This is a genomic window from Bartonella quintana, from assembly GCF_009936175.1.
In the GTDB taxonomy this organism is placed as follows: Bacteria; Pseudomonadota; Alphaproteobacteria; order Rhizobiales; family Rhizobiaceae; genus Bartonella; species Bartonella quintana.
This window is the reverse complement of the sequence record NZ_AP019773.1, coordinates 1,187,501-1,300,000: the sequence shown is the minus strand read 5'-3', so window position 1 is coordinate 1,300,000 and position 112,500 is coordinate 1,187,501. Positions and strand designations below refer to the sequence as shown.

68 protein-coding genes, 2 tRNA genes, 2 rRNA genes, 10 pseudogenes, 1 riboswitch and 1 other annotated feature are annotated in these 112,500 nt (G+C 39.5%); of the genes and pseudogenes, 29 read left to right on the top strand and 53 right to left on the bottom strand.

The features are described from left to right. Positions 1-108 precede the first annotated feature (108 nt). The 8 genes and pseudogenes from MF1_RS05290 (at position 109) to hisS (ending at position 9,389) form a co-directional block, all read left to right on the top strand. Positions 109-2,921 (top strand): 23S ribosomal RNA (locus MF1_RS05290). Positions 2,922-2,995: 74 nt separating this feature from the next. Beyond that, positions 2,996-3,110, top strand: a 5S ribosomal RNA gene (gene rrf / locus MF1_RS05285). 112 nt (positions 3,111-3,222) lie between these two features. Next, positions 3,223-3,299, top strand: a tRNA-Met gene (locus MF1_RS05280). Between the two features lie 848 nt (positions 3,300-4,147). Beyond that, positions 4,148-5,233, top strand: coding sequence for a YrzE family protein (locus MF1_RS05275; RefSeq protein WP_161510594.1), 1,086 nt, complete (start codon positions 4,148-4,150; stop codon positions 5,231-5,233). 426 nt (positions 5,234-5,659) lie between these two features. After that, entirely contained in the window at positions 5,660-5,830 is a 171-nt protein-coding gene (locus tag MF1_RS06615; RefSeq protein WP_162532069.1) for a hypothetical protein, read from the top strand. Positions 5,831-6,108: 278 nt separating this feature from the next. Continuing rightward, on the top strand, positions 6,109-6,954 hold the full coding sequence (gene pyrF, locus MF1_RS05270) for an orotidine-5'-phosphate decarboxylase (RefSeq protein WP_014924353.1): 846 nt from the start codon (positions 6,109-6,111) through the stop codon (positions 6,952-6,954). Between the two features lie 269 nt (positions 6,955-7,223). Further along, a pseudogene (locus tag MF1_RS06960) lies at positions 7,224-7,428 on the top strand (isocitrate/isopropylmalate dehydrogenase family protein); the annotation flags it as partial. Between the two features lie 464 nt (positions 7,429-7,892). Further along, on the top strand, positions 7,893-9,389 hold the full coding sequence (gene hisS, locus MF1_RS05265; protein ID WP_161510627.1) for a histidine--tRNA ligase: 1,497 nt from the start codon (positions 7,893-7,895) through the stop codon (positions 9,387-9,389). Positions 9,390-10,331: 942 nt separating this feature from the next. On the opposite strand, the pseudogene MF1_RS05260 reads toward hisS, so the two are convergent. The 3 genes and pseudogenes from MF1_RS05260 to MF1_RS05250 form a co-directional block, all read right to left on the bottom strand. Then, a pseudogene (locus MF1_RS05260) lies at positions 10,332-10,517 on the bottom strand (integrase); the annotation flags it as partial. Positions 10,518-10,855: 338 nt separating this feature from the next. Continuing rightward, positions 10,856-11,045, bottom strand: a pseudogene (locus MF1_RS05255) (peroxiredoxin); the annotation flags it as partial. 64 nt (positions 11,046-11,109) lie between these two features. Next, positions 11,110-11,634, bottom strand: a complete 525-nt coding sequence (locus MF1_RS05250; RefSeq protein WP_161510626.1) for a peroxiredoxin — start codon at positions 11,632-11,634, stop codon at positions 11,110-11,112. A gap of 197 nt (positions 11,635-11,831) precedes the next feature. Here MF1_RS05250 and MF1_RS05245 point away from each other — a divergent pair, with 197 nt between their 5' ends. Then, complete coding sequence (locus tag MF1_RS05245; RefSeq protein ID WP_161510625.1) at positions 11,832-13,460, top strand: alpha-D-glucose phosphate-specific phosphoglucomutase; 1,629 nt, start codon at positions 11,832-11,834, stop codon at positions 13,458-13,460. Between the two features lie 713 nt (positions 13,461-14,173). Here MF1_RS05245 and fumC read toward each other — a convergent pair. After that, positions 14,174-15,562 carry a class II fumarate hydratase gene (fumC, locus tag MF1_RS05240; protein WP_161510624.1) on the bottom strand — a complete coding sequence of 463 codons (1,389 nt, stop codon included), beginning with the start codon at positions 15,560-15,562 and terminating at the stop codon, positions 14,174-14,176. Between the two features lie 223 nt (positions 15,563-15,785). Here fumC and groES point away from each other — a divergent pair, with 223 nt between their 5' ends. Both groES and groL read left to right on the top strand, forming a co-directional pair. Further along, a complete protein-coding gene (gene groES / locus MF1_RS05235) occupies positions 15,786-16,082 on the top strand; it encodes a co-chaperone GroES (protein ID WP_006590484.1) in 297 nt (98 codons plus the stop codon). A 60-nt stretch (positions 16,083-16,142) separates the two neighbouring features. Then, the gene (gene groL / locus MF1_RS05230; RefSeq protein ID WP_161510623.1) at positions 16,143-17,786 is read left to right on the top strand and encodes a chaperonin GroEL; all 1,644 of its coding nucleotides are present in this window, start codon (positions 16,143-16,145) and stop codon (positions 17,784-17,786) included. A 238-nt stretch (positions 17,787-18,024) separates the two neighbouring features. Here groL and MF1_RS05225 read toward each other — a convergent pair. The 22 genes and pseudogenes from MF1_RS05225 to MF1_RS05120 all read right to left on the bottom strand — a co-directional run. Beyond that, positions 18,025-18,240: pseudogene (locus MF1_RS05225) on the bottom strand (NifU family protein); the annotation flags it as partial. After that, positions 18,240-18,818 carry a NifU family protein gene (locus tag MF1_RS05220; RefSeq protein ID WP_161510622.1) on the bottom strand — a complete coding sequence of 193 codons (579 nt, stop codon included), beginning with the start codon at positions 18,816-18,818 and terminating at the stop codon, positions 18,240-18,242. The pseudogene MF1_RS05225 and the gene MF1_RS05220, both read right to left, overlap by 1 nt. A gap of 56 nt (positions 18,819-18,874) precedes the next feature. After that, positions 18,875-19,366, bottom strand: coding sequence for a universal stress protein (locus tag MF1_RS05215; protein ID WP_161510621.1), 492 nt, complete (start codon positions 19,364-19,366; stop codon positions 18,875-18,877). 61 nt (positions 19,367-19,427) lie between these two features. Further along, complete coding sequence (gene trpS, locus MF1_RS05210; RefSeq protein WP_161510620.1) at positions 19,428-20,498, bottom strand: tryptophan--tRNA ligase; 1,071 nt, start codon at positions 20,496-20,498, stop codon at positions 19,428-19,430. 93 nt (positions 20,499-20,591) lie between these two features. Then, positions 20,592-22,163: a murein biosynthesis integral membrane protein MurJ gene (murJ, locus tag MF1_RS05205; protein ID WP_014924406.1), complete on the bottom strand. Its 1,572-nt coding sequence runs from the start codon at positions 22,161-22,163 to the stop codon at positions 20,592-20,594. A 1,420-nt stretch (positions 22,164-23,583) separates the two neighbouring features. Next, on the bottom strand, positions 23,584-25,281 hold the full coding sequence (locus MF1_RS07050) for a BID domain-containing T4SS effector (RefSeq protein ID WP_161510619.1): 1,698 nt from the start codon (positions 25,279-25,281) through the stop codon (positions 23,584-23,586). A 318-nt stretch (positions 25,282-25,599) separates the two neighbouring features. Further along, the gene (locus MF1_RS05195) at positions 25,600-27,180 is read right to left on the bottom strand and encodes a BID domain-containing T4SS effector (RefSeq protein ID WP_161510618.1); all 1,581 of its coding nucleotides are present in this window, start codon (positions 27,178-27,180) and stop codon (positions 25,600-25,602) included. Between the two features lie 320 nt (positions 27,181-27,500). Further along, positions 27,501-28,994 carry a BID domain-containing T4SS effector gene (locus tag MF1_RS05190; protein WP_161510617.1) on the bottom strand — a complete coding sequence of 498 codons (1,494 nt, stop codon included), beginning with the start codon at positions 28,992-28,994 and terminating at the stop codon, positions 27,501-27,503. A 321-nt stretch (positions 28,995-29,315) separates the two neighbouring features. Beyond that, positions 29,316-30,917, bottom strand: a complete 1,602-nt coding sequence (locus tag MF1_RS05185; protein WP_161510616.1) for a BID domain-containing T4SS effector — start codon at positions 30,915-30,917, stop codon at positions 29,316-29,318. An 11-nt stretch (positions 30,918-30,928) separates the two neighbouring features. Next, positions 30,929-31,135 carry an antitoxin VbhA family protein gene (locus tag MF1_RS05180; protein ID WP_014924400.1) on the bottom strand — a complete coding sequence of 69 codons (207 nt, stop codon included), beginning with the start codon at positions 31,133-31,135 and terminating at the stop codon, positions 30,929-30,931. A 395-nt stretch (positions 31,136-31,530) separates the two neighbouring features. Beyond that, on the bottom strand, positions 31,531-33,450 hold the full coding sequence (gene traG, locus MF1_RS05175) for a Ti-type conjugative transfer system protein TraG (RefSeq protein WP_161510615.1): 1,920 nt from the start codon (positions 33,448-33,450) through the stop codon (positions 31,531-31,533). Positions 33,451-33,739: 289 nt separating this feature from the next. Continuing rightward, a pseudogene (locus MF1_RS05170) lies at positions 33,740-33,946 on the bottom strand (antitoxin VbhA family protein). A 68-nt stretch (positions 33,947-34,014) separates the two neighbouring features. Then, a complete protein-coding gene (virB11, locus tag MF1_RS05165) occupies positions 34,015-35,085 on the bottom strand; it encodes a P-type DNA transfer ATPase VirB11 (RefSeq protein ID WP_014924396.1) in 1,071 nt (356 codons plus the stop codon). Further along, positions 35,082-36,239: a type IV secretion system protein VirB10 gene (gene virB10 / locus MF1_RS05160; protein ID WP_014924395.1), complete on the bottom strand. Its 1,158-nt coding sequence runs from the start codon at positions 36,237-36,239 to the stop codon at positions 35,082-35,084. Before virB10 ends, virB11 begins: the two co-directional genes overlap by 4 nt. Beyond that, positions 36,232-37,098, bottom strand: coding sequence for a P-type conjugative transfer protein VirB9 (gene virB9, locus MF1_RS05155; protein ID WP_014924394.1), 867 nt, complete (start codon positions 37,096-37,098; stop codon positions 36,232-36,234). Before virB9 ends, virB10 begins: the two co-directional genes overlap by 8 nt. Next, positions 37,095-37,799: a VirB8 family type IV secretion system protein gene (locus tag MF1_RS05150; protein WP_197738331.1), complete on the bottom strand. Its 705-nt coding sequence runs from the start codon at positions 37,797-37,799 to the stop codon at positions 37,095-37,097. Before MF1_RS05150 ends, virB9 begins: the two co-directional genes overlap by 4 nt. Beyond that, positions 37,753-38,067 carry a hypothetical protein gene (locus MF1_RS05145; RefSeq protein ID WP_014924392.1) on the bottom strand — a complete coding sequence of 105 codons (315 nt, stop codon included), beginning with the start codon at positions 38,065-38,067 and terminating at the stop codon, positions 37,753-37,755. Before MF1_RS05145 ends, MF1_RS05150 begins: the two co-directional genes overlap by 47 nt. A 234-nt stretch (positions 38,068-38,301) precedes the next feature. Beyond that, positions 38,302-39,267 (bottom strand): type IV secretion system protein VirB6, encoded by a 966-nt coding sequence (gene virB6, locus MF1_RS05140; protein ID WP_011179728.1) that lies wholly within the window; start codon positions 39,265-39,267, stop codon positions 38,302-38,304. Further along, positions 39,254-39,700 (bottom strand): type IV secretion system protein VirB5, encoded by a 447-nt coding sequence (locus MF1_RS05135; RefSeq protein WP_161510614.1) that lies wholly within the window; start codon positions 39,698-39,700, stop codon positions 39,254-39,256. Before MF1_RS05135 ends, virB6 begins: the two co-directional genes overlap by 14 nt. Further along, entirely contained in the window at positions 39,697-42,051 is a 2,355-nt protein-coding gene (locus MF1_RS05130) for a VirB4 family type IV secretion/conjugal transfer ATPase (protein ID WP_161510771.1), read from the bottom strand. The genes MF1_RS05135 and MF1_RS05130 overlap by 4 nt, the downstream gene beginning before the upstream one ends. A 5-nt stretch (positions 42,052-42,056) precedes the next feature. Beyond that, a complete protein-coding gene (locus MF1_RS05125) occupies positions 42,057-42,368 on the bottom strand; it encodes a VirB3 family type IV secretion system protein (protein WP_161510613.1) in 312 nt (103 codons plus the stop codon). Beyond that, positions 42,369-42,683: a TrbC/VirB2 family protein gene (locus MF1_RS05120; RefSeq protein ID WP_161510612.1), complete on the bottom strand. Its 315-nt coding sequence runs from the start codon at positions 42,681-42,683 to the stop codon at positions 42,369-42,371. 348 nt (positions 42,684-43,031) lie between these two features. On the opposite strand from MF1_RS05120, the gene MF1_RS05115 reads away from it, so the two are divergent. The 4 genes from MF1_RS05115 (at position 43,032) to MF1_RS05095 (ending at position 48,133) form a co-directional block, all read left to right on the top strand. Beyond that, positions 43,032-43,775 carry a hypothetical protein gene (locus MF1_RS05115; protein WP_161510611.1) on the top strand — a complete coding sequence of 248 codons (744 nt, stop codon included), beginning with the start codon at positions 43,032-43,034 and terminating at the stop codon, positions 43,773-43,775. Positions 43,776-44,211: 436 nt separating this feature from the next. Continuing rightward, positions 44,212-44,454 (top strand): hypothetical protein, encoded by a 243-nt coding sequence (locus MF1_RS05110; RefSeq protein WP_042995452.1) that lies wholly within the window; start codon positions 44,212-44,214, stop codon positions 44,452-44,454. A gap of 1,832 nt (positions 44,455-46,286) precedes the next feature. Next, positions 46,287-47,132 (top strand): TIGR01459 family HAD-type hydrolase, encoded by an 846-nt coding sequence (locus MF1_RS05100; protein ID WP_014924385.1) that lies wholly within the window; start codon positions 46,287-46,289, stop codon positions 47,130-47,132. Further along, a complete protein-coding gene (locus MF1_RS05095) occupies positions 47,132-48,133 on the top strand; it encodes a bifunctional riboflavin kinase/FAD synthetase (protein WP_161510610.1) in 1,002 nt (333 codons plus the stop codon). The genes MF1_RS05100 and MF1_RS05095 overlap by 1 nt, the downstream gene beginning before the upstream one ends. Positions 48,134-48,380: 247 nt before the next feature. Here MF1_RS05095 and MF1_RS05090 read toward each other — a convergent pair whose 3' ends face one another. Continuing rightward, a complete protein-coding gene (locus MF1_RS05090) occupies positions 48,381-48,710 on the bottom strand; it encodes a protein tyrosine phosphatase family protein (RefSeq protein ID WP_011179718.1) in 330 nt (109 codons plus the stop codon). 1,704 nt (positions 48,711-50,414) lie between these two features. Beyond that, positions 50,415-50,745 (top strand) — a sequence feature (23S ribosomal RNA rRNA prediction is too short). Positions 50,746-51,660: 915 nt separating this feature from the next. Here MF1_RS05090 and MF1_RS05085 point away from each other — a divergent pair. Continuing rightward, on the top strand, positions 51,661-52,062 hold the full coding sequence (locus MF1_RS05085; protein WP_014924383.1) for a hypothetical protein: 402 nt from the start codon (positions 51,661-51,663) through the stop codon (positions 52,060-52,062). A 2,391-nt stretch (positions 52,063-54,453) separates the two neighbouring features. Here the strand turns inward: MF1_RS05085 and MF1_RS05080 are convergent. The 6 genes from MF1_RS05080 to MF1_RS05055 all read right to left on the bottom strand — a co-directional run bounded on the left by MF1_RS05080 (position 54,454) and on the right by MF1_RS05055 (position 64,798). Next, positions 54,454-56,757: an autotransporter family protein gene (locus tag MF1_RS05080; protein ID WP_161510609.1), complete on the bottom strand. Its 2,304-nt coding sequence runs from the start codon at positions 56,755-56,757 to the stop codon at positions 54,454-54,456. A 325-nt stretch (positions 56,758-57,082) separates the two neighbouring features. Then, complete coding sequence (locus MF1_RS05075) at positions 57,083-57,385, bottom strand: autotransporter domain-containing protein (protein WP_161510608.1); 303 nt, start codon at positions 57,383-57,385, stop codon at positions 57,083-57,085. Positions 57,386-57,761: 376 nt separating this feature from the next. Next, a complete protein-coding gene (locus MF1_RS05070; protein WP_161510607.1) occupies positions 57,762-57,905 on the bottom strand; it encodes a hypothetical protein in 144 nt (47 codons plus the stop codon). A 415-nt stretch (positions 57,906-58,320) separates the two neighbouring features. Continuing rightward, positions 58,321-58,509, bottom strand: a complete 189-nt coding sequence (locus MF1_RS05065; protein WP_161510606.1) for a hypothetical protein — start codon at positions 58,507-58,509, stop codon at positions 58,321-58,323. A gap of 1,307 nt (positions 58,510-59,816) precedes the next feature. Beyond that, positions 59,817-63,077: an autotransporter family protein gene (locus tag MF1_RS05060; protein WP_161510605.1), complete on the bottom strand. Its 3,261-nt coding sequence runs from the start codon at positions 63,075-63,077 to the stop codon at positions 59,817-59,819. A 1,577-nt stretch (positions 63,078-64,654) separates the two neighbouring features. Beyond that, complete coding sequence (locus tag MF1_RS05055) at positions 64,655-64,798, bottom strand: hypothetical protein (RefSeq protein WP_161510604.1); 144 nt, start codon at positions 64,796-64,798, stop codon at positions 64,655-64,657. A 978-nt stretch (positions 64,799-65,776) separates the two neighbouring features. Here MF1_RS05055 and MF1_RS05050 point away from each other — a divergent pair. After that, on the top strand, positions 65,777-66,907 hold the full coding sequence (locus MF1_RS05050) for a metallophosphoesterase (RefSeq protein WP_042995598.1): 1,131 nt from the start codon (positions 65,777-65,779) through the stop codon (positions 66,905-66,907). An 895-nt stretch (positions 66,908-67,802) separates the two neighbouring features. Here MF1_RS05050 and MF1_RS05045 read toward each other — a convergent pair. From MF1_RS05045 to MF1_RS05025, 5 genes are all read right to left on the bottom strand, one after another. After that, positions 67,803-67,876, bottom strand: a tRNA-Gln gene (locus MF1_RS05045). Between the two features lie 88 nt (positions 67,877-67,964). Continuing rightward, positions 67,965-68,723, bottom strand: coding sequence for an iron ABC transporter ATP-binding protein (locus tag MF1_RS05040; RefSeq protein ID WP_161510603.1), 759 nt, complete (start codon positions 68,721-68,723; stop codon positions 67,965-67,967). Beyond that, positions 68,720-69,622 carry an iron chelate uptake ABC transporter family permease subunit gene (locus MF1_RS05035; RefSeq protein WP_161510602.1) on the bottom strand — a complete coding sequence of 301 codons (903 nt, stop codon included), beginning with the start codon at positions 69,620-69,622 and terminating at the stop codon, positions 68,720-68,722. The genes MF1_RS05040 and MF1_RS05035 overlap by 4 nt, the downstream gene beginning before the upstream one ends. A gap of 39 nt (positions 69,623-69,661) precedes the next feature. After that, positions 69,662-70,618, bottom strand: coding sequence for an ABC transporter permease (locus MF1_RS05030; RefSeq protein ID WP_161510601.1), 957 nt, complete (start codon positions 70,616-70,618; stop codon positions 69,662-69,664). Between the two features lie 99 nt (positions 70,619-70,717). After that, on the bottom strand, positions 70,718-71,650 hold the full coding sequence (locus MF1_RS05025) for a siderophore ABC transporter substrate-binding protein (protein ID WP_161510770.1): 933 nt from the start codon (positions 71,648-71,650) through the stop codon (positions 70,718-70,720). A gap of 223 nt (positions 71,651-71,873) precedes the next feature. Here MF1_RS05025 and MF1_RS05020 point away from each other — a divergent pair, with 223 nt between their 5' ends. Then, positions 71,874-77,609 carry an autotransporter outer membrane beta-barrel domain-containing protein gene (locus MF1_RS05020; protein WP_161510600.1) on the top strand — a complete coding sequence of 1,912 codons (5,736 nt, stop codon included), beginning with the start codon at positions 71,874-71,876 and terminating at the stop codon, positions 77,607-77,609. A gap of 628 nt (positions 77,610-78,237) precedes the next feature. Beyond that, the gene (locus MF1_RS05015; RefSeq protein ID WP_161510599.1) at positions 78,238-81,318 is read left to right on the top strand and encodes an autotransporter family protein; all 3,081 of its coding nucleotides are present in this window, start codon (positions 78,238-78,240) and stop codon (positions 81,316-81,318) included. Between the two features lie 1,339 nt (positions 81,319-82,657). On the opposite strand, the gene MF1_RS05010 is transcribed toward MF1_RS05015, so the two are convergent. The 3 genes and pseudogenes from MF1_RS05010 to MF1_RS06945 form a co-directional block, all read right to left on the bottom strand. Further along, positions 82,658-82,816 carry a GTP-binding protein gene (locus tag MF1_RS05010; protein ID WP_491523156.1) on the bottom strand — a complete coding sequence of 53 codons (159 nt, stop codon included), beginning with the start codon at positions 82,814-82,816 and terminating at the stop codon, positions 82,658-82,660. A gap of 15 nt (positions 82,817-82,831) precedes the next feature. Beyond that, entirely contained in the window at positions 82,832-83,572 is a 741-nt protein-coding gene (locus MF1_RS05005) for a creatininase family protein (protein WP_014924372.1), read from the bottom strand. A 331-nt stretch (positions 83,573-83,903) separates the two neighbouring features. After that, positions 83,904-84,094 (bottom strand): annotated as a pseudogene (locus MF1_RS06945) (creatininase family protein); the annotation flags it as partial. Between the two features lie 1,019 nt (positions 84,095-85,113). On the opposite strand from MF1_RS06945, the gene MF1_RS04995 reads away from it, so the two are divergent. Further along, on the top strand, positions 85,114-85,458 hold the full coding sequence (locus MF1_RS04995) for a hypothetical protein (protein ID WP_042995445.1): 345 nt from the start codon (positions 85,114-85,116) through the stop codon (positions 85,456-85,458). A gap of 807 nt (positions 85,459-86,265) precedes the next feature. Here the strand turns inward: MF1_RS04995 and MF1_RS04990 are convergent. Continuing rightward, positions 86,266-87,603, bottom strand: coding sequence for an NAD(P)H-dependent oxidoreductase (locus MF1_RS04990; RefSeq protein WP_011179704.1), 1,338 nt, complete (start codon positions 87,601-87,603; stop codon positions 86,266-86,268). 169 nt (positions 87,604-87,772) lie between these two features. Here MF1_RS04990 and MF1_RS04985 point away from each other — a divergent pair, with 169 nt between their 5' ends. Continuing rightward, complete coding sequence (locus MF1_RS04985; RefSeq protein ID WP_042995596.1) at positions 87,773-88,240, top strand: MaoC family dehydratase; 468 nt, start codon at positions 87,773-87,775, stop codon at positions 88,238-88,240. Here the strand turns inward: MF1_RS04985 and MF1_RS06940 are convergent. From MF1_RS06940 to MF1_RS04970, 3 pseudogenes are all read right to left on the bottom strand, one after another. Then, a pseudogene (locus tag MF1_RS06940) lies at positions 88,241-88,869 on the bottom strand (ABC transporter permease subunit). It lies immediately after the preceding gene. A 46-nt stretch (positions 88,870-88,915) separates the two neighbouring features. Next, positions 88,916-89,942: pseudogene (locus MF1_RS04975) on the bottom strand (methionine ABC transporter ATP-binding protein). A gap of 6 nt (positions 89,943-89,948) precedes the next feature. Beyond that, a pseudogene (locus tag MF1_RS04970) lies at positions 89,949-90,721 on the bottom strand (MetQ/NlpA family ABC transporter substrate-binding protein). A gap of 524 nt (positions 90,722-91,245) precedes the next feature. Here MF1_RS04970 and MF1_RS04965 point away from each other — a divergent pair. Further along, positions 91,246-91,872 (top strand): SH3 domain-containing protein, encoded by a 627-nt coding sequence (locus tag MF1_RS04965; protein WP_014924369.1) that lies wholly within the window; start codon positions 91,246-91,248, stop codon positions 91,870-91,872. Between the two features lie 87 nt (positions 91,873-91,959). On the opposite strand, the gene MF1_RS04960 is transcribed toward MF1_RS04965, so the two are convergent. The 3 genes from MF1_RS04960 to MF1_RS04950 form a co-directional block, all read right to left on the bottom strand. Further along, positions 91,960-92,991, bottom strand: coding sequence for an aspartate-semialdehyde dehydrogenase (locus MF1_RS04960; protein WP_014924368.1), 1,032 nt, complete (start codon positions 92,989-92,991; stop codon positions 91,960-91,962). Positions 92,992-94,427: 1,436 nt separating this feature from the next. After that, positions 94,428-94,634 carry a Trm112 family protein gene (locus MF1_RS04955; RefSeq protein WP_014924367.1) on the bottom strand — a complete coding sequence of 69 codons (207 nt, stop codon included), beginning with the start codon at positions 94,632-94,634 and terminating at the stop codon, positions 94,428-94,430. Positions 94,635-94,647: 13 nt separating this feature from the next. Further along, on the bottom strand, positions 94,648-95,310 hold the full coding sequence (locus MF1_RS04950; RefSeq protein ID WP_011179699.1) for an LON peptidase substrate-binding domain-containing protein: 663 nt from the start codon (positions 95,308-95,310) through the stop codon (positions 94,648-94,650). Between the two features lie 563 nt (positions 95,311-95,873). Continuing rightward, positions 95,874-95,965: riboswitch (glycine riboswitch) on the top strand. A 44-nt stretch (positions 95,966-96,009) separates the two neighbouring features. Between MF1_RS04950 and gcvT the strand changes: the two genes are divergently transcribed. The 3 genes from gcvT to gcvP are packed head-to-tail and all read left to right on the top strand — an operon-like array spanning position 96,010 to position 100,306. Next, entirely contained in the window at positions 96,010-97,128 is a 1,119-nt protein-coding gene (gene gcvT / locus MF1_RS04945; RefSeq protein ID WP_014924365.1) for a glycine cleavage system aminomethyltransferase GcvT, read from the top strand. Positions 97,129-97,136: 8 nt separating this feature from the next. Then, on the top strand, positions 97,137-97,505 hold the full coding sequence (gcvH, locus tag MF1_RS04940; RefSeq protein WP_011179697.1) for a glycine cleavage system protein GcvH: 369 nt from the start codon (positions 97,137-97,139) through the stop codon (positions 97,503-97,505). A 5-nt stretch (positions 97,506-97,510) separates the two neighbouring features. Further along, positions 97,511-100,306, top strand: a complete 2,796-nt coding sequence (gene gcvP, locus MF1_RS04935) for an aminomethyl-transferring glycine dehydrogenase (protein WP_161510769.1) — start codon at positions 97,511-97,513, stop codon at positions 100,304-100,306. A 1,253-nt stretch (positions 100,307-101,559) separates the two neighbouring features. On the opposite strand, the gene alr is transcribed toward gcvP, so the two are convergent. Continuing rightward, positions 101,560-102,678, bottom strand: a complete 1,119-nt coding sequence (gene alr / locus MF1_RS04930; protein WP_161510598.1) for an alanine racemase — start codon at positions 102,676-102,678, stop codon at positions 101,560-101,562. A 646-nt stretch (positions 102,679-103,324) separates the two neighbouring features. Between alr and MF1_RS04925 the strand changes: the two genes are divergently transcribed. After that, positions 103,325-104,155 carry a ferredoxin--NADP reductase gene (locus tag MF1_RS04925; RefSeq protein ID WP_014924362.1) on the top strand — a complete coding sequence of 277 codons (831 nt, stop codon included), beginning with the start codon at positions 103,325-103,327 and terminating at the stop codon, positions 104,153-104,155. Here the strand turns inward: MF1_RS04925 and eda are convergent. After that, positions 104,125-104,792: pseudogene (eda, locus tag MF1_RS04920) on the bottom strand (bifunctional 4-hydroxy-2-oxoglutarate aldolase/2-dehydro-3-deoxy-phosphogluconate aldolase). The gene MF1_RS04925 and the pseudogene eda overlap by 31 nt on opposite strands. 115 nt (positions 104,793-104,907) lie before the next feature. On the opposite strand from eda, the gene trhO reads away from it, so the two are divergent. The 3 genes from trhO to MF1_RS04905 all read left to right on the top strand — a co-directional run bounded on the left by trhO (position 104,908) and on the right by MF1_RS04905 (position 108,708). Next, positions 104,908-105,822: an oxygen-dependent tRNA uridine(34) hydroxylase TrhO gene (gene trhO / locus MF1_RS04915; RefSeq protein ID WP_161510597.1), complete on the top strand. Its 915-nt coding sequence runs from the start codon at positions 104,908-104,910 to the stop codon at positions 105,820-105,822. A gap of 1,120 nt (positions 105,823-106,942) precedes the next feature. Next, complete coding sequence (locus MF1_RS04910) at positions 106,943-108,076, top strand: type III PLP-dependent enzyme (protein WP_014924360.1); 1,134 nt, start codon at positions 106,943-106,945, stop codon at positions 108,074-108,076. A gap of 47 nt (positions 108,077-108,123) precedes the next feature. Further along, positions 108,124-108,708 (top strand): GNAT family N-acetyltransferase, encoded by a 585-nt coding sequence (locus tag MF1_RS04905; RefSeq protein ID WP_042995594.1) that lies wholly within the window; start codon positions 108,124-108,126, stop codon positions 108,706-108,708. 395 nt (positions 108,709-109,103) lie between these two features. Here MF1_RS04905 and MF1_RS04900 read toward each other — a convergent pair whose 3' ends face one another. From MF1_RS04900 to MF1_RS04890, 3 genes are all read right to left on the bottom strand, one after another. Continuing rightward, the gene (locus MF1_RS04900) at positions 109,104-110,675 is read right to left on the bottom strand and encodes a DHA2 family efflux MFS transporter permease subunit (protein ID WP_161510596.1); all 1,572 of its coding nucleotides are present in this window, start codon (positions 110,673-110,675) and stop codon (positions 109,104-109,106) included. 23 nt (positions 110,676-110,698) lie between these two features. After that, a complete protein-coding gene (locus MF1_RS04895) occupies positions 110,699-111,793 on the bottom strand; it encodes an HlyD family secretion protein (RefSeq protein WP_161510595.1) in 1,095 nt (364 codons plus the stop codon). Positions 111,794-111,947: 154 nt separating this feature from the next. After that, on the bottom strand, positions 111,948-112,340 hold the full coding sequence (locus MF1_RS04890) for a Fur family transcriptional regulator (RefSeq protein WP_042995439.1): 393 nt from the start codon (positions 112,338-112,340) through the stop codon (positions 111,948-111,950). Positions 112,341-112,500 lie beyond the last annotated feature (160 nt).

Sequence of the window (112,500 nt, the reverse complement as noted above, 5' to 3'; positions counted from 1 at the left end):
ATCTCGAGAAGCTGGTCTTTTCTGCTGATATTTTTGTTTGTTTTGCGCTTTGTTTTGCACAAGACAAAGAATGCCGACAAACATTGAATGAATATTGGCAATGAGAACGATCAAGTGTCTAAAGGGCATTTGGTGGATGCCTTGGCATGCACAGGCGATGAAGGACGTGATACGCTGCGATAAGCTACGGGGAGGTGCGAATAACCTTTGATCCGTAGATTTCCGAATGGGGCAACCCACCTTTGGTGGCTGGAAAAATTAAGCTGTTTTCTAAAAAAGACAGTTTAGTTTTCTAGTCATCAGATAAAGGTATCTACATTTGAATAAAATAGGATGTAAGAAGCGAACGCAGGGAACTGAAACATCTAAGTACCTGTAGGAAAGGACATCAACCGAGACTCCGTTAGTAGTGGCGAGCGAACGCGGACCAGGCCAGTGACTTAAAGAAAGAAAAGTAGAATCGACTGGAAAGTCGAACCAAAGTGGGTGATAGTCCCGTATACGTAACTCTTCTTTAAGTCCTAGAGTAGGGCGGGACACGTGAAATCCTGTCTGAACATGGGTCGACCACGATCCAAGCCTAAGTACTCGTGCATGACCGATAGCGAACCAGTACCGTGAGGGAAAGGTGAAAAGTACCCCGACAAGGGGAGTGAAAAAGTACCTGAAACCGGATGCCTACAAACAGTCGGAGCCCAAGATTTGTTCTGGGTGACGGCGTACCTTTTGTATAATGGGTCAGCGACTTAGTCTAACGAGCAAGCTTAAGCCGATAGGTGTAGGCGTAGCGAAAGCGAGTCTGAACAGGGCGTTTAGTTCGTTGGATTAGACCCGAAACCGAGTGATCTAGCCATGAGCAGGCTGAAGGTAAGGTAACACTTACTGAAGGGCCGAACCCGTATCTGTTGCAATAGATTGGGATGACTTGTGGCTAGGGGTGAAAGGCCAATCAAACTCGGAGATAGCTGGTTCTCCGCGAAATCTATTTAGGTAGAGCGTTAGTCGAATTCTCCAGGGGGTAGAGCACTGGATGGGCTAGGGGTCCTCACCGGATTACCAAACCTAACCAAACTCCGAATACCTGGAAGAACTAACTAGCAGACACACGGCGGGTGCTAACGTCCGTCGTGGAGAGGGAAACAACCCTGACCACCATCTAAGGTCCCCAAGTTATGGCTAAGTGGGAAAGGATGTGAGGATCCCAAAACAACCAGGATGTTGGCTTAGAAGCAGCCATCATTTAAAGAAAGCGTAACAGCTCACTGGTCTAAATAAGGGTCTTTGCGCCGAAAATGTAACGGGGCTAAAGCCATACACCGAAGCTGTGGATTTACTCTTAGGAGTAAGTGGTAGCGGAGCGTTCCGTAAGCCTGTGAAGGGAGACTCGTGAGAGCTCCTGGAGGTATCGGAAGTGAGAATGCTGACATGAGTAACGATAAAGGGAGTGAGAGACTCCCTCGCCGGAAGTCCAAGGGTTCCTGCTTAAAGTTAATCTGAGCAGGGTGAGTCGGCCCCTAAGGCGAGGCCGAAAGGCGTAGTCGATGGGAACCACGTTAATATTCGTGGACCTGTGGGTAGTGACGGATTGCGTGTATTGTAAGGTCTTATTGGATTGATCTTGCAGTGAAGCAGTTCCAGGAAATAGCTCCCACATAGAGACCGTACCCGAAACCGACACAGGTGGACTGGTAGAGAATACTAAGGCGCTTGAGAGAACTACGTTGAAGGAACTCGGCAAATTGCACGCGTAACTTCGGAAGAAGCGTGACCCTTTAGCGGGCAACCGTTAGAGGGTGGCACAGACCAGGGGGTAGCGACTGTTTACCAAAAACACAGGGCTCTGCGAAGTCGCAAGACGACGTATAGGGTCTGACGCCTGCCCGGTGCTGGAAGGTTAAGAGGAGATGTGCAAGCATTGAATTGAAGCCCCAGTAAACGGCGGCCGTAACTATAACGGTCCTAAGGTAGCGAAATTCCTTGTCGGGTAAGTTCCGACCTGCACGAATGGCGTAACGACTTCCCCGCTGTCTCCAACGTAGACTCAGTGAAATTGAATTCCCCGTGAAGATGCGGGGTTCCCGCGGTTAGACGGAAAGACCCCGTGCACCTTTACTATAGCTTTACACTGGCATTTGTGTTTGTATGTGTAGGATAGGTGGTAGACTTTGAAGCAGGGGCGCTAGCCTTTGTGGAGTCATCCTTGAAATACCACCCTTACCGATATGGATGTCTAACCGCAGTCCGTTATCCGGATTCGGGACCGTGTATGGTGGGTAGTTTGACTGGGGCGGTCGCCTCCTAAAGAGTAACGGAGGCGCGCGATGGTAGGCTCAGAACGGTCGGAAATCGTTTGTTGAGTGCAATGGCATAAGCCTGCCTGACTGTGAGACTGACAAGTCGAGCAGAGTCGAAAGACGGTCATAGTGATCCGGTGGTCCCGTGTGGAAGGGCCATCGCTCAACGGATAAAAGGTACGCCGGGGATAACAGGCTGATGACCCCCAAGAGTCCATATCGACGGGGTTGTTTGGCACCTCGATGTCGACTCATCGCATCCTGGGGCTGGAGCAGGTCCCAAGGGTATGGCTGTTCGCCATTTAAAGCGGTACGTGAGTTGGGTTCAGAACGTCGTGAGACAGTTCGGTCCCTATCTGCCGTGGGTGTTGGAATATTGACAGGACCTGTCCCTAGTACGAGAGGACCGGGATGGACGTATCTCTGGTGGACCTGTTGTAGCGCCAGCTGCATAGCAGGGTAGCTATATACGGACGAGATAACCGCTGAAAGCATCTAAGCGGGAAACTCACCTGAAAACAAGTATTCCCTGAGAACCGTGGTAGACCACCACGTTGATAGGTCAGGTGTGGAAGTGTGGTAACACATGAAGCTTACTGATACTAATCGTTCGATCGACTTGATCGTTCCCATTTCCTATAAGCATTCATTAAAAATAACATCAAAAACTAGCTTCTCATCCTTTCTATGCTCTTTGCTGACTTGGTGGTTATGGCGGAGCGAACGCACCCGATCCCATCCCGAACTCGGCCGTGAAACGTTCCAGCGCTGATGGTACTTTGCCTTAAGGCACGGGAGAGTAAGTCGCTGCCAGGTCTGCTAAGCGCATAGAGCATCACTCACAAAATCTGAAAATAGAAAAAACACAAAACCAAGAAAACAATTAAGCGTGGACAAAAAATTACGCTTAATTTATTATCCTTCATAACGCGGGGTGGAGCAGCCCGGTAGCTCGTCAGGCTCATAACCTGAAGGCCGCAGGTTCAAATCCTGCCCCCGCAACCAATATAAATAAAAAGATCAGAATTTAGAAAAATTTCTCTTCAATAACCGCTTCCAGAGAAGTTCAGGTAAAAAATCCCCCCTGATCTGTATCAAAGACAAAAGCAAAAAAGCCACAGGCACACAGCTGCCTAAAGCTCCCCAGAATTATCGGTTCGTGCAGGACGAAAAGTAGGGTGTCATTTCTTCCCTTTGATTCTTCAAACAATGGGTGCGATTTAACAGACCGCGAGACTCCTTCAAACTCTCTCTTCTAAAATCATTATCATAGAAATCTTCCTGGCAGAAATTGCTAGAACCTTGCTAAAACAAGGACAAAACCTCACAGGAGCATTTTGGCTCATGTCTTGGTTAATGCTCGACAGAGGAAAAACCACAAATAAGAAAAAACAACGCAATCTATGGCTCGCAAACGCGCTTGCTCACACGCCAGCTCTGCTCAAAAACAAGACAAGCAAGAGAAAATCCATAAGGCTTTGCTGTTCCATAAAAAAAGACCAAAAACATTCCCTCTGTTTCTAAAGCGCCAAAAATCGGCTCTGAAAATCAAATATCTGCTCATAAGCAAAAGCCAATAACTTCAAGGCTTAACGTCGTAATCTGATCTCCACAGCACTGTCAATCCATCATGCACCTATTCAAAGGCTAAGAGCTTCCATGCTCGTTTAAATCAGATCAAGAGATAGCACGCTTGATGGTTTAAGCGGTCAGAACGCTAAACGAGCGTGCCAACGATTGCTCCCTGTTTGTTTTTGGTCTTTCCTTTCCATTTTTGGCGGATATTTGTCCATTTTGGAACATAATTGTTCAAGAGGCATTTTATCTCCATCATCATTCAAGGAGATAAAAACATGGAAACCCGCATTCCTGAAGACACACCCTTCGATACGCATTTTCTAGGAGAAACATCACTAGAGGAGCAGTATCCTCTCTTTTATACACCCATTTCATGGTCAGCAATCTTTGCTGGCCTGGTGACAGCTCTCGCTACCTCAATCTGCTTATCTTTTCTCGTTGCAGCTTTAGGTTTAAGCCAAATGGACTTCTCCTCTTCCTCTCCTTTTGAAGGCTCTTTCCTCTCTGTGGGGATTGGTTCTCTTATCGTTATGCTGATCAGCCTTGCAAGTGGGAGCTTTGTTGCTGGACGTTTTGCAGAAACATCAGGGGCCCTTCATGGCTTTTTAACCTGGGCTCTGTTAACACTTCTGATGGCTCTCCAAGCTTCCCTCTTGGTCTCAAGTGCAGCAAGCTTAAGCGCTAAGATTGTCTCAGAAAGTGGTGCAACACAACAAATCGTGGATAGTCTTAAAACAGATGTCTTTCCCCTTCTTTCAAAATTAAACGGCAAAAATGTTGAAAGTTTTTTGCGTGAGAACACCGAAAATGGGGTCGATTTTGATAAACTCCGCAGCGAGTTGCGCACCCTTCTCAAAAAAAGCGAAATCTCTGCTCTTGATCCTGACCGCTTGAAACAAGCCTATCAGAAAGCGCTCAAAGATGTTGGTTCAGTACTAACGGCTTTCAAAAACGATCCTTCTCACTCTCGCATATATTTGAGAGAGCTAAGACATCGTCTTTCTGACCATATCCAAACCATGACGGCAAAGTTTAATCAGAGCGAGATCATCGACGACCTTATGAAAGGGGGCATGACACGTGCTGAGGCACAAAAAGCAGCCAACCATGCACTGGATGTTTATCAAACAGCAGAGGCAAAAATTGGACAAACAATCAAAGCTTTTGAGCAACAGGCTAATACCTTGTCTGAAAAGCTAAACACAGCAAAAAACAATGCCCATCACGGTGCGGATAAAACTGCTAAAACAGCATCGCACATGGGATGGTGGGGCTTCTTGGGAAGCTTGATTGGTGCCATCCTTTCCAGTGTTTTTGGCTATTATGGTTACAGAAGCCGTAAGAACTCTTTCACGCTTTAATAACTTTCCTTTCATAAACCATGAAACCAATAAAAAGCTGTACAATCGGGTGCAGCTTTTTGTTTGCAAACCTTCTTATGCCTTTGTTGTAGGAAATGATCCTTCATACGCATAAAAGAACTAAGGGCTCTCTCTTCTGCGATCACTTAGCATCCTTGCTCAAAAACCTTGTATGGAGGAGAAATGAAGTCTCCCTGTTCAAGCACCATCTCCACCTTTACCTGCTGTAAACCAAAGACAATCTGTTGGCACGCTAGTTTAGCGTTCTGATTTGCTTAAGCCATCAAGCCTGTTCTCTTTTGAGCGGATTAATCCCATGGCGATATTTTAGCAAGCTTCGAACCAGGAAGCTGATCCTGTTCCTCAAGTAGATTGCCAAAAAATTGCCCAAAGTAATATTGTTTTATATGCGCAAAAGTGGACAATTTGCGCAAGAAATTTTTGAGAAAGTCGCTCAAACTTTATCCAGAAATGGAAGAAGATATTCACAATGTGGATGTGGTCGCTTTCTGGAGGGCAATTAAGCCAGAGAAGTTTGCTGGGATTGTTGCTGAAAGTATTTTGGGGATATGCTCTCTGAGCTTGCTTAAGGAATAAGAAGGTTTGCAAACAATTGGGGTAATGCCAGCTTGCCCTAGTCCAAATGGGGGACGCAATATCCTTATTGTCAGTCTGTTTAAAGAGAAAGAAGATAATCTTTACACAAGGAGGCTGTTTTGTGAAATATAATATGTGATGTTTGTTCTGTTTGCGCTGTGTCATGAAGTTTGAAAGTATTTTTAAATTTTATAAAACATGTTACCTATCACTTTTATAAATGAATTGCTTTTTGATAGTATCGGAAAATTTAAACAGAGATTGTGTTAGGTTGTAGAATGTTTTGTTCAGCTTTTTTAAAAAAGCGTGAAATATATGGACCGCTTTGTATAGGTTTTGATCCTAGTCACCACATTTTACAATCATGGAACTTAAGCTTTGATTATAAAGGATTAAAAGACTTTTGCGATATCCTCTTAGCGGCAGTTGTTGGTCATGTGGGTATCATAAAACCACAAGTCGCATTTTTTGAATTATATGGTGTGGAAGGCCTTCAAGTTCTCAAAGAACTTATTGAAAATGCACACGAACAAGGTTTATTGGTTATCGCTGATGCAAAAAGGGGTGATATTGGCTCTACTGTGGAAGCTTATGGGAAAGCTTGGCTTGGTTCAAGCAGCGCATTTAAAGCTGACGCTATAACAGTCAATGCTTTCCTGGGTTTTGATGCTCTTATACCTCTGATAAAGGTTGCAGAAGAAACAGCAACAGGAGTTTTTGTGGTTGTGCAATCTTCAAATCCAGAAGGCAAGCCCATTAGAAATGCACGTATCGGCAACCAAACACTCTCTGTTCATTTGGCACAGCGTATTTGTGACTATAATAGCCAGTCTTCAGGCAAGCATCAGTCTGTTGGTCCTATCGGTGCGGTCATTGGAGCAACATTAGGAAATGAATCAAAAGATACAATCGAGCAATTAAAAAACAGTCTGTTTTTGGTTCCTGGTGTTGGCGCTCAAGGTGGAACAATAAAACAATTGGCAGATCAATTTCCTCAAAGGCTATGGCAGAATATCATTCCCTCAGTTTCACGATCGATAACAGATGCTGGTCGCAATGTTGTTGATTTAAAAAACATTATTAATAGCTTTGTGGAGCAATCTCAAAGCACTCTCTTGTCTTGAGGTTCTTTTGCTTACGGTATAAAGATGAAAATCTCTTATAAACGAAGGGTGCTTATTCCAAATAAATGCTTTTGGGCTTATCCAAAATTAGCAGTTGCTAGAAGTGAGAATGACTAAAATCAAAAATTACTTGTGGTACTGCTAAAAATTACTGACGCATATTCCACTTAGTGTTTAGATAGGCATAAAAAATGGAGCAGATGATACTTGGGAGGCATTGATTTGATGGAGGGAAAGGAAAACGCAGTCAATTTTGGGAAACGTGTTTAAGTGCAAAAAGTCTTCCGCAGCCTGAGGTTGAGGTTAGTTTATCCCCTTCTTTGGAGATATTAGAAAACCAGAAAGTAAGTCTCGGACATGCTACAATGACTGTACAGATGACAAGCTATGGTGATGATCGTGTTTTTTTCCTATACACAACCGTTTTTAGGTGTGGTCTTACAGGAATATGCAGCTTGGTCAGTTTTAATATGAGGATGAGGCGTGGAAATTCATTGTCAAAAACAATATTGGTGCAAGACTAAACTGTTTGGTCTTGTGATATTTTCTTGTTTCGGGCACTCTTACCTGTTACCTGCGAAAATCGTGCGATCATAGTCCAAAAAGATGAGTGAGTAGATTGAATATGGGAGCTCTGAACCGTTTAAGGACAAAAGCCGTAGGAACACTGCGGGGATAAAAATAGATGGGCATTCGTCTCTGGCTCCTCCTCATTTTTGGTCAATGAATGTAAGGACGCTAACATAGAATTTACTTCCTGATATGGAAAGTGCAAAAATCTCTTAACGGATTATCCTAAAGGCGGCCCGCTTTGCCTGGTAAAAAGCAAAAACTTCTGAATATTACAGAAGGTCCAGATCGATAAAGTTATTGCAGCGTTTGTTTCTATACGATAGACACAAGTTGTCCGTGAACACATATTGTTGCTAGAGAATAACATGTCATCGAAACAAGAAAAAACCAAAGCTCGTTTACCACGTGGTTTTATTGATCGCACAAGCACGCAGCTGTATGCAACCGAAACCATGATTGCTCAAATTCGTGAGGTTTATGAGCTTTACGGTTTTGAAGCCCTTGAAACACCGATTTTTGAATATACGGATGTGTTAGGCAAGTTTTTACCTGATGAAGATCGCCCAAATGCGGGGGTTTTTTCGCTACAAGATGAAGATGAGCAATGGATGTCTTTGCGCTATGATCTCACCGCACCTCTTGCTCGTTATTTTGCGGAGAATTTTGAAATTTTGCCAAAACCATATCGGAGTTATCGTCTTGGTTTTGTTTTCCGCAATGAAAAACCCGGACCAGGGCGGTTTCGACAATTTATGCAGTTTGATGCTGATATTGTTGGAACACCAACAGTGGCGGCGGATGCTGAAATTTGCATGATGGCAGCAGATAGTTTAGAAAAACTAGGATTTCAGCATCATGATTATGCCATTCGTCTTAATAACCGAAAGATTCTAGAGGCTGTTTTGGAGCAAATTGGCTTGGTGGGACGTGAAAAAGCTGAAAAGCGCTTAACTGTTCTTAGGGCCATTGATAAACTTGATAAATTTGGTCTTGAAGGTGTGCGTTTGCTCTTGGGCAAAGGGCGTTTGGATGAAAGTGGTGATTTTACTAAAGGGGCACAGCTTAAGGACCAAGAGATTGATAGTGTTCTTGCTTTGCTCACAGGAGAAGCTGAAACAGCAGAGGAAACGCTTGATGCTCTTAGACACGTTGTTGGTCATCATATTCAAGGATTAGAAGGGGTGCGGGAGCTTGAGGAAATGCAGGCAATTTTTGCCGCAAATGGTTATCAAAACCGTATCAAAATTGATCCATCTGTGGTGCGGGGACTGGAATATTATACCGGACCTGTTTTTGAGGCGACATTGCTTTTTGATGTTCTCAATGATGATGGACAAAAAGTTGTCTTTGGGTCCATTGGTGGAGGTGGGCGCTATGATGGATTGGTTGCACGATTTCGTGATGAAAATGTTCCAGCGACGGGTTTTTCAATTGGTATCTCACGCTTGATAACAGCTTTGCAAAATCTTTCAAAGCTGCCTGTAAAGAAAACACCTGGGCCGGTTGTGGTGCTGATGATGGATAGAGAGCCAGAGGCTGTTGCACAATATCAAAAAATGGTCATGCAGTTGCGTAAAGCGGGAATTCGTGCTGAACTCTATCTGGGAGCATCAGGGATTAAAGCGCAGATGAAATACGCAGATCGCCGTCAGGCTCCTTGTGTGGTGATTCAAGGATCACAAGAGCGCCAAGACAGAAAAATACAGATCAAAGATTTGATCGAAGGTGCGCGGTTGTCTCATGAAATTAAGGATAATCAAACATGGCGCGAAAGCAGACCAGCGCAGATAACGGTGGATGAAGAGCGATTGGTCCAAGCTGTACAAGATATTTTAATATCCCAAAATGCACAAAAGTTTTAGCTTTTCAAATATCAGGATCATTACCTTAGGTTTTCCGCCTTAATAAGTAAGACGTGAGAGTAGAGGGAGAGGGAGAGGGGTGGTCATGGTCCACTTGTAAAGAACAGACGTGTTACCAGGGAGAATTATGAAATTTACCAAGGATTAGCAAAAGGATTTACCAGTTTATTAAGGATGAGTCTCTCAGAGGCCTGTTGGGTACTGAAAACCTTATTCGTCGTTTTATTGAAGAAGTTCATTTTATTTAAAAACGGAGGCTTCAATGCGAGAGTTTTCCCTTAGCCGCAGGCAAGGCGTTTGGCGTTCATAAAGTTATGATCTTGGTATCGAAAGGGGCATCCGGTTTTGGAAGCGCTTACCAAAAACTATAGGTTATGATGGTGCTCTGTGAGGATCGATGCCATCTTGTATTCTGGCTCTTCCCTGTGTTGGAAGCTCTAGATTGTGTGACGGGCATAGGGGGATCAGCATGAGATGGAAGACTTGAGAAGCAAGCCAAGATTTTACCTTGAAGAGTCATGTATGGTGCGGATACTTTCGGGCTAAGCTTTATGTTTTCTTTTTAACAATAGGGGCCGGAGTGCATTTACCCAAGCAGCTTAGCTTTTTGAAGAGGTGAGAATACAAAAGTTATTGCTGAGAATGGTTCTGTTCAGAGGTACAAAGAGAACGGATGAAGAAGGAAAATTGCATCCCTGTTCTCCTTTTCCACTCAAACAGGAAAATAGCACATAACGATGATGAACATTTTTACAAAGAACGCCCCCTTCTTGAAGGCTTCTTCAATAAACGTAACCACTTCAGATGTATCTCCTCGTGATGGGATAAAAAAGCTTCTTCTTTTATGGGATTCTTGGTCTCTACTTCAATCTTTTGAGGTGTGAGCTACACATACCCTTCACGCAAAACAGAGCACCATTGTGTTGCCCATTCATGTGCTTATTTTAAAGAAATATCTCTCAATGTTCCTAAGCCTATTTCACGACGGTACCCGTGAATGGTAGAACGGTAAGGCCATTGTGCATCATCATCTTTACGCTTATGAAGGTGCAAGCCGGCACCATCATTCTATTTTCCGGCCTTCAATGTTTCACCGGTTCTTGCATTGAGACGATTCATAAAAGGCATTTTTATTCCTTTCTTTAAGTGTTTTTCTCTACACGCCAATCCGGCTTGTGATGCGCAAGCGAAAGGTTTTGATTGATTCACGGGAAGAGGGCTTGAAATGAGAAAATCTTACGATAAATATGAAAATAATGAATTATCATTATAAATCAATATCTTATACATAAAACCCCAAAGTAACTAATCTCAAGTGAGTAAATTTTAAGTCACATAAAAAAATTCATAAAAATACAAACGGTATAAACTAAATTACAAACAGAAATTTGTGCCATTTAAACAAGCGATTTTGCTATGAAACGCGTTTTCAGTATTTTAAAAAGATTTTATTTTGGGAAGATCTCCTAATAAGGATCTGTTGTACAATTGTCCAAATAGCCTTCTTCTTTGAACCATTTTTCAATGACACCATCATGAATAACAGCAGCAAAGCGCCATGACCGCATTCCAAAACCAACATTGTCTTTAGCAACCAACATTCCCATTTTGCGGGTGAATTCACCTGAGCCATCAGGAAATCAATTTCACGTTTTCGGTACAAATTCCTCTTTGCGAAGGAATTTGTACAGTTATCTAAACGAGTGAGTTTGGTTTGCAATTAACCTTTTAGAGCTTTTAGAACATTTTGTGGTGAAGAGGCTTCATAAGGATCTGTTGTGCAATTGTCCGAATAGCCTTCTTCTTCGAACCATTTTTCAATGACACCATCATGGATAACAGCAGCATAACGCCATGACCGCATTCCAAAACCAACATTGTCTTTAGCAACCAACATTCCCATTTTGCGGGTGAATTCACCTGAGCCATCAGGAATCAATTTCACGTTTTCAATCCCTTGAGCTTTCTTCCAAGCGTTCATGACAAAAGCATCATTGACGGAAAGGCAATAAATTTCATCAATACCGACTTTTTTAAATTCATCATAGAGCTTTTCAAAATCAGGGAGCTGAAAGGTCGAACAAGTAGGAGTGAACGCTCCAGGAAGAGAAAAAAGAATAACTCGCTTCCCTTTAAAGTACGTATCACTGTTAACCTCTTGCCACCGATAAGGATTATTTCCACCTATGGATTCATCCCGTACACGTGTATGAAAAGTGGCATTGGGAACTGTTTTTTTTATCATAATCATGCTCCTGTATTTTCTATGAGAATTGTGTTTTAAAAAAGTCCTCGTCTTAAAATATATTGAAAAGAACGACTTAAACAGTCTTCTTTTCTAACGAGTTTGCAAGTATTTCATTGTTGCGTCAAGTAGAATTAATGGTCGACTTTGATAGATGTTTACTCTAGAATCAAACAAAACAAGATGAAGGCGCTTCCATGACTATCATGACAGTTTTGACTACGGCTTTTAATGATCAAAAACCTGGAACGTCTGGTTTACGCAAAAAAGTTTCTGTTTTCCAACAGCCCCATTATGTTGAAAATTTTATTCAATCTCTTTTTAATAACATTGGGCCTCTTGAAGGGAAACTGCTGATTCTTGGAGGAGATGGACGCTATTTCAACCACACCCTTCTTCAAATTGTGTTGAAAATGGCTGCTGCTCATGGTGTTGCGTGTGTTAAAGTTGGAAAAGGGGGATTGTTCTCTACGCCTGCTGTTTCGCATCTTATTCGCAAATACCATGCCCATGGTGGTATTATTCTCTCAGCAAGTCACAATCCTGGTGGTCTGGAGGGGGATTGTGGCATCAAATACAATATTTCCAATGGCGGACCTGCTCCTGCTTCTTTGTGTGATGCTGTTTTTGCAACCTCGCAACATCTTTCTTTTTATAAGATTGTTGAGGCTCCAGATATTGATTTAAGTACGCAAGGCACGACCTTTGTGGGGGCCATGCAAGTAGATGTTATTGATCCTGTAGCAGATTATGTTGCACTGATGCAGGAGATTTTTGATTTTGACTGTATTGCCAAGGCTGTGGCAGAAGGGTTAACTTTGCGCTTTGATGCAATGCATGCAGTAACGGGACCTTATGCGTATGAAATTTTTGAAAAATGCTTAGGATTCTCTGAAGGAACAGTAGTTAATGGCGTTCCTTTGCCAGATTTTGGAGGGAAGCCTCCAGATCCAAATTTGGTTCATGCGAAGGATCTTTATGATTTGTTGATGTCGGATCAAGGACCTGATCTTGGTGCGGCGTCTGATGGTGATGGAGATCGTAATCTCATTATTGGTCGTAAACAATTTGTCACGTCTTCTGATTCTCTGGCTATCATGGCGGATCATGCACATCTGATAAAAGGGTATAGGCAGGGTATTGTGGGTATTGCACGCTCTATGCCAACCGGGCGTGCGGCTGATCTGGTTGCTGAAAAAAAAGCATTAAACTTTTTTGAAACACCAACGGGATGGAAATTTTTTGGGTCGCTTTTAGATGCTGGAAAAGTGACCTTTTGTGGTGAAGAAAGCTTTGGAACCGGCTCTCATCATATCCGCGAAAAAGATGGTTTATGGGCTGTCTTATTTTGGTTAAATCTTTTAGCGGTAACAGGGAAAACTGTCGCACAAATTACGCAACAGCATTGGCACACTTATGGGCGTTTTTACACTTTGCGTTATGATTATGAAGCAGTGGAGGCGTGTAAAGCTCGCATGGTCATGGATGCGTTGTGCGCGCGTTTACCAAAGGCAGGCATGAAAATTGCGGGACTCCAGGTTGAAAAAGCAGATGATTTTACCTATCATGATCCCATTGATCAGAGTATCAGCACGGGGCAGGGAGTGCGTATTTTTTTTAAGAATGGAGCACGGTTAGTGGTGCGCTTATCAGGGACAGGGACGGTGGGCTCTACCCTACGGCTTTATTTCGAGCAGTACGAAGCTGACCCATGTAAACACAATCAAGATCCGCAAAAAGTCCTCCAACCTTTGCAAAAGGCAGCGCTGGAATTGTTAAAAATACAACAAAAATTGGGTTGCAAACAGCCTGATGTTATCACATAGAGAGCTGTTTCAAGTTGTTTCTTGCAAAGGGGGGCATCATTGTTTTACAAGTGCTTTTGGGCTGATTTTTTTGTCATGATGGAAAGTCTCAACTTTATTTTTTGGAAGGCTTCGTTCACTCAAACATAAGCGCGAGAAGCTGATTCCAAAAACCGAATGCCATTGGCAACAAAATTGGGTGGTAAACGAACGCTCTGATGTTCGAGGTTTTTCTTAAGGAGGTTTCTCTCCTTTTGTCTCTTGTGGATGGAGCATCTTTTGGGAATCGAGCAGCTGGTCATCATTATTGCCAGCTTCCCATTTTTAATGCTTCAGTGCGCAAAGTCATGTTATTTTTATGCATAAAAAGTTTTAAAGTTTTCTGACCTTTGCAACAGGTGGCCTTGCAAGGCATGTGTTTTTTTGAGACCAGAGCGCGGTTGTAGAACACTTGTTGGGAACAAGGGCGGTAGGAGTATCCTTACGGCTTTCTTTTGAGCCGTATAAAGCTGACCCCACACAAACACAATCAAGATCCACAAAAAGTTCTTCTTCTCAAGAGGGTGGAGCAGAGTGGAGCGCGCTTAACTGATTATTGCAAGAGGTGGGGATTAGATTGTTTAAGATCCAATAAGAATCGGACCGCTTGCGGTCCGATATTCTAATTCCGATATTCTAATAGAGAGGTCTATCAGGAATAGAGAGGTCTATCAGGGAGGTTTCAATCTATTTGTTTATTGCGGGTGGATCATCTTTTTGGGATCAACCAGCCGATCATAATCATCTCCAGAAACTCCCGCTTTGATAGCTTCAGTACGCAAAGTCGTGTCATTTTTATATGCTGCTTTAGCAATTTCGGCAGCTTTTTCATAGCCAATTTTCGGTGCAAGAGCTGTTATTAACATGAGAGAGCGTTCCATGAGAGAGTGAATATGGACTCGATTGGCACGTAATCCTTGAATGCAATGCATGTCAAAAGAACGCATGCAATCACCAAGAAGCGTAATCGACTGTAAAACATTATAGCCAATAACAGGTTTATAAACATTGAGTTCAAAATGTCCCTGGCTTGCGGCAAATGTTACACTGGTATGATTGCCGAAAACTTGGCAAGCAACCATAGTCATTGCTTCACACTGCGTGGGATTGATCTTGCCTGGCATAATGGAAGATCCTGGTTCATTTTCTGGAAGGCTTAGTTCACCCAGCCCTGAGCGTGGACCGGATCCCAAAAACCGAATGTCATTGGCAATTTTAAATAGATCAGCTGCTAATGCATTCAAGCTTCCATGAAAATGTGCAAGGGCTCCATGATGGGCGAGTGCTTCAAATTTATTGCTGGCAGTCTTAAAGGTTATTCCTGTGAGGGTGCTGATTGTTTGCGCAAAAGCAACGTCAAAACCTTGCGGTGCATTGAGTCCTGTTCCAACAGCTGTCCCTCCTTGGGCAAGCATTTGGACATCGGCAAGCGCACTTTCAATGCGTTGGCGGTTGGCTTCTAGTGCTGCGCGATAACCTGAAAATTCCTGTCCTAATGTCAGAGGTGTTGCATCCTGGGTATGGGTGCGTCCGATTTTGATGATATCGGCAAATTCTTCTTCTTTTTTTCTTAAAGTAGTAATAAGAGCGTCAAGGATGGGAAATAAGTGTTGGCGTGTTTGGAGTGTGGTGGCAATGTGAAGTGCTGTGGGAAAGGAATCGTTTGACGATTGGCTCATATTTACGTGATCATTGGGGTGAACGGGTGCTTTACTGCCAAGTTTTCCTCCCAAAAGCATGCTGGCATGGTTGGCGATGACTTCATTGACGTTCATATTACTTTGGGTGCCAGAACCAGTTTGCCAGACAGAAAGTGGAAAATGCGTATCAAATGCTCCTGCGAGCACTTCATCGGCGGCAGTAATGATTGCTTTTCCGATGTTTTGTGCAAGCTTGCCTTTTTCCATATTGACAACAGCTGCAGCTTTTTTGATAAGGCTTAAGGCATAGATGATGGTGAGAGGTTGTTTTTCTGTGCCAATATTAAAATTATGCAGAGAACGTTCAGTTTGTGCTCCCCAATAACGATCTTGACGTACTGAAATCGTTCCAAAGCTATCTGTTTCCTGACGTGTTTCAACCATGGTAAGATCCTTTTATGTTCAGTGGTTAATAAAAAGGGTAAATAACGCAAAATAGAAAAAAGAGGCAAGACTTTGAAGCCTCTTGAGAGAAATTATTTGTAAAGAACCTTGACATTGGAAAGTGGCGATTTTATATTACCGCTACTGTTAGCACTCTCCAACTATGAGTGCTAACAAGGACTTAAGATTAATGCAATTATATTAAGTTTTAAGGATTTGAAATATGGCTAACATACAATTCCGCCCACTTCACGATCGTGTCGTTGTCCGTCGGGTTGAATCTGAAAACAAAACTGCTGGGGGGATTATCATCCCTGATACAGCTAAGGAAAAACCTCAAGAAGGTGAAATTATTGCTGTTGGCAATGGAGCTCTCGATGACAATGGAAAGCGTGTGCCTTTAGAAGTGAAAACAGGAGACCGTATCTTGTTTGGAAAGTGGTCTGGAACCGAAGTGAAGATTAATGGTGAAGACCTCTTAATTATGAAAGAATCTGACATTATGGGAATTTTGGGGTAATCCAGCCTCTCAATTTTTTCATTTTCTACTATTTAGGACATAACTCCAAGGAGAAATTAAATGGCTGCTAAAGAAGTCAAATTTGGCCGTGAAGCGCGTGAGCGTTTATTGCGCGGCGTTGATATCCTTGCTAACGCTGTTAAAGTAACGCTCGGCCCTAAAGGTCGCAATGTTGTAATTGATAAATCATTTGGTGCACCTCGCATCACAAAAGATGGTGTATCTGTTGCAAAAGAAATCGAGCTTGAAGATAAGTTTGAAAATATGGGTGCGCAAATGTTGCGCGAAGTTGCTTCTAAAACCAATGACATTGCTGGGGATGGAACAACAACTGCAACTGTTTTAGGACAGGCTATTGTACAAGAAGGGGTGAAAGCCGTTGCTGCTGGCATGAACCCAATGGATCTCAAACGTGGGATTGATGCTGCTGTTGAAGAAGTGGTGAGTAATCTTTTCAAAAAAGCGAAAAAAATCCAGACTTCAGCAGAAATTGCACAAGTGGGAACAATTTCCGCCAATGGTGCTGCAGAAATCGGTAAAATGATCGCTGATGCTATGGAAAAAGTTGGCAATGAAGGCGTTATCACCGTGGAAGAAGCGAAAACTGCTGAAACGGAATTGGAAGTCGTTGAAGGGATGCAATTCGACCGTGGATATCTTTCCCCTTATTTCGTCACCAATGCTGATAAAATGGTGGCTGATCTCGACGATCCTTACATCCTCATTCACGAAAAGAAATTGTCTAATTTGCAATCCTTGCTTCCAGTGCTCGAAGCTGTTGTTCAGTCTGGCAAACCTCTTCTTATTATCGCTGAAGATGTGGAAGGTGAGGCTTTGGCAACGCTCGTTGTTAACAAGCTGCGCGGTGGTTTGAAAATTGCTGCTGTGAAAGCTCCAGGATTTGGTGATCGCCGTAAAGCCATGTTGGAAGATATTGCAATCTTGACATCGGGTCAGGTTATTTCTGAAGATGTTGGCATTAAATTAGAAAATGTTACTTTGGATATGCTTGGTCGTGCGAAGAAAGTGAATATTTCTAAAGAAAATACGACGATTATTGATGGTGCTGGGAAAAAAGCTGAAATTAATGCACGCGTAAACCAAATCAAGGTACAGATCGAAGAAACAACTTCTGACTATGACCGTGAAAAATTGCAAGAAAGACTTGCTAAACTCGCTGGTGGTGTTGCTGTTATCCGTGTTGGTGGTGCGACAGAAGTTGAAGTGAAAGAAAAGAAAGATCGGGTTGATGATGCCTTGAACGCAACACGTGCAGCTGTGGAAGAAGGTATTGTTGCCGGTGGTGGAACTGCATTGTTGCGTGCTGCAAATGCCTTGACAATTAAAGGAAGCAATCCTGATCAAGAAGCTGGTATCAATATTGTTCGTCGTGCACTACAGGCACCAGCACGCCAAATTGCAACTAATGCAGGTGAAGAAGCAGCGATTATCGTTGGCAAAGTGCTTGAAAATAACGCAGATACATTTGGTTACAATACCGCAACTGGTCAATTTGGTGATTTGATTGCTCTAGGAATCGTTGATCCTGTGAAGGTTGTGCGTTCTGCTCTCCAGAATGCTGCATCGATTGCCAGCCTTCTCATCACAACAGAAGCAATGGTTGCTGAAGTTCCAAAGAAAGACACTCCAATGCCTCCAATGCCTGGTGGCGGAATGGGTGGAATGGGCGGAATGGATTTCTAAGCCCTTGCATAAAGGTAAAAGGAAACGGGCCACTGAGCCCGTTTTTTTTGTACAATTTTTTTGTTTCATTAAAGTTTCTGATGTATCGTTATGATGTCATCAGATTTTGCTCTTCTCTTATGCTTTTTTCTCTTGTTCAATATAAGTGTTTTTATGAAAGCGTTTTTCTTTAAGAATGCTCTGTATCGGTATTTTGTAAAATCTCATCCTCGTTTTATTTTGGAAGGACTTTAATCCTTTAGAATTCCAGGATAAAATGCCGTAAAAGATTTTCAATACCAGTTTTTAGCGTTGCAGTTGAAGAGGGGCATCCGGCACAGGCTCCCCACATATTGAGGTAAACAATACCGTTTTCAAATCCACAGAAAGTAATATCTCCACCGTCATTGGCAACGGCTGGGCGAACACGTGTTTCAAGAAGTTCCTTAATTGTTGAGACGATATTGGCGTTTTTTATTGCGGCATGGCTTCAACACCTAAAACTTCTGGGATAAAATGTCGTAAAAGATTTTCAATACCAGTTTTTAGTGTTGCAGTTGAAGAGGGGCATCCGGCACAGGCTCCCCGCATATTGAGGTAAACAATACCGTTTTCAAATCCACAGAAAGTAATATCTCCACCGTCATTGGCAACAGCTGGGCGAACACGTGTTTCAAGAAGTTCCTTGATTGTTGAGACGATATCGACGTCTTTTTCGTCATAAAATTCTTCGTTAAGGGCGTGCGTTTGCGCTTGTATTGTGGCATTTGTGTTGATAACCGGGGCATCGGATAGAAAATGTTCCATAATGGTGCCTAAAATGGCTGGTTTGAGATGTTGCCACTCGCCATCTTTTTTGCTCACGGTAATGAAATCATAACCCAAAAGAACACCATTAACATTTGGAATATTAAACAGTTTTGCAGCTAAAGGTGAGTTTTTAGCGGCTTCTTCACTGGTACGAAACTCTAAGACACCCTTGGAAAGTACCACACGACCTGGCAAAAATTTAAGTGTTGCAGGATTTGGTGTGGTTTCAGTTTGAATAAACATACACTCTCCTTTTGGTGTGAAAGGTTAGGAAGGTCGTTGAGTTCAGAATACTGTATTTAAGCAATGGATTCAATATCTTCATCGGCAAGATTGCTTGGAATAACGGTAACAGGGATTGAAAAAGCTGTTCCCCGACTCCCGATAAGTTGGACAAGTGGGCCTGGTCCTTCTGTGTGTCCACTGGCAGCTAAAACAATGAGCGCGATCTCCTTATTTTCGTCGATCAGGTTGGCAATTTCATCAATTTTTTTTCCCTCACGCACAATTATTTCTGTTTTAAGGGCGTGTGTGGTGCGTACATCATCGGCAATTTCTCCCAATATTTTATAGGCAGCTTGCGTTGATTCCGATCGCATAACGTTATTTACGCCCAGAAAATGTTGAAATTCTACACTATCAACGACACACAGCAACACCAATGTTCTATTGGTATTTTGGGCATGCTGTGCGGCAAAAGCAACGGCACGTCGACACTCTGGCGTTTCATCAATAATGACTAAAATTTTCCGTTTGTGACCTGTTTTCGGATTTTTTTGCTTGGAAACCATGGGGTTTTCTCTATTTTCTACAGACAATTTTTTTACTTTTTACAGTTTAAGTTTTATTGTTTCATGCATCGTGCAAAAATCCAACAATTTCACGGATTTTTTTCATATTTTTTTCGGCCAGTGCACTAGCACGTTCTGCGCCATTGTGTAAAACAGAGTCAATATAACTGTTTTCTTGGTGAAGTCGACGTAATTCTTGTGTGATTGGGGCAAGCTTATGGACGGCAAGGTCAGCTAAGGCTGTTTTAAAAAGCGAAAATTGTTTTCCAGAAAACTCTAAAAGAGCCTTTTCTTTGCTTATTTGTGCAAAAGCAGCATAAATACCAAGCAGGTTATCGATCTCTGGGCGTCCTTTTAAGGCTGTAAGTGTGTCAGGAAAAGCTCCGGAGTCAGTTTTTGCTTTACGTATTTTTTTTGCGATAAGATCCGCATCATCAGTCAAATTAATGCGTGAAAAATCTGAAGGATCTGATTTTGACATTTTTTTTGTACCATCGCGTAAAGACATAACGCGCATCGCTGTCTTGCCAATAAGCGCTTCTGGTATGGGGAAAAAGCTTTGTCTTTTTTCCTCACCCATTTGCATACAGACACCAAAATTTAAATCTGCAATACGGTGTGAATAGTCGTTGTTAAATTTTTGGGCAATATCGCGGGTCAATTCAACATGCTGTTTTTGGTCGTCCCCCACCGGAACATGCGTGGCGCGATAGAGTAAAATATCGGCAGCCATAAGACTTGGATAGGCAAAAAGCCCAAGGGATGCTTGTTCGCGATCTTTCCCTGCTTTATCTTTAAACTGCGTCATGCGTTGGAGCCAGCCAATACGGGCAATACAATTCAAAATCCATGCTAATTCAGCATGCTGAAAAACTTGAGACTGGTTAAAAATGATTTGTTTTTGGGGATCAATACCAGCAGCTAAAAAGGCTGCTGTGACTGCTCTGGTGGATTCACGTAAGATAAGTGGATCCGGGTTCAGTGTGAGCGCGTGCATATCAACCACGCAATACAAGCAACTATAGGACATTTGCAGTTCAACCCAATGCTTAATGGCTCCAAGGTAATTGCCAAGATGCAGATTACCAGTCGGTTGTACGCCGGAAAAGACAAGGGGTGTAAAGGTGTCCATAAGAGAGTTCTTTCTTAAGTAAAGTTATTCGTTTTGTGTTTTGTGACAAAGGATCTTTCTGAAAGCAAGACAAAGTATTATAGACGTTTTGTATTATAGACGTTTTTTAAAATTTTTAAGGGTGAGGAAAAAGGAACGGGTGCCAAGTAAAAAATAGGCCATACAATATACCAAGAATATGACAATCATGATCCCTGCCAAGGTGAGAGCACGCAAGAAAAACGATGCTTGTGAGGATAAAGGGAAAGAAAAAAAGCAAAGAATATCAAGCACATAATATAGGGCTATAGCATTTAAAAGAGTCGTGATAATCAAACATACCATTCGTTTTATCAGTTGTGTATCGTATTTCCAATAACCACGTTTGATGAGAATGCCCCAAAGCAATAGTGTGTTAACCCACCCAGAGGTAATTTCAGCAATGACAATGCCCCGTGCTGACAAAATTGGAAAGAGGATTAAGGCTAGGCTGATATTGATAAAAACGCAAATACCTGTGAAAATCATTGGTGTTTTTGTATCTTCATGGGCAAAGAAATTAGGAATAAAGACTTTGATCAGTACAAAAGCTGGAAGTCCTAGCCCATAAAGCCCAAGTAATTGTGCAACATGGTGTGTTGATTCACTGGTAAATTGTCCACGCTCAAAAAGTAAACTGACAATTGGGTGAGAGAGCAGCAGAAAAGCCACGGATGCAGGTAAAGTTAACAACAGGGTCAATTCAATAGAGCGGTTTTGCAAATCGTGGGTTTCTTTGTGGTTTTTACTGCGGAGGGCTCTTGTTAATTCTGGTAAAAGAACGGTTGCAACGGCAATTGCTATCACACCGAGTGGTAATTGGTAAAGACGATCGGCATACATCAAAGAGGATACAGCACCCGATTGGCTGGAAGCAATGTTGGTATTGATTAATAAATTGATTTGCGTAATCCCTCCTGTGATAGCAGCAGGGAATGCCAATGTTAAAAGCTTGCGAACATTGGGGCTAAGATGGGGACGGCGGAGGAAAATTTTCATTCCACTTTGACGCAGAGCAACCGCGATTAAGGCGAGTTGGAGAAGTCCTGCAGCCAAGACGCCCCAGGAAAGATTTAAGCCGATATGCCAAGCATCAAATTGGTATATCCAAGCATAGGCAAGCACGCTAATCAAAATAATATTTAAAAAGAGGGGGGCGATGGCTGCGATAAAATAGCGCCGCAAGGCATTTAACATGCCCCCCATCATGGCTGCTAAAGACATGCATGTTAAATAGGGAAACATGATTGCGGTAAAATGAATTGTAGCGTTAAATTTTGTCGCATCCTCTGCAAAACCTGGGGCAATTATGGTTCGTACTAAAAAAGGCATACTTAATTCCATGACAATGGTTAAAAGTAACAGCAGCGAAAAAAGAACACCAAACACCTCTTCTGCAAATTTGCATGCAGTTTCTTGACCATCTTTAGTAATTTTTTTTGCAAAAAGAGGAACAAAAGCTGCATTAAAGGCGCCTTCAGCAAAAAATCGGCGGAATGTGTTGGGAAAACGAAAAGCAGCGTTAAAGGCATCGGAAACAGGACCAGTTCCCAGGGCTGCGGCCATCAGCATTTCGCGTATAAAGCCAAAAATACGGCTCATGAGGGTTCCAGAAGCAACAGTTGCAAATTTTTTAATCAGGGTCATAAAAATACATCGGGTTTATCATGAAGGAGCGATGAGGAAAAAATAAATAAAATTATTGATCATAAAAATTTGAACAGCATGCCAAGACAAGAATCCATTTTTGAAGTGTTTTACGATGGTGTTTATCCTTCTGTCAACAAGAGGACATTCATACTCTTTAACCTCTATTTTTATTGCTCCATTACAGTTTGTATTGTTTTCATAAAACAATCAATATTGTTTTTTCTTGAGCTGGAAATGGAGGGCAATAGAATGAATACAAGGAGAAAGAAAGAATGGGAAGCCGGTGGTTATTTATGCTTCGTGCTCTGTTTCATTTCTGCCAGATATGATAACCGGGGATGTTTTCTTTTTTGCGCTCTGTTGCCATAAATATCGCTTTGATGTGTTCATAATGCTCCAAAACGCTTCAATGTGCTTTAAACTATAGGGAGAGCATAGATATAGGGAGTATAGAGTTTATTCTGTGATGTATTTTGTATCGCTTCTGTAAAGAAGCTTTTCAGTTTAGTGTTTGGAGATGTAATTTTACACCAGATCAAAAATCAGAGAGCAATTTTGTCCTATTTGCTTTATTTTGCTGTGTAAAGAAACATAATAAAATAGAAATTAAGCTTATGCGTATTAACTGAAGAAAGATGGGGGAAGTTATTGGATCAGAGATTTGCTCACAAACTTAACAACAAAGAAGCAATTTTAAATGAAGAACAGTCTTTTCTAAAGAAAATATGTGTTTGGTATCCAAAGAGCGTTTAGGGATGGTATACAATGCTTTGATTTGTAAAGATAATTCAGCGTTTTAAATTGAACTAGAACCTCGAAGAGCGTAAGATTTTTGCATTTCAAACCTGTTTATGTTGAATCAAACAAGATTCTTTACTTGCACATCACAAGTGGGATTGGCGTGTAGAGAGAAACACTTTGAAGACGGGAGTAAAAATGTCTCTTATGAAGTGTTTGAATACAGAGATTTTCGCAACATTGGGGGCTGGCAAATACAATGAGGATGTCCGCTTACTTCTTCATAAAAACACTCCTTATGTTTTTTTATTCATTTTTTCTCTTCATAAATTGCATCGTAGGAGATTGGGGAAGTGTTCATAAGATATGGCCTGGGATATCGGCATAGCTTCGCGCGAAGGAGAAACAGAGGAGGCAGATGGATCGTTGTTAAGAGTCATGAGAAGTGGTTCGGGTATCTTTTTGTTTAGTAGTCTCTATGGCTGTTTGGTTTTATGTCGCACTTTTCTTTGCTTCTAGTATCACCTGCTTACGAATTTACACTCTATGACAAGGGGTGTTTTTTAAATATTTGCTATAACAAACCACAACAGTAACACTCTTGGCGCAATTTCCATAAAATAATTGGCGCCAAGAAATTAGACGAAGAGATCATATTAAAGACCAAAGCTTGTGCATGTTAGCTGGCGAAAGCCATTGCTTTTGCTGCCCCAACTTTGCGTGGTCGAACGTCTGGCGATTGCTGCTGTGCTTGCCTGGAGGCTTCTACACCCTCATGCGCAGTAACTGTTGAATACTCAGGCAGCTTATGCCGCTTTGATAAAGCTTGCTGTTTTTGCAAGTCTTGAGCCAATTCCACAGACTGTTCTTGGCAGTTTTGTTGTGCTTGATGGGTTTGCACAATATTGTCTCTTACTTGTTTTACAATATCTGCATAATTTTCAATGGCGCTACATAAGGTAGAAAGACCTTCTTCGGCTTTTTTGCGTGTTTGATTTTTTATGCCAAGCATTTGCCTACCCGCAAGCTTATGAAAAAACGTAGGATGGTTTGCAACTTGCCATGAAAGCTCTTCTCCCATGCTGGGACTTTTTTGAATCTCTTCAATTCTTTCCTGCAAAATACTCGGGTCGCCATAAGCGATTTTGCACCAATAGCAGACTTCTGCTTGAGCATATTGAACCGATGGATCTCTTTGAATCCTGTTGGCAATTTCCTTATTCGAAAGAGGTGCCATCTCCTTTTCAGGATGAAGCGGCTTTCGTAGATTTTCAGCTCTTTGTCCTCTCAGTGTTGGTTCTTCATGGTGGCTTTGTTCTGCATGAGTAACACGCATAGTGGTTTCTTGTGAGTATTTTACAGTATATACATAACCCTCAAGAGTAGCACAAAGAGATGAAAAATTTTCTTCAGCTTCTTTGCGTGCCTTCGTTTTCAAGCCAAGCATTTTTTTACCAGCGAATTGAGCAATAGACTGGGGATTTTCTGCAACTTCTCGTGAGAGCTGTTCTCCCAGAGCAGGGTTTTTTTGAACCTCTTCCATTCTTTCGTCTAAAATAAGCCGATCGCCATAAACCATTCCGCACCAATATCGAATTTCTTCCTGATATGCGTCGATCAAGAGCTTTTGTTCCATTGTGTTAACAAGTGTCTTTCTCACGTGAAGTGGTTTTTGCGGAGCAGCTGTAGCGTAGAGGGTTTCACTTTCTGCGGCGATACTGCTTTGCCCTCTGGCTTTCATGCGAGGTGGCTTTGGTGGAGCAGCCATTGCGTCTCCAATTTCTCTGGCTTGTTCCATCTGAGCCAATTTCTCTTTCATGCGAGGTGGCTTTGGTGGAGCAGCCATTGCGTCTCCAATTTCTCTGGCTTGTTCCATCTGAGCCAATTTCTCTTTCATGCGAGGTGGCTTTGGTGGAGCAGCCATTGCGTCTCCAATTTCTCTGGCTTGTTCCATCTGAGCCAATTTCTTTTTCATGCGAGGTGGTTTTGGTGGAGCAGCCATTGCATCTGCAGTTTCTCTGTCTTGTTCCATTTTAGCCAATTTCTCTTTCATGCGAGGTGGTCTTTGTGGTGGGACAATCTTTACATCTGCAGTTTCTTTTGCTTGCTCCATCTGAGCCAATTTCTCTTTCATGCGAAGTGGTCTTTGTGGGGCAATCGTTGCAGATAGAGATTCTGAAGAAGATGTTTCTGTGGGAGGGTGTTCATAGCGTTTTTTTAATGCTTCCAGTTTCGGGGAAGCCTGTCTTTTGTCTTTTGGAGAAATCCTTGCAGAGAGGGTTTCTGGAGAGGATATTCTTGTGGCAGGCTGTTCGTAGCGTTTTTTTAATTCTTTCACCGAAAGAGGTGCAGAAGGGGCTGGTTGGTTTTTTTTCATGCATGTTTCCTTTCAAGTTTTTACAATATTTGTTTTTAGAAAATTTCTTTGATGCACTTTCCACCATTCTGTTTTGAAAGCTTTTTTGAAAGCTTTTTCTTCAAAGAAGGATGCCCATTTGAAAGAGTCTCAAAAGATTTTGTGTTCTTTAGTACGGATCATCATTAGTATTTGTAATCATTGAGGTAAATGAGGGGAGATATTTGATGAAATTTTGCTGTAACATCGCACACTCTTCCTTTACGCAATTGCCATAAAATGATTGGCTTCAAGAGATTAGACTAAGAAATCACATTAAAGACCAAAGTTGATGCACGCTTAGTGAGTGAAAGCCATTGCTTTTGTTGTCCCAACTTTGCGTGGTCGAACGTCAGGCGGTTTGCTGTCTACTTGTTTGGAGGTTTCTCCACTCTCATGACGCGCGGTGACTGTTGAATGCTCAGGCAGTTTAGGCCACTTTGATAAAACGTGCTTTTTTTGCAATTCTTGCGCTAACCTAGCAGACTGTCCTTGGCGATTTTGTTTTTCTTGATGTTCCTTGATAATGCTCTCTTTTGCTTGTTTTACAGCATTTGTATAACTGTCAAGAGCGTTACAAAGGGAAGAAAGACCTGCTTCAGCTTTTTTGCGCACCTCGTTTTTTATGCCAAGCGTTTGGTGACCCGCGAACTTAGCAAAAAATGTAGGATGATTTGCAACTTGCCATGAAAGCTCTTCTCCCATAGCAGGATTTTTTTGGATCTCCTCTGTCCTTTCCCGCAAGAGACACGGATTGTCATAAACAATGTGGCACCAATATTGTATTTCTGCTTGACCATATTGAACCGATGTATCTCTTTGAATCCTGTAAGCAATTTCTTTGTTCGAAAGAGGGGCCATTTCCTTTTCAAGATGAAGTGGCTTTCGCGGCTTTTCGACCATTTGCACCCTCTCCATCGGTTGTTCATAGCGTTTTTGCTCGGCATGATAATTTTGCAAGATGCTCTCTTTTTCCCTTTTTACAGTCTTTGCATAATCGCCAATGGCGTTACAGAGAGAAGGAAGACCTGCTTCAGCTTCTTTGCGTGCGCTGTTTTTTATGCCAAGCATTTTGTTACCCGCAAGCTTATGAAAAAACGTAGGATGGTTTGCAACTTCCCATGAGAGCTGTTCTCCAAACATGGGGTTTTCTTTAATCGTTGCAATTTCTTCCTTTAGAGCGTGTGGGTTACCATAAACAACTCTACACCAATGTTGAATTTCTGCTTCACAATATTGGATCGATACACTTCCCTGAAGCCTTTTCGAAATCTCGCCTTTCGAGAAAATCGTTCTTTTCTTTTGTGGAGCAGCCCTTGCGTAGAGAACTTCACCCCCTTGGATGGGTGCGGCGCTTTTCTCTTTATCTTTTGCACGAGGTGGCCTTTTTGGAGCAGCCTTTGTGTAGAGAGCTTCACCCCCTTGGATGGGTGCGGCGCTTTTCTCTTTATCTTTTGCACGAGGTGGTCTTTTTGGAGCAGCCTTTGTGTAGAGAGCTTCACCCCCTTGGATGGGTGCGGCGTTTTTCTCTTTATCTTTTGCACGAGATGGTCTTTGTGGAACAGTCATTGGATAGAGAGTTTCACCCTCTTGAACAGCTGCGGTGCTCTTCTCCCTGTCTTTGGTGCGCATTGGTTGTTGTGGAGGAGGTGTTGGGTAGAGAAGCGCTTGTAGCAAGCTTTGTTCTGATGTAGCAGTAGATTGTTCATCAGGTTTTTGCAATTTTCCAGGCCTTTGTGACGTGTGCGGCTGTCTTTTATCTTTGGGAGAAGCCCTTGCTGATAGGCTTTTGGGTATAGATGTTCCTGCAGCAGATTGTTCATAGCGTTTCCTTAATTCTTTCACTGCAGGAAATGCTGAAGGGAGTGGGTGTTTTTTCATGCATGTTTCCTTTCAAGTTTTTACAATATTTGTTTTTAGAAAATTTCTTTGATGCATTCTCCACCATTCTGTTTTGAAAGCTTTTTCTTCAAAGAAGGATATTCATTTGAATTGACCTCAAAAAATTTTGGCTCTTGGTGTAAATTCATGTACTTGATATAATTTAATCATGAGATTAAAGAACGGAGGATCTTTGATGAAACTTTACCCGAACACTCCATAACGATCCTTGGCACAACTCCTATCAAATAGTTTGCGCCAAGAGACGAGATCAAAAATCAGACAAAGGATCCAATTAAAAGGCCAAAGCAGATGCACACTTAGCTGGCGAAAGCCATTGCTTTCACTCCCCCACCAATTCTGCGAGGTCGAACGTCTGGTGATTGCTGCTTGGAGGTTTCCTCATTACGCGCGGTTACAGCTGGACGTTCAGGCAGTTTAGGAGGTTTAGACAAGGCTTGTTGTTTTTGCAAGCTCTGAGACAATCCAGAAGCCTGTTCTTGGCGATTTTGCCTTGTCTGGTGCTTCTGCACAATACTTTCCTTTACTTGTTTTACAGCATCCCCATAGTTTTCAATGGCAGTACAAAGATGTGAAAGGCCTGCTTCAGCATGTCTGCGGGCACTATTTGTTATGCCACACACATTAACCCCTGCAAGCTTATGAATAGCCTGAGGATTTGCTGCAACTTGCCATGAGACTTCTTCTGCCAAATTGGGTTTTTGGAGAATCTCCTGCACTCTTTCTTGCAAAATACGCGAATTGCCAAAAACAATTTGGCACCAATAGCCAATTTGTGCATGATATCTTTGAATGGATGTATGGCTTTGAACCATGCCCAGCATTTCCTCATTTGAGAGAGATGCACTTCCCTTTTCAAGATGATGCGGCTGCAGACTTTGGGCACTGCGTGTCCTGTCCTCTCCATGACGTCTTGCTTCCGCGTGAGGAATGTGCATAATGTTTTCGTGTGCTTGTTTTACAGCATCCCCATAGTTCTCAATGGCAGTACAAAGATGTGAAAGACCTGCTTCAGCATGTCTGCGGGTACTATTTGTTATGCCACACATACTAACTCCTGCAAGCTTATGAATAGCCTGGGGATTTGCTGCAACTTGCCATGAGACCTCTTCTGCCAAATTGGGTTTTTGGAGAATCTCCTGCACTCTTTCTTGCAAAACATGCGAATTGCCATAAACAATTTGGCACCAATGTAAGACTTCTTGTTGATATGCTTGAACCGATGGACTCTTTTGAATCCTGATCGCCATTTCCTCTCTCGTGAGAGATATTGCTTGACTTTGGGGAGCTAGATTTTGGGGAGCAACCGTTGCGTAGAGGGTTTCATTGTCTGGATTCTTTCTCGGGTGTTTGTGGCCCGTGTGAGGCGGATGAACAAGCGATGCATATACGATTTCCTCCTCTTTCTCTCTCATGGGAGACATTGCTTGACTTTGGGGAGCAACCGTTGCGTAGAGGGTTTCATTGTCTGGATTCTTTCTCGGGTGTTTGTGGTCCGTGTGAGGCGGATGAACAAGCGATGCATATACGATTTCCTCCTCTTTGATTGTTGGTTTATGGAGCTCCCTGTCTCTCAGGCGAGGCGGCCTTTGTGGAGGAGAACTCGCTGCGAAGAGAGGCGCTTGTGGTACTCCTTGTTCTGGCTTTTTCGCTGTATGAGATGTGTTTTTGTTCACTGTTGCGTACAGGGGTTCTGGTGGAGATTCCTCTCTGGGAAGAGCTTGTTCATAACGTCTTCTTGCTTCTTCCACAGAACGGGGGATAGAAGGAGAGGATGGTTGGTTTTTTTTCATGCAGGCTTCCTTTCAAGCTTTTTCAATATTTTTATAGAAAAACTCTTTGGTGCACTCTCCACCTTTATGCTTTAATAGCTTTTATACAAAGGAGAATGTCTATTTGAATGACCTCCAAAGATCCTCCGCTATTCGCCCCAAGCATAATCGACATTTGTGTCTTTTATACAGTTTTTTTGTGAAATTTTATCAATAAGTTACATAAAATTACAGGAGTTGTTTTGATAGATACTTTCTGTAACATTTTGCAACATTTTTTCACACAATCCTCCCAATAGTTTGCGTCAAAAGATCAGATGAAAAACAAAAATTCTTTTGTGTTTAGCCGGTCAGAGCCATCAATGCGGAGCGGCAGACTTTAAGAGTATGCATCTGACATTGTGCCTCTTTGGTGTGCTTCACAATTTGAGCAATCTCTTTTGCTTTGCTTGCCGATACACCAAGCAGACAAGAAAGTCTTGTGCAATCGTTTTCTTGTATGGCTCGACGCTCCTCTGATGATAAACGATTTTGCAATTGACGCGAAAAACGATGGAGTTGTTGTTGCAGCGTAGGGGAATGAGACAAGACATCTCTTTGTTGTTCTGGGAACAAGGCAAAAAGGTTTTGCAAGTCTTTCCCAGGATTTTCGACAGAGCGCGCTGTGCGTCTTTGTTCTCTTGAGTATTGCTCTATGATGTCAGTCATGGTCTTATGTGTCATATCGGCATAACTTTTAAGTGTGTCACCCAGCTGTGAAACAGTCTCTTCCGCACGTTTGCGCGCTGGGCTTCTTAGACCCAGGATTTTCTTCCCGGCAAGCTTACCAACTGATTTAGGATTTTGGATAATGTGATCAGCAAACTGTTCGCCTAAACTTGGATCTATATTGATTGTCTCAATCATTTGGCTTAATGCTTGTGTGTTGCCGTAAACAATTTTTGATAACCACTCGACTTCATGGCGGTATGATTCAACCCCACAATGGTTTACGAGCCTTTCGGCAAGGATCTCATTGGTGAGAGGCGCTAATATCTCGCTTGGGATAAGTGTTTCTCTCATGTTTTGAACATTGTTTTTCTGAAAGGAGATGAAATCACCATTCTGTAATATTTTCACTTGCTCTGGCTTAAGATCATCTTTGTGCCCGACGATGAAAGTGCCACCTTCTAATTCTATGACAAAACCTTCAGCTGAAGAACCTTTATAAATGCCATCATAGGTCACACCTTCTTTTGCTGCCAAAACAATATGATTGTTAATTTCGTCAAGTCCAGCGCTTCTCATCTGAAAGATAAATTCCTTTAAAAGAAGGGATTTTTGAGGGTGAGTGATATCCTCAAAAAGATCTTTCATGGGTTCTGGATTGTTATGTTGCATCGCTTCAATGCTGGCATATGTCATACGTTCTTTTGTGATCAAAGAAAAATCAATCTTATAGCCTGCCGCTTGTCCGAGTTTTTCCATAAACATTCGTTGTGTGCGCCCATTGCCTTTTCTGAAAGGATGCGCGTGGTCGAGAGCTGTAAAAACTTCAGCAGCATTTGCAGCAAATTCTTGGCGCGATAAGCCTTGCAAATTATTCTTCGCGATTAGTCTTTGTTCTAATTTTTTAAGCTCTCTTTGAATTTGTGAACCGACAGCAAAAGGAACCTTATAACCTTTTGGTCGCATAGCTGGCATACATGCAGTGCTGCCATCTTCAAATGTAAAGGGCTGATCTCGGGTAACACCAGCCCATTCAAAAGTGTTATGGAAAAGGCACCAGTGAATTGTCCTTAAATAAGCGGCATCAAATTCCCGTGGTGGCGGTTCAAGGCGAAAATTTACAGCTTCTTTGGCTGTCTCATGAGCACAGCGTTCATACAGTTTTCGCGGGTTTTTTATGCCATGTTTATTTTTCAGTGTTGCGCTGTTTTTATAAAAATAATTATGCTCTAACATAGGGTCTCTCCTCAGTAAGGCGGGTGGTTTATGAGGTGGTTAAACTCTTCAGGTGAAAAGTCCCCCTTCGCGTATTCTTTTGAGATTTTGAGCATTTTGAAACGGAGCGTTCTTCCCTCAAGAGCATGAATGCTAATGGCTTTATCAATCGTCTCACGCTGCTTTTGTAATTCTTCTAGCATAAAAGTTGCGAAATGGCCTGTTCGGGTTATTTTCATTGCCGATTTCCTTTTTAAATTTGCTTTTGGAAAGCTTCTTTGGTGTATTCTCAACTTTTGTTTATCATTTTCACAAATGATAATTTTTCCTAGACTTTCGGGCATCTTGCCTTCAATAAAGCTACCTTCACGAGTTTCTTGCAGATGTTGAAAGCGTGGCATGGTGGTCATGATCGTCGTTGATCTCTTGGGTATTTGGGGGTTCTTCACAAGGAGTGTTTGCGCTGGTAAACACAGACATAAAAGCAATCCTTAAAGATTTTTCTTCATCATGTCTTTCTTGTTGCGTCATGTAAAATTCTTTTTTAAGGAGCTTTTGTGAAACAAGAACATATCATTTCTCCTTTTCTGCTGTTGTACTTGTTTTGATGTTCAAATTCATCATAGGGTGTTTTTTAATTTTTCTTTGCTTGTGGAGCAAAACGGTTTTTGTTAGCAGCGGCTAACATTTCTTTTCTTCTAAAGTAAATTGCTCGACCACATCGTAAAGGGGGTTGTCCTTGCATAAGAATGATTTGTTCATCTTGGCGCATTTCCTGAATAATTTCATGGGGTAAAATCAAGGCTCTTTGTTGATAATTGACGTTGTAAGAGCTCTTTCCCAAAGACAAACCTCTCGATTTGTTTGTTCCGGTTACTTCAACTGTCATTTGACCACAGCGCTCTGAAATGTCTTTGGCTGTTTGGAGATCTTTAATGGCGGCGTAACTGACAAATGAGCAACTTTCAAACCATGAACGCGCCCCCGCTTCTCCAAAGTGATTGACCAACTGACCAGAGGATTGATAAAAGAGCATCAAGGATGTGCCGTATTTACGCCCACGGTCGCGTGCTTCCTCTAAAATATTCATATAACCAAGAAGATCAACTTCATCCAAGACAAACAAAACACGCTTTTTATATTTTCCGTCAGCCGTAACCATCGCATTTAAAAAAGCGCCAATAATCACGCGTCCAATCGCTGGATAACTGTTCAAAATGCTTGCAGGAAGATTCAGAAAAACATCTGTCTTTCCATTTGCAATATCCGAAGACGAAAAATCATTGCCACAAACAAGATCAGCGTAATTGGACAAAGAAAGCCACTGGGTATCTTTTGATGCCGTTGTATAGACCCCTGAAAAGGTTTGGTCTGCCATTTCGGTGAAAATACCAACCATTTCACGAATAAAAGGAGAAGATGTTGTTTCTTGAATCATGCGCAATTGATTCACAACAGCCGTTTCTGACTGAGAAAGGATCGCGCGCAATGTTTTTAAATTGCGCTCACTGTCTTCATATTCATCAGAGAAAATGACATGTGCAAGAAGCGCGGTTAAAAGATTATGTGCTTGTGTCGAAAAATATTCTGCCGAAGAATTCTCTGATTTTTTATCCGTAAGAAGCAGTTTGGAAAAACCGACAATATTAGCTTCACGTTGTGTGCGCGGTACGCTATCGTCTAAAAGCCAATCAAGTACATTAAAATTTTTTGTTAAGAGGGAATTGGGATCGAGAACAATGACATTTCTATTGTCCATTTTTTTCCGCGCAAACCTAACCATTGGCGCAATTTCTGTTGAAGGATCAAGGCAAACAATAGGTCCTGGATAGGTTAAACAGGTCGGAACAACTGTACTTGTTGTTTTATACCCACCAGAACCGGCAAAAAAGATCATGTGGGTTGAACCAAAATCAAGATTAAAGGTAAGCAAAGGGGCTGTTCCCCCTTTTCCCCATGTTGTTTTATTGCCAGGCGCAAAGGGAATATTGCACACACCGTCTTGGTCAACACGGTATCTTTCGCCAACAACAATTTGACCATTGGCGGGAAAAATTTTTGCTGCTTCTTTTAAATTCATCCATGAAGCATCCCCAAAAATTCCTTTTTTCGCACGCTTGACTTTGCTTGTGGGCGGAGAGCTTATCATGACTTGAATTACTAAAAGAACAACACCACAAATGACGCCAAAAACAACCATAGGATCCATGAACTTGAGAGCATAGCTCCATGTTATCCCTTGTTGCCCAACATAGGGAGTTAAGCGTTTTATTTCACCGCCAATAAAGTAAAGAGCAGTGATCCCAAAAAAGACAGCGGAGACCAGCGTGATTGCTTTGCGCAGGTGCAGCTTTTGCGATAGGGTATAACATAATGACACAGTAGCAACCAGCATCAGCACCAATAAGGGCTCTGAACGAACATACCAGTAAACGTGATTGGCTTTCAAATCATTGATCACAAATGACAATAAATGCGGGACAAGGAATATCGTTAAAGCACCTAAAGCGATTGGCGTTAAAATAAGCGCCAGCTGTATCTTTGTGTATTTCATTGTGTCTTACTTTCGGTTTTATCAGGGTATAAAACAATACCTTTTAAAATCGGTCTCACACCACTTACCCCCCCTCTCTTTTTGGGGACGCGAGAGTGGCAAAACATCCTCTTTCATGCATAGTCAAAGGAAGGTGCAAGACCTTGTATTTTTTTTAGCAAACTATTTTAGCTTGCCCCATGGCGAGCACTTTTGAGCGACTGACTGTCCGTGTTTGCAATTGTTTTTGTGCCTCTCTGGCTTGTGAACGGTCTCTGTAATTTCCTTTGTGTTTGGCATAACCACCTCCTTATAAGTTAGCATTGTCCATAAGCGTGTTAAATCCCTCTAGTGAGGTATTCCCCCCTCGCATATCTTTCTAAAATTCGAGCGTTTTGGGATGAAGCTTTATACCTTCAAGGGTATGGGTGCTGATGGCTACATCAACTGCTTCGCGGCGCTTTTCCAATTCTTTCGGCGTGATCGACAAAAAATTTTCTTCTGTCTCTGTTTTCACTTATTTTTCCTTTCCAGCTTTTCAAGAGTTGCCTTAAAAAAGCCTTTTGGAGTAGGCGTGATTTCTATTTAGTTCCCTCCAAATATGTTTCGTTGTTTAAACGGGTCATAATAAATTTCTGTGACCTTAAATTTTCCTTCAACCCGTTTGCATTGAACAATGATATCAATCATTGAAATCAACAGCCCTCGAATATCATCACGCTCTAAATCACCTCCGCCTTCACTTTCTTTGACCAAGAGGGTCATTTGCTCAAATGCAGCGAGTGCTGTTGATGCATGAACCGTGGTAATTGAACCTGGATGTCCTGAATTGATATTGCGGATATAATAAAAGGCTGTACCATCTCGAAGTTCTTGTAGAAGAATGCGATCAGGACGCATGCGCAAAGCAGATTCAAGCAATTCTTTTGGACCGACAGAGGCTAAGCCTTGACCATCTTTTGAATAGATCATAGAGACATAATTGGGCTGTGGTACGACCAATTCTGGTGTATCTTCAATGGTGATAATACGCTCATCATAGGGAATTTTAGCGATTAATGCCTTTGATAGCGTTGTTTTACCAGAACCCGTTTTCCCTGCAATTAAAATATTTTTTTGACATTTTACGGCTTGATTTAAAAAAGAGACAAAATCCTTATTAGAGTAGGCGGTTGCCAAGCTATGCTCAATGTGTTTGAGTTCACTAAAACGCGATTGATAATCATTTAATGGCGTAAATGACACTTGTTCACACACAGAAAAGAGACCTTTATTTGCCAGCTCTTCGAGTGAAAAACTCCGCGATGATGGTTTGCGAATTGTCATGCTGATTGTGTCTTTTTCCACCGCCGGAGGAATGACAATTTGAATACGTTCATTCCCCGGTAGGGTAGCTGATAATATTGGATTTTTGTCGGATATATTTTGCTTAGAATAGGAAGCGACAACTTTAGCAATCCCCATAAGCTCATCAAACGAAAGAGCTGGTGCTTCTATTGTTTTCCATCCCTCAATACCTTCTGTCATTACTTGATAGGGACGATTGATGACAATTTCAAAAAGGCTCTTATCTTTCAGAAAGGCACTGATAGGTTCAAGTTTTGTTAAAACAATCGCGACAGTTTCATTGCTCAATTTATGCAGGTTTTGGTTCATTTCAAAATCACCGCAGAATTTTTATAAAAGTTTCTTAAAATGGATCGATTGACAATCTGTTTTTTGTTTTCGATCACTTTCAATTTATAAACACTGGAAAAATCTAAATCGCGGGCGACAAAAACATTGACCATTTCCCCTTGGTTTTTTGTTAGTGTGGGAGGAATGTTGGCGTAATTTTCCACGACAATATTTGCAATATTTGGTCCCGAAGAGATTGTGTCAGAATTGTTCTTATCTTGATCTTTTGGCAACCGGCTTCTCGCATAATTGGTTGCATCTCGGACAATCGATACAAGAAGCGCAGATCCAATCCGCTCAAACCAATGATTATCAACATCTCCATCAACACCAGAACGCCCTAAGGCATCCGTTGCCGGTGAGGCTAATGTTATAATAACACCACTTGGTGTTTTGGCTCTATTCCATAACACAAAAAGACGATTTTGCCCCTTTTTTAATCCGGCACGGTATTCGCCAACGATTTGTGTGCCCTTATCAAGAAGGACAACGCGACCATTGTCTGACAAGATATCTCTAGAAACGATACAACTGGTAAATCCCTGTTGGTCACTGCTGATCGCCGTTTCTAAAATACATGGAATGGAAGCACCCATTGCGATGATGTAATTTCGATTAGTAAGTGTTGAAGCATGAATACCTTCAAGGTTTGTCGGTTTGAGAAGATGATTAAAGCGTTGTGCTGTTTCATCAGGTTTTCTTTCGAGTTGGTTCGGTGAAGTGTCGTTATTTTTTTCTGCATTTGCTTGGCTTTTTTGTGGGCTGGCATAGGCTAAGACAGGAGCACGTTGTGCTGCTTCTAAGAGTGAATCATCGGCATTTGTTTGGTTTCTTTTGGGCGTTGGCAATTCAACCTTGGGCAACAGGACGTTATTTTTTTCAGTCGGCTCGAGGAGTACAGGCTTGGGCTGTGCAGGGCGGAAACGCTCTGTTTGCTTAATAATCGCCTCTTTTGGAAGTTCAACCGGCTGTTTTTTGTTTGTGACAAGCGTTGAATACGCTAAATAACCACAAACACCCAAAAGAACGAGAAGAACAACTGCTTTGCTTGTATTGGAATGTAGTTTTTTTTCTTGACCGTCTTTTATTGTACTGCGATCATTTATGTTGTTTTCATCTATTTCGTCATTCATGACCATTTCCTATGTTCACTCTACGTTGTACAGATGGTGATGTCGTACCGGTCTCAGGGTTAATCCCTTCAGGTACAAATCTTTTATTAAAGATGCACAGCACGTCATTCCCGCGGCGCAAAGTAAATTGCGCAGCTGTGGCATGAACAATAACCTTGTTCCCTTTAATTGATTTTGGAATGAGAGATTCTTGCCCATCAAGCGATACGAGATAAATAGCAGGGATTTCGGTATTGCCCAAAAATGTAAAGGTTGTTGTTTTACCGTTGTCATAGACAGAAGCAGGTTCAATGAGGGATGAACCTTGCGCTTCATAAGCCCAATTGCGTGGTCCAAAATTTTCATGGATGTTAAAAACATCATTGACAAAATTTTCTTCACGCTGTGCAGCTTCTGCTGCTTTGGCTAATTTCTTGCGCAAAGCTTCATCTTCTGGATAACGAAACTTTACGAGGAAATAGGTATCATTGCCGGCTGAAACGTCGCCTTCACGCACTTGGAGTTCAAACTGATAGGACCGTTTTGTCCCGTCTTGACGGCTTGTGACAATTTGTAAATTGGTCACAGGTTGAACTTCGCGCGGTTTGAGAAATACAAAATGTCCAGCTGGTGCAACTTGCCAAGCAACAGAATTGCCAATGCCCACATAGGTCACTTCTTCATCATCGGCAAATTCAAGCTGAACAGAAGAACGAATAGATCCGATGATTTGTGTGACATTGTATGGGTCATAATTGACAAATCTGATGCGATTGTCTTTGCGCGCACTCACAGGAGCTGTTTCAGCAAATAACGGGACTGTTGGGCAGCTTATTGCAAAAAGGAAAGCTAAAAAGATTATTTTTGAAAATCTCATCATTTTATCACCTCTGGATCAGATCGATATTCTGACACTTGAAAACCAAGCGGGTTGATTAGTCGGTCTTCTGTTGAAATGCGTGCATTAATGTAGGAAAAATTGAGGATCGAGACCCAATGGGAAATATTTTCTTTTCCATTAAATTCTCTGATCGTTTTATAGTAACGCACTTGAATAAGATCTTTGCTTAAAAAGGAGATTGACTTGATTGTGACCTTAGCAGTCATGTTGTGGTAGATATTTTGCGGACTTTCTGGATTGTTGCCCGAATACCATTTTGCAAAACGGTTTTGTTCTTCTGGTGAAGATAAAAGAGAAATCAAGCGAAAATTGTATTCCGCCTCTGATAATTGAAAACCTTCGCGTGCACGAACATATTTGCCAGCAAAATAACGTGTTATTGCTTCATCATAATCGTTTGGCGTTTCTTTTAAGGCACTTACTGTCTCAATAATACCTGTTGAATTATCAACGCGGATAACAAAGGGCTCTACTGTTTTTAAGGGTGTTAATGCTGCTACAGCCAAAGCCAAGGCGATTGTCATTAAGCCAAAAAGCACTGTCAAAGCCATGGCAATTCTCATTCGCTGTTGTAGGCCATGCATGCGGTCAATATCAAATGAGCGTGCTTCTTTTACATACTCATCAAATGCATCACTTTTCACGCGCGACCTCCGTATTTTGATCAGAGAATGTTTCATGATTTATAGAATCCAATGAAGCTGGATGAAGCGTCACGTCAGCTGTTGCTTTTTCACTTTCCAGCGTGTTGAGGATGATGGGGGTTGTAACAGGTTTTACGATTTTTTTTTGTATGATGATGTTTTTATTGTCCCAATCCCACTTATCTCTATTTAAAGCGCGCGTATACTGGCCATTACATCTTGGTGGTTTTTTGGGCCCACTAAGAGAAGCACAGCCCGTAAGGGCAATCATCAGGATCATAAAAAAAGTTATTTTTTGTTTCATTTTTTGAACTCACACAAATACTTTAAAATACAACACATAACCGCGTGACCCCATAGAGATGAGGTGTGGGGCTCTTGCTTTGAACAATTTCACAAAAGCGTGCGATGAAACATTTTGATTGGTCTTTATGAAATCAAGGATCTCAACTGTTTCACGCAATATGTACATTGTGCGCTCTCTAGCGCGCGCAATGCAAAAACAAGAACTCTCGTTCTTTTTAAGAGGTATCTGACATCAAAATCGACCACGGCCTCTATCCCCAATTTTTGCAACTTTGGCTGCGGCACCTGCTGTACCAGAGAGAGTTGATGCTGCGCTTTTGGCTGCGTTTCTGCCCGTTTTCGCGCCACTGGAAAGCATTGTAAAAATTTGTCCTCCTGAAGAGATACCAGCGTTAAAGTATGGTCCTCCACTAGAGAGTGCAGAGGCAATGCCAGGAAGTGCGCGGAAGAGAATAGCCCCCACTATCGAGATAACGACGACAGGTGGGAAAAGGAAATAGATTGAATCATAGGTGCCATTGAGAACATGCAGGATAATTTTGCACATGATCGTTCCAAGCATGATCACTAAAACTTGCAAAATGGTAAAATTAATCAGCGTTGTAATCCATGCATCGGTGAATTTTCTGGTTGCATTGAACAAATAGAGGCTGATGAAGAGGGGACCAAGACCTATAATCATTACAAGTGCAACCTGTGCAAACATTTGTACGATAAAACCACCTATACAAAAGACAATAACGGCCATAATCATTAAAGATCCAAGAAGACCAACCATGATTTTTTCAAGAAACCAAGCAGCTGCTAAAACTTCTTGATAACGGGCACTTGTCTTTAACAGAATATAATCAAAAACATTTGCGCTAGCGGGGTTGCTGTTGAGCGCATTCCCAATAGCGTTTGCTAAATCACCAAAGAAAATATCTTTGACATAGGTATTAAATGTATCCGCATTCGTTGCCATTGCCGTCACAACGACGATTTTCACAACATTGTTGAGAAGGCTATGCATCGAAAGGGAGACACGACCAGTCATAACATTATAGCCATACAGAAAGATAAAAATGATCGAGGCAAGATTTAAGGGTGCTGAAATAGCAGAAGATAACCCACTCACTGTCGTATTCATTGCATTTTCGAGTGGATTTAAAATATATCCAGAAATGCTCTCAAACGGGGAAAAACTAAAGTCGGACATCAGAATTCCCAAGTTTTTCTTTTAATTTTTCTTGAAGGTCTTTATGCTTTTTTTGTGTTTGCTCTTCACGGATATCTTCTTTTGTTTTCGTATTTTTCGCTTGAATCATAGACAGGAATTGAATTTTTAAAGTATCTGCTTGCAGCTGTGCTTGAAGAAGAGACAGCTCTACTTGAAGAGCCTGAAATTCTTCAGGTTTGGTTTTTTCAGCTGCCTGAGCCTTTGTAAGCTTCTCGTTTATTTCCTTAATTTTATTAGCAGTTTCATTTGCAGATGCATAAATAGATTCCGCTGTTTCTGATTTTGCAGCATCTAATTTTTGCGTGTGTTCTAATGCTCTTTTATAATATTCATCAGCAAGTAATGGGGTTTCTGCTATTGTATGAGAGACGCAAGATAAAGATAAAAGTGTGACTAAGCCGTATTTTTTCATTGATTTTCTCTCCTTTGGTGAAATATGGGCAGCCATGTGTCGGGATCTGCTCCATAATCGTTGATAATTTGGTTCACCAGTTCGATGTTTTTGGTCGTACCGCTTAAGATGGCGATCTCATCGTTCATTCCACGTAAATTGAGTTCTGCAACGACGGAATTTTGTCCCTGTTTTATGAGAAAACGACGGGATTCTCTGCTTAATTCTGACTGTATCAGTTCAAATTCACGCTCAGTCAGTTTAAAATCTTCAACATAATCTTTGTAATTTGCTTTTTGATTTGGAAAAAATATTTGGGTGGGGCATTGCTCAATAATCGTGTGTGCGATTGTAGAGTTCAAAGCATCTTTGGGGCTTTGCGTAGCAAAGAGCATCATACCATTTTGTTTACGGATCGTTTTAAGGCGATCTTGCGCAAAAGCTTTGAAGGAATCATCTTCAAGAGCTTTCCAGAATTCATCAATGACAATAATAATGCGCCGTCCATCAATAAGATCGAGAATACGGTTAAACAGGTACATCATCAAGGGGCGCCGAATTTCTTCATTGTCTAAGAAATCGGTCATGTCATAACCAATGAATTGTGAATCTAAATTGAGATCATCTTGGTCGTTGTCAAAAACCCAGCCTAAGTCATTGCCTTTGATCCAGCGTTGTAACCGTATAGCAATTCCTTCTTTTGATGTGTTATCAAAAAACAATTGAAGGGCACCAAGAGAGCGTTGCGCATGTGGAAGACTTTCCAAGGAATCTATGGCTTTGGCGATATCTTGTCGCTCTTGTTCTGTCACCATTTGCCCTTCAGTTGTCACCAGCTTCAAGACCCAACTGCGAAGAAAGATTTTGTTTTTTTCAGTGTATTCCATGCCCTTTAATGGAGCAATGCCCGTGGGCTGTCCGTTTTTCAAAGGTTTATATTTTCCACCTCCGGCACGCACAAAAATCTCTGCGCCTTGATCTTTGTCAAAAAAGACCATTGTCGGGTTATGTTTTTGTAATTGTGCGAGAAGGAAATTAACAATCACAGTTTTACCAGATCCTGATGGACCGCAAACAAAAGTGTTGCCAAGGTCACCATAATGAAAATTAAAATAATAAGGTGAACCAGCTTGTGTTTTCAGCAATGCTACAGCCGCTCCCCAAACATTGCCTTCAAGTTTGCCAATGGGGAAGGAATGGAAGGGCGATAACGCTGCAAAATTTCTGCTGGTAATGGCTCCAGATCGCGCACGATAGCTGAAATTTCCAGGCAGTTGCGCCCACCATGCAGCTTCTAATCCTAGATCTTCTCTGGCGATAACCGCTCCACCATTGGTTAAGTGAGCGCGCGCTTTTGAGAGGTATTCAACCAATGTTTTTGGTTGATCAGCAAAAACGGCTAGAGAGAGATGATGTTCACCCAAAACAAAACGGTTTGATTCTAAATCATCAAGCGCTTCATCAAGTGCATCAATTTGTGAGCTAGCACGATCCGCTGCATTAATCATCTGATTTTGTTTGCGGCCCATAATGACCCTGGCAGCTGCTTTACTCTTAAAGACAAAGGATTGTGTTAAGATAAATTCAAACGGTGCTGTGAGTAAACCATCTGTCATCCCTGGGCGTGTTTTAGAGGGATATTCTTTCCAGCCAAACATGCCAACAAAACGTTCATTGCTTTCATGACGAATTTCGATCGTTTCTTTGCCAAAAATGACACGGTCTGAGTAAATCGTTGAGGCAATGGTGCCAAATGTGAGAGGAATCCGCTCACGCCTTCCTCCTACTAACTGGTGTAGAAATTCACTTTGTTCGGAAAACAAAATGCCCTCATGTGCATAGACTGACAAGAGGCGCGCTTCATAGCTCTCCAACCCTTGTATAAGATCTTGGCTTAATGCTTCAATTTTACGAATGGCTTCCATGTCTGGTTCAGATTGTGTTTTCTTCGCTTTTGTTAAGCGCTGAAAAAATGAAGCGAGTTGCTCAGTCTTATCCGATGTTGGATTCCACAGCAGTGAAACGAAGAGATCATTTCTATACAGCTCTTGCGAAACCATTTTCTTTTTGTATTTTTCATCTAGTGTTGCTGCAAAAGATGAAAAAAAACGACTCTCCGGATAGATCGTTTCGCGCCGACGAATGATGTGAGAATATAAAGCAACACGTTCATCCGCGATATTTCTCAAGAGAGTGTTTAACTGGTTGTGTAAGAAATTTAAGTGATTGATATCTGCAGTATCAAAATTCACGCCCTCAACAGCCATTACAGTCATTAAGCAGCGTGAATTTAATGCAATGACGTGTTGGTTGACGTGGCGTATGTAAGGAATATATTCTTCAGGTAAAGACTCCCGTTTCATAATTGACATCTGTTTCACCTGTTCAGTTCCTTATAAGTACGGATAAGGCGTAGGGGAGATGTAGATCCTCCTCCCCATCTGGTGAGGTTTTTTTGTTTTCCTCTTGTGTTGAGCCAAGCAAATAATACGCGAAACTGGTTGTGGTCGTATTTTGTCACTTCATGCAAAACAAAGTGCAATCCAATGCCAAGACCAATCATTGTAAAGTTGCTGGTCAAAATAAAGAGAATGGATGTCGCCATGACATTAAGGGCCATTCCTTCCATTGTGACACCGGCAAACATAGCTGGTCGCGTACAGGCAAGAAAAAGAGTATCTTCATTCATTTATGATGAGCCCATTAATGTACTAACAAGAGTGGGGGCACCAAAAACAATCCCAATGCCGAGAATACAATAAGCGGCTTTGCGTAAATCAATAAAGCCGGACATCCAGCCAATGCCCACAGCTGCAACACATATAATCGCAATCAGCTTTGCTGTTGTCCCTGTCATCATCGTAACAATATTCTGTAAAACACTATCAACGTTTCCCAGACCACTCGCACTACTCGCAGCATAAGAGGGATTTGATACAATAAGTGCTGTTAACAGCAGCATGATAACGATAAAAATAATATTTCTGGATATAGTCTCTGTCATTTTACCTCTCTTCAAAAGAATAGTTATGTTTTGACATCCTTTTGCCCCTAAAGGACGAAAACTGTACCCGTCTTAGACTTCACTTGCCTAAGTTCCCCTCAGTTTTTTGTTTTGATAGTGGACTTTGCTCACCGCCAAAATTCCTTCCCCAAGAGAGAGAAGATTTTTAGTTGCGTCAATTTCATTAAGCAACTATTAGTTGTACTATTTTTATCAAAATGACAATATCTAAAATGTAAAAATAAAATTTTCCCCCCAAAATGTGGTTAATTTGCAACACATCATGCTTAGAATTTTCTCTTCAAAAAGAGGGAATTGTTCATAAAAATGCGAAAGGATAGAGAAAAAATGAAGTTTTTAAGCGAATATGCTAAGAGAGCACGATTTAAATTGATCATTATTGTCTACATTATGGGTTCTATATTGTGGGGGCTGAGCCAATATAAAGATGAAATAGATTTAAGTTTTCTCAAGACATTCACTCTGCAAGATATCCAAGATATTGTTGAGATGCATTTGGAAGAAAAAAAGCCAACTGAACCCATCATTAAACAGCAATTCGCAAAAAACGAATCGACTCTCAATCTGCAGAAGAACATTTTACTGAACAATCGAGATATTTTTCATGGTAAAGCATCGGTTACAAGTGGTGTCACATTTAAGTTGGTAACTCCTGTTGCGCAATCTTGGCGTACACATATCACGCGTAATATTCATTTATACGGTGTCGATACTTGTGCACCGCGTCAAAAAGCGAAATTAAGCGATCAAGAATGGCCATGTGGTGCAGTTACAACAGCTTGGTTGGTCACCAAAACACTTGGTCAAAATTTATTGTGTAAACAGGCTCTTATGCGTAATGGTATTCATTATGCACAATGTTTTGTTGAAGGGGTTGATTTAGCTGAAGTAGGCCTTTCAGAGGGTATGCTGGTGCTTCTAAAAGAGAATAAAAATCCTGTTCCAGGACATTATCATAGTGCTGAAGAAGCAGCACGCAACAACAAGGTTGGTCTTTGGTCAAGTGATTTCGCCGAACCTGTCCAGTGGCGGCGGGATCATGGATCTTACAATCCGTTTGCGAACTTGTAATTGATTTTACTGATATACCTTACTGGATGTTTATATCGAAGACCTTACAAATAAAATTGAAAAAGGTTACAAGAGTTTTCACCTATGCTTTTGGTTTATTGCTGCTTTGATAGCTATAACAATCATTGAGCCATATATTATGATTCATGCATCTGGTTTTAGAGCTTCCTAATGGACACAAAGATATCACTCTAATAATGACATATGTGATGCTGTATCTCTCAGTGTAAAGCTTTTGATACTCACACTCATAATAATTTTGGTTACTGCTATTCACAAATAGGATAGTGAAAAGCCTATGATAGTTCATCTGTATTAATGTGGATCTTAATAGGCACGTCATGGATATGTGCATATTTTTTCAAGACTCTTTCAAAAATTGTTCGTGGTTTAATTTCTGGTAGCCAAGCAGTGGTGGGGGGTAGCTATTGGAGCAATGTCGAGAGTATTGCTGTCGTTATGGAATAGCCTCTGGAGGAATGGTAAGGATGGTATTGGTGGTGGAATAGGTGGTGGTCTTCAAGCTATAGGAAACGTAGGCGGCGGTTTGGGTAGTCGTATGAGAGACGAGGAAAACAGCATAAATGCTTTTCTTTTCAAATCACAGATAATCCTTTTTTATTTATTGGTATTTCAATCGTTGATTTCTCCCCTTCATGTTATGGCCCTTTTCTCGTGATCTTTTATGCTCTCCTGTTTTCAGAGTATATAAAAAAACAAGAAACGACACTTTCTTTCACAAGAGATTCCGTTGTTATTTAAAGGTTGTTGAAGTAGATGAAGCATAAACAGTTGTGTTTGAAGCCTAAGTGGACAGAATTAATCTTGCGGATAGAATAAAAAGCCATACCGTCACGCAATTCTGCAAAAGAATTCTATCGAATTCCATGCTTACATGCTTAATCCAGATTCAAGGAGCTCTCCTTAGCTCTCGCTTGCTCTTGCATTATCTTTTAAATAAAAAAGTTGCACTTTTTTGTATGACGCCTCAGTCTGTTCAGATGTTATACAGGTAATAAGTTGTGTTACTTGTAAAATGATCACGCCTATAGATGAAGGGTGGAGAAAAAGAATTGTTCACAAGATCCGATTATATGATGTTGAAACCTGTGAAAAACAGCAATTTTCCTCACGCAATGGTATGAAATGGCTCTGCGGTGCTTTTGTCACTGCGTGGCTTGTGTAAAAAACAATTGATCAAAATATCACGTGTCGGCAAACGCCCGTCATTCAACAGATTTATTATGCGCAGTGTTTTTTTAACGGGGTTGATCTTGTGCGCTCAGGCTTTGCGGAAGGGATGATGGTTTTGACGAAAGATCAGCGTTATTTTCCAGCACCAGCAGACTATAAAGACTTACAATCTGCCGCTCAAAAAACGCAAAGTGAATTGTAGTCTAGCGAATTTGAACAGCCAAAAGAGTGAAGAAGAGACAATGGTACCTAATAATCCCATTGGCCCTTAAAGAATATGCGTAAATCAAGAAAACAAGTGAAATGTCAATATGGCTAATTTCCGGCCTTTTGACTGTATTTTGCATAAGTTCTGTAGAAATGGGTACACTCTCTTGCTTAATTATTAGTCATAGAATGTAATCTTGGCATGAGGTGGTGTTAGACGCAATACGAGTACGTCATAGAACCAAGGTAAATATATGCCGCTCAACTACGTGGTGGCTCCCATAATTACAAATGGTCTTCTAAGCGTTACTGTTTTGTCTTCTGCTAATTCTTACATGTAAAAAAAGAGAGTTTTTTTTATGATGAAAAAGCTTGCGTCATGCTCTGCCCTGTTTCAAGAATATCCCAAAGGAAGACGAACAGTGCGTGATTGATCGAATACTGATTTTAACAACTTTGCTTGCAAAAAACTTCTCAATATAAGCTCTTTAAAGTCATTGTGAAACGTCTTATCGCTCATATCAAGTTTCACACTCTTTAAACCATTATTACACCAAATTAAGGGAATGCTCTTTAGTTAATTGAACAAGGTATTATGTCTCTAAAACTTCTATAAAACACGATATTTTATACGGGGCAGATTAAAAATTTCTTGAATACTATCTAGAAATACTCTTTTAAGCTTAAAAATCAATATATTTAAGAAATGCCTTATATTTCCTGGGTTGCACAGTCGGTTTGTATCCAGGGAAGTGGAACTTTTTCCTTTCTGGCAGTTTTTTCATGAAAATGTTTATTCGTGGGTTTTCAAAATAAGAACTTGAGTGCTTCAGATGATAAACTGTATCAATAGAATTGTTTTTAAGATTGAAATTCTCATGATTGTAGAATGATAAGTTTTTAATCGAGGCATTGCAGAATTACGCACCACTTATAATACAATAAATTATTTATTTTGTCGTTTTTCATGATCTATAGATGCGATGCAAAGCAACGAAGATGGATAAATACAGTGTTGAGAAAGCAGATGACAGAAGAATTATCTTCCGATAAGTAGTTTTTAAGTAAAAAACAGTTTGATAAATGGCAAACATATAAACTAGGTGCAACATGAATGAACTTACCCATATTGATACTGTTATAGCGCATTATGATGCTGTTTTTTGCGATGTTTGGGGTGTTGTGCATAACGGTGTGCACGCATTTGAACCGGCTTTGAAAGTGTTACACAAAATCCGACAGATGGGAAAAAATGTCATTTTCTTGACCAATTCGCCTCGACCGCGGAAAGATGTTGTTGACCAATTACAAAGCATGAATATTCATAATGATTATTATGATGCCATTATTACTTCAGGCGATGTGACGCGCGATCTCATTCGTGCTGCACCGCGTAAAGTTTTTTTCATTGGGCAGCAACGTGATTTGGTTTTGTTTGAAGACTTAGACTGTGAATTGGTTGAAGAGTGGGAGGCGTCTGTAGTGGTTTGTAGTGGCTTTCTTGAAGGTCTTGACGAAACACCACACGCTTATGAGAATATGTTTCATCGTATGCGGGCGCGGAATTTACCGTTTATTTGTGCCAATCCCGATGTCATTGTACATTATGGAAACCAGGAATTTTGGTGCGCTGGTGCACTGGCACGTCTTTACCAACAATTAGGCGGTGAGGTGCGCATTGCCGGTAAACCTCATGCACCTATCTATGAGTGTGCTTTTGAAAAACTTCAAGAAATTCGTGGGACAGTGGAAAAAAGTCAGGTTTTAGCTATTGGCGATGGTCTTTTGACCGATGTAAAAGGTGCAATCCAGTTTGGTCTCGATGTCCTTTATATCATGGGAGGCATTCATCGTTATGATTATATGCAAAACGGTGTGGTGGATAAGCAAGCTTTGCACTCTTTTCTTCAACGTTATGGCTATAAGCCACAAGCAATCATGTGGGCACTTCAGTAATGTCTGATTTTGTGCGTTTTCAGGGGGCTCATATGCTGCCTTTGGATTGGCAAGGGGCAGTGTTGGCACTTGGAAATTTTGATGGTGTTCATTGTGGGCATCAGAAAGTACTCCAAAAAGCGCTTGATTTAGCACGCATGAAAAATAAGCTAGCTCTTGTTTTAACCTTTGAACCACATCCAAGAAGTTTTTTTCAAAGCTCAGCTCCTGTCGATCGCTTAACAGAGGCTGCTGAAAAGGCTGAAATTTTAAAAATCCTCGGGTTTAATGGAGTGATTGAACAGCCTTTTTATGCACATTTTTCTGCTCTTTCAGCGGATGAATTTATCAATGTGATTTTAAAAAAAGCCCTTGATGTTTCAGCTGTGGTAATCGGTGACAATTTTCAATTTGGTCATCAGAAGAGTGGAACTGCGCAACTTCTTTGTCAAAGGGGAGAAGAATGTGGATTTGAGGTCGTTAAAATTTCTTGCGTATGTAGCACACAAGATCAACAAAAGCGGATGATTTCCTCTAGTTTTATTCGTCAGCTTCTTTCACAAGCTCAGGTGGGAAAAGCAGCCCATTTGTTAGGTTATCATTATCGGGTTCGTTCAAATATTATCCAGGGCGAAAAACTTGGACGCCTTTTAGGTTTTCCTACCGCTAATCAGATATTACCTCCTCAAACTAGTTTGGCTCATGGTGTTTATGCTGTACGGTTGCGTCGTGCTAACGGTGTTTTGCATGATGGGGTTGCAAGTTTTGGTTGTCGTCCAACGGTTATTAAAGATGGAGCACCGCTTTTGGAAACCTATTTATTTGATTTTAACGACGACCTTTATGGAGAAAACTGCACTGTTTCTTTCTTACAGTTTTTACGAGGACAAGAAAAATTTGATGGACTTGAACCTCTAATTGCACAAATGCAACGTGATGAAAAAGCAGCAAAAGCAATTTTGATGACAGTACAACCATTGTCGCAGTTAGATCGGCTGCTCACTTTTAAAAATATGCCTTAAGTTGATTTGAAAAAGATATGAGAGCAGCAAAAAAAGCACTTAAACTGACTATGATTCCAAAAATATATTCTAAGACATCGTGAAATATATGAATTTTTCGTTGTTGGGAGGGGAAATAAATGTCTGAAGATCTGATTTCATCATTGTCTTACCTTTTGCTTTTTTTATAACCCTATGAAATTTTGCGGCTTTTATGATGGTTTAGAAGTTTACCGCTTGTTTTTTTCTGGTTTGTTAAGACAAGGGATTAAAGACGCGCTAAACGATAAAGATGCATCGAGCGTGTTCCGTAGTGACAATAGGCAAGAAGAGGTGTGGGGGCTGTTTTTAAAATTGTTTGCATAGTTTCAATATCTGATCTTTCTATGGTAGGAGGTACAATAGGAATGTGATAGGCTTTGATTCCATATTTGTGTGCTTCTGTTTTAATGATGGAAAAATCAGGTTGATGGGGGTCTTCTTGATCGGGGCGGTTGCAGATAATCGTTTTAAAGCCCATTTGTGCTAATTTTTTAATGTTTTCAACGCTGATTTGGGCACTGATGAAAATATCAGGTTCAATTTGTTGTAAGTTCATCCTTGTTCGTTCCCGATAGGGTATATCTTCAGACTGTTCTTTTGTTTGCTCTCCAAAAAGACCATTATAAAGATGAGGTTTTATAAGAGAATATCTTAACAGAAAGGCGCTATCTGTCTAGAAGAAAAGACCTGGTTGAAAAAAATATGACATGCGCTTAAGACATATTGTTCATTGTTCTATCTTATGATGTCTTGTCTTTCTGGTTTTAGTGGTTATGTCTGATATGTTGCATGAGTGGTTTGCGGCGGGCTGGCTTTTACGAAAGAACGGATTTTGTTGCTGCTGTTGAAACAAGAGAAAGGTTATTCGTTTCTAAAGATTCTTTTAATTTTCTTTGGGGGATGCTAAAAAAATAATGCGTTTACTAATTTTGGTATTGTTTTTTATATTCGCAACAACATTAGAAAGTGGGGTAAAAATTCTTATCCAAAAGGTTGTCAAGTGAGGGGACTATTAAGGAGCCAGGATCAGAAACTGCAGTTGATGTTTTTACAAGCAGCAAATCAACAAAACCAATACTGTCTGTCATCAAGGTTAAACAGCTTTAGGTGAATTTCTTTATGGAGCAGTTTATGAAAGAAAAGAAGCGATTAAAAGCGAAAAGGTACGAAAGCTGCTGCCAGAGGTAAAAGACTTTAAACATCATTGATAGCTGTGCAGGCAATGTTACCAACGCAAAGCTTACAAATCAAGCCATCGTCATATCATGCATAAAGCTATTATAATAACTTTGCTTCTTTGCACTGGGATTATTGCTGCTGGTTGCGAAAAAACTATGTTTAGAAAGATCAAAAGTTACTCAATAAATGGGAAAAGAAGTGTTCCTTAGAAAGAGGATCCGCGGCTCAAGATATTCTTTTGGGACACTAAAAATCACTCTTAAAACCTTGTAAATCAGAAAAATAGCAAGACAACCGTGCAATTATGAAAAATAAATTGTGACAGTATTGGTTTTTGTTCTGGATCAAGAAAGAGTGAATTTTGTTTTGAATATCCACGAAATAGACTTCAATAAATGGGAAATCTCTTATCTGTTGTGGAGGTTTTCTCTATTTTAGACGTAAAGAACAGCCTCTACGAGACAAAACAAGATTTGCGTCTAAAATATTAAGCACAAGGTGGTCTACACTCATCCACCGCATAAAAAGCCAACAAAGTTTAAGGTTTTTGTTGTGTTCTGCTTTTCAATAGAGAGTAGAAGATAAAAAGAATCACTCTGAGGAAGAGTGGTAATTCAAGGTAGAACGAAATAAACCTGATTGTTAAAAATGCATACAAAAAGCAAAAATTAACGTCGGAAGAGTTGGAAGCGACATTTGGAATTGGTAACGCGATTTATCAGCTTACTTAAAGTCTTTCTATGATCTTATGAGAATTTGAGACCCTCATTTGTGTGGTTCACGAAAAAACTAAGAGATTATGTTTAATGCATCTCTATTACAAGAGCTAGAACAACGAAAACATTGATGGTGACAATCAACGTTGAGTAAAGCATAGCGGTTTTTATTATATCGGCCATAAGAACCTCTTTCTGTTCTTTGTGGTATCAATTTTTTTAATAACGATATGTTACAGTCTGTAATATATGCTGATACAATATACTTGGCAAGCTTAAAATCTTTCTTTTTTATAAGGATTTGAAGCGCTTTAGCGCTGTAGGCTATAAAATAGAGTGAAACTTTGTTGTGCCTTTGTTTTTTCTGTATAGTCGTGTAACAAAAAGCTCTTTTTATACAAGTGTTCTGATTGATTTTACGCCATGACAAGATCGGCTAAAGCTGCTTTTTATGAAATGGTGGGTGCCAACGTCCGTCGTGGTGGAGAGGGACACAATCCTGACTACCATTTAAGGTTCCCAGGTATGGTTAAGTGGGAAAGGATGTGAAGCTTCCAAAATAACAAGGATATTGGCTTAAAAGCCGCCACCATTTAAAGAAAATGTAACAGCTCACTGGTTTCAAGAAGGGTCCCTGCGTTGAAGGTGTATCAAATAAGATTATAAATGATCATTGCAAGAGAAGAGCAGCGATGGAGCGCGATCCTGAATGTTGGGAGTCAAGGTAGATTTTTCGGCAGAAGCTTTCTTTTCGCAGAAGAAATTATTGTTCTTATGATTTCTTTTTTTGTTTAAGGAGCAAAAAAGCTATATCAAGAGCAAAGCTGTGGGTTATTTGGTGAGATGCGAGAGGGTTATCTTGCAAACAAAAGGATGAAAACGTCTCTATGGGAAGATTTGAAAATTTATGGATTGAAGGATTATAGAGGCTTTACGTTTTGTCAGGAACTCTTGAAAGGGTCAGAAAAATCCTATACTATAATATGTGCAAAGAAAAGCGAATGATAATTAAAAAGGGAAATCTGTGGCTGTTTAGCTATTTTTAGATAGCTTTTTTGATGTTGTCGTGTGGTTTGTTCAGAGAGTGTTTTTCTTGTGTTTTGTGTGAAATATTGTGCGTATGGAGAACAAAACATGTGAGAAGAATGAATCTTTCTGGATGAGTGTAATTTGATCGTATGTAATGCCAAATGACAGGCAGCGTTAGATGCATAGAAAGCCAGAAGCTATGGAGGGTAAAATACTGAAATCTTTTAAAAATCTCAATCTTTATATGTTACAAATTTTTGTTGAGCCTATCCGTTAACGCATGATCGTTTTTTGTCGAAGATCGGCAATTCGTGATATCTGCAGCACATTGGTGTAGAGATTTTTAGCGTTTTATAGAATTGGTATCGCACCAAGGGGGGGATTTGGAGCAAATAAGAAAAAATATATTTTATACGATAATTTGAAAATTGAACAGGTATACGCTTTTAAGGATCGTCGTGCTATTGTTGGTACAATATTCGCACAATGAACTCAATCGAGTGTACCAGCATTAAAGAAAGGTTGTTTAATCTTCTTCATTTGAGATCAAGATTGAACAATACTGTTGAAGGGGAAATAAAAATGTCTGTCGTGCAATATGGGGATGATAGTGTTGCATCAAAAGCAAAAGTCTTTGATAACGACCTTATCGATCGTGATTGGGCAATGACAAAATTTGTGGCTGCTGTTAAAGGGTTAGCACAAGTGATCGATTATGAAAGTAACATGCTAGAGAGCAGTGGTATTCCAGATTACGAAGAAATAAATTTATGTAAAACACGTGGCTTACGTGATCTTAATAAATCTATGAGCGATATAAAACGCTACATGAATGAAGATATTTCGAGTGAGGTCGAAAGCTTGTTATCAGATTTACAGGAAAAATTACGTCGTAATAGTGAATTGCTTCAAATTCATTTGGATGCAGTAAACGATCTTTCGCAAGATATACAAACCGCTGCTCGTACAAAAGAAGCGGATTGAACCTGTGATCCAATTTTGATTAATACCGGGCGTAAGTGATTACAATAATTGCCTGGGCGTGTGGATTTGTTTAGCAGCCTTGGGTATTTTAATCTCTTATGGCACGATTGATGCAATCTTGATTCTCACACTGCAAAAAATCTGCTCCTTAAGAGAGATTGATTTTTGATGGAGAGAAGGTGTGGGAATTTCTATTTGGGTTGATTGAAAAGAATTTTCCCTTTGAGAGAAACGCGGCGGGGCTGCTACGGAGAGAAGAGGGATTGCTCCTTCGTTTTTCAGGAGGAAGATGGCGGCTTCTTGCGTCGTGGGGGGGGGGAACGCCTCTTTTTTATGGGAGAGTGTCTTTCATATCTGCGTATTATAGAAAAAATTTACAAATGAACGACAGGAAGAGTGGGTGATGGGTGGTCTCTATGTTATCACATCGATGGTGGATGTCTTTTCTTATCTTATAAGATCATCCTTAAAAGTTTTTACGATAGTCCGTCACCTTTTGAAAATATTTTTCTCGTGATAAGATGGGTTTTAGATGATCCCAGATAAGATGCTTTGACAGCTGTTTACGTTGCAGCAATTTTGTATACTGTAACAGTGCAGCTTGCTTTATGCTGTCATATCAGTATAAACGCCTAGCGTACAAATCCAGTGACCATCGCATCGCATTGGGGTGCTAACATATGCAGTTCGATCTAAGAAATTCCTATTATGTATGGTTACAACACTGTAATTGCCTGGGCGTGTGTATTTGTTTAGCAGCCTTCTTAGCAAAATAGGTAATAAACTTTTGCAACCAATCTAATATTTTCATATCCAAATTATTGATAGATATCTCGTCATCTATAGAATACTTAGGCAGTATTGCCTTCTTCAGTGGTGATTATAGTTTGTGGCAATGCTCGCAAATACGTACCAACCATTGTTAATGGGATGGCCATAAAGACACAGCGCTTTTAAAAAAATTGTAAGACGATAAGCCCGTTTTCCTTTCCTCCCCATCATATATGTCTTAGAATTGTTGCTGTTACCTCATTAGAATATCAGTTGTTTCTTCTTGCCAATTAGGTAAATTAGAACGAAAACCATAGGGACATATCCCACAAGTCAAGTTGCTGTGATATGCCTTTTCTTTGAAAAGGGAACATGGCTGCAAATGAAAAGGAGAAAACAAATTTGGGAGAGAAAATGGGTTGGTTCAATCGCTCTCAGTGCTTTAGAGGATAAAGGCATGTGAAAATCTGTTGTAGCATTATGCTTTCCTTTCATACCTTCAGCAGGGATTGTCCGTAGATTCTCTTCAATTTGGTTTTCATGAAGATGACTCGAGGGATGAGTGTGAGCAACCATAAGGATGAGAAAACGTAAAAAAGCCAGATGTGTTGTTATTTTTGTTTTGCTCAGTGTCTGATAAAAAGCTGTGACATCTCTCCAATCTATCGCTAGTATGTTTTGCGTTTTATGACGTTGTTATTCCTCATGAAGTCCATACTTTTTATTATAGTGCCTTGAAACATTGTCCTTCAGGACGTTGATATACGGAACATTCATGCATATCAAAAATACAATGACGTTCATGTATGGTTTCAGTTTTCTTTTAAGTATATAAGAGTGAAGTTAAAGAGAATATTTAGGGCAGGATTTGCCCATAGAGCCTCTGAAGTAAACCGCATAAGTGGTCAGCAGGGAAATCCCCCGAAAGAAGCTAGACTGTTTACAGATTGGCGCTAGGGGGAACCATCGTCCTTTAGGGCGGGGAGGAGGTGAACTGTAAATCAACATCCACCTCTAAGGTAGCTGCATGTTTGATGTTAAGCAATTCAGTGCTTTCTTTTGTTACAGCTTTTGCCAGATGAGGACAAGGAGTATTTGTGGATATCTGTTTAGTTTATCTCTGAAATGGGAGGGCAGCCTCATTTGGGAAAAAGAGGAAGCTTCAAGGGTAAAAACCATAATTGTCTGATTGAAATACGGATTTGTGTCCGACCATAGCAAAAGAATCCACCGTTTCAGAGATGTTAGCTACCGATATTGAAGTGCTGATCAAATTACTGAGGGATGGTGGTGAAGATCTGAGCGTTTGATTATTGAGATCAGAGGTACCTACTTGTCTAAGTTAAGATAAAAAACAAAGCACAAGGAGATGTACATGATAATAAACTCTTCTTATGCAACAAAATACTCTTTCCTATATTTTTTCTCTTTGTTTTACTGGATGGTTATTTTGCACCAATTTGTGGTGCAATACCTTATTGTTTTGGATCTTGTTGGATGAGCTTTGCAAAGAGGTGCTCTGTCATATGTCCCGGGGGTGAAAAGGGTGAAGAGGTTCTTTGAGAGGGAAAGAAAAACAGGTTTCATATATACAAAAGGCAGCACAATGTGCTGCCTTTTTTAAAAGCCATAGTGTATTCCACCGGAAAAGTTAATTGCAGATATGCCAGCTTTTTGGAGCTTGTGTTGGTAATTAACATCAGCATGAAGGGCGATATTCTGAGAGAGTTGAGCATTCACACCAAAACCGCCTTCAAGGGAAGATCCCATAGAATCACGATGGAAAGTATCACCAATCTTTATCGTACCATTATCACTAAAAGCTTTGATGAAATTCACTTTACCATAGAAGGAAACAGCACGGTTTCTTTCAACAGGCATTACAGTTTGTATCAAACGTCCGCCAACACGTACCAGCCATTGATGAGGCTTGCCCATATTTACTTCAAAGCCATCAATATCTGAGAGTTTTTCAAACATGAGACGCTGATAAACAAACTGTGCTTGTGGTTCAAAGACCAACCCCTCAACACCGGTTCCCAATTTTTGGCTAACGGTGGCAGATGCACTCAATGTTTTTGTCTTATTCAGTTGCGTGGTAGTTCCGATGAAGGCGGTGGTGATATTTCCCTTGAGAGTTCCATAAGAAAAAAGCGTATCGAGATATATGCCATTGTTATGCTGGATGTTGCCGTATACGGTGAATGACCATTTATCAATGGTGCTTTTCTCAGCGCCTTCGATATCCTTAGGGGTAAAAGCTAGCTTTCCGTATGTCCCCAAAAGTCCAAGACTTGTGGTAATGTTTTGCTTTTCTAATCCTGCCAGTGCAATGCCTGCTTGCAATGCAGTATGCTGGACATCAGCACCATAACCATATTGTAGTGGATTACGGTTAGAAGATAATGTGATCTTATTGCCATAGGAGGATAAGAAGATCCCACTCTTTTTATGGCTTTCTGGTGCAAACAGTGCTGTTTGCATATCGTTTAACAATGCATTTTGATTGTTTACATCAGTGAATCCAGCGGAGAATAAAGCGTTGGGCATCACCAAATAGCTTGCTACTTGTGGCACAAGAGCTTTGATTTTTTCCTCACGATCAAGAGTGGCACTTTGCAAGCGGAAATCCCAAAAATTCTGCTCTTCTCCCACGAGGCTTTGCTCAAGACTCGCTTTGCCATGGCTGGATGTTGGTCCATAGGCATTCAGTGTATATTTATAAGGCAAACCGCCTATTGTGGCATAACCATTTGCTAATTTGAATGCATTTTCATTTGCTTTTCCAGAAACTTGAACGAGTGAAACACCACGCATATTCAAAGGGATGGTGTTCTCTATATTTGATGGCTCATTTTTTGAAAGGTTACTGAAATGAACTGTTGTGCTCCCTGATACATCGCCATGAACAAGAAGACGGTCTGTTTTTTGTTGGTCTTTTGGCAAACCATTACTCCATTCAGTATTAAAATAAATCCTTGCATCACCTGTCACAGTGTAGACTGTTTTTTCATTAAGGTCCCTATTGCTCTGTGGGTCAGAATATTCAGCCGTTTGCTCTCGTCCTACACTCAAGGTTTGATAATGGCCCTCCGTCAACACAGTTGGCGCATTAAACACGATGGCGCTATCGTTAAGATTAAGGACTGAAACACTAGAATGTGCTCGTTTATTAATGTCAAGGAGGACGTAGTTAAATAGACTACTACTATTATCTACTTCGTTTTGACTAATCTTTAAGTACCACTTACTGTTATTGCTCAGAGTAAAAACTGTTGTGTTCTTTTGTAATGTTTTTGCTCTTCCTTCCAAAATTGAATGGTCAGCAGTTAATGTAAGAGTGACAGGATCAATCTCTGTTTCATCGCTATTTTTCAATAACATATCAGAAAGAATTTCTGAATTTTTAAGTCTAATCTCAGCATTTGAGTACGGTCCCAGAATACCTATGCCGTCTCTCACAAGAAGTTTTGTATTGGTAAGAAATGCCTTATTAACAACTTCTTCGCCTTTATTTACATGGAAATCAAAGACCTTTCCAAAAACAATACCATAGCTTTCATGATTTCCTTTGACATGTACGATTGAATCTTCAAGATTGATTATACCGTTTGTAATTTCTAAACCTTTTATCAGGGTTTTTGTATCAATTTCTGTAGCATTAATGCGCCCACCTCTCGTTGCACTCAACCCTACAATTTCTGAGGCTATTATCGCTTCTGTAATTGTGGCGACTGATTGTGATCCACCAGCGATCACTGGATTATATCTATCGCGGATAACAACGTTATTAAAAGTCTCTTCTCCCTCTTTTACATAAACCTTGGGAATTTCACGAGGTGGTGTATTTGCATAAGCCGAACTTAAATAGGAGAAAATCAAAGATCCAGCAATTGTACATAATAAAAAATTTCTCTTATACATAGTACACCCTATATTGATATATCCTTCATGCATACTCCATCATCCTTGATGGTGCACGTACCAAGAAGGCTATTATATCATTATGTTTTTATTGTAAATATCAAAATGAGTTTTTATGCAGAGTTCTTTTATACTTTAAAAATTTGCTTCAGAAAATCTTTAAAAACGATAATGCAGACTAGTGGAAAAAAGGATTTCAGAAAACTTATTTTGATAAGATGTCAACAGAGTATCACCATGAATCATAATATTGGAAATTTTGAGATATTGCGCATTGATACCAAACTCGCCTTCAGTGAAAGTTTCTGCAGGATCAGGGGAAAAGTCATCGGCCAATTTGTATTTTTTTATCATCGCCAAAAGTTTTGAGGAGATTCACTTTTCCATAGAAGGAAAAGGAATGGTTGCTTTCAGCGGAAACAGTTTTGTTTAAATGTCCGCTAATTCGCGCTAACCATTGGTGAGGATTTTTCATATCGATTTCTAAGTTATCGGCATCTGAAAGGGTATCAAATGACAATTGTTGATACACAAGCTGTGCTTGTGGTTCAAACTCTGTCCCTGACCATACCTTTGGCAAATTGTTGTTAACGGTGGCCGAAGCGCTAAATGTTTTTGTATCATTCAATTTTGCAGTACTTTTGATGAGGGCAGTGGTAAGATCTTTGTTTAGCATACCACAGGATGGGATGTGAAGATATTGACAGATAACCCATTATTATTATGTTTTAGACTTCTGTAAGCTGTGAGGACCCGTTTATTGGGTCGGCATCCTCCATGTGCTTTGGGGTGAAGCAGTGTCGCTCATAGGTTCCTATAAGTCCCCAATGCATGGTGAAATTTTGGTTTTCTAGAGGGGCTAATGTGTCACTTGCTTGTCCAACAGCATAGCAAATATCAGCGCCATAACCCATGTCGGAGAGGACCATGGGTAGATGATAAGCTTGCTGTCTTCATAGATGGAGAGGAAGAAAGCGTTCTGTTTCTCAGGGTGTGTTGCTAACTTATCCCCCCAAAACACCTTCTCTGTCTCCTAATAAGACACCAGCGCGGGTTTCTGAATTGTTAAGATTGATTGTACCGATTGATAAATTTGTAACATTTTCAACGTTTTTTAGCAAGAACTGCAAGGAGAATTCTGGTGCCATTTTCCAGTAGCTTTGTATTGGTCAAATTGATTTCATTGTTTCGATGCTTTTGTAGTTTAGCTGAATCAGTAGTAGATAAACTCATAAATTGCAAGCCAGAAACCCCAGCTGTAGCAGAAACATCCATTAGATTAATATGCCTACCTGCTGTCCGCTACCGATAACAATGCAATTTTGTTTGCTTCTATTTTATTTCCCATTATACTCTGTAGTACTTTAGATTCGATATCGAAATCTGTGGGTTTTGAATTTTCATCAAGAGTGCCATTGACCATCTTAATTGTGTTCTATTGACTTTAGAAATACCAACATCAATGTTTTACTCTTTGACTGAATTTCAATACCAGGGTTCTCGGTCTATACTCCATTTTTTTCGTTTTCAGGATCAAAATTTTAGTTTCAGAACCGATTATTGTTAAATCTTCACTGACAATTTTTCATCTTCTCTTGTTCCAAGATCGTCAAAAGTATTGTTAATCGTTATCGTTCCATGCAGTTTAATCATGCTGCCAGAGTCAAATGTAATTGCACCGATTGCCTTACCATCTTTTGTAGTGAGAACAACATTTATGGCGTGAATCTGTCCGCTGTTTTCTGCTAACAATGCATGTTGTTTCCCCTATTACGCTTCCTCCCGTCATGGTAATCGTGGAATTTAAGCCATCTGGATATAGTCTATCACCATTAGAAGATGTTACGTAAGCTTGTTATTTAAAGTAATAGTACTGCTGTTGAGAGCGAACATTTTTCCATCAAAGGATCCTCCGGATATTATTACTTGAGAATCAGATTGTGTAACAATGCTGGTTTCTGCTTTATTATATGGTTACATCTTTCAAAGTAACTTGGCCTTTGTTGGCTTGTATTGCTATTTTCACTATATTTTCACATTTGTCAGGCTGATTCCTTTATCATTGGTGGTATCGAAAATAGCAGCAAATGTAGCTGCAATACAGCCTTTGGAAACAGATTGATCCACCATTCTCTGTGATAAGTGCTACATTAATCGGAGAATTCGTTTATCCGCTATAAATAACTGTATGTTCTAATAAAGTAATCACACTAACAAGGCTATCAGCTGTTACAGCAGCAAAAATATTCGCTTCATGCTCTTTGGGGGGGTGGTTTGTCTCTTCATTCCCGATTATCGTTAAATGCTTACCGGTGATTTTTCCACTGTCTTTAGCATAAATAATCTCATAAGTTGTGTCAGATACTTCTTTTGTTTCTCCAAAAATTTCAAGTTTTTCAGCACATGCACTGATATGGGCGTCAAACAGTATAATTGCTGCAACAAATGTCCATGAGAAAAGGGATTTTAGACACCAATATTCTCCTTATCTAGAAGTCCTCAATATTCATTTCCCAGCAAACTTTATAAGAAAAATAGAAAATGGATAGTTTTTTAGGTTTAGTAATTTACTTTTTGTTATCTGCAAAATTTAGGTTTGAGATATTATCTTTTACAGCTTTTTTTAAAAGAGTGAATATCTATTCAGCAAAGATATTGTAAGTGAATGATAGGTTGCTAAAAAACTTTCGTTGAAGGCGAGCATCTTCTTTGTCCATGTTTTTTGCGACTTGAGGAAAAAGAGAAGGAAAGGGGCAGGGCAAGTGAATAAGCAGAATTTGTAAGAAAGTTGTCTTAATTTTTTGAGCTCAAACGCATTTTATGTTTGTTCTAAAGAGCATTGATTGATGCTTCCTATATTTTTTCTCTTTGTTTTACTGGATGGTTATTTTGCACCAATTTGTGGTGCAATACCTTATTGTTTTGGATCTGGTTGGATGAGCTTTGCAAAGAGGTGCTCTGTCATATGTCCCGGGGGTGAAAAGGGTGAAGAGGTTCTTTGAGAGGGAAAGAAAAACAGGTTTCATATATACAAAAGGCAGCACAATGTGCTGCCTTTTTTAAAAGCCATAGTGTATTCCACCGGAAAAGTTAATTGCAGATATGCCAGCTTTTTGGAGCTTGTGTTGGTAATTAACATCAGCATGAAGGGCGATATTCTGAGAGAGTTGAGCATTCACACCAAAACCGCCTTCAAGGGAAGATCCCATAGAATCACGATGGAAAGTATCACCAATCTTTATCGTACCATTATCACTAAAAGCTTTGATGAAATTCACTTTACCATAGAAGGAAACAGCACGGTTTCTTTCAACAGGCATTACAGTTTGTATCAAACGTCCGCCAACACGTACCAGCCATTGATGAGGCTTGCCCATATTTACTTCAAAGCCATCAATATCTGAGAGTTTTTCAAACATGAGACGCTGATAAACAAACTGTGCTTGTGGTTCAAAGACCAACCCCTCAACACCGGTTCCCAATTTTTGGCTAACGGTGGCAGATGCACTCAATGTTTTTGTCTTATTCAGTTGCGTGGTAGTTCCGATGAAGGCGGTGGTGATATTTCCCTTGAGAGTTCCATAAGAAAAAAGCGTATCGAGATATATGCCATTGTTATGCTGGATGTTGCCGTATACGGTGAATGACCATTTATCAATGGTGCTTTTCTCAGCGCCTTCGATATCCTTAGGGGTAAAAGCTAGCTTTCCGTATGTCCCCAAAAGTCCAAGACTTGTGGTAATGTTTTGCTTTTCTAATCCTGCCAGTGCAATGCCTGCTTGCAATGCAGTATGCTGGACATCAGCACCATAACCATATTGTAGTGGATTACGGTTAGAAGATAATGTGATCTTATTGCCATAGGAGGATAAGAAGATCCCACTCTTTTTATGGCTTTCTGGTGCAAACAGTGCTGTTTGCATATCGTTTAACAATGCATTTTGATTGTTTACATCAGTGAATCCAGCGGAGAATAAAGCGTTGGGCATCACCAAATAGCTTGCTACTTGTGGCACAAGAGCTTTGATTTTTTCCTCACGATCAAGAGTGGCACTTTGCAAGCGGAAATCCCAAAAATTCTGCTCTTCTCCCACGAGGCTTTGCTCAAGACTCGCTTTGCCATGGCTGGATGTTGGTCCATAGGCATTCAGTGTATATTTATAAGGCAAACCGCCTATTGTGGCATAACCATTTGCTAATTTGAATGCATTTTCATTTGCTTTTCCAGAAACTTGAACGAGTGAAACACCACGCATATTCAAAGGGATGGTGTTCTCTATATTTGATGGCTCATTTTTTGAAAGGTTACTGAAATGAACTGTTGTGCTCCCTGATACATCGCCATGAACAAGAAGACGGTCTGTTTTTTGTTGGTCTTTTGGCAAACCATTACTCCATTCAGTATTAAAATAAATCCTTGCATCACCTGTCGCAGTGTAGACTGTTTTGTTTGTTGTGTTATCGTTTATGATGTTAGGTGTTTGACTGCTTATATGTAATGTTTGGTAATGATCTTCTCTTGGTTTCTTAAAAACAATAGTACTGTTGTTGAGATTAAGCATAAAAACTTCAGAATGTAATTTTTTAATCAAATCAGCTTGGTGTCTAATATCGTTTTTTGTGCTCGCCTTTAAATACCATGTTGTGCCGTTAATCAAACTAAAGATTGTTTGGGTGGGATTCTTTTTGGAATTTCTTGCTCCGCCTTCTAAGAGAGAATGATCTGCAATTACGTTAGCTTCGCCAGGATCACCTTCATTGGGTCTCCCTACTAATACAATATTGGCAAGGACCTTCGAATCTTTGAGTGTGATCTTTGATTGTTTTCCTCGTATTGCCAGTCCTACGCTGTCAGTATGGACTTGAGCACTCAGCAAACTAATTTGTCCGCCGCGTGTTGCAAAGAGAGCAGATCGTGGTCCGGTTTTGATAAGTGTTCCTCTTTTCATGATGATTTTCGACTGATCATTTTGTGCTTGGAGCCCAATATCATTGGTTTTTATAGAAACATCAGCGAGATGAATCTGTCCTCCAGATCCCGCTAAGACTGCAGGTTGTAGACCAGTTGTGGTAAGTGCTCCTTTTTTCATGACAATTTTCGACTGTTCACCTTGGGCTTGTAGTCCAACATTATATGCATTCATAGAAACATCGGTAAGATCAATTTTCCCGCCAGATCCCGCTAAGACTGCAGGATTCAAACCAGTTGTGGTAATAGACCCTCTTATCATGGTGATTTTTGATTGCATATATTGTGCCTGTAAACCTTGCGTTGTTAAGAGTGCATCTTTCATCTCTAGTTCTTGCATTTGTGTTCCATTATCATCAGTGTGCACAACAACATCGGTAAGATTGATCTGTCCTCCAGACCCCGCTAAGACTGCAGGTTGTAAACCGGCTGTGTTAAGTGTTCCTCCTATCATAGTAATTTTTGATTGCAGACCGTTTGCAGAAAGTCCATGGCCATTCGATAAAACTTCAACATTATCTTTTAGAGTTATGACACTCTCTTTTTCAACATTTATTCCTGTATGATTTCCTTGAATTGAGCCCCCAGATATTGTTATTTGAGAATTATCACTTGCATATATGCTGGTTCTTGCATGCTTAACTGTTACATTTTTTAAAACAATTTTACTTGTTTTAATGGCGCTTATTCCTATGCTCTCTGTTGCGGTATTTGTGAGATCCATGAGGTCAATTGTTACATTTTTTAACTCATTTTTATCACTATTGCTTTCTTCTAAAGCAACGCCTAAGTGATTGGCTTTAATGGAGCCTCCAATCATTTTCAATGTTCCCCCATTCTTTAAGCTTGCTCCCGTTCCATCTCCTATTTCATTCATTGTTTTTGTGCTTTGGTCTTGATTGCTTGCTTTAATCTTTACATTATATAACGCAATGGCACCATTTGACTTAGCTTCTATGCCAATTGGCGTTTGTATATTCAGCTTTTTTACGTGAATAGAACCATCGGTCATTTTAATCGTACCGCTTTCTTTTGCCCATAGACCGATCGCAACGTTTTTTATTGTTGTATCTCCTTCTAATTCAATCATGCTTCCAGGGTTTTCGGCTTTTGCACCGCTTATGTCTTTTATGATTGATCCTTCTTTTATTGGGAGACCGGTTATCTTGAGATCCTTGCCATAAATTTTACCACCGTCGAATGCATAAATATTTTTGTAGCTTTCTTGGGGTAGAGCAATTTTATTTTCTCCTTTATCAGCAGAAAAAGATTTAGCATATGCGTTGAAGTGGGTACTGAACACTATTATGGCTACTGTGGTTGTGTATGATAAAAGAGATTTTTTAGACATCCAATATCATCCTAACTTGTAAGTTCCATATAAGTTTTATATGTCATCCTTCCAGTTTAATAAGAAGGATAAAAAATATTTATCTTATTTGAATTTAAGTAAATTCCAAAATTAATCTCTATTAAAAATAAAATACTTTATTTAATTTATAAAATGCAATTCATCTAAATTAATTATTCTTAAAAATTAGTATTTATTTATCTACAATAATATTAATATTTTGTAAATGTTAATATTATTGTGAATTTTTTATTCATAAGTGAAAGTTGATGATAAATTTTTATTGCAAATATATTCTATTTAAGATTTTATTTTTTTTGTAAAAGCTTTATTGTTTTCATTCTATGGCATAAAAATAGATAAATATCTATGAGACAGTTTTATTATTTAAGATAAAAATATTTTTTACTTATAACTTAGGGGGTATATCATTGATATTTGAGAAATTTTTATCTTTTTTATTTTCTAAAAATTTCTTCTAATTATTCGCAAAGCAGGAAGATGTTTCTTTATCGCGCGAATGGCACCATTTTTTCCACTCTAAAAAACACTCAGATGCTGTGAGAAATAGTATTCTTTCCTTTTTATCGTTTAGGAGAGATTTGTGATTTCGATAAAAGTCATGAAAAAATTAATTTTTAAAAACTTTTGATTATAGCACCGATTCATAATGTTTTTGGGTTGTGAATTTAGGTGTAATTAATCAAATCATTACTTTCCGCTTTTTCTGTTTATGTACACAAGCAATTTTTGTGATAAATGAGTGATTAAATCATACATTAGAAGGTGGCTCCTGAAAGGGACTTTAAAAAAATAAAAATATATAATTTATTGATTATGATTGTTTTTTTTATGATAATAAGGTTCAGTTCAGTTTGTTAAGGCTTATATAGCAAAACGAAAAAAGCTTTTTTTGATCAAAAGATTTTGCTCTTAGCGAAAGAACAATATTGCTATCAGCTGTGATAATTTACAAAAGCGCTTTTTCTTTTTTATGTTGAAAGTAAAAGAGGGGGCTATAATAAAGAAATTCGGATTTATAAATTAAAAAGACAGCATAATATGCTGCCTTTTTTGTTAAAACGAATAGAATAAAATACGCTTATTTTTACAGTTTTTCTTTAAAACTGATAGCGTACTTCATAGGTAAAACTTGCTCCTGTTATACCGGTTTTTGCAGTTTTTTTTGATAGCTGATATCGTGGAGGGCTAAATTACAAGACAGTTGCGCATTGATAGCAAACCCGTTTTCAGTGAAAGTTTCTGCAGGATCATGGGGAAAGTCATCGGCCAATTTGTACTTTTTTAAAAAAACCATGTTGTGCTATTTTTTAGATTTGAAATTAAAGTGGATGTTTCATCAACTCTTGCTCCACTTTTTTAAGATGGAGTGATCGGCATTTAGGACGAGAGTGCTGGTGGTGTTGTTTATAAGAGGCTATTTTATTGAATGATTTTCTGTGACTTGTAATAAAACATTGACGCTCATTGTCGAAACTTTAAGGTTAATTTTATTGTTTGAAAAACTTATGTCTATACCATACTATTTTCAATGAAAAGTTTTGTATTAGTCAAATTTATCTTATGATTTTAGGGAGAAAATAGAAATCTCCAGTACCCAGTAAACCATAAACAGCTGGCATTTCTATAGGATCAGGATCACCTGTAACTGTTGTGAGAACATTCGTAACATCAATGTGACTGTCGCTGCTTGCAATCAATGTAGTTTCTTTTATTATTTTCCTCCCACCATTTTGACTGTACCGTTATTAGATCGGTTAAGAGCAATGGTGGAACTTTTAATGGTTGTTATTGCATACAATTCAATAATACTACAAAGGCCAAAAGAGAATCACTGAGAGGTATATTGATCGGAATTTGTTGTAATTGTTAAATCAGTATCATAAATTGCGCTACCATCTTTTTCCAAAAGCATCTATAAGTGTTTCTAGGGAGGTATTGCTGTTTTCCCTTGACCAACTTCAAGCTTTTTAGAATATGTGTTGAAATTGGCGATAAATAAGCACAATTGCTGCAACCGCTGTGCACGATAAAAGGGATTTTTTATACATCAGTATTCTCTTTTAAAACTCCCCAATATTTATTCCCCCGCAGCCTTCATAAGAAGAATAGAAAATAGATAGTTGTTTTTAATTTTTGTAATTTATTTCTTTATCAAAGTTGATATTTAATTGATATGAAGTTGTTATGAATATTTATATACAGAAATTATTTTATTTTTATTTATAATTTAAAAAGTATATAATGATAATACCAAGCACTGTTGATTGTAAATTATTCTTGTTAAATATATTTGTACTTAAAACCCATGGAAACTAACTGCCCAAACATAGGACATAGGTTTGTGTCTCACTTTTTCTGTTGGCGACATTTCAGAGCATACCAATAGCTCCTAGGTTTCCTCTAAGGGCTCACTTTGTGATAAGTGTCATATTGATGGCATTTGGAATAGACATATTCCAATAAGATGGGCATACCCAAAGCTCATAAATCTCAACCAATGCACTGCTTCAAGTTGAAGGCTTAAAACTAACAATGCTTTGGTATAAGCAAACCGCACATTTATTAAAAAGTCATTATTTTGAATTTTTGACACATTTTCGACAAAAAAGTCTAAAAGATTGCTGTTTTGAGGACTCTTTTTATAATGTGATGTGTTTTTTTGGGATGACGCATTTATGAAATATAAAATTTTATATATCATTATAATAATTGCTTTTGCTCTTTCTGGTTGTTTTAATCTGGATTCTGAAAAAATAAAAAGCGATGAGAGATTTCATCATAGTGCATTTATGGATTGGTCTATGAAAAAAAAGTCTCTTGCAAAAAATTATACTGCTATCATTATGGCTGATCCGCAACCGTGGCGTCTGAACTCTGGTGACCCCAATGGAATATCCAACAGGGAGCCATGGTTAAAGATAAATGAGCAGGTTGCCAGTGTCATAAAAGCCCAGAAAGCCGCGTTTCATATTGTCAATGGTGATCTGACGGAATTTGGTCGCCAAAGAACCTATGACGATTATAAAAATGTCTATAAAAAATTTGAAGCTCCTGTTTATGAGGGGTTAGGTAATCACGATTATGCCAATAATGTTGGTCATTGTACAATTCCTGAAGCATACGATTTTTATCAAGATGCCTGCGCTCTCAGTGCAGTTTTAAGAATGCTCTCGGAAATAAGACAATATCGTCGTCAATTATCTTATTTTGATGCAGACGTTACTGAAAGTTCAATTCTTCTTCCCGATGGAAACATTCATGAAATTAAAGGGAGCTTGAGTTATTCCTGGGATTATGGCGATGTTCACTATGTGCAGCTTCACAATTATCCAAGCTATACGGTTCGTTTGAAGGGACAGTCTACAAAAGTGTACATCAATAAATCTTTGGATTGGCTGAAAAAAGATCTAGCTGCTGCTGATGCAAGAGGTAAAGTTACAATTATCAATTTTCACGATGCTCGTGCGGCTTCCATTGATGGTGAATCATTTTTTATTCGTAAAAAGAATGCTAAAGATTTGTCGGTGTTTAAGTCAATCGTTACTGCTCATAATGTCAAAGCAATATTCGTTGGGCACACACATTATCAGTCTTATTGCCGTGCAAAGAATGATAAGGTTTTTGGCAATATTCCTGTCTATACAGCAGGTGCACTCTTCAATGGAGATTATTACCTTGTAGAGGTGAAGGGCAAGACCATTCATGTTAAAGCTTATAATGGAGTAATAGGAAGACCCCTTTTAATTAAAGACCTCGGCATTATAGGAGAAGGTACACAATTTTTCGAAAGTTGCAGTCAGTTGTAAGAGGGTTTTCTCCCTTATTTTAAAGTATAAGGGGAAAAGCATGTTGTATGCTCGGACTGGAAGACTAATGGTAGTCTCTAAGTATCACTCAGAAAGAGGGCGAGAAGAATGAGACATGTTGTTATTGTATCTTTTTACAGAGCTACCGAGATCTTAGGGGCTGTGTCATATGTGCAATAGTTTAATGCAAACCAAATAGGAAATAGTAATTTGTTTCATTGTTTGCTCTTCTGTTCTTTGCTTTTCTTTCGAGGTTTATACCTTTGAGGGTGAGAGTAAGCTGCCAGGGACGTTCATAATTTCGTCAGCACATTTCATCCGGAATTGTCAAGCAAGCTGTTTTTGTTTATGGCCCCGTATTTACCATATGACTCATAATATATACAACATGTGTTGACAGTTTGATGCTTGCTTTGAAAGAAGTGTAAAAGAGTATTTTAAGAAAACCTAAAAAGTTTCAGTTTTAAAAAGCTTTTTTGATTGGTTTGTACACTTTATATTTAGCAAAATACTGGTGATTGTGCTCATCATAAAAGCGTGAAGAGATATCATATTTCTGATGTGGCAAAAAGAAGACAGAGCATTCAACTTTTGAGAGCTTTAAATGATTTTTTTCAACTATGGGGCATTATCAAGAAATCAGTAAATGATTTGAGGAAGTCAGGAGAAACACGTGCAGCTAATACAATAGACTAAAAAATAAAGGGGGCTTGAATTTTGCAAATGAAGGCGCTTTTTAGTTAGAAAAGACAGCATGGTATCCCTGTATATTAAATGTGTAAATTATAAAAAGGGCGCCATAGAATCAATCAAAAAGCTTCAAAAAATAAATTAAATAAATTCAATGGAATCAAAATTCCTAAACTTCTATCTTACGCATTGATGGTATCAAGATTGGCTGGGGAACCTGGATTCGAACCAAGATTCACGGAGTCAGAGTCCGTTGTTCTACCTTTAAACTATTCCCCAACGGGAAGGTGTCGTCATTTTTAGCAGATTTTACAGTGCACGCAAGCTCAAAAAAGAATCTTTATGATTATTGATAAGTGAGAGGAATTCATTGATAATAAAGGGCGATTGGTACACCATCGATTGTTTTGATCTGAATATCTACATCATAAATGTCTTTAAGAATTTCTATCTGCATAATTTCTTTCGGTGTTCCACAATAAGCTGCTTTACCATTTTTGAGTGCAACGATCCTATCCGAATATGATGATGCAAAATTAATATCATGCATGACAATCACAATGGTTTTTTTAAGCTCATCGGCTGTGCGACGTAATTGTTTCATCATGGAAACGGAATGTTTCATATCAAGATTGTTTAATGGCTCATCTAAGAGAAGGTAATCGGTATCTTGACAGATGACCATCGCGATAAAAGCCCGCTGACGCTGTCCGCCAGAAAGTTCATCCAAAAAGCGATTTTTTAGGTCTTGTAAGTCGAGATATCGCAGTGCGCTGTCAATATATTGTTTATCTTCGTTGTTATACCAGCCTTTAGAGTAAGGATAGCGCCCAAAACTTACTAAATCGTACACGGTTAAGCGAAAGGATAAAGGATTATCTTGACGCAAGATTGAAAGTTTTTGAGCCAAAATATCGAGAGGCATTTTATCAATATCAAAACCGTCAACGCTAATGATTCCTTTGTTACTTGGTAAAAGACGTCTTATCATCATCAGAAGAGTTGATTTTCCAGAACCATTGGGGCCAATAAGAGAAATAATTCCTCCTTTGTGAAGATGAAGGGATAAATCATCAATAATCAATCTAGCTCCATAAGATTTGGAAAGGTGATTGATTTTAATCATTTTAGTTTTTCCTTCATCAGTGAAATTAAGAAGACTGTTCCACCACAAAATTCAATGATAAAACTTAAGCGTCCTGCCATATTGAAAACTTGTTCTAAAATAAATTGTCCACCAACCAAACAAATAATAGCCAATAATATTGCCATTGGTACAACAACACTGTGTTTTACTTGTGGGGAAAGCTCATAGGAAAGGTTGGCAACTAACAATCCAAAAAAGGTGATAGGTCCGACAAGTGCTGTTGAAATGGATACAAGAATAGAAACAAAAATAAGAATAGCCGTAGCGCTTTTGTGATAATCAACTCCAAGATTGAGAGCGTTTTCGCGTCCAAGCGCAAGAATATCAAGCAGGTGACGTGAACGCCAACCAAGCAGACTCACAATGAAGACAATGATTGTGGCAAAGCTTATTAATGCCGTATTGAATTTATTAAAATTTGCAAACATGATGTCCGTTAAATTCATTATTTGATCTGGACTCAATTGTAATTGCATGAATATGCGTAAGCTGAAAAAAAAGCCACCTAAAACAACACCAATCAATAGGGTCAAATGAAGTCCTTTTAAGCTCCCTGAGAACAGCCAGCGAAAAAGGCTTATTGAAAAGATGATGAGAATGAGAGCTTCAAGAATGAATTGTCCTTCTTCATTTAAAAAGGGCAAAGAAAGAGAACCGAGAAAATAAATCGTGATGGTTTTTATTAAAATATAAAGCTGATCAAACCCCATAATAGAAGGACTGAGGAGCTGATTATTGACAATTGTTTGAAATAAAACGGTAGAAACGCTTATTGCATAGGCAATGAGAAGAAGAGAGGCAAGTTTCGTTAGACGGAATGTCCAAGTATAAATGTTGATATTCCATGTCATATAAAGACTAATTACGATGCATGCCATTATGATAAGCGTTGTTAGTACAAGCGTTGTTGCTTTTTTTTATCCAAGACGCTTTCTCCAGCGTAGAAGCAGTATGATAAAAATAAAACTCCCAATAACCCCCATCATGGTGCTGATAGGAATTTCAAGAGAAGGATGAATTATTCGCCCTAAGATGTCACAGATTAATAGCAGTCCTGCGCCACTGATTGCTACCCAAGGAACAGTATGGCGCATATTGTCGCCCATGAAATTTGAAACAATGTTTGGAATAATCAGTCCAACGAAGGAAATACGGCCAATTGTACAGACTACAACAGCGGTGATTGATGAGACAATAAAAAGACCAAAGAACATAACAGTACGATAATTAAGTCCAAGATTGTTAGTTAAATCTTCTCCTAGACCAGCTACTGTAAAGCGATCAGCAGTAAAATAGGCAAGAGTACAAAGGGGAAAAGATAGCCACAAGAGTTCGTATTTTCCATCAAGAATCATTGCAAAACTGCCAAATAAATAGGCTTGAAGAGAAGGCAGCAGCATTTCATGATCAGCAATAGCATTGGTTAGGGAGCCAATCATATAACCCAGTATAATCCCTGTGAGTGGTACAATGAAAGTGGATTTTAAAGGGATCTGGCGCAATAAAAGCATAAACAGTAATGCACCAATCATGGCAAAAATTGCGGCAATGACCATTTTTCCTAAAACAGGGATATTGGGGAGGAAAATCATGACAAAAAGGATGCCAAGAGATGCAGATTCAAGAGTTCCAGCAGTTGATGGCTCTACAAAGCGATTACGTGCAAGCAATTGCATAATCAGGCCTGAAAGTGCAAGTGCCGGTCCAACCAAGAGCACTGCGACTGTACGAGGAAGGCGTGTTTGCCAGAAAATAAGCCACACATGTGGATCGCCTAATAACAGCTCGGAAAGTGTCACATCAGAATAACCAACAAAAATGCTCAGGATAGATAGCAAGACGAGAACTATTATGGCTATCCAGTAATTTTTCACGTTAAATTATTTTCTAACAGAAAAGAGCAGAAGTCTTTCATGGGCAACTTCGACTCTTAAAACTTTATTTCATGATTAGACAAGTAAATGCTTGTGCACTTATTTGCTTGTTGTAAAGGCTTTATTAAGTTGTTGAACTGTTTCGTTAAGCCCAGTTAGACCACCACTAGCTCGATACCAACTCCAAGAGTCTAGATAAATAATTTGGTTTTGCTTTCCAGCTATTGTACGTTGAACAAGTTCATTATTAAGGAGTTGTGCTGCGGATTGTCCTTCTCGTCCAATTGCTGCATCTCGGTCGATGACCAATAGCCAATCAGGATTGGTCTCGAGAATAAATTCAGGGGAAATAGGTTGTCCATGTTTTTGCACGATTAGTTTATCGGTTGCAGGAGCAATGCCGAATGCGGAATGCAAAATATCAAAACGTGACTGGGGACCTAAAGCACTTATCTTTCCACCAGAGGTCATAAGTATAAGCCCTGTGCCCTTTCCTTGAATATTCTTACGAACTTCTGCTAAATTTTCGTTAAGTTCCGCAATTTCTTCCTCGGCTTCCTTTTCTTTACCAAAAATTTTCCCAAAAATAGACACATTACGTATAATATCTTTAAGAGAGTTCTGATTTCCTATTGTAAGGTCAATGGTTGGAGCGATTTTGGATAAATCTTTATATTTAGCTTGAGTCCGTGATGAAATAATAATGAGGTCAGGTTGAAGGGTGGCAATTTTTTCATAATTCGGTTCAAAAAGGGTGCCAATTTTTTCATATTTTGCATCATCAAATTGTTGCAAATAAGCAGGTTTTTTTCCTTCAGGAACACCGACAATTGCTTTGATTCCAAGGCGGTTCATATTATCAAGCGATGCAAGGTCAAATACAATAACTTTTTGAGGAGAGATAGGAACAGTGGTGGTGCCTGAAACATGATTAATGATCACATTTTCTGCATTCACATTTGCCCACGAAAATGTCGCAAAGTTAATTGCAACAACCAAGACAGAAGTTACCCATTTCAGATATTTGATCATCATCGCTTCATCCTCTTCTATAAATCACAAAGGGTTATTAAAAAGCGTAATTTAGACTTTTTTATGCACAATTTATGCACAATATGATAAATTCATAAACAACATTATGTTGTAAAGACGTCTAACATATGTTAAAAGCCAGCTGCTTATCTCATTTTTACTCAATTCTAGAGCTTTTACTTCTAGAGCTTTTACAAGATGTCTATTTTAGAAAGTTGGATCTATGATTAACGTATTTAAAAATCGTACCCATTTATATGCTCTTACAACAAGCGTTCTCTTCTTTTTACAAGGTGTGGATATTTCTGTGGGGAATGCTAGTTCTCCTAAGGCGTCATCTACCTATGAGTGTAAAGCTGAGGTTAGTGATAAGCAGCAAAGAGCTCCTGTTTTGTGTGATGGCACTAATGGCAGTAGTCCACTCGCAATAACAGGAGGTAGTATTAAAGCGAAAAAATATAATGACTATGCTGTACATGCAGAGGGAGGGGCAGTTATTAGTGTGAAAGAAGTATCGATTGATTTTGGGGTGGACGATACAGCTTCTAGTGATTCTGCTGGTCGTTCTGATTCTACAGATATGGATAGTATAGTTACTTTTGGTATTTCAGGAGGTGCTGTATTTTCAGATAATGGCTATACAGGTGGTACAGCGATTAATTTGGAGAAATCACATATTGAAGGTTTTTTTTATGGGCTTCGAAGTGAAGAACAGGGAAAGATCAGTATGAAAGGTGGATCTATTACAGAAACTTATATAGGGGGGGTGGCTAATTCGGAATCGTCTATTGTTTTGGATGGCGTGGATATTGAAGTCATTGGAATCGGTCTGGTGAGCAATGATAAATCTTCAATAATAATGCGATCTGGGTCGATTGATTTTAGCGGTGATGGGATAGGGGTTATGTCGACAGATATGGGATTTGTTCAATTGAACGGAGTTGATGTTACTATGTTCTCTCGCCTTGCTAAGTTGAGTCAAGGAAGAGGAGAAGGAGCTATAGATTCTTATATTGAGCCTGACCGTTACGTTTTATTATCGAGTGGAGGTGCTATTTCCTTTAATAATGGCAATATCAATATTTCCGATGCTGCTGTGCTGTTGGTTGATAAAAATTTCCAGAATACTCTCAGTGAAAGTATTGAAACAGATTTAGATCTTTTCACTAATATAAGTGGAGATGAAGAAGAAGATGAAGAAGGAACTCAACGTACTGAACGTTCAGTCAGAGCCGAAGTGGGTGGACTAGATGGTGTTTACCATCTTAATTCTCATGTTGATGAGAATGATGAGGATAACGGCATCTTCTTTGTTCAGGTCGATCCTGCCATTCTCAATGATATTGCTTCTTTTGGGCATGACGTTACAGAAGTTTTAAAGGCTGCGAACCATGAAGGGGGCCTTGATGTTTTAGATTTGAGCGCCAGTGTCAAATCTTCAGTTGTTAAGGTCAACGGTAAAAGATCTTATGGTATATATTTTCGTAGTTCAGATTCAGAAAATATGTTAAATTTGGCTAGAGGAGATGGCCTTTCTGCTGGATACAGTGATGGTGTTAAAGAAAGCAATGACAGTTATGAAGGTGGAATACGTACGGTTCTTTTGAAAAATAGTCGTCTCAGAGTTCCAGATGGTGTGGCCATTTATGGTGATAATTTTGGTGGTTACGTCATTGTGAAAGACGAATCAACTCTTTCGGGTGGTTTGTTGTTAAAAGCTGAAGCTGGTTCCGATCTGTCAGTTTTTGTTCATGACTCTGTAATCGCAGGTGCTGCTCGCATTGATGAAAATTCTCATGCTAGGCTTTTTTTATCCGGTGGGTCAGAGTGGCATTTAACGAAGAGTGTATATAGCAGCGATTTTGGAAATTCAGATGCGGATTGTATAGATTCATGTATTTCATCTATGAGACTTGTAAATAGTAATATTAGATTTTTTCTTTCTTCAGAAAGTGAAGAGAGTGAAACAAGTAAACATGGTGAAAAAGGTCGCGGTAATAATAAGTATCGAACCCTGCGCATTGGAAATGGAAAGGGCACGGTTTATAGTGCTCATGGGCGTTCTAGCATTTACTTTAATGCAGATCTGATGTCTAGCGATGCGGATAGTGTTCAAATCTCTGATAGACTTTTAATTCATGGCGATGTTTCTGGAACAACTTTCGTGCACGTGCATTCTGTTTCAGATAGCACCTCATCAGAAAAGGTGGATCAACCTAACAGTGTTTCGATTATTCAAGTTTATGGAAGTGCAAGGGAAAATTCTTTCCAGCTGGATAGTGGGTATGTTACGTTAAATAGTGCACCTTATCAATACACTCTTCGTGCTTATGGTCCAAATTCTCATCAAGAATCTTCTTCGGGTTCAGCCTCGATGTTTTTCGATCCTAAATTGAAGCAAACGAATACACAGTTTTGGGATTACCGTTTAGAGAGTCAGTCTGTGGTTTTAGCTTCTGCAGGTGCACAAAGTGAAGGGATTCCTGTTATGACAGGTGGAGCTCAAACTATTTCTGTTGTTTCCCCCGTATCTGAAACTTTATTAGCGAGATCTGAAGGAGATAGTGGTGTTAGTACGTCAATTTTGTCAAATTCTTTAGATTCTGATGGAGCTCAAGCCATTCCTGTTGCTTCGACCATATCTGAGACTTCTGAGTTAAGAACTCCTCAACCTACTTCATTAGCGAGATCTGAAGAAGAAGATAGTGATATTAATACGTTAGTTTCTTTAAATCCTTTAGATTCTGAGGACTTTGATTCATCCGAGAATTCTGAATCACTTTTGGGATCTGGAGAGGCTTCTGATGTTGTTGATTATGTTATTATAGGACCTGATGGAAAAACTGTTGTAGCAGAGTATAGTGAAACGCCTAGTGGTGAATCTATAGTTACATCTGGGGCTTCTCTATCTGAAAATGTAGAGTCTAATCCTTCCTCCAAGGCACCTGATACTGTTCCTACTGTAATTCAGAGTTCTGGACCGAGAGGACGGGTTCTACTTACCACATCTGCGAGATCTGAAACATTACCCATTGCGCCTTCGACTACTTCTCCTGTGCAACCTGTTCTCTCTGCTGCATCTGAGACATCTCCTGTAACTAGGGGATCTGATGTATCTACTTTTGCAAATGTTGGTGGACGAGCTGTTTCTCCTACGTGTGATTATACGGGAAGTATAGGGAGAGTGAGAAGAGATGTTACAGGGAGTGAGCATACTTCTTATTCGTGCAGTGATGGAAAATCACATACAATAAGTGGTGCTACACTGAGAGTAAGTGATAGCAGTCAGCATTCTGTAAGTGTAGGAGAGAAGACAAACCTTAAGATGGAGAATGTGGTTATTATTGGTGCGGTTTCTTCTGATAGTAAGAATCAAATTGATCTTAATACATTACGGCCTGTGAGTGCTGTGCTTGCAGAAAAAGATGCAGAAATTGTTTTGAATAAGGAATCAACTATTCAATCTTCCCAAATTGGGCTTGAGGCTCAAAGTGGTGGAAAAGTCAAAATGACTAATGGGACGATCAATGCTGATTATGCAGGTGTTTTTGTGGGGGCTGGTTCATCTGTTCAATTGGATACTACAGATATTAGCATGAAATCACAAGCTATGGCTGGTTTGGCGAGTAATGGCGGTGAGATAACCATGAGCTCTGGGACTATTACTCTTACGGATGGAATAGCTGTCAGGTCAGAGTTGGGGGGAAATGTTAAATTAGACAAAGTTAACATTACTGCAAAAAAAGGACAAATAGAGTCAGCTTCTACAGAAGTACCTGGACGTGCAGCTTTTTTGTTGAGCGATCGTGGCTCTGTTGATTTTACTAATGGGAATGTTGTTACTGATGCCACTGGTTTGTGGTTTATGGATGTTAATGGTTCCGTTGAGACGGGTGCTTCCAGGAGAAGAAGATCTTCTGACGTTGCTCCTTCTATGAATCGCGCTTATATCGACTCTTCTAATATTAAAGTGGAAGGTGATAGTTCCTACGGTATATATTTTAATGGGATGGCACGAGTCGCTGAGCGGAATCAGAATAGGGTCTCAGAGGAAATTGTATCAGAGTCAGTGGGACATCCTGTAAATGGAAGTTCTGTATTTTCACCAGAGCAAACACTTGTAGGTATAACGGGTACAGCTTTATTGAAAAAAACTAATTTCGAAGTTCCAAAGAGTGTAGCTATTTATGGTAATAATTCTGGTGGTCTTGTTTCTATACAAAAGAAAACATTTCTCTCTGGAGATTTATTATTAAAATCTGAAAATAACTCTAATATATTGGTTTGGGTGGATGACTCTGTTATTGCAGGGGGAGCTCGTGTTGATGAAAATTCTACTGCCAAATTGGGATTAACAAATAATTCAAAATGGTCTTTATTGCGGCCGAAACATGAGAAATTGCAAGAATTGGGCTCTTTAGGTGATTCATCAATTTCAGCGCTAAATCTTATTAATAGTTCTCTTTCTTTTGAAAAACCAGAATCCAATACAGCTGATAGTTATCAGACACTTCGTATCGGAAAAGGCGTGGGGGCTGTTTATAATGCGCAAGGTAATGCACATATTTATTTCAATGCACGTCTGAATCCTAATGATTCGAGTGATGCTCAAGTGACCGACCGTCTCTTAATTCATGGTGATGTCTCTGGAAAAACTGTAGTGCATGTAAAAGGCGTTTCGGGAAGTGTGGGAGAAAACAACCCTAGCGATAAAATAGCGCATAGTGTTTCTATTATTCAGGTTTATGGAAAAGCGGAGAAAGATTCTTTCCAACTGAATGGTGATTATGTCGCGCTAGAGGATTCCCCTTACAAATATACTCTTCGTTCTTACGCTCCAAAAGCCACTTCAACTAAAGACCATGTTGATGAAAGATTTATGAAGGATGGTGGGGAATTTTGGAATTTCCGTCTAGAAAATCAATATGTTGAAGTAAGTGATTCTGCGTATACTTCTACGGTTTCTAAAAATAGATTTCCTGAACAGGCTGTAAGATCTGTTGTTCCGCAAGTTCCGACTTATTTGCTGTTACCAAATAGCTTATTCCATGCTGGTTTGGTGAATATTAGCAACCAAAATAAGCATTTGGAGAGACTGCGGGCCACTTCTGGTGGAATGCCAAGAATTCATGAAAACCCTGCTTTATTCTTGCGTGGCTATGCTGGTCATTACCGTTATTCCTCAAATCTTTCCGCCCTTGAATATGGTTACGGAGGGGAGCTTGGTTATAATGCACTTGAGGCAGGTGTTTTGCTCAAAACAATCGAGAATGCTTATAGTAACACATTTTTTGGAGTTATAGGGGCTTATGAGAGACTTTCTTTGCAGCCTTTAGCTGTTGAACAAAGCCAAAAAAGCGCATTTGATAAATGGTCAGTGACAGCCTATGGTACCATGCAGTATGATGCCGGCTTTTATGTGGATGGTCTTCTCTCTTATGGTTTGTTTAAGGGTGATGTCCTGACTCTTGCACGTGGCAAGACGGCAACATTAAAGGGAAATCCGCTCAGTGTTTCATTGACAGGTGGTCAGTCATTTGCAACTGGATATGAAGGATTTGTTTTTGATCCCCAAGTCCAGGTTGTTTATCAGCATCTCCGGATTAATCCGGCCCGTGATATTGACAACTTTGAGATTGAGCTTGGAAAACTTGATCAATGGGCGATGCGTGTGGGTGGCCGTTTAACAAAGACCTTTCCTGTAACCGATGAGGCACGTGTTGTTTCCTTCTATAGTAAGTTTTACCTTGCGCATGGATTTGATGGAAAGCAATCAGTCCATTTCAAAGATGCTTTCCAATTAGGTGCTTTTGGTTCTTCTTTAGAAGCTGGATTAGGTTTTAATGCTCGATTGTCTTCAAAGTTTGCCCTTCATGGTGATCTTGTTTATCAGCATAAGCTTAGCAAGGCTGGTTTTTCTGGAACGAGTTTTGTGGGGGGACTTCGTTATCAGTTTTAGGATAAGATATATAAGATATAGTACAGACTTTGATCTAAAGGCAGCACAGTGTGCTGCCTTTTTTGTTTATAAAATCTGCGTTGATTTCTCAAAAGTTCTTCACCCTTTTGATATTCACGAACAAAAGTCACCATATTTTTTCTTATAAAGAGGGAGATTTTATTCTAGGGGATTTCAAGATAGTGGGGGCTTTCAGTGTACGTGTAACTTGCTTAAAATATTCTGCTTTAGGTGCGCTGATTTATCCGCCATATACTTAATTGCACCCTCAAAGCTAGGTTTTCTAAGACCAGTTTTCCTGTTGCGCTATACTCTTTTTTTCATTTCATATCTTTGGGCAAGCTTTTGAAAAATACAATTATAGATTGTTAATTTTATTAATTTCTTGTTATAGTTTTATTTTCGCTTTACAGGACATACAGAATGTATTATACACTTATAAAGTGTGTAAAATGATTATTCACTTATAAGGGGTTTTTGTCGCGAGTAATTTTTTGCCGACCTTGTTTGGAATTTCATTGCACTAGTCAAATGAGCAGTAAATACGCCCTTTTGGTTTAGTATTTGGGAAAGTTTTTACTAATGCTTTTGTTTTCAATGAGAGGGGAAGGGAAGTTTTGATGGAGCTATGATTAAAGTTTTTAGAAATCGTGTATATTTATATACTTTCACAACGGCTATCCTTTCTTTGCTACAAAATGGAAGAGGGGTTTGTGCAAATGCAGAGGAGCCTAGTAATAGGCATTATAATATTACTGTTGTTCCTGTTTCTTATTCTGGGGCACGCGTTAGCGGACTTGGGGATGGCAATAGGATTAGTGGGAGTCTCATAAGTGGGAAGCGCATAGGGAGCCTGAGTGGGCTTAGTGGAGAGCGTGGGGGTAGCGGATCTATCCAGGGTGTTACAACGGGACAAACCGATAAGGTTCTTAGTGGAGAAGGGGGGGAGAGAGGGGGAGGGAGGTATGTTTACAAATATGATAAAGGGAAGATTACGCTGTATAAGGGTTTATATTATCTGTGCGATGACTGCGAAGAGGATACAATTGACAATAAGTCTTATAAGATTACGAGTGGGAATGTTTCTCAATATCCTTCTAATACTGCTATAACGGTAAAGGGGAAAAAGGCGGCCGTGAAGGGAAAAAATGTGACTGTTAGCAGTGAAGTTTCGGATAAATCTTTTACACGTGGTGTATTTGTATCAGAGCACGGAAAAATTGTTTTGACAAATCCGATTATCAAGAATGCAGTTACAGCCCTTAACGCCAGTAATGGAACAATTAAGGTCCATAAGGGAACTATTGAGGGAAGTCATAGGGGTGTTGAAGCAATAGGGAATAATGCATTAGTTATTTTAGAGGATACAAAAGTTAAGACGAGCGATGGGAAGGCAAGCATTTCTAGTTACGGCGGTGCAGGAGTTTTGATGAATGAAGGATCAGTTGATTTCACGAACAGTCATGGAGTTTCTTCAACGCTAGGTGGAGTGGTAACTCTTGAAGGTACTGCTATTACTGGAAAAGGTAAAGAAAAAAATCAGGAAAATTTTGCGGGTTTTTTTGTGGATGTAGGTGGTTCTGTTAAATTTAAGGGGACTGCTGATTTTACTGATGTTCACGGCATTTTATCAGAAAATACCGTCAATACTTTTAATTCAGTTCCGATATCTGAAGATTTGTCGAAGTATAGCCGTGTGACTGAGGTTAATCTCACATCTTCTTCTGTTACAGTGAATGGAGACATGTCCTACGGTATATATTTTCGGGGAGAAAAACCGTGGGATGAATATCGGAATAATGAGGATTCAAATGAGCAAAAAACTCCACCTAGATTGGAGGCTATTAATTTGAGAAGGACGAAGTTTTCCGTTCCAGACAGTATAGCTGTCTATAGTACCGATGCTACTTATGGTGTTGTTAATTTAATGCAAAGCGAACTTTCAGGAGATTCATTATTAAGAGTTGAGAAGGGCGCTTTGGTAAAAGTTTTAGCGAGTGCTTCTGTCCTTGAAGGGGGAGCCTATGTTGATGATCATTCTACTGCCGAGCTTTATTTAGGCGTTGGTTCGAAATGGATTTTAAAAGAGCGAGAAAGAGGTTCGCCTGAATCTGATCGTAAAAATGATTCATCTGTTTCATTAGTACTTCTTACGAATGACAGTTCCATTGATTTTAAAAAACCAGAATCTGCTCTAACTTACGATTATCAAACACTCCGCATTGGAAATGGGGTGGGCGAAGTTTATAGGGCGAAGGATGGTGCGCATATTTATTTGAATACGTATCTGAATGAAGGGGGCGCTCTTAAAGACCAAAAAACTGACCGGCTTTTAATTCATGGTGATGCTGCTGGGAAAACGACAGTACATGTGCGCAGCATTTCAGAAAGTCCAGGGGGATATACGGGCAATGGTGGAAATGATCAAGGGATTTCCATCATTCAGGTTTCTGGAACAGCAAACGAAGATTCTTTTCAGCTAGATGGTGGTTATGTCGCGCTGCACGGAACACCTTATCAGTATAAGCTTTATGCTTATGGTCCAGAATCCACTTTAGGAGGATCGAGTTCTCATCAAAGATTAGTTAAAGGTGAGGGAGATTTTTGGGATTTTCGCCTTGAAAATCAATATCTTGACTCTGGTCCTCGTCCAGAGCCAGAGCCAGAGCCAGAGCCAGAGCCAGAGCCAGAGCCAGAGCCAGAGCCAGAGGGTCGTCCTTTCCCTCCTGTTGAACCGGGAGTTAAGGATGTTGTTCCGCAAGTTCCGACTTATTTGCTGTTACCAAATAGCTTATTCCATGCTGGTTTGGTGAATATTAGCAACCAAAATAAGCATTTGGAGAGACTGCGGGCCACTTCTGGTGGAATGCCAAGAATTCATGAAAACCCTGCTTTATTCTTGCGTGGCTATGCTGGTCATTACCGTTATTCCTCAAATCTTTCCGCCCTTGAATATGGTTACGGAGGGGAGCTTGGTTATAATGCACTTGAGGCAGGTGTTTTGCTCAAAACAATCGAGAATGCTTATAGTAACACATTTTTTGGAGTTATAGGGGCTTATGAGAGACTTTCTTTGCAGCCTTTAGCTGTTGAACAAAGCCAAAAAAGCGCATTTGATAAATGGTCAGTGACAGCCTATGGTACCATGCAGTATGATGCCGGCTTTTATGTGGATGGTCTTCTCTCTTATGGTTTGTTTAAGGGTGATGTCCTGACTCTTGCACGTGGCAAGACGGCAACATTAAAGGGAAATCCGCTCAGTGTTTCATTGACAGGTGGTCAGTCATTTGCAACTGGATATGAAGGATTTGTTTTTGATCCCCAAGTCCAGGTTGTTTATCAGCATCTCCGGATTAATCCGGCCCGTGATATTGACAACTTTGAGATTGAGCTTGGAAAACTTGATCAATGGGCGATGCGTGTGGGTGGCCGTTTAACAAAGACCTTTCCTGTAACCGATGAGGCACGTGTTGTTTCCTTCTATAGTAAGTTTTACCTTGCGCATGGATTTGATGGAAAGCAATCAGTCCATTTCAAAGATGCTTTCCAATTAGGTGCTTTTGGTTCTTCTTTAGAAGCTGGATTAGGTTTTAATGCTCGATTGTCTTCAAAGTTTGCCCTTCATGGTGATCTTGTTTATCAGCATAAGCTTAGCAAGGCTGGTTTTTCTGGAACGAGTTTTGTGGGGGGACTTCGTTATCAGTTTTAGGATAAGATATATAAGATATAGTACAGACTTTGATCTAAAGGCAGCACAGTGTGCTGCCTTTTTTGTTTATAAAATCTGCGTTGATTTCTCAAAAGTTCTTCACCCTTTTGATATTCACGAACAAAAGTCACCATATTTTTTCTTATAAAGAGGGAGATTTTATTCTAGGGGATTTCAAGATAGTGGGGGCTTTCAGTGTACGTGTAACTTGCTTAAAATATTCTGCTTTAGGTGCTCTGATTTATCCGCCATATACTTAATTGCACCCTCAAAGCTAGGTTTTCTAAGACCAGTTTTCCTGTTGCGCTATACTCTTTTTTTCATTTCATATCTTTGGGCAAGCTTTTGAAGATAATAATGATAAGTTATATTTCTTTCTTTTAATTGTGCTAGCAATTTTGAAAACAAGTTTCTTACGTGTCTAAAAGATGTTTTCTAGAAGCGTTTATTGCTTCTTTTCTAGGTTAAGCTTTTAGCCCAATGGTTGTTAGTGTTCGCGTTTTATAGCAATTTTCCTTACTAGGGTAAACTTATCAGTTGTTTTTTAGAGAGTTGCTTTTTTCTGTGAATTTCATCATTGTTTTTCAGCTGTATTTTCACAAGTTTTTTATAAAAATGATAAATTTATCTTGTAATATTTTTAGGCTTTTTTTTGATTTTGACTTTACATAAAACGGATTAGTAGAGCACAAAATATATTATCTATTGTGCTTAGGCATAATAAAAGCAATTAAGCAGAATGCGTGTTTTTATTTTTCATGAGAAGGGGAAGAAAGTTTGCAGTAAAATTGTGATCAAAGTGTCTCAACATCATTTCTCTTTATGTACTTTCCAACAGTTGTTCTTTTCTTTATTTACAATGCTTATGCCAATGAGCGGTCTTCTAAAAAGGGACGATTTTTATATTGCCTTAGGGTGCGTTGGGGGAAAACGCATGGAATTGCCAATAAAATTTATTAGTTAACTGGTGGAAGTATTGATAGAGTACTGTACCAGCATTTGAGAAAATAAAGTACAAATGCAAATTTTGAAAAAGGTAGATTTCAATATATTCTCCTTATTGCTAAGGTAGTACAAGAAGATGTTAAGGCGATGCGTGTAGCACGGTATTGATGTTCCAGATGATAGGGTTGAAAAAAAGGGACAACTTATAACCGGAAAGCTTGAAAGAATAAATGCTAAGATTCTGCATAAAACAAGGGGTATGATTAAACAAAGTTTTCTGTTGCTTTAAAGGCTTTCTTGGAAAACAGCCTTACGCATTTTTCCCTAAGTTGTTTTCAAGTATTATCGGATTTTTCTTGAACATCACCAAAAATTTAACAAACAGTTCTGAATTTCATTCTTTTGATCTGAAGAATGGGCGTGTGGATATTATCCATGAGAGATAGCTGTTTTCGCTGAGAATGTAATTGAGAAGAGCAGTTTTTCCTGATCCAAGATAGCCTGTAAGAACCGTAACAGGAAGTTTATCGGGCATATTTTGTGTCTTTTCCATGGGTGCGCCTTTTTATTATAAGGCATCTATTTTAAATCGATTAATATCATCAAGTAAACCACGAAGTCCACAAAGAACATGAGAAAAAATTGCTTCACCTGCTTGCGATGTTGCTTCACGTGCATTGCCTGCTGCTCCTTGCAGATTAAGATCACGCATTGTCCATCCAAAAGCATGAGGACCATAGGCCCGTAAATACTGATAATTGGCAATCATATCCGCTTGCTTGTTATGAAAATTTTCTGCCTTCTCCATATGCACTTTTTCTGGTGCTAAATAGAGCATTAAGGAGGTTTCAATAAATCCTCCATGGATATCAAGATGGTGTTGAGACGGTTTCATTAAACCTTGCGGTAGACCGAAACGGTTCCAGCTTGTTGCTACCGCGAGCATTGAAAAACGCCTTCGTAATTCGGTAATAACGATGCTCATTAAAGGTGAATTTCCTCCGTGGGCGTTGAGAAGAAGAAAACGCTTAATACCTTTACGGTAGCAGTTTTCACCAATATTTATCCATCGCTCAATAGCGTTAGAAAAGGTGCGTGTTTGTGTACCAGCAACATCCATATGTTCTACCGAATAGCCAATCTTTTCAACCGGTAAGAGTGCGATAGAAAATTGTTTTTTCGTTTGTAAAATAAGTGCTTTTGCAAAAGCTTCAGCAATAATCCAATCGGTTTCAAAGGGGAGATGATTTCCGTGATATTCGTGTGCACCCAAGGGCAAAAGAGCAAGGAAAGGCGTATCAGATGTCATAAATTTATTGCCTAAAAAAAGTCAACAGATGCGGAATGGTCAAAGGTGATAGAGGTGTTCTTTTCAATTTTAATCTATATGCCAGAGAAACGCAAATTAAGAGCATTTTCATATCAAATTTGTATGCGACAGATAAGAAGAGCTTTGTCAAAAAGGGTGGGATGTCATTGAAAAATTACCTGAATTTTTGATGTAATAGTAACAGCGCAATACGCAAGAATTAAGCATATCTTGTGAGATTTTACAGTGGCGCTCTTGTTTTTGAAAAGCGAGTATCCAGCGATACTCAAATACTTCACATGACGGAATTTAAAATAAATCCTCTTTTTCTCTATTCAAAACGTAAATTTAGGCGAGAGCCAAAAATTACTCCTCCTGTTTGCGATGTTGTTTTACTTGTATTGCCTGTTACTCGTTGCAGGTTAAGATTACGCATTATCCATCCAAAAGCATGAGGATCATAAGCGAATAAATACTGATAATTGGAATTGTATCAGCTTGTTTATTATGAAAATTTATTGCTGCTGTGGAGGTAAAAGGATAAGGAACGGTTATTGATGTGAAGAATAGAGCGATTACTGACTTTGGTTTCTTATCAAGATTCCAGGATGTTGAAGGCGTATATATAAAATCACACTCTCTTTTTTTGTATATCCGTTTGTTCTAATTAGGTTTATGTTTGGCATTTTTAATGCACTATTCAGCAGGAATATAAGGTCGGAAAGGTGGTTCGTGAACAGGCCTTCACTTCTGTCTGAACAAGCAGATCATCGCCGATGTCATTCAAAAAATGTGTCTGTATAAATATGTCAAAATGCTGGAAATGTTCGCTTGATCAAATAATTTTTAACAGTGTCCATGCAATTTTTGTGTTTTGATGGAACTTGATGTAATGGGTAGGATAACTTGAGGAAAGCTTAGGTTAGCAGGTAATGGGGTGCGAAGGCAATTCCATGGTCCTCTGCAAAATACAATGGTTACGATGGAGGGAGGAAGGGTATGTAGTCCCTTTGCGTAATCATGGTGTATATTGTTGTAAATATGTTGACTTTTTGAATATTAAATTATTCTTCTGCATATTAAAAAAAAGAGGAAAAATATTTTGTTTTTTTAATTTGCAATTTTTATCTAAAATCTTTTGATGAATGTATCATTAATTCTTATGATAAAATAAATATTCTATAAGTTTTTGGCGATGAAATTCATTACAGTTTAGCGATATAATTTAATTTTTATAAATATTTGGTTTTATGGTACTCTGATTTTTAGATAAACTGTCTGAAACTGGTATTTCATGAAAGAATTTTCCTTTTGTATTGCGCAATTATTTGTAACTTTAATATTTGCTTAATTGTTGTTTTGATAATTTGAATAATGTTATTTTTATGTATTTACATATAATACATAATGTATTATATATATCTGTAATATATCACATTGTGTTATGCTTTTTGAAATAAATTTAAAGACAAATTTTATTTTTTAGCTATGTGAATATTTTTCACTTTTTCAGTGAAGAACAAGAGGAGCAAAAGAAAGCTATGTTTAAACTCTTTAAAAATCGTATATTATCGTTTTTTTTTACATCCTTTATTCTTTTTTTTGCACAAACTTTAGAAAGTAATGCACATAGAGTAGAAGACCGATTTCAAGAGGGAATGATTGTTGTTGTATCAGGAAAAAATACAGTTATGAAGCTGGTAGATATGCCTGTTATCGGCGATGCTGGGGGCCATGGAGAAGACGAATTAGCTTTTGGGAAAGTTGAGAAAGTCTCTTTATTTAATGTACTTTGGGGCGGTGTGGGTATTGTTTCGTTACTTGCTTCTTTATGTACAGCGAATATCTGTGGTGTTGTGGTGTCTATTATGGCGTTGTTTTGTTAAATTTGACAAAGATTTACCTATTTTGTTGGTGAATTTCGTTTACTATTTCATTATTTTTGAAAAACCAATATCGAGAGTGGTTCTGCTGAATTCAATAAAGGGGGGACATTATTGAAGATAAGAGGAAACATTTTCTCGATCTGCATCGGTGAAAGTGCAAAACCATTCAGTGATACCTTTCCTAAACAGATGGGTTTTAAAACTTGTAGCTATTTTAAAGTTTGTTACTGTCTTCCAGTAAAGATATAAAATATCATCCATTTTCACTGTTTCTTTTTAATTCAGCTTTATGGCTTTCAAAAGCATTTAGAGGCAATATTTTTAAAATTATAGAGATACTCCTAACATTTTTGTTTCTCCTGTTCTTTAGTGGGATCCTGTCTTTCTAGAAGAAACAGTACCCATTGCGTTGCTCATTCACGAACTTTCTTTAAAAACATTTTATTTTGTTTTGAATTCCATTTCTTGGCGGTGCCAGTGAAACGAATAACGCGAAATTTCTAAGGCATCACCATCTTTACACTTATGAAAGTATAAGGCAGCAGCATTATTACATTTCCCAATTTTCAATGTTGCCCATCTGTTTTTACATTGAGACGGTTCGTAAGAGGAATTGGGTTTTTTCTCAAATGGTTTATCCACACGTTGCTTTCTTGTGATGTGCAAGTAAACGTTTTTTAATGATTCTCAATAAGAGAAGGTGAAATGAGAAAAAATGCCTATTTTCAATATTCTTATTTGATAGGCAAAATGATGAATTATCTTTTAAACAAATGAATTGATTTATAATGATTAATAAGGGTTTGCTCATGCATGAGCAAAGGGAGGTGGGCAATTAAGCAAAAGGTCTTGTTTTGTGCGAAGACGAGCAATCCACTGATTTTCACGAATAGCGGTATTGTGTACCGTAATAAGTTCATTCTTTTTAATTTCAGCTGTAACTGTTGCTTTTTCCAGTAGACCACAAGGAATGGCTTGGTGCGCACGCGCTTCTGCAATATCCATTATCCAAGCGCGATAACTGTAAAGACCGATAAAGTCTAACTGATCACCAGGATACAAATTTTTCTTAGCAACAGCACAGACTTCTACTACGGGGTGATTAAGTGGTGCCATATCTTTTTTGCCATAAAGCATAACGCGTGCACAGGTGAGGGGAACTTCCATTGCTGTTAAATGATAGGGGCGATGAAAGGTGAAATAAGGTCCCTGACCCATTTTTAAATCTTCCATACGTTCGCGTAGACGTGGGTGTACTATTTCTGCAATGACAAAAACACCTGGAGAAACGCCTTGACCTATTGAATAATCCACAACACCACATTGCTTCAAAATACCACCATCCTGTTTAGGAATAAGTACTTTGTTTAAATCTTGGAGCATCACTTGTGGGCCATGCATTCCTGAGCAATCGGGAAGAAGCCCAGTTGCATTAGCAATTGCTGCCATTTCAACCATCGTTTTGGAACCATCAATAAATTCAACCAACATGCGCACATTCATGTTACGTCGTGACGCTTCTTCTTCATAAACATCAGGCGTGGCATCAAAAATAAGTGGATTGTTTTTGCCCTTACCAGCTGCAACAATTTTATGTCCAAGGGCTGAAACAAATTCGATAAGTTCCATACAAGAGGTAGGCTCATCACCAGCACCAAGTGTATAAATGAGACCTCGTTTTTCTGCTTCATGTTTCAGATAGGCACCAATTGTAACATCCGCTTCAACATTCATCATGACAAGATGTTTGTTGTTTTCAAGCGCTTTAAAGCCAATTTCTGCCCCAACTTCAGGATAGCCTGTTGCATCAACGATAATATCAATTTGTTCATGGCGTAAAAGAAGGTCAATATCGCTTGTGGCTGCAATCAAACCTTTTTCAATGGTTTGGGTTAGGGCAGTGGTGTTTTCAACTTCACGCACATGCCCCTCTTCGCCATAGGCTAATGTAGCAGCATCAAAAATACGCGACGGCGTTCGGGTGGCAACAGCTGCGACCGTTATGCCATCCATATGCGCAATGCTGGATAGCAAATCCGTGCCCATTTCACCACAGCCAATAAGTCCAATACGGATGGGGGGGTGGTTTTCTGCACGCTGCTTTAAATCACGCGCTAAACCTGTTAGGCTCACATTGCTTGCCATTCTTTTTTCCCATTTGAAAATTACTCTACTAAAGAGGTATTCTCTTACTTCATAAGGTGCATTTTCTTTTATAAAGAGTTCATTCTTTATTCTTGATGCTCTAATCAATGGGTTTTATAAAAGCAAGAGGGGAGTGGTCCTTTTAGCAAATAAAACAGGAAGAGGCGTTATGCAGCAAAAAATAGCAGTACAAGATATAGCCAATTTTATTGGGAAAGAAGTAGGATTGTCGCAATGGCGTCTTGTTACGCAGGATATGATTAATCAATTTGCATGCGCAACAGATGATCATCAATGGATCCACGTAGATGAAGAAAAGGCTAAAAAAACACCTTTTGGTGGCACTATCGCTCATGGGTTTTTAACATTATCACTTTTGTCTACGCTCGCTTATGAAGCACTTCCAGAATTGGAAGGTGCAACAATGGGGATTAATTATGGTTTTGATAAAGTACGCTTTATAAGTCCGGTGAAAACAGGTGCAAGGGTGCGTGCGCGTTTTGTTTTAAATGATGCTGAGATTCGCCCTTCTGGCCGGGTTGTTTTTCATTATGGAGCTACGGTGGAAATTGAACAGTTAAAAAAGCCAGCTCTTACTGCTCAGTGGCTTATCGTTGCTATGGTGGGGGAGCAATAGTCAAATTTTTAAATGTTTTAATATTTTGTCTAATTTCTCTACAATTTTATCAGAAGATCGCTGTATAATAACATTAAGGATGATCAAAAGGATAATCACTATCGTCATGATAGAGGTGTTATAATCCTGATAGCCATAGCAGATCAGATCGCCGTGTCCCCCCCAACCGCCTCCACCGAGATATCCAGCAAGTGAAGTGGCCCCGATTAAGAGAGATAACCATAACAGTAAAACCCGTAATCAGGTTCGGGAGTGTTTCAGAAATCAGAACATGCCTAACACAATTTGAAGACGGCTTGTTTCCAATGGAACGAACGGCTTCAATGAGGCTATTCTCAACTATTTTAAAAAAGAGCTCTGCCATTCGTGCATAAAAAGGAATAGCTGAAAATGGTGAGAACAAAAATTACCGAAAACATTCCACACCTCTTCCTAAAAACTATACGGATAATGGAGAGAAGGTAAAATGCGAGAATAATAAATAGAATGACACAAATACTGTCAATGATGATGCTCAGAGGAAGATTGATAAGATATAAGGCAAAAATTCCTCCACGTGCGGTTGTATAAAGCAGAAAACCAAGTGGAAGTCCTATAATAAGTGCCATAAAAAAAGCACTTATTGTCATCAATACTGTATCAAAAACGGCACAGGGGAGTTAATGAGAGAGAACATTAAACATAACCTAAAACTTCACAATATTGTCCTTTTGTGTCAACTACTTAACGGCTTTTTTAAAAGTTTCTTTATCTTGGGCAGGAAGACTTAAGAATAGGTGCCTGATGGTTTCGCCTTGGACGGTATCAATCCCACCATGCAGAATAAGTGCTCTTAAACCGATTTTATCTTCCAGAAGATTGAGAAAAGGTTGTTGGGCAATTTTACCTGCACTATTGATTTCAATGACGGATTCTTGGCCTATCGGTTTAAGATTTTTTGCAAATTTCTCAGGAAGTTATGGAGTGAAAAGTTTGGGCATGGCTATGGTTGTTTCCTCTTGTGGTGATGTGAAAATATCTTTCACACATCCTTCTTCCACAATGCGTCCTTGATTGAGGACAACAACACGATGTGTAATAAAGTACACAACTTCCATTTCGTGGGTGATGAGCACAATAGTAAAATTAAGGTGGTTATTAATATATAGGCAGGAAGTTCTAGAATAGATTGCGTTGTTTCAGGATCAAGAGCAGAGGTAGCTTTATCTGATAACAATGCTTCTAGGATTAGCTGTTAGAGAGCGTGCAATACAAACACGTTGTTTTGTTCCCCTGACAATTCTGCTGGATAACATGTTCTTTACTACATAAGCCTATTCAATGAGTTCAAGGGCACGTCTGTGACGTTGTTTTTTGTTTATACCTGTTAATTTAAGAGGTAATGCAATGTTTATCAATAATCTTTTGCAATGATAAAAGATTGAAATGTTGAAAAATTATTCCAATTCGTTGACGGTAAGGTGCCATTCTGTCTCTGACAGATTTGAAACATTCACACTGTCAAAAAAATGAATCCTGCATCAATTTGCTCTAATCTATTTAAACAGCGAATAAGTGTTGATTTTCCTGCTCCACTACGTCCGATAATTCCAAGAATTTCACCTATGGATATTCAGAGATAAATTATCAACTGCGCAAAAAGCAGCCGTTTTGCTAAAACAACGGTTGACGTTTTTAAAGAGATAAAAGCGGGATTTTTCATCCATAATTACCAAGATGCTTGAGCGGCTGTGCCAAAAACTTCTTTGATTTTTGCACGGACAGGTTCGTTATTGTAGGCAGAAACTAATTTTTAAACCCACAGATCATCTTTATCGATTTTTTCCCATGCAATCGCATCTTTTTGTGAGTTTAATCCGGAGACTAAAGCCCAATTTGTATTTACAACCGCAATGTCAAAATCATTGATTGCTCACCTTAACATACAGTATCTAATTCACGAATTTGCAAGTTTTTAGGATATTTCAATAATATCAAGTGCAGATGCGAGAATGTTGTGGGGGTCTTTTAATTAATGAGACCTAGAGAATTGAAAAGAAGTAAGGCTCTTCTACCATTTGATGGGCCGTTAGGAATCCCAAACATATGCTCTATCCCGTAGTTCTTTTATATCTTTAATTTATGCGGATAAACACTAATGGGCATAATAAATGTATATGCGGAAATTGAAAGTTTGTAACCACGTTATTTAATTTGATTATTAAGATTAAGGTGTGTGCTAAAAAGCATTGGCGTCAGTATGTTCTTCATGAACAGCATCGTTAGGCAAAGTGTAGTCAGAAAAATAAACAAGTTCAATATTTAAACTTTTTTAGCTTGTTCGGCAGCGACTTTCCAAATGGTTGCTTCAGGTCCTTCCATAACACCGAGCTTGATGTTTGATTTGTTTGCTGCCATGGAAAAGAGAGGAGACAAAAAAAGCGCAAAAAGAGAAAGGAATAATCCGATAATGACACGTCGGGATAACTTCTGTAATGTCATGTGCTTATGTCTTTCTTTTCCGAGAGATTTTTTTTAGGGGTGATCAATATACTCTTATTTTCGAGAATTTGACCTTATAAAAGCTTTATACAATCTTCAATCATTTTTCTTTTTAAAAACAGTATCATTTTCTCCTCTCCTGTAAGCATTTTTGAATAAGCAACATGCATGAGCCAGGGGTATTTTTTCAGATTTAAGCAGACATTCTTGTGTTGCAATCATTTTTTTGAGGAACCAATGACGGTTTCAAAACTTCTTTAAGTGATGATTGGCTGAGAACGGTTGGCTGAATAGCCAAGCGATCAGATTACCTCCTTGAGAGCAATGAATCCATAAGGTGAAACCGCAATCAAGACAATAGACCGTGTATAATAGGGGCGGTGGGGGATGGGGTAAGAGAACTTTTCTCGCAATGTGGTGGATCTTTACGGAGATAAAGCATTGACCACCATTTTACTGAAATACGGCAAATTTTTGCAAAGGTGAAAATTTTGTCTTTCACATTCTGGAGAGGGAGAAAAATAATGTTAAACAAGAATTTTTTATCAACCACAATAATTTTGTTAGCTTTGTTTGGATCAGGGTTGGGAATAACTGTTTCTCATGCGGCCGTTGGAACAGTTGCTCGCGTAGCATCAGGTCAGGCGATTTTACGCACAGGTCCAGCGACAGCTTACAAAGTTATCGCAACAGTTCCAACTGGAGCAAAAGTGCAAATTTATGGCTGTCTCTCCAATAAAGCTTGGTGTTCTCTTCGTTATAATGGAAAGGTTGGTTGGGCATCAGCACGTTATTTAAACGTCACCAATGTTCCCACGATTGCTTTCGCTCATATGCGTGTGAAGCCAAATTCTATGATAAAAGCACAAAAGAAAGAAATGAAGCAGGGTATTTCTGATTTTAAAGCTCCCACGGTGCCTCAGAAAACACGAAAACATGTTCAGAAATTCTACAGAACAGACATGATTATTGATTCTACTGGTGTGAAAAAAAGGGATGAACGCACAATTTTGAATCCATCATTGAAGACGCACGGTGTATCTGTAAAGCACGTAACCGCTTATAATCCCTTTTTTCCCGATAATGTCAATTTCAGAAATTTTGAACGCAACGAAACGCGCTACCGCGTTGTGACTTATCCTGCTCGATAAAGGATAACAAAAATCCACAGTTCTTGGAAGGACAGAAAAGAAGTACAGAGTATGAGATATTTTTCCGCTTTATGCTGCCATTTTTGTTTAATTCGCTGACTTAGGCTTGATCAAATTACGAGAAATGAGTAATTCAGCAATTTGAATTGCATTTAATGCTGCTCCCTTTCTTAAATTGTCAGCAACAATCCAGAAAGCTAAGCCATTTTCAACGGTGATATCCTCGCGAACACGGCTAATAAAGGTATCATCTTCTCCAGTACATTCATAGGGAGTGATATAGCCGCCATCTTCATGTTTATCAATAAGCTGGCAACCAGGCGCATCGCGTAGCAGGACTTGCGCTTCATGGGCATTGAGTGGTTTTTCAAATTCAACATGAACGGCTTCAGCATGACCGATAAAAACTGGAACCCGAACAGCCGTGGCTGTTAACTTGATCTTAGGATCAAGAATTTTTTTCGTTTCAACCATCATTTTCCATTCTTCTTTCGTATAGCCATCTTTCATGAAAACATCGATATGGGGAATGACATTAAAGGCAATGCGTTTGGTGAATTTTTTCGATGAAATGGGATCTGCAACAAAAACCGCGCGTGATTGTTCAAAAAGTTCATCCATTCCTTCTTTACCAGCTCCGGAAACCGATTGGTAAGTGGACACAACAACGCGTTTAATAATTGCAGCATCATGGAGAGGTTTGAGAGCTAAGACAAGTTGAATTGTTGAACAATTGGGGTTGGCTATAATGTTGCGCTTGGAAAATTCACCAATAGCGTGTGCATTCACTTCTGGTACAATCAAAGGGATACTGGCATCGTAACGCCAAGTGGATGAATTGTCGATCACCACACAGTTTGCAGCACCGATTTTAGGGGCATATTCTTTGGAAATACTTCCTCCAGCAGACATGAGGCATAGATCCGTGTCGGAAAAATCATACGTATCAAGTGCCTTTACTTTTAAAGTTTTGTCACCATAAGAAACGTCCTGTCTTAATGAACGTCGTGATGCTAAAGGGACAACTTCATGAGCAGGAAAACCCCGTTCTTCCAGAATTGTTAGCATTTCACGACCAACATTTCCGGTTGCGCCGACAACTGCAATTTTAAAACTCATTTTTGTACACTCCTGTCCTTCTCCATTTTTCTTCCCCGGGCTATACCCGAGAGAGGGCGAGTTGGCCAAGGAATATTAAATCATATCGTCGGTTTCATAGATTTCATTTTTGTGTACGGCAATCATAACCTAAAACCACACACGTCGGCTCATTTCGAATGCACCGTCTTCGTGAGTCTTTAAGAGTTGAGAAAGCTTGAATACTTTATGCCAAGCTGTAAGGACATTTCCTTGACAGTAGTTCAATCTAGTGAATTGCTTATCTTCTGTCAATTGTTTCCCTTGAGAAATTTTAAATTTTACACCAAGTGCATCATGTATTGCACTGGTGAAATTTTTAGATTTCATCACAATTAAGTGTTTTTATATGTAGGTTAAGAGAGCGGCTCTTGATGTGGTTTTTCCGGTATTGTTCTTGCTTTTTGCTTTGTGGTTCTCATTCTTACTTAAATAAATCCTTTTCATATTATAAAGGCGTTCATTTAAGAAACGCTCGCCGAAATCATGAAATAAGGTAATGTTTTCATTCCTATCAGAAATCAACTGAAGATTGCTCTTTGTTTTTAGAAGGATGAATACTCTGAAATTTTTAGAGCAAATATTCTACTTTGCACGATATTCTGTCCTCATGGTGGCAGAGGGCATCTTCTTGTGTTGAAATATCAGCATAAAAGAAGGAAACAGGCACATCCAGTATTCGGCAATTTCCTGTAAGCGTCCTGCACTTACGCGATTTATTCCTTATTTCATGCTTTTGGATTTGTTAGAAAGGTACGCCTAAATGATAGCCTAATTGTTTTTGAGAAAGTCCCATTTGCTTCTTCTTAAGCAAATTTTTTTGCTTACAGAAATGTCATTAAAACGTGGATTTTTGGTTTGTATTCTGAAAGTTCTACGCCGGGAGTGAGCGCCCTCGCATTGGTATTCCAAGATCTAGAAGCACTGAACTCAAATCAGCTTCTTGCTTTTCGTGCTGATAGCTACTTGGACATAACAAAAGCCCCCGGAAATTGCGGAATACCCGCAAAGCATATTTTTTAGTATTTGAGTTTTTCAATCTTCCAGGCCCTATTAATCGTTGCGTATACGATCAAAATCACAAGCTCATTCATAGGATCATTTCCTTAAATCGTCACTCAGAATTAAAACAATTTTCCTTGTTGATTTTGCTCAAATTTATACTCAACCGTTGTATAATGCTTCTCCTTATTTTATGAGACTTCAGTTCACTTTCTCTTCGTCCTTTTTGATGAAAAAAACGATTTACGAAAAGGAATGTATAATGACCTTTTCAAAAATCTTACTTAACAAGTTTTTTCAAGAGCATATAAAATACGCTTTTAACAAATTCACAAAAAACGAGTTGCGAAAAAAGAAGGTTAATTCAAACAGAGATGTCGTTTTCGTTTGTGAAAGAAAAATTGAACAAAGCCACTTTATTTTTTATGGACTCTTTTTTCATTGTGCTGCAAAGGACGGGCTTCTGAGGCAAGCATAATGGGAACACCATCGCGAATAGGATAGGCGAGTTTTGCTTTGAACGAGATTAATTCTTGCGTTTTTCTGTTTAAAGAGAGTGTTCCTCCTGTAATTGGGCAAACAAGCAATTCGAGCATTTTGGGGTCGGTGATCATTTTTTTCATGTTTTAGTGTTCATTAGTTTAAATGGTGATGTGCCCCTGTTTGTTTCATGAGTGAGCGTTCAGTTAAAGCGAGAAGAGTTTGGGCACGGCTTCCAATATCTGGAGCTTCGAGTAGAGCTTGTTTTTCTGCGGGTGTAAAGGGAATAAGCGATGAAAAAGCATTCACCAATATAGGTGTGGGTGTTTTTATGATATTGCTCCAATTATATTCTATTTCATGTATGGTAAGATATTGCTCAACAATGTTGAGTAAGTTTTCTCGATTAATGCTTTCTGAAACGTTTGTCTCTTGTAGGTCTTTTATGTTTGATTGGATGACGGCAATCCGATAAGATTTTATCTTCATCAGTTCTTGTTTTAAGGTGAAGCGGCAAACTCCCTGTAATATAATGAAGAGTTGTCCATTTCCTGTTTCGTTGTAGTGTATGATGCGACCTATACAGCCTATTTTGTAAAGTTGTGTCGAAAAGCGGTCTGTCCCCGACGTAAGTGGTTGAATAATACCTAACAAACGATTGGATACCATAACGTCTTCAACCATTTCGAGAGCTTCTGGTTCAAAAATATTGAGCGATAAAAAACCACCTGGCAGTAAGAGTGCACCTTCTAAAGGAAAAAGAGCAATTTGCTTTGGTAGATCATTTTCGCAATTATAATGGATATTACCAGCTTTCATAAATATTTTTGAACCTTTATCTGGTGAGGTTGGGTGTGTAAAGAAGCACAGTTTACAATACCACTTAGTGGTAAAAAAGGCCAACTCCTTGTGTGTTGAGATCATATCTCTAGATACTTTTCAGTATGTACTGTTAGAGGATAGTAAACTTTGCAGTTATGATTGGATCGTGCAAGAGAGGATACTATTTTGATCCTTTTCGTTCATGAAATTTTATATTGTTTTCAAGTGGTGTTTTTGTTTGTGGCTTTTCGCAATTTCCTTTTTCTGCTGGTCGTGTGCGTACCGGTAATGCATAAGCTACTTCTCCTTCTTTACGGAACTGCGAACACTGACGGTTTTTATACTGCTCAAAAATGAATATTATTATATGCCCTTTAAAATAGTCTATGCAAGTTTAAAATTAGAGCACTCTAGTCATTTTGCTGGTGACAGTGTGAAAGAGATAGTTTATAGATCGGAATATATTGGAAAGAACATTGTTGTTTCTTTTTTTCGTATCTGCAGCCGAAGGGGAAAACAGCCCAGAGTCTCCTCATGCTCTAAGGACCGTAAAAGAAGGAAGGCAGATCTGGAAAGTCGGGAGGATCCGCGCCGAAGGTGTAAGCGAAAGCTCTTTTCGCGAGTCTCTCAGGTTCGTGACAGAGGAATGCAGAGATGAATACATCGTGTGGGCGTTAGCGCGACTTTGGAGATATTATGGGCACAGTACAAGAATTCGAAACATCTTCTTTAAAAATACTTCCCTTACATGAACTGCATGAAAAAGCCGGAGCGAAATTTGGTGCTTTTGCCGGTTGGAAAATGCCTTTGACTTATCCTCTTGGAGTTTTGAAAGAGCATCTTCATACACGTGCGCATGCCGGCCTTTTTGATATTTCTCATATGCAATTGATCACTGTTGAGGGAGCGCAGGCCGTTGAGTTTTTATCATACGCTTTTCCTATTGATGCGGCATTATTAAAGATTGGGCAATCACGGTATAACTATTTGCTTAATGAGCAGGCAGGCATTCTTGATGATCTTATCCTTACTCGTTTAGCAGAGTGCCGTTTTATGCTGGTCGCTAATGCTGGTAATGCACAAGCCGATCTTGCTGAACTTGAGAAGCGTGCTGTTGGTTTTGAGTGTCGAGTGATTGCTCTTGAAAGGGTATTGCTTGCTCTTCAAGGTCCGGAAGCGGCAGCTGTTATAGCTGATGCAGGGTTGCCTGGTAATGAGCTGTTGTTTATGCAAGGATTTGAACCACAACAAGATTGGTTTATAGCGCGTTCTGGCTATACGGGAGAAGATGGTTTTGAAATTGCTCTTCCGCAAAGGCAAGGACAAGCATTGGCTGAAAAATTGCTGTGTGATTCTCGTGTTGAGTGGGTTGGTCTTGCGGCGCGCGACAGTCTTCGGTTAGAAGCGGGGTTATGCTTGCATGGAAATGATATTACACCTGATACTACGCCTATTGACGCTGCTCTGGCATGGGCTGTTCCTAAAAATGTTCGAGAAAAGGCCCAATTTTATGGAGCGAAAGCTTTTCTTGAAGCTCTTGAAAAAGGACCCTCTCGTTGTCGTGTTGGATTAAAACCGCAAACGCGCCAACCTATTCGTGCAGGTGCTGTGCTTCTCGATGATCTAGGAAATCAGATCGGGGTGGTGACATCAGGTGGTTTTGGTCCTTCTTTTGATGGTCCTGTAGCGATGGGTTACGTTTCTGTTGGTTGGAAAGCTGTGGGAACGGAAGTCTTTACAGAGCTGCGTGGTAAAAGGATTGCGCTGTCTGTTCATTCACTTCCTTTTGTTGAACAACGTTATTTAAAAGGATAATTTTTTTTATGTCTCAAATTTATTTTACACAAGATCATGAATGGCTTAGCGTTGAAGGACAAGTAGTGACTGTCGGGATCACAAATTATGCCCAAGAACAGTTAGGTGATTTGGTTTTTGTTGATTTGCCACAAAGCGGGACGAAACTTTCCAAGGGAGATGCTGCTGCTGTTGTGGAATCGGTGAAGGCGGCTTCAGATGTTTATGCACCTCTTGATGGTGAAGTGGTCGAAATTAATGAAGCTTTGGCAAATAGTCCTGAACTTGTAAACCAGAAAGCTGAAAAAGAAGGATGGCTCTGGAAAATGACAGTGCAGGATGAAACGCAACTTGAAGGGTTGCTGGATGAGGCTGCTTATAAAACATTGATTGGATGAGTGTTATGCAAGAACGCTCTTTTTTTTCTCGGCATATTGGGCTTCGTTCCGATGAAACACAAAAAATGCTTGATGTTTTGGGACTTGATTGTATCGATACACTCGTCTCTCAAGCTATTCCTCACTCTATCCATTTGGGACGGGTGCTTAATCTCCCAAAGGCAGTGAGTGAAGGACAAGCTCTAGAAGAACTCTCCAAGATTATGGGGCGTAATCATGTGCACAAAAGTTTTATTGGGCAGGGGTATCATGGAACATGCGTGCCTCCGGTTATTTTGCGGAATCTTTTTGAAAATCCAGCTTGGTATACTGCTTATACGCCTTATCAGGCCGAAATTAGCCAAGGCCGTTTAGAGCTTTTATTTTATTTTCAGACGTTGATTAGTGAACTCACCGGTTTGCCTGTTGCAGCTGCTTCACTTCTTGATGAAGCAACAGCTTTAGCCGAAGCCAATGCGGTAGCTGTACGTTTTGCGCGTGAAAAGAAAACAAAAATTTCCCTTCAGAGTCTTTTGCATCCTCAAATTTTGAGTGTCGTACAAACGCGTGCTGAAACACAAGGCATTTCCATTAGTGAAAATAGCGAAATTTGTTCTAATACAGCTGCGATCGTTTTGTCTTGGCCAGATACAAAAGGCTTTTTTAACGATTACAGTGAAGTCATTAAAGAGGCAAAGGCAAAAGGAGCACTGGTGATCGTTGTTGCTGATCCTTTGGCGCTTACGCTTATGGAACCGCCAGCTCAATGGGGGGCTGATATTGTTGTTGGCTCTATGCAGCGCTATGGAGTTCCAATGGGATTTGGTGGTCCACATGCTGGTTATCTTGCGGTCAGTGATGCGCTAACACGTCTCATTCCAGGGCGTATTGTTGGTCAATCAGTGGATACAAAAGGGCGTGTTGGTTTTCGTTTAGCGTTGCAAACACGTGAACAACATATCCGGCGCGATAAAGCAACGTCAAACATTTGTACAGCACAAGCTTTGTTGGCAAATATGGCAACAGCTTATGCTGTTTGGCATGGGCCACAAGGCTTACAGGAAATTGCTCAGCGGATTCATTCTTTAACATGCCGTTTTATGGGTGGTTTAGAGGCAGCAGGTATCCCTTGTGAAGGAGAGTCCTTTTTCGATTGTGTAAGCGTCGTTGTGAAGGGAAAAGCTCAAGAGATTGCGCGCCAAGCGAAAGCAGGTGGACGCCTTGTTCGTATTCTTGATGATGACAGAGTTGCGGTCAATTTTGATGAATTGTCAACAGAAGAGGATGCTTGTACTTTAGCACAGCTTTTTGGGGCACAACTCGTTGATCAGGTTTCTCCACGACTTTGGGGTAAAGGACGTGATGCCGCTTTTCTTTCACAGCCTTTCTTTCATGTGGTTCATTCAGAGACGGACATGATGCGCTTTTTGCGTCGTTTGTCAGATAAGGATTTGGCATTGGACCGGGCAATGATTCCGCTTGGTTCTTGTACAATGAAGCTTAATGCGGCCGCTGAATTGATGCCTGTAAGTTGGCCTACGGTAGCCAATATACACCCCTTTGTTCCTAAAGAGGATGCGGCGGGTTATCAGGAAATGATTAATCAGTTAAATGCGTGGTTGTGTGAAATTACAGGGTTTGCACAGGTTTCTTTTCAGCCAAACTCTGGTGCACAAGGTGAATATGCCGGGCTTTTGGCTATCCGCCGGTATTATCAGTCACGTGGGGAAAATCAACGCACACTTTGTCTTGTTCCTGCATCAGCACATGGTACCAATCCGGCTTCAGCCCATATGGCGGGTATGGAAGTTGTTGTGGTGAAATGCTTAAGCGATGGTGATGTTGATATTGATGATCTCAAAATGAAAGCACAATTGCATAAGGATCGTTTAGCCGCTTTAATGATCACCTATCCTTCAACACACGGTGTTTATGAGGAAAATATTAAGGACATTTGCTCGCTTATCCATGAAAATGGAGGACAAGTTTATTTTGATGGTGCTAATCTCAATGCACTTGTTGGGCTTACTCGTCCGGCAGATATTGGGGCGGATGTTTGTCATATGAACCTTCATAAAACATTTGCAATTCCCCATGGTGGTGGTGGTCCTGGTGTTGGCCCGATTGGAGTAGCTGAACATCTAAAGCCATTTTTACCAGGACATGCACAAAACGGAACAACACATGCGGTTTCCGCAGCCCCTTATGGAAGTGCATCGATTCTTGTGATTACATGGATGTATATTCGGATGATGGGTGCTGAAGGCTTGAAATATGCGACGCAAACAGCAATTTTGAATGCCAATTATATCGCTGAGCGTCTTTCACAGGCTTATTCCATTCTGTATCGGGGCAAGCATGGACGTGTTGCACACGAATGTATTGTGGATACACGCGTATTGAAAGAGCAGTATGGAGTAAGTGTTGATGATATCGCAAAACGTCTCATAGATTATGGATTCCATGCGCCGACGATGTCGTTTCCAGTTCCCGGGACTTTGATGATTGAGCCAACAGAATCAGAGCCAAAAGCAGAGATTGATCGCTTTTGTGATGCTTTGCTTTCTATTGCTGAAGAAGCTGAGAAAGTTGGTGCAGGTGTTTGGCCAAAAGATGATAATCCATTGGTCAATGCACCACATACATTGGTGGATACACTAGATGATGCTTGGGTACATCCTTATTCGCGACAGGAGGCTGCTTTTCCCAATCATCATCTTGATCCAACGAATAAATATTGGCCTCCTGTTTCCCGTATTGATAATGTTGCGGGGGACAGAGTACTCATTTGTTCTTGTCCACCATTGGGAAACACCTCTTAAATTTATTTGTTTGCATTGACGAGAAAAGCCCACATATTTTGTGTGGGCTTTTTGAATCACGTACTGATCTTTTTAGCTATGAAGTTTGCTTACATGTTTTCTAAAATTTTGATGAGTTTTGTGCAGCGTAACTTAGGAGAATTAAAAAAATTAGGAGAGAAAGCTCGCAAAAAAAGGATGCATTTTGTAGAGGCACGGTTGAAAATCCTCTTCCCGATATTACAGGATTCCTAATCCTTAAAAATATCAATAAAATTAATTGATTGCGGTGTGTAATTGAGGATTAGAATTTATTAGATTCGTATCTATATCAATCCGCTAGAGTTTATAAGAGTGTGCTTTTTCCGTAATGTGATCAACAGACGTTATATCATTTTTTTCATTGGTGGTATGCTTCACGCATTGATCATTTTGCTTGCTCTGTTTCCTTTTCGTATTTTCAGAAGGAATATTGATGAAGAGGTTGTGGAAGGCTTAGAAAGTTTCGTTAAAATCCCTTTAAAAGGATAACATATTATTAAAATAGGCAGGTGCGTTAGGATCAATAATCTCCTAGGGGGGGATCATTGAAACTATAATTTATTCAAACTGAGGCTTTAGTTTTTTCATTTGATCAAATCTTTTCAATGGAAAGCTGTAGGTTATTTACATAGATCGATTGATGTTTGAAACGCCAATGTTATAACACAGAGATGTATAAATTTAAGATATTGATTTATAATGATAATACATCTTTTTCCTCTTGAATGAAAGTTCTGAGTACAGAAAAATTTTTTCCTTTCATCCTCTCTGATTCAGAGTCATGAAAAGAACTATTTGTTTGTACGTTACAAGAGGGATAGGTTTGGGGATAAAAATCGTTTAAAAAAGGACTCGATTTGCCTTTTGTGAATCATTTTAATGCAAGAGAAGATAAGCAACATTGGGGACTGGGAAAGAAAAGGATGGTTCTGGCTTATTTCTTCATAACGGCAATCAATTTTAAAAACTTTGCAGGGTATTCTTTTATGTTCGCTTGTGGAGCGAAAAGCTTATGAACAAAGTCTTGTGGTTTTAGTGAAAACAGTTTCAATACAGCAGGAAATCAAAAGTCGTTTGATCAGATAAGATTCCCATGCGTGTGAGAAAACAGTGCTATGAGCATGTTATATGGTTAGCTGTCGTGATGTCTTTTTTGAAAGGTTTGCTCACAAGAGTACTTTCTGAGAATGATGATTTTCATTCTTTTGTTTCTTTGATAGTGCTGTCATAATTTAAATATAAATACGTTGATAGCGAGATCCTAAAGAAGTCAGAATTTCATGAGGAATGGTGTTGGCATCTATCGATACTTTTTTAAGTGTTTGATGAGGTCCGATGAGTTCTACCCAGTCACCGCTTTGAGGTTTTTTATCAAGATTGGTAGCATCCACTGTCATGGAATCCATCGAAATACGTCCAACAATAGGGAGTTTGTGCCCATTGAAATAAACGGTTCCTTTATTTGAAAGAATGCGTAGCCAACCGTCTGCATAGCCGATAGAAATGGTTATGAGAGTGCTTGGTCTTCTGGTAATGAAACTTTCTTCGTAACCAACGGGGATTCCTGCCTCAATAGAGCGGCTTTGAATGACTTGAGCTTCAAGTTTTAAAACAGGTTTGAAAAGGGTTGGATGTTTTCCTTGGGGATCGATTCCGTAAAGTGCAATGCCTGGGCGAACAAGGTCAAAATAAAAATCTGGACCAAGAAAAATACCACCAGAATTGGCAAAGGAAGCTCTGCAGGTAGGCAATTGTGTAAGTACGGTTTTAAAAGCAGCCAATTGTGTATAATTGGAGGAATGTGTTGCATCATCTCCGTTCGCAAGGTGACTGAGGATATATTTTATCTCTGCTTTTTCAAAAACAGTCGGTTTTTTGATAAGTTGTTGTAATTCTTTTTTATCAAGTCCTAATCGATTCATATTGGTATCGATTTGAATGATTGCGGGAAATTTTTTATCCTTTTTTTGACAAAGTTTTTGCCAATTTTCAATGGCATTCCAAGAGTTTAGAACAGGGACAATACCTGCTTGAGCTATAAACTCTTCTGTAGCGTGTGGAGGTCCATTAAGAAGAGCAAGTGTAACATTTGACGGTAAAATGTCTTTTAATTGAAGTGCTTCTTCGATTTGAGCTACAAAAAAAATGCGGCAACCAGCACGATAGAGTGCCGGGGCAATTTTATCAGCACCCAGCCCATAAGCATTGGCTTTCACAACTGCTGAACATTCAGCTGGAGCAACATGTTGGGCTAAAGTTTTATAATTAGCAACAATGGCACTCACATCGATGGTTGCTACAGCTGTATAAGGAAGTAATGGGTTTGCTTTATTATTCATGGATTTGTTCATTTTAAAATCCTATCTTTATCGATAAGTCACAAAGTTCCCTTTAAGTATTGCATAGATGCTCCTATGATGGCCAAGAGGATGCAAATATTGTTTGTGATTTTCAAAGTCCTGAATATTTTATACCAATTATGCGGTATTTATACTGATTTATACGCTATGATAGCAATCGTTTGATGTAAAATGTTTCATTTTTGATAAAATAGGCAGATTTGTTTTCTGTTGTGTGCGTTATTGTGACATATAATGAGTAGCGGATTTGTGGTTAAGTATGTGTTAATTAAAGGCTTTCTCCCTCTTAGGGTTTTGTAGAGAGGACAAATGCGTGCTGCCAATCATAAAAATTCTTCATTATTCTACGAGTATTCCCCAATATTTTGAAGTTAAAAATAATTTGATGCAGTCAATATGTCTTGCTTAATTATAGATTGCCACTAAAGGTGGTGCTGAACTTGTTGGTCATCTGGTTTTTTACACTTATTGAATATGATAGGCTTTTCTCGCTATTTATCTATTAAGCCAATTTTTATGCTAAAATGTTAATTTAGAGGTTTATGTTTTAACAGAAATATTGGCAGATGGTTGTGCAAGCATTATATCATTTTTGAATTTTAAGTTCATATTCAATAAAAAATTAGGGAAGAGTTTTATGAATACGCCTGCCACCCATGTTCAGTCAAACATCAACAGCGTTTCATCAAGTTTTCCGATTCCTGAAAATGTGTTTGCGCTTACCGTTCAGGAAGTTTATCATTATACAGACCGTTTGTTTAAATTTCGTCTGAATCGTCCGGAAAGTTTTCGTTTTCGTTCAGGTGAGTTTGTTATGATCGGTTTGCCAAATGCAGAAAAGCCAATTTATCGCGCTTATTCGATCGCAAGTCCATTTTGGGATGAACAGCTTGAGTTTTTTTCGATTAAAGTTCCAGGAGGACCATTAACTGAACATCTCCAAAAAATTAAAATTGGTGATACAGTTTTAATGCGTAAAAAATCTACTGGAACATTAGTTCTTGATGCCCTTATTCCTGGAAAGCGCCTTTATCTTCTGTCAACGGGGACAGGGGTTGCTCCCTTTGCAAGTCTTATCCGTGATCCTGAAACCTATGAAAAATTTTCAGAAGTAGTCCTTATTCAAACAACCCGTGAGCGAGATGAGCTTACTTATGCAAAAGATCTTGTTGACTCTTTGCAGCAAGATCCGCTGATTGGTGAATATGTGAAACAGTTGAAGTTTTATCCCATGACCACTCGCGAATCTTCTAAGCATATGGGGCGCATTACGACTGTTATGGAGAGTGGTGCTTTTTTTGAAACAACCGGTTTACCGAAAATTCATTCTAATGAAGATCGGGTAATGATTTGCGGTTCCATGGCGATGCTGAAAGATTGTGCAAGAATGTGTGAATCCTTTGGTCTTATTGAAGGTGCCAACAATGCACCTGCTACTTATGTTGTAGAGCGCGCGTTTGTAGGGTGAGAGGATAGTTGTGCTGCAGTCTGTGCTAATGCGCTAATTGCATCCCAATTCCCCGGTGTGATAAGATTTCTAGCAGCTATCCAAGAACCGCCAACATAGAAGACATTAGAAAGTTGGAGCCATGAAGCAGCATTTTTTTGTGTAATGTCGCCTGTTGAGAAAATTGGATTTCAGAAAAGGAGAAGGCTAAAGTTTATGCAAAGGCAATACCTCCAGCTGCTTCAGCAGGAAAAAATTTAAGATATGAATAACCTTTATCCAATGCTTTTATTAATTCACTTGATGTAGCAGTACTGAGGAGAAGAGGAATTTTGCTGTTTTTTGCACAATCGATTAATTTTTTGATAAGCCGGGGCTTAATGATAAATTTTGCTCCTGCGCGTTCAGTTTGTTCATAGTGTATACGGTTGAGAATTGTTCCTGCTCCGAAAATTGATTCGGGTACTTCTTGTGTAATTGCTTTAATTGCATTGCGTGCGTTTGGTGTTCGCAATGTGATCTCAATTGTTTTCAATCCCCCTTTGACAAGAGAGCGTTCTAAGGGGATAGCACTTTGTAGATCATCAATACGCAAAACAGTTATTATAATGGTTTGTTCTTGGAGAAGTGATAAAAGGCGCTCTATTTTTTGGCGCATGGTGTTCTTTCTCTGTAAAGATGACGTGATGCGTATAGTCTGAGTCAGCACAAATATCCTTAAGAACACATGAATAGGTCTTGAAATTGAATGAAACGCGCGTTATGGCAAGATTATGGAAAAGAATTTTAAAGTTGCGGCTCTTTATTGTTTCGCGGATTTGAAGCATTATCGCCAATTACAAAAGCCTTTGCTAGATTTATGTCAAGCAAAGGATATCAAAGGTACTCTACTTTTAGCACAAGAAGGAATTAATGGAACTATTGCTGGATCTTGTAGGGCGATTGAGGAATTGGTCAATTTTATTAAAACTGAGCCAGCATTTCAAACGCCCGAGATTAAATACTCATGGGCATCAAAAATGCCTTTTCATCGCATGAAAGTACGGTTGAAAAAAGAGATTGTAACAATGGGGGTTGAAGGCATTAATCCATTAAAAATTGTTGGGACTTATGTGGATCCTGAAGATTGGAATGCCCTTATTCAAGATGAAGAAACGCTTCTCATCGATACGCGTAACGATTATGAATATGCGATTGGCAGTTTTCAAGGGGCGATTGATCCGGGTATTAAAACATTTCGCGAATTTCCTGAATGGGTACGCAAACATGAAGCTGATTTAAAAAAGAAAAAGAAAATGGCTATGTTTTGTACAGGCGGTATTCGGTGTGAAAAATCAACAGCTTATGTTCGTGAGCTTGGTTATGAGCAGGTTTACCATTTAAAAGGTGGGATTCTTAAATACTTGGAAACAATTCCAAAAGAAGAGAGTTTGTGGTGGGGTGAGTGTTTTGTTTTTGATGAGCGTGTTTCTGTAAAACATGGTCTTGAAGAATGCGGACGCGAATTATGTCGCGCATGTCGTTATCCTCTTAATGCTGAAGGCAAATTATCGCCTCATTATGAGGCAGGTGTCTCGTGTGATGCTTGTTATAATAAGCGAAGTGAAGTTGATAGAGAGCGCTTTCGCGAACGTCATAGGCAGATCCAATTATCAAAATTGCGCGCAATGCATTCTCATCAAGAGTGATACAAGCGTGATACAAGCGAGCGTACTGTGGGGCTTCAAGTTTTTTCTTTTTTTATTGTTAAGAAAAAAGAATTTTCATTGTTAGCGGAAAAGTGTTTTATAAGGCTGGGCATTGCCCGGTCTTTTGTTTTGTATGAAAAATTAAGCTATTGATTTAGAGATATAAATCAGCGCTGCACATTTTGAATTAGATATCCTTGATCTTTGTAGTATTTGGTTTGTTTCAAACCCTCTTAATTCTGAAACAGCAAAAATTGTTCAATGACATTTCCATAGAGGTGCGTGTGACTTAAAAAATAGTTTTAGAATGGATAAAACAGGCAATTATTAAGGAGCTGTTTGAATGCGAGTGTAATACTGGCGTGGATAAATATAGTTATAGAAACAGCTTATGATTTCATAAAACATAAAGATGGTGGTCAAATAGATCTTGCGTGATACCTTACTATGGGTGATGTTGACAGATAGGTTTAGGCAGCCAAGCAAAGAAGCTCTTTTAAAGGAAATATCGTGAATTCGTCGCACAATAATATGTTTTTTTGTGAAGGTTGCGGTTTCATTAAAGGAGATAGGGTGACTTCTCTGCTTGAGAGAAGTGTTGCTTTTTTGCATCAATTTGTCTTTAAAGATTAAAAAACATTTAAAATTAAAAAAATGATTGAAATGAGTAAGAATTCGTCCTATATCGGAGCCTGCCCAAAGTCGCACGTGCCTGTGGGTGTCCGCTGGTTCTCAAATGGTGAGATTAACCGGTACGGTACATGGAACTAACCACTCCAGTCATTCTTACGGCCAACCGAAAGAGTGAGGACATCTTGAAGCAACGACGGTGCGGGCCTTTCTGGTGTCTTCCAGCTGTCAAAATGCTGGGATAACTATAGAGGCACACCTCATTGCCTTCAGTGCGGAAGTGGTTTTCTCAACTCCAATCAAAAAGGCAGAAAAAGTAGAGCAACGTGATTTTCACGCTGTTTTTCGCTGCATGCAATGTTGCTTTCTTCCTGGTTATTAAAGGATCAGGGTGCAAAAGGTGCTTGTATGTATTTTGTCCTTTGGCTATTGGCAGCTCTATGTTGTCCAGGCATAGGGGGATGAAATTATCCCCTGGGAGAATTGACAGATGGCAACGCAACGTATTCGTGATTTTCTTGCAACACATCGTTTTGAAGGTCCCTGCTTAATTGTTGACCTTGATGTTGTCCGTGAAAATTATTTAAATTTTGAAAAAGCTCTTCCACAGTCCCGTATCTTTTACGCGATAAAGGCGAATCCAGCGCCTGAAATTTTAAATTTGCTCGCTTCTTTAGGATCCTCTTTTGATGCGGCTTCGGTAGCAGAAATTGAAATGGCTTTAAAAGCAGGAGCAACACCTGATCGTATTTCTTTTGGGAATACTATTAAAAAAGAGCGTGATATTGTGCAGGCATATGCGTTGGGTATTTCTCTTTATGCGGTTGATTGTGTTGAAGAAGTGGAAAAGATTGCTCGTGCTGCTCCAGGAGTTCGCGTGTTTTGTCGGGTTCTTACTGATGGAAAAGGCGCAGAGTGGCCATTATCACGTAAATTTGGTTGTGTTCCTGCTAAGGCGGTTGATGTGTTGCGTCGTGCACATCAATTAGGCTTGCAAGCGCATGGTGTTTCCTTTCATGTTGGGTCACAGCAAACAGATCTCAGGGCATGGGATCGTGCTTTATCAGATGCGGCGACAGTTTTTCGGCATTTGGAGCAAGAAGGAATTTCGTTGAAATTAATTAATATGGGGGGTGGTTTTCCAACGCGTTATTTGAAAGACGTTCCTACAACGCAGGCTTATGGCACGGTTGTTTTTGATTCATTAAAAAAATATTTTGGCAATCGTATCCCTGAAACGATTATTGAACCAGGGCGTGGGATGGTTGGCAACGCTGGTGTTATTCGTACAGAGGTTGTTCTTATATCTAAAAAAGCAGACAATGATAATGTTCGATGGGTTTATCTTGATGTTGGAAAATTTAACGGTCTTACCGAGACTATGGATGAAGCTATTCGCTATCCTATTGAGACACCTCATGATGATAAGGCAATGGAGCCTTGTATTTTGGCGGGACCAACATGCGATTCGGCGGATGTTCTCTATGAAAAAACACCTTACTTGTTACCTTTATCCCTCACAGTAGGGGATGAGTTATTAATTCATGGAACTGGTGCTTATACGGCGACTTACGCGTCTGTTGCATTTAATGGTTTTGAGCCTTTACCATCCTATGTGATTTAAGTTTTTCCTTTGTGGTGGTCGTAAAGTAATTGGGGCGTGTGGCAAAGATGAAGATGATTAATTTTCAGACAAAAGATGGTACACTTTTTATGCTCGCATTGGAGCAAGAAGCCGATAAGCCTTATCGGGAGCACTTACTTGACGTGACTCTAGGAAAAGGGCGTAAGCGTAAATCGTCAGAAGTTTTACGTCGTGGTCGGTTGGCTGCATATGGGCTTTCTTTTGTCGTCAAAAATGTGCTTGGAGAGCTTGTGGGTACTGTGCGTCTTTGGCATGTTCAGTTTAATAAAGGACGAGATGAGATACAGCATGCTTTGCTTTTGGGCCCCTTAGCTGTTTCGGTGGAATACTCCGGTATGGGGATAGGGTCGGTTCTTATGCGGCATGCGATTGAAACGGCAAAAAAATTGGGTTATGGTGCTATCTTCCTTGTGGGTGATTGTGCGTTTTATCAACGTTTTGGTTTTTCAAGTAGTCTCACAAAAAATTTGGCAATGCCTGGTCCTTATGAAAAACATCGTTTTCAAGCGTTGGAATTGATTCCTCAACATCTTACATCGTGTCATGGTGTTTTGACACCAAGCGGAGAATTAGAGGATTGGAATTCTTTTGAGCACCATAAAGTTGCTTAAGGAACTTGTTTGTTTAATTTTATTTTTCCTATGATGACTGTTTTAGGATGACTGTTTTAGTACTCGTTTTTTTGGTCTCTTGTTTTTCTCAGCAAGGTGTGAGAGAAGCTTTATTTCGTAGTATGATTTCTCCTTTGCCGTAAACTTTATTTCCTTTAATAATTTTTTGTTGATCCATGGTGATATATCAACGATTTTGCGTAGTTTTAAAATGGTTTTATCAAAATTTGTGATGGATAATCATTGAAAGCGTACCAGTGTGTTGTGTTTACCAAGATGTCATTGAGCGAATTATTAAGTATAAGGTTTTGTGTCTTAAAACATATTTAAAGGAGGGAATGGAAGAAAGCTTTTGACAGAGAAAAGAATATTTCTCGAAATCCATAAGGTTAAGTTTAGTGCTTTGGAGGAGTATCAGTGATTGGTGGGATTTTCTTAAGAAAAATAGTTAAGAATGTTAAGATGCTAAAGATGATGGTTATTATAAAGAAAATGTCGCTCAAAGCCATCACCATTGCTTGTATACGCACCATATTAAAAAGTTGGAAGAGTGCAAGAGTATGGGGATCAAAAGTTGCAAATTTGAAATACATAGTGAGGCTTGAAAGCATTTCAGTTACTTTGCTGTTTCCTTGTTGGAGAGTTTCAGTTATTCGTCCATAATGCAGATCTGTGCGTTTCATCATAAGAGTGCTGATAATAGCAAGTCCTACGGCTCCACCAAGATTGCGTGTGAGATTAAAAAGTCCAGAGGCATTTTTCATTCGTTCTGGTGGGAGTGTTCCGAGGGCAATATCATTAATAGGCACCATACATAACATAATTGACGCACCACGAAAAACTTGAGGCCAAAAGAGCTCCCAAAAATCCCAATTATCTGTGATGCCACTGGCCATCCAGGTTCCTAATGCAAAGCCAAAAAGCCCCATCGCTATCATAAGACGTGCATCAATTCGTGTTGAAAGAAATCCGGCAAGAGGAGCAGTAAAAAACATAATTAAACCCGAAATAAATAATGTTTCTCCGATCATGAGAGCATCATAATGGCGGATTTGGCTCAAATAGACAGGATAAATATATGTGAGTCCATAAAGACCTATTCCAAGCATAAAGGAAAAAATTGCTGCAGTCGAAAAATTAAAATTAGAGAAAGCAGAGAGGTCAACAATTGGTTCTTTTGCCGTAAAAACGCGCCAGAAGAATATGCCAGCAGATACGATCATGATGATGAAAAAATTAAAGATCAGATTATCCTTTAGCCAATCATTCCGTGCGCCTTCTTCTAGAATATATTCCAAAGTTCCTAGAAAGGTCGCCATGGAAATAAAGCCTAACCAGTCAAATTTAGCCATTAAAGAAAAGTTAGCTTTGTCAAAATCAATCAATTTCCAAGCGAGAATTGAGATAATAATTCCACAAGGCACATTAATAAGAAAGAGCCAATGCCATGATAGGATATTGCAAAGATAACCTCCCACTGTTGGACCGATGGTGGGTGCTAACGTTGCTACCAATCCAACGATAGGGGTCACAATTGGGCGTTTGGAAGGAGGAAAAAGTGTATAGGAAGCGACAAAAACACTGGGGATGATACCACCACCGATAAAGCCTTGAACTGCTCGATAAAGAATCATCTCTTCGATAGATGTGGCTGTTGCACAAAGAATAGAGGTAAGAGTAAAACCGATAGCTGAAATGCTAAAGAAAATCCGTGTTGAAAGCACTCTTCCCAAAAATCCAGAAAGGGGCAACATGATAACTTCAGCGATGAGATAGGAGGTTTGAACCCATGAAATTTCTTCAGAACTTGCTGAGAGACCAGCTTGAATTTCAGCCAAAGATGAGGAAACGATTTGGATATCCAAAATAGCCATGAACATACCAAAAGCCATAGCAGTAAAAACCACGATTTCACGGATTCCTACGTGCTTTTGAGAATGATCGGATTCGGGTGTAGGAGATGTCATGAAAAGATCATTTTTTCTTTGAATTATGAGAGATTTTCATTTTGCGGCTTCGTACGTGTATCAATTTGTACAGAAACACTCATTCCTGCTCGGATACGCCCGCCTTTTAATGCTTCCTTCGGGATAGAAACACGTACTGGAATGCGTTGGACAATTTTGGTGAAGTTGCCGGTGGCATTTTGTGGAGGGAGGAGAGAAAAAACAGCTCCTGTTGCGGGTGCAATAGAAAGCACTGTTCCTGTAAAAACATCTTTTTTGAAGGCATCAACAGCAATATAAGCTGTTTGTCCAGCACGAATATTTTGCAACTGTGTTTCTTTATAGTTCGCTTCAACATAAAGTGCATGTATAGGGACAAGCGCTGCAAGACGTTGGCCATTCCCAACAAAGTCCCCCGTTTTTGCTGTTAAATTTCCAATAACTCCATCAAATGGAGCCCGTATAATGGTTGAATCAAGATCACGTTGTGCTTTTTCACGCGTGAGTTCTAAACTCTTTGTTTGGCTTTCTGTTTCACTTCGTTGTGCTTCTAGCACTTGGATGTTAGCGTGTGCTGCAGCTATTTGCGCATCTGCACGTTTAACATTAGCAATGGCTTGTTCATAAGCTGATTTAGCATCATCAACATCAGACTGGGGAGCATAACGATTAGCTTTAAGTTCTGTGATGCGTTTTAAGGTTAGTTGTGCATTGGTTGCTATGGCTGAAGCGGCCGCCTTTTGTGCTTGCGCATCATCTAAAGCACTGTGAGCAGCTATAATTTGCGCGTCAATGCGTAGAAGAGTTTTTTGTTGTGTATTGAGACAGTTTTCTGTTTGTTTCAAGGCTATTTGATAATCGCCATTGTCTAAGTGGAACAAAACATCGTCTTTTTTTACAACTTGATTGGCTTTAATAGCAATTTTCTTAATATATCCATTTAATTTAGGTGCAATAGCTGCTATGTCTCCTTGTACATAGGCATCATCAGTGGAGATCATATAACGCCAATGTGTTATCCACTTATAACTAAACCAAATCACAAAAAGCGCAAGAACGATCAGAAGAACGCAGATTATTTCCTTTTGTTTTGTTCTGATGAAATGTCTGGTTGAAACAATTGTTTCAGATATGGACATGGATTTATACCTTCAATTTTATGTTTTAATGAGTAAAACAAGCGCTTCATTGTAGGAAGAGAGTAATATGTCTGCGAGGACAATAAGAGCTTTTCAAGTAATGAGGCAATTGTTAACACATAATGCTAAAGATACAAACTTACAAGTAAGAGTATTACTCTGTTGCACATTTTTTACAAATGCCTCGTACTTCTAGAATGCTTCTCCGTGCTTGGAAGTCAACTGCTTGAACCATTCGTTTAAGGCTGGATACAAGAGCTTTGTTTTGTATTTCATTTACCTTACCACAGTTTTCGCAAATTATGAAAATTGTGAGTTCATATTGACAATTTTCAGGATGTAAACAAGCCATAAAAGCATTTGCACTTTCAAGGCGGTGGATACACTTTAATTGAAGAAGCCCTTCTAATGCACGATAAACTTGTAAAGGAGCGCGAAACCCTTCGTCACGCAAGCGATCAAGAATTACATAAGCACTCAAAGGTCCTTGTTCATTTTTTAGAATGTTTAGAACTAAGGTTTGATTGCGCGTAAGCTTAGATGGCATTGTTCCTTTCCTTTTCACAACATGACGAAACATAAAACGTGCAAGATATTTGTGCAATGGTGATTATGATTCCACAAGTGAGACTTCTATAAATAAAGTATTCTATTTTTTAAATTGAGATGTTTTTATCTTTTCAGTTTTGATTTTACCCGCTATGGTT

Coding starts and splice junctions, on each gene's coding strand:
- MF1_RS05070 (WP_161510607.1), bottom strand. CDS start 57,905: ATGGCACCAGAATTCTCCTTGCAGTTCTTGCTAAAAAACGTTGAAAAT.
- MF1_RS04905 (WP_042995594.1), top strand. CDS start 108,124: ATGAAGATGATTAATTTTCAGACAAAAGATGGTACACTTTTTATGCTC.
- MF1_RS05005 (WP_014924372.1), bottom strand. CDS start 83,572: ATGACATCTGATACGCCTTTCCTTGCTCTTTTGCCCTTGGGTGCACAC.
- groL (WP_161510623.1), top strand. CDS start 16,143: ATGGCTGCTAAAGAAGTCAAATTTGGCCGTGAAGCGCGTGAGCGTTTA.
- MF1_RS04895 (WP_161510595.1), bottom strand. CDS start 111,793: ATGTCCATATCTGAAACAATTGTTTCAACCAGACATTTCATCAGAACA.
- MF1_RS05145 (WP_014924392.1), bottom strand. CDS start 38,067: ATGAAACAAAAAATAACTTTTTTTATGATCCTGATGATTGCCCTTACG.
- MF1_RS05275 (WP_161510594.1), top strand. CDS start 4,148: ATGGAAACCCGCATTCCTGAAGACACACCCTTCGATACGCATTTTCTA.
- MF1_RS05215 (WP_161510621.1), bottom strand. CDS start 19,366: ATGGTTTCCAAGCAAAAAAATCCGAAAACAGGTCACAAACGGAAAATT.
- MF1_RS05090 (WP_011179718.1), bottom strand. CDS start 48,710: ATGAACTTACAACAAATTGAACCTGATATTTTCATCAGTGCCCAAATC.
- MF1_RS05035 (WP_161510602.1), bottom strand. CDS start 69,622: ATGGCATGCATCGTAATTAGTCTTTATATGACATGGAATATCAACATT.
- MF1_RS05130 (WP_161510771.1), bottom strand. CDS start 42,051: ATGTCAATTATGAAACGGGAGTCTTTACCTGAAGAATATATTCCTTAC.
- MF1_RS05010 (WP_491523156.1), bottom strand. CDS start 82,816: ATGGAAAAGACACAAAATATGCCCGATAAACTTCCTGTTACGGTTCTT.
- MF1_RS05100 (WP_014924385.1), top strand. CDS start 46,287: ATGAATGAACTTACCCATATTGATACTGTTATAGCGCATTATGATGCT.
- groES (WP_006590484.1), top strand. CDS start 15,786: ATGGCTAACATACAATTCCGCCCACTTCACGATCGTGTCGTTGTCCGT.
- gcvP (WP_161510769.1), top strand. CDS start 97,511: ATGCAAGAACGCTCTTTTTTTTCTCGGCATATTGGGCTTCGTTCCGAT.
- MF1_RS05060 (WP_161510605.1), bottom strand. CDS start 63,077: ATGTCTAAAAAATCTCTTTTATCATACACAACCACAGTAGCCATAATA.
- MF1_RS05190 (WP_161510617.1), bottom strand. CDS start 28,994: ATGAAAAAAAACCAACCATCCTCTCCTTCTATCCCCCGTTCTGTGGAA.
- MF1_RS04995 (WP_042995445.1), top strand. CDS start 85,114: ATGTTTAAACTCTTTAAAAATCGTATATTATCGTTTTTTTTTACATCC.
- MF1_RS04990 (WP_011179704.1), bottom strand. CDS start 87,603: ATGGCAAGCAATGTGAGCCTAACAGGTTTAGCGCGTGATTTAAAGCAG.
- MF1_RS05040 (WP_161510603.1), bottom strand. CDS start 68,723: ATGATTAAAATCAATCACCTTTCCAAATCTTATGGAGCTAGATTGATT.
- MF1_RS04985 (WP_042995596.1), top strand. CDS start 87,773: ATGCAGCAAAAAATAGCAGTACAAGATATAGCCAATTTTATTGGGAAA.
- MF1_RS05120 (WP_161510612.1), bottom strand. CDS start 42,683: ATGACAGAGACTATATCCAGAAATATTATTTTTATCGTTATCATGCTG.
- MF1_RS04950 (WP_011179699.1), bottom strand. CDS start 95,310: ATGAAAGCTGGTAATATCCATTATAATTGCGAAAATGATCTACCAAAG.
- MF1_RS05195 (WP_161510618.1), bottom strand. CDS start 27,180: ATGAAAAAACACCCACTCCCTTCAGCATTTCCTGCAGTGAAAGAATTA.
- MF1_RS07050 (WP_161510619.1), bottom strand. CDS start 25,281: ATGAAAAAAAACCAACCAGCCCCTTCTGCACCTCTTTCGGTGAAAGAA.
- MF1_RS05180 (WP_014924400.1), bottom strand. CDS start 31,135: ATGAAAATAACCCGAACAGGCCATTTCGCAACTTTTATGCTAGAAGAA.
- murJ (WP_014924406.1), bottom strand. CDS start 22,163: ATGACCCTGATTAAAAAATTTGCAACTGTTGCTTCTGGAACCCTCATG.
- MF1_RS04900 (WP_161510596.1), bottom strand. CDS start 110,675: ATGACATCTCCTACACCCGAATCCGATCATTCTCAAAAGCACGTAGGA.
- trpS (WP_161510620.1), bottom strand. CDS start 20,498: ATGGACACCTTTACACCCCTTGTCTTTTCCGGCGTACAACCGACTGGT.
- MF1_RS05135 (WP_161510614.1), bottom strand. CDS start 39,700: ATGAAAAAATACGGCTTAGTCACACTTTTATCTTTATCTTGCGTCTCT.
- MF1_RS04910 (WP_014924360.1), top strand. CDS start 106,943: ATGGCAACGCAACGTATTCGTGATTTTCTTGCAACACATCGTTTTGAA.
- MF1_RS05085 (WP_014924383.1), top strand. CDS start 51,661: ATGTCTGTCGTGCAATATGGGGATGATAGTGTTGCATCAAAAGCAAAA.
- virB10 (WP_014924395.1), bottom strand. CDS start 36,239: ATGAATGACGAAATAGATGAAAACAACATAAATGATCGCAGTACAATA.
- MF1_RS05185 (WP_161510616.1), bottom strand. CDS start 30,917: ATGTTAGAGCATAATTATTTTTATAAAAACAGCGCAACACTGAAAAAT.
- gcvH (WP_011179697.1), top strand. CDS start 97,137: ATGTCTCAAATTTATTTTACACAAGATCATGAATGGCTTAGCGTTGAA.
- MF1_RS05250 (WP_161510626.1), bottom strand. CDS start 11,634: ATGATAAAAAAAACAGTTCCCAATGCCACTTTTCATACACGTGTACGG.
- MF1_RS04925 (WP_014924362.1), top strand. CDS start 103,325: ATGAATACGCCTGCCACCCATGTTCAGTCAAACATCAACAGCGTTTCA.
- hisS (WP_161510627.1), top strand. CDS start 7,893: ATGTCATCGAAACAAGAAAAAACCAAAGCTCGTTTACCACGTGGTTTT.
- MF1_RS05115 (WP_161510611.1), top strand. CDS start 43,032: ATGAAGTTTTTAAGCGAATATGCTAAGAGAGCACGATTTAAATTGATC.
- MF1_RS04955 (WP_014924367.1), bottom strand. CDS start 94,634: ATGAAAAAAATGATCACCGACCCCAAAATGCTCGAATTGCTTGTTTGC.
- MF1_RS05080 (WP_161510609.1), bottom strand. CDS start 56,757: ATGTATAAGAGAAATTTTTTATTATGTACAATTGCTGGATCTTTGATT.
- MF1_RS05110 (WP_042995452.1), top strand. CDS start 44,212: ATGTCGAGAGTATTGCTGTCGTTATGGAATAGCCTCTGGAGGAATGGT.
- pyrF (WP_014924353.1), top strand. CDS start 6,109: ATGTTTTGTTCAGCTTTTTTAAAAAAGCGTGAAATATATGGACCGCTT.
- MF1_RS05125 (WP_161510613.1), bottom strand. CDS start 42,368: ATGAATGAAGATACTCTTTTTCTTGCCTGTACGCGACCAGCTATGTTT.
- virB9 (WP_014924394.1), bottom strand. CDS start 37,098: ATGATGAGATTTTCAAAAATAATCTTTTTAGCTTTCCTTTTTGCAATA.
- MF1_RS04960 (WP_014924368.1), bottom strand. CDS start 92,991: ATGAGTTTTAAAATTGCAGTTGTCGGCGCAACCGGAAATGTTGGTCGT.
- MF1_RS05020 (WP_161510600.1), top strand. CDS start 71,874: ATGATTAACGTATTTAAAAATCGTACCCATTTATATGCTCTTACAACA.
- MF1_RS05095 (WP_161510610.1), top strand. CDS start 47,132: ATGTCTGATTTTGTGCGTTTTCAGGGGGCTCATATGCTGCCTTTGGAT.
- MF1_RS05015 (WP_161510599.1), top strand. CDS start 78,238: ATGATTAAAGTTTTTAGAAATCGTGTATATTTATATACTTTCACAACG.
- gcvT (WP_014924365.1), top strand. CDS start 96,010: ATGGGCACAGTACAAGAATTCGAAACATCTTCTTTAAAAATACTTCCC.
- MF1_RS05150 (WP_197738331.1), bottom strand. CDS start 37,799: ATGAAACATTCTCTGATCAAAATACGGAGGTCGCGCGTGAAAAGTGAT.
- alr (WP_161510598.1), bottom strand. CDS start 102,678: ATGAACAAATCCATGAATAATAAAGCAAACCCATTACTTCCTTATACA.
- MF1_RS05050 (WP_042995598.1), top strand. CDS start 65,777: ATGAAATATAAAATTTTATATATCATTATAATAATTGCTTTTGCTCTT.
- MF1_RS04965 (WP_014924369.1), top strand. CDS start 91,246: ATGTTAAACAAGAATTTTTTATCAACCACAATAATTTTGTTAGCTTTG.
- virB6 (WP_011179728.1), bottom strand. CDS start 39,267: ATGTCCGACTTTAGTTTTTCCCCGTTTGAGAGCATTTCTGGATATATT.
- trhO (WP_161510597.1), top strand. CDS start 104,908: ATGGAAAAGAATTTTAAAGTTGCGGCTCTTTATTGTTTCGCGGATTTG.
- MF1_RS05245 (WP_161510625.1), top strand. CDS start 11,832: ATGACTATCATGACAGTTTTGACTACGGCTTTTAATGATCAAAAACCT.
- traG (WP_161510615.1), bottom strand. CDS start 33,450: ATGAAATACACAAAGATACAGCTGGCGCTTATTTTAACGCCAATCGCT.
- virB11 (WP_014924396.1), bottom strand. CDS start 35,085: ATGAACCAAAACCTGCATAAATTGAGCAATGAAACTGTCGCGATTGTT.
- fumC (WP_161510624.1), bottom strand. CDS start 15,562: ATGGTTGAAACACGTCAGGAAACAGATAGCTTTGGAACGATTTCAGTA.
- MF1_RS05025 (WP_161510770.1), bottom strand. CDS start 71,650: ATGATCAAATATCTGAAATGGGTAACTTCTGTCTTGGTTGTTGCAATT.
- MF1_RS04890 (WP_042995439.1), bottom strand. CDS start 112,340: ATGCCATCTAAGCTTACGCGCAATCAAACCTTAGTTCTAAACATTCTA.
- MF1_RS05220 (WP_161510622.1), bottom strand. CDS start 18,818: ATGTTTATTCAAACTGAAACCACACCAAATCCTGCAACACTTAAATTT.